General features: G+C 69.3%; 110 protein-coding genes, 1 tRNA gene and 2 pseudogenes (2 of these 113 running past the window's edge). 64 read left to right on the top strand and 49 right to left on the bottom strand.

The features are described from left to right. Both ABD108_RS02125 and ABD108_RS02120 read right to left on the bottom strand, forming a co-directional pair. Window positions 1-231 carry the start of an IclR family transcriptional regulator gene (locus ABD108_RS02125; RefSeq protein WP_305111937.1) on the bottom strand. Its footprint begins 516 nt before the window's first position, so the window shows 231 of its 747 coding nt (coding positions 1-231); its start codon is at window positions 229-231; its stop codon lies off the left edge, out of view. Then, the gene (locus tag ABD108_RS02120) at window positions 228-1,259 is read right to left on the bottom strand and encodes a sugar kinase (protein WP_343929111.1); all 1,032 of its coding nucleotides are present in this window, start codon (window positions 1,257-1,259) and stop codon (window positions 228-230) included. Before ABD108_RS02120 ends, ABD108_RS02125 begins: the two co-directional genes overlap by 4 nt. A 112-nt stretch (window positions 1,260-1,371) precedes the next feature. On the opposite strand from ABD108_RS02120, the gene ABD108_RS02115 reads away from it, so the two are divergent. The 9 genes from ABD108_RS02115 (at window position 1,372) to ABD108_RS02075 (ending at window position 10,737) form a co-directional block, all read left to right on the top strand. Next, window positions 1,372-2,625: a type III PLP-dependent enzyme domain-containing protein gene (locus tag ABD108_RS02115; RefSeq protein ID WP_343929110.1), complete on the top strand. Its 1,254-nt coding sequence runs from the start codon at window positions 1,372-1,374 to the stop codon at window positions 2,623-2,625. An 11-nt stretch (window positions 2,626-2,636) separates the two neighbouring features. Continuing rightward, window positions 2,637-4,238 carry an N-acyl-D-amino-acid deacylase family protein gene (locus ABD108_RS02110; protein WP_343929109.1) on the top strand — a complete coding sequence of 534 codons (1,602 nt, stop codon included), beginning with the start codon at window positions 2,637-2,639 and terminating at the stop codon, window positions 4,236-4,238. Then, window positions 4,235-4,858, top strand: coding sequence for a bifunctional 4-hydroxy-2-oxoglutarate aldolase/2-dehydro-3-deoxy-phosphogluconate aldolase (locus ABD108_RS02105; protein WP_343929108.1), 624 nt, complete (start codon window positions 4,235-4,237; stop codon window positions 4,856-4,858). The genes ABD108_RS02110 and ABD108_RS02105 overlap by 4 nt, the downstream gene beginning before the upstream one ends. Before the next feature lie 9 nt (window positions 4,859-4,867). Further along, window positions 4,868-6,262: a GntP family permease gene (locus tag ABD108_RS02100; protein WP_305111933.1), complete on the top strand. Its 1,395-nt coding sequence runs from the start codon at window positions 4,868-4,870 to the stop codon at window positions 6,260-6,262. A gap of 100 nt (window positions 6,263-6,362) precedes the next feature. Next, entirely contained in the window at window positions 6,363-8,003 is a 1,641-nt protein-coding gene (pgm, locus tag ABD108_RS02095; protein ID WP_343929107.1) for a phosphoglucomutase (alpha-D-glucose-1,6-bisphosphate-dependent), read from the top strand. A 43-nt stretch (window positions 8,004-8,046) separates the two neighbouring features. Then, on the top strand, window positions 8,047-8,787 hold the full coding sequence (locus ABD108_RS02090) for a DsbA family protein (RefSeq protein ID WP_220656153.1): 741 nt from the start codon (window positions 8,047-8,049) through the stop codon (window positions 8,785-8,787). An 88-nt stretch (window positions 8,788-8,875) separates the two neighbouring features. After that, window positions 8,876-8,951 (top strand) — tRNA-Ala (locus tag ABD108_RS02085). A 135-nt stretch (window positions 8,952-9,086) separates the two neighbouring features. Next, window positions 9,087-10,376, top strand: a complete 1,290-nt coding sequence (locus ABD108_RS02080; RefSeq protein ID WP_343929106.1) for a glycosyltransferase 87 family protein — start codon at window positions 9,087-9,089, stop codon at window positions 10,374-10,376. Window positions 10,377-10,458: 82 nt separating this feature from the next. Further along, window positions 10,459-10,737, top strand: coding sequence for a putative quinol monooxygenase (locus ABD108_RS02075; RefSeq protein WP_220656151.1), 279 nt, complete (start codon window positions 10,459-10,461; stop codon window positions 10,735-10,737). 55 nt (window positions 10,738-10,792) lie between these two features. Here the strand turns inward: ABD108_RS02075 and ABD108_RS02070 are convergent, their stop codons facing one another. Further along, entirely contained in the window at window positions 10,793-11,086 is a 294-nt protein-coding gene (locus tag ABD108_RS02070) for a DUF1330 domain-containing protein (RefSeq protein ID WP_343929105.1), read from the bottom strand. 244 nt (window positions 11,087-11,330) lie between these two features. On the opposite strand from ABD108_RS02070, the gene ahpC reads away from it, so the two are divergent. After that, window positions 11,331-11,894 carry an alkyl hydroperoxide reductase subunit C gene (gene ahpC / locus ABD108_RS02065; RefSeq protein ID WP_220656149.1) on the top strand — a complete coding sequence of 188 codons (564 nt, stop codon included), beginning with the start codon at window positions 11,331-11,333 and terminating at the stop codon, window positions 11,892-11,894. 90 nt (window positions 11,895-11,984) lie between these two features. Next, window positions 11,985-13,568 carry an alkyl hydroperoxide reductase subunit F gene (gene ahpF / locus ABD108_RS02060; RefSeq protein ID WP_343929104.1) on the top strand — a complete coding sequence of 528 codons (1,584 nt, stop codon included), beginning with the start codon at window positions 11,985-11,987 and terminating at the stop codon, window positions 13,566-13,568. Between the two features lie 45 nt (window positions 13,569-13,613). Here ahpF and ABD108_RS02055 read toward each other — a convergent pair whose 3' ends face one another. The 3 genes from ABD108_RS02055 to ABD108_RS02045 are packed head-to-tail and all read right to left on the bottom strand — an operon-like array spanning window position 13,614 to window position 16,164. Then, on the bottom strand, window positions 13,614-13,829 hold the full coding sequence (locus ABD108_RS02055) for a KTSC domain-containing protein (RefSeq protein WP_220656147.1): 216 nt from the start codon (window positions 13,827-13,829) through the stop codon (window positions 13,614-13,616). Window positions 13,830-13,837: 8 nt separating this feature from the next. After that, complete coding sequence (locus ABD108_RS02050) at window positions 13,838-14,176, bottom strand: UBP-type zinc finger domain-containing protein (protein ID WP_220656146.1); 339 nt, start codon at window positions 14,174-14,176, stop codon at window positions 13,838-13,840. Then, window positions 14,173-16,164 carry an acyl CoA:acetate/3-ketoacid CoA transferase gene (locus ABD108_RS02045; protein WP_343929103.1) on the bottom strand — a complete coding sequence of 664 codons (1,992 nt, stop codon included), beginning with the start codon at window positions 16,162-16,164 and terminating at the stop codon, window positions 14,173-14,175. Before ABD108_RS02045 ends, ABD108_RS02050 begins: the two co-directional genes overlap by 4 nt. A gap of 110 nt (window positions 16,165-16,274) precedes the next feature. On the opposite strand from ABD108_RS02045, the gene ABD108_RS02040 reads away from it, so the two are divergent. Next, on the top strand, window positions 16,275-16,520 hold the full coding sequence (locus tag ABD108_RS02040) for a DUF2630 family protein (RefSeq protein ID WP_220656144.1): 246 nt from the start codon (window positions 16,275-16,277) through the stop codon (window positions 16,518-16,520). Here ABD108_RS02040 and ABD108_RS02035 read toward each other — a convergent pair. Beyond that, the gene (locus tag ABD108_RS02035; protein ID WP_343929102.1) at window positions 16,517-17,029 is read right to left on the bottom strand and encodes a winged helix-turn-helix transcriptional regulator; all 513 of its coding nucleotides are present in this window, start codon (window positions 17,027-17,029) and stop codon (window positions 16,517-16,519) included. The genes ABD108_RS02040 and ABD108_RS02035 overlap by 4 nt on opposite strands. 59 nt (window positions 17,030-17,088) lie before the next feature. On the opposite strand from ABD108_RS02035, the gene ABD108_RS02030 reads away from it, so the two are divergent. Beyond that, window positions 17,089-18,498 carry an MFS transporter gene (locus ABD108_RS02030; protein WP_343929101.1) on the top strand — a complete coding sequence of 470 codons (1,410 nt, stop codon included), beginning with the start codon at window positions 17,089-17,091 and terminating at the stop codon, window positions 18,496-18,498. On the opposite strand, the gene ABD108_RS02025 is transcribed toward ABD108_RS02030, so the two are convergent. Further along, window positions 18,416-18,877, bottom strand: a complete 462-nt coding sequence (locus ABD108_RS02025) for an NUDIX hydrolase (protein WP_220656141.1) — start codon at window positions 18,875-18,877, stop codon at window positions 18,416-18,418. The two genes, ABD108_RS02030 and ABD108_RS02025, sit on opposite strands and share 83 nt — an antisense overlap. A gap of 10 nt (window positions 18,878-18,887) precedes the next feature. Beyond that, window positions 18,888-20,141, bottom strand: a complete 1,254-nt coding sequence (locus ABD108_RS02020) for an MFS transporter (RefSeq protein WP_343929100.1) — start codon at window positions 20,139-20,141, stop codon at window positions 18,888-18,890. Window positions 20,142-20,393: 252 nt separating this feature from the next. Here ABD108_RS02020 and ABD108_RS02015 point away from each other — a divergent pair, with 252 nt between their 5' ends. Then, window positions 20,394-21,530 (top strand): CopD family protein, encoded by a 1,137-nt coding sequence (locus ABD108_RS02015; RefSeq protein ID WP_343929099.1) that lies wholly within the window; start codon window positions 20,394-20,396, stop codon window positions 21,528-21,530. Window positions 21,531-21,533: 3 nt separating this feature from the next. On the opposite strand, the gene ABD108_RS02010 is transcribed toward ABD108_RS02015, so the two are convergent. From ABD108_RS02010 to ABD108_RS01995, 4 genes are read right to left on the bottom strand one after another with little or no spacing between them, the layout of a single operon-like run. Next, entirely contained in the window at window positions 21,534-22,349 is an 816-nt protein-coding gene (locus tag ABD108_RS02010) for a polysaccharide deacetylase family protein (RefSeq protein WP_343929098.1), read from the bottom strand. Further along, window positions 22,346-23,035, bottom strand: coding sequence for a GNAT family N-acetyltransferase (locus tag ABD108_RS02005; RefSeq protein ID WP_343929097.1), 690 nt, complete (start codon window positions 23,033-23,035; stop codon window positions 22,346-22,348). Before ABD108_RS02005 ends, ABD108_RS02010 begins: the two co-directional genes overlap by 4 nt. A gap of 28 nt (window positions 23,036-23,063) precedes the next feature. Next, a complete protein-coding gene (locus tag ABD108_RS02000; protein ID WP_343929096.1) occupies window positions 23,064-23,456 on the bottom strand; it encodes an SRPBCC family protein in 393 nt (130 codons plus the stop codon). Continuing rightward, window positions 23,453-23,773, bottom strand: coding sequence for an ArsR/SmtB family transcription factor (locus tag ABD108_RS01995; protein ID WP_220656135.1), 321 nt, complete (start codon window positions 23,771-23,773; stop codon window positions 23,453-23,455). Before ABD108_RS01995 ends, ABD108_RS02000 begins: the two co-directional genes overlap by 4 nt. 134 nt (window positions 23,774-23,907) lie before the next feature. On the opposite strand from ABD108_RS01995, the gene ABD108_RS01990 reads away from it, so the two are divergent. From ABD108_RS01990 to ABD108_RS01980, 3 genes are all read left to right on the top strand, one after another. Beyond that, the gene (locus ABD108_RS01990; RefSeq protein WP_220656134.1) at window positions 23,908-24,861 is read left to right on the top strand and encodes a hypothetical protein; all 954 of its coding nucleotides are present in this window, start codon (window positions 23,908-23,910) and stop codon (window positions 24,859-24,861) included. A gap of 139 nt (window positions 24,862-25,000) precedes the next feature. Beyond that, window positions 25,001-26,305: a UDP-glucose dehydrogenase family protein gene (locus tag ABD108_RS01985; RefSeq protein WP_343929095.1), complete on the top strand. Its 1,305-nt coding sequence runs from the start codon at window positions 25,001-25,003 to the stop codon at window positions 26,303-26,305. 37 nt (window positions 26,306-26,342) lie between these two features. Beyond that, window positions 26,343-27,629, top strand: coding sequence for a PGAP1-like alpha/beta domain-containing protein (locus ABD108_RS01980; RefSeq protein WP_343929094.1), 1,287 nt, complete (start codon window positions 26,343-26,345; stop codon window positions 27,627-27,629). Here ABD108_RS01980 and ABD108_RS01975 read toward each other — a convergent pair. The 5 genes from ABD108_RS01975 to ABD108_RS01955 form a co-directional block, all read right to left on the bottom strand. Then, window positions 27,593-28,507 carry a TauD/TfdA dioxygenase family protein gene (locus ABD108_RS01975; protein ID WP_220656131.1) on the bottom strand — a complete coding sequence of 305 codons (915 nt, stop codon included), beginning with the start codon at window positions 28,505-28,507 and terminating at the stop codon, window positions 27,593-27,595. The two genes, ABD108_RS01980 and ABD108_RS01975, sit on opposite strands and share 37 nt — an antisense overlap. A 97-nt stretch (window positions 28,508-28,604) precedes the next feature. After that, complete coding sequence (locus ABD108_RS01970) at window positions 28,605-30,905, bottom strand: arylsulfatase (protein ID WP_343929093.1); 2,301 nt, start codon at window positions 30,903-30,905, stop codon at window positions 28,605-28,607. After that, window positions 30,902-31,672 (bottom strand): ABC transporter ATP-binding protein, encoded by a 771-nt coding sequence (locus tag ABD108_RS01965; protein ID WP_343929092.1) that lies wholly within the window; start codon window positions 31,670-31,672, stop codon window positions 30,902-30,904. The genes ABD108_RS01970 and ABD108_RS01965 overlap by 4 nt, the downstream gene beginning before the upstream one ends. Then, window positions 31,648-32,538: an ABC transporter permease gene (locus tag ABD108_RS01960; protein ID WP_220656128.1), complete on the bottom strand. Its 891-nt coding sequence runs from the start codon at window positions 32,536-32,538 to the stop codon at window positions 31,648-31,650. Before ABD108_RS01960 ends, ABD108_RS01965 begins: the two co-directional genes overlap by 25 nt. After that, window positions 32,535-33,554 carry an ABC transporter substrate-binding protein gene (locus tag ABD108_RS01955; RefSeq protein ID WP_343929091.1) on the bottom strand — a complete coding sequence of 340 codons (1,020 nt, stop codon included), beginning with the start codon at window positions 33,552-33,554 and terminating at the stop codon, window positions 32,535-32,537. The genes ABD108_RS01960 and ABD108_RS01955 overlap by 4 nt, the downstream gene beginning before the upstream one ends. Before the next feature lie 86 nt (window positions 33,555-33,640). Here ABD108_RS01955 and trhO point away from each other — a divergent pair, with 86 nt between their 5' ends. The 4 genes from trhO (at window position 33,641) to ABD108_RS01935 (ending at window position 38,117) form a co-directional block, all read left to right on the top strand. After that, window positions 33,641-34,477, top strand: a complete 837-nt coding sequence (gene trhO / locus ABD108_RS01950; protein ID WP_343929090.1) for an oxygen-dependent tRNA uridine(34) hydroxylase TrhO — start codon at window positions 33,641-33,643, stop codon at window positions 34,475-34,477. Then, window positions 34,474-35,547 (top strand): CobW family GTP-binding protein, encoded by a 1,074-nt coding sequence (locus tag ABD108_RS01945; protein WP_255585478.1) that lies wholly within the window; start codon window positions 34,474-34,476, stop codon window positions 35,545-35,547. Before trhO ends, ABD108_RS01945 begins: the two co-directional genes overlap by 4 nt. Before the next feature lie 159 nt (window positions 35,548-35,706). Continuing rightward, window positions 35,707-37,110: an N-acetylmuramoyl-L-alanine amidase family protein gene (locus ABD108_RS01940; RefSeq protein WP_220656125.1), complete on the top strand. Its 1,404-nt coding sequence runs from the start codon at window positions 35,707-35,709 to the stop codon at window positions 37,108-37,110. A 77-nt stretch (window positions 37,111-37,187) separates the two neighbouring features. Next, window positions 37,188-38,117, top strand: a complete 930-nt coding sequence (locus ABD108_RS01935; RefSeq protein WP_220656124.1) for an SDR family oxidoreductase — start codon at window positions 37,188-37,190, stop codon at window positions 38,115-38,117. Here the strand turns inward: ABD108_RS01935 and ABD108_RS01930 are convergent. Further along, window positions 38,100-38,696, bottom strand: a complete 597-nt coding sequence (locus ABD108_RS01930) for a TetR/AcrR family transcriptional regulator (protein ID WP_343929089.1) — start codon at window positions 38,694-38,696, stop codon at window positions 38,100-38,102. The two genes, ABD108_RS01935 and ABD108_RS01930, sit on opposite strands and share 18 nt — an antisense overlap. Before the next feature lie 135 nt (window positions 38,697-38,831). Here ABD108_RS01930 and ABD108_RS01925 point away from each other — a divergent pair, with 135 nt between their 5' ends. The 6 genes from ABD108_RS01925 to ABD108_RS01900 all read left to right on the top strand — a co-directional run bounded on the left by ABD108_RS01925 (window position 38,832) and on the right by ABD108_RS01900 (window position 45,809). Continuing rightward, window positions 38,832-39,365, top strand: a complete 534-nt coding sequence (locus tag ABD108_RS01925; protein WP_255585477.1) for an NADPH-dependent FMN reductase — start codon at window positions 38,832-38,834, stop codon at window positions 39,363-39,365. A 350-nt stretch (window positions 39,366-39,715) separates the two neighbouring features. Then, window positions 39,716-39,964 (top strand): glutaredoxin-like protein NrdH, encoded by a 249-nt coding sequence (nrdH, locus tag ABD108_RS01920; RefSeq protein ID WP_220656122.1) that lies wholly within the window; start codon window positions 39,716-39,718, stop codon window positions 39,962-39,964. A gap of 3 nt (window positions 39,965-39,967) precedes the next feature. After that, entirely contained in the window at window positions 39,968-40,432 is a 465-nt protein-coding gene (gene nrdI / locus ABD108_RS01915; protein ID WP_220656121.1) for a class Ib ribonucleoside-diphosphate reductase assembly flavoprotein NrdI, read from the top strand. Next, window positions 40,429-42,612 carry a class 1b ribonucleoside-diphosphate reductase subunit alpha gene (gene nrdE, locus ABD108_RS01910; RefSeq protein ID WP_220656120.1) on the top strand — a complete coding sequence of 728 codons (2,184 nt, stop codon included), beginning with the start codon at window positions 40,429-40,431 and terminating at the stop codon, window positions 42,610-42,612. The genes nrdI and nrdE overlap by 4 nt, the downstream gene beginning before the upstream one ends. 40 nt (window positions 42,613-42,652) lie before the next feature. After that, window positions 42,653-43,546, top strand: a complete 894-nt coding sequence (locus ABD108_RS01905) for a DNA adenine methylase (RefSeq protein WP_343929088.1) — start codon at window positions 42,653-42,655, stop codon at window positions 43,544-43,546. Then, window positions 43,530-45,809, top strand: a complete 2,280-nt coding sequence (locus ABD108_RS01900) for a DGQHR domain-containing protein (RefSeq protein WP_343929087.1) — start codon at window positions 43,530-43,532, stop codon at window positions 45,807-45,809. Before ABD108_RS01905 ends, ABD108_RS01900 begins: the two co-directional genes overlap by 17 nt. 211 nt (window positions 45,810-46,020) lie before the next feature. On the opposite strand, the gene ABD108_RS01895 is transcribed toward ABD108_RS01900, so the two are convergent. Both ABD108_RS01895 and ABD108_RS01890 read right to left on the bottom strand, forming a co-directional pair. Then, window positions 46,021-48,642, bottom strand: a complete 2,622-nt coding sequence (locus ABD108_RS01895; RefSeq protein WP_343929086.1) for a molybdopterin-dependent oxidoreductase — start codon at window positions 48,640-48,642, stop codon at window positions 46,021-46,023. Further along, a complete protein-coding gene (locus ABD108_RS01890) occupies window positions 48,639-49,433 on the bottom strand; it encodes an FAD binding domain-containing protein (protein ID WP_343929085.1) in 795 nt (264 codons plus the stop codon). The genes ABD108_RS01895 and ABD108_RS01890 overlap by 4 nt, the downstream gene beginning before the upstream one ends. Window positions 49,434-49,539: 106 nt before the next feature. On the opposite strand from ABD108_RS01890, the gene ABD108_RS01885 reads away from it, so the two are divergent. After that, window positions 49,540-50,997: a helix-turn-helix domain-containing protein gene (locus tag ABD108_RS01885; RefSeq protein WP_343929084.1), complete on the top strand. Its 1,458-nt coding sequence runs from the start codon at window positions 49,540-49,542 to the stop codon at window positions 50,995-50,997. Between the two features lies 1 nt (window position 50,998). On the opposite strand, the gene ABD108_RS01880 is transcribed toward ABD108_RS01885, so the two are convergent. Both ABD108_RS01880 and ABD108_RS01875 read right to left on the bottom strand, forming a co-directional pair. Then, window positions 50,999-52,333, bottom strand: a complete 1,335-nt coding sequence (locus tag ABD108_RS01880; protein ID WP_425579764.1) for an amidohydrolase family protein — start codon at window positions 52,331-52,333, stop codon at window positions 50,999-51,001. Beyond that, window positions 52,330-54,252, bottom strand: a complete 1,923-nt coding sequence (locus ABD108_RS01875; protein WP_343929082.1) for a solute carrier family 23 protein — start codon at window positions 54,250-54,252, stop codon at window positions 52,330-52,332. Before ABD108_RS01875 ends, ABD108_RS01880 begins: the two co-directional genes overlap by 4 nt. A 135-nt stretch (window positions 54,253-54,387) precedes the next feature. Between ABD108_RS01875 and ABD108_RS01870 the strand changes: the two genes are divergently transcribed. Together ABD108_RS01870 and ABD108_RS01865 are read left to right on the top strand one after the other, a co-directional pair. Further along, entirely contained in the window at window positions 54,388-54,981 is a 594-nt protein-coding gene (locus ABD108_RS01870) for a nucleotidyltransferase family protein (protein ID WP_343929081.1), read from the top strand. Next, window positions 54,978-55,793 (top strand): XdhC family protein, encoded by an 816-nt coding sequence (locus ABD108_RS01865; RefSeq protein ID WP_343929080.1) that lies wholly within the window; start codon window positions 54,978-54,980, stop codon window positions 55,791-55,793. The genes ABD108_RS01870 and ABD108_RS01865 overlap by 4 nt, the downstream gene beginning before the upstream one ends. On the opposite strand, the gene hpxO is transcribed toward ABD108_RS01865, so the two are convergent. The 4 genes from hpxO to ABD108_RS01845 form a co-directional block, all read right to left on the bottom strand. Then, a complete protein-coding gene (gene hpxO / locus ABD108_RS01860) occupies window positions 55,794-56,984 on the bottom strand; it encodes an FAD-dependent urate hydroxylase HpxO (protein WP_343929079.1) in 1,191 nt (396 codons plus the stop codon). A gap of 79 nt (window positions 56,985-57,063) precedes the next feature. Further along, window positions 57,064-57,384: a hydroxyisourate hydrolase gene (uraH, locus tag ABD108_RS01855; protein WP_305111855.1), complete on the bottom strand. Its 321-nt coding sequence runs from the start codon at window positions 57,382-57,384 to the stop codon at window positions 57,064-57,066. Continuing rightward, window positions 57,381-57,890 (bottom strand): 2-oxo-4-hydroxy-4-carboxy-5-ureidoimidazoline decarboxylase, encoded by a 510-nt coding sequence (uraD, locus tag ABD108_RS01850; RefSeq protein WP_220656111.1) that lies wholly within the window; start codon window positions 57,888-57,890, stop codon window positions 57,381-57,383. The genes uraH and uraD overlap by 4 nt, the downstream gene beginning before the upstream one ends. Window positions 57,891-57,985: 95 nt before the next feature. Next, window positions 57,986-58,573: an LON peptidase substrate-binding domain-containing protein gene (locus ABD108_RS01845; protein ID WP_343929078.1), complete on the bottom strand. Its 588-nt coding sequence runs from the start codon at window positions 58,571-58,573 to the stop codon at window positions 57,986-57,988. A gap of 37 nt (window positions 58,574-58,610) precedes the next feature. Between ABD108_RS01845 and ABD108_RS01840 the strand changes: the two genes are divergently transcribed. Then, on the top strand, window positions 58,611-59,360 hold the full coding sequence (locus ABD108_RS01840; RefSeq protein WP_343929077.1) for a maleylpyruvate isomerase family mycothiol-dependent enzyme: 750 nt from the start codon (window positions 58,611-58,613) through the stop codon (window positions 59,358-59,360). Between the two features lie 12 nt (window positions 59,361-59,372). Here the strand turns inward: ABD108_RS01840 and ABD108_RS01835 are convergent, their stop codons facing one another. Beyond that, window positions 59,373-59,993, bottom strand: a complete 621-nt coding sequence (locus ABD108_RS01835; protein WP_305111852.1) for a hypothetical protein — start codon at window positions 59,991-59,993, stop codon at window positions 59,373-59,375. A gap of 125 nt (window positions 59,994-60,118) precedes the next feature. Here ABD108_RS01835 and ABD108_RS01830 point away from each other — a divergent pair, with 125 nt between their 5' ends. From ABD108_RS01830 to ABD108_RS01815, 4 genes are all read left to right on the top strand, one after another. Continuing rightward, the gene (locus tag ABD108_RS01830) at window positions 60,119-60,868 is read left to right on the top strand and encodes a maleylpyruvate isomerase N-terminal domain-containing protein (RefSeq protein WP_343929076.1); all 750 of its coding nucleotides are present in this window, start codon (window positions 60,119-60,121) and stop codon (window positions 60,866-60,868) included. A gap of 135 nt (window positions 60,869-61,003) precedes the next feature. Beyond that, a complete protein-coding gene (nrdF, locus tag ABD108_RS01825) occupies window positions 61,004-62,008 on the top strand; it encodes a class 1b ribonucleoside-diphosphate reductase subunit beta (protein WP_220656108.1) in 1,005 nt (334 codons plus the stop codon). A gap of 35 nt (window positions 62,009-62,043) precedes the next feature. After that, a complete protein-coding gene (locus ABD108_RS01820) occupies window positions 62,044-62,541 on the top strand; it encodes a hypothetical protein (protein ID WP_343929075.1) in 498 nt (165 codons plus the stop codon). Continuing rightward, the gene (locus ABD108_RS01815) at window positions 62,541-63,242 is read left to right on the top strand and encodes a hypothetical protein (protein ID WP_343929074.1); all 702 of its coding nucleotides are present in this window, start codon (window positions 62,541-62,543) and stop codon (window positions 63,240-63,242) included. Before ABD108_RS01820 ends, ABD108_RS01815 begins: the two co-directional genes overlap by 1 nt. Window positions 63,243-63,335: 93 nt before the next feature. Here the strand turns inward: ABD108_RS01815 and ABD108_RS01810 are convergent, their stop codons facing one another. Next, window positions 63,336-63,830 carry a beta-class carbonic anhydrase gene (locus ABD108_RS01810; RefSeq protein WP_220656105.1) on the bottom strand — a complete coding sequence of 165 codons (495 nt, stop codon included), beginning with the start codon at window positions 63,828-63,830 and terminating at the stop codon, window positions 63,336-63,338. Between the two features lie 81 nt (window positions 63,831-63,911). Then, window positions 63,912-64,058, bottom strand: a pseudogene (locus ABD108_RS01805) (ATP-dependent DNA ligase); the annotation flags it as partial. 138 nt (window positions 64,059-64,196) lie between these two features. Between ABD108_RS01805 and ABD108_RS01800 the strand changes: the two are divergent. Both ABD108_RS01800 and ABD108_RS01795 read left to right on the top strand, forming a co-directional pair. Continuing rightward, entirely contained in the window at window positions 64,197-65,516 is a 1,320-nt protein-coding gene (locus ABD108_RS01800) for an MFS transporter (RefSeq protein WP_343929073.1), read from the top strand. Window positions 65,517-65,727: 211 nt separating this feature from the next. Beyond that, window positions 65,728-65,868: pseudogene (locus ABD108_RS01795) on the top strand (class 1b ribonucleoside-diphosphate reductase subunit beta); the annotation flags it as partial. 28 nt (window positions 65,869-65,896) lie between these two features. Here ABD108_RS01795 and ligD read toward each other — a convergent pair. From ligD to ABD108_RS01775, 4 genes are all read right to left on the bottom strand, one after another. Beyond that, a complete protein-coding gene (gene ligD, locus ABD108_RS01790; protein ID WP_343929072.1) occupies window positions 65,897-66,841 on the bottom strand; it encodes a non-homologous end-joining DNA ligase in 945 nt (314 codons plus the stop codon). Window positions 66,842-66,851: 10 nt separating this feature from the next. Next, window positions 66,852-68,411: an FAD-dependent oxidoreductase gene (locus tag ABD108_RS01785; RefSeq protein WP_343929071.1), complete on the bottom strand. Its 1,560-nt coding sequence runs from the start codon at window positions 68,409-68,411 to the stop codon at window positions 66,852-66,854. 83 nt (window positions 68,412-68,494) lie between these two features. Beyond that, window positions 68,495-69,499 carry an AurF N-oxygenase family protein gene (locus ABD108_RS01780; protein ID WP_255585714.1) on the bottom strand — a complete coding sequence of 335 codons (1,005 nt, stop codon included), beginning with the start codon at window positions 69,497-69,499 and terminating at the stop codon, window positions 68,495-68,497. 271 nt (window positions 69,500-69,770) lie between these two features. Beyond that, window positions 69,771-70,709 (bottom strand): TroA family protein, encoded by a 939-nt coding sequence (locus ABD108_RS01775; protein ID WP_343929070.1) that lies wholly within the window; start codon window positions 70,707-70,709, stop codon window positions 69,771-69,773. Window positions 70,710-70,954: 245 nt separating this feature from the next. Between ABD108_RS01775 and ctaD the strand changes: the two genes are divergently transcribed. From ctaD to serB, 3 genes are all read left to right on the top strand, one after another. Next, window positions 70,955-72,700, top strand: a complete 1,746-nt coding sequence (gene ctaD / locus ABD108_RS01770) for an aa3-type cytochrome oxidase subunit I (protein WP_255585474.1) — start codon at window positions 70,955-70,957, stop codon at window positions 72,698-72,700. A 107-nt stretch (window positions 72,701-72,807) separates the two neighbouring features. Next, entirely contained in the window at window positions 72,808-73,989 is a 1,182-nt protein-coding gene (locus tag ABD108_RS01765; protein WP_343929685.1) for an endonuclease/exonuclease/phosphatase family protein, read from the top strand. Beyond that, window positions 73,965-75,251, top strand: a complete 1,287-nt coding sequence (gene serB / locus ABD108_RS01760) for a phosphoserine phosphatase SerB (protein ID WP_374758676.1) — start codon at window positions 73,965-73,967, stop codon at window positions 75,249-75,251. Before ABD108_RS01765 ends, serB begins: the two co-directional genes overlap by 25 nt. A 20-nt stretch (window positions 75,252-75,271) precedes the next feature. Here serB and glgX read toward each other — a convergent pair whose 3' ends face one another. After that, the gene (gene glgX / locus ABD108_RS01755) at window positions 75,272-77,395 is read right to left on the bottom strand and encodes a glycogen debranching protein GlgX (protein WP_343929069.1); all 2,124 of its coding nucleotides are present in this window, start codon (window positions 77,393-77,395) and stop codon (window positions 75,272-75,274) included. A 49-nt stretch (window positions 77,396-77,444) separates the two neighbouring features. Between glgX and ABD108_RS01750 the strand changes: the two genes are divergently transcribed. The 5 genes from ABD108_RS01750 (at window position 77,445) to ABD108_RS01730 (ending at window position 81,928) form a co-directional block, all read left to right on the top strand. Continuing rightward, window positions 77,445-78,308 carry an ABC transporter ATP-binding protein gene (locus tag ABD108_RS01750; RefSeq protein ID WP_220656097.1) on the top strand — a complete coding sequence of 288 codons (864 nt, stop codon included), beginning with the start codon at window positions 77,445-77,447 and terminating at the stop codon, window positions 78,306-78,308. Next, complete coding sequence (locus ABD108_RS01745) at window positions 78,305-78,922, top strand: NUDIX hydrolase (protein WP_343929068.1); 618 nt, start codon at window positions 78,305-78,307, stop codon at window positions 78,920-78,922. The genes ABD108_RS01750 and ABD108_RS01745 overlap by 4 nt, the downstream gene beginning before the upstream one ends. 22 nt (window positions 78,923-78,944) lie before the next feature. Next, window positions 78,945-79,733 carry an enoyl-CoA hydratase/isomerase family protein gene (locus ABD108_RS01740; protein WP_220656095.1) on the top strand — a complete coding sequence of 263 codons (789 nt, stop codon included), beginning with the start codon at window positions 78,945-78,947 and terminating at the stop codon, window positions 79,731-79,733. Between the two features lie 83 nt (window positions 79,734-79,816). After that, the gene (locus ABD108_RS01735) at window positions 79,817-80,779 is read left to right on the top strand and encodes a class I SAM-dependent methyltransferase (RefSeq protein ID WP_220656094.1); all 963 of its coding nucleotides are present in this window, start codon (window positions 79,817-79,819) and stop codon (window positions 80,777-80,779) included. Continuing rightward, the gene (locus ABD108_RS01730; protein WP_220656093.1) at window positions 80,780-81,928 is read left to right on the top strand and encodes a class I SAM-dependent methyltransferase; all 1,149 of its coding nucleotides are present in this window, start codon (window positions 80,780-80,782) and stop codon (window positions 81,926-81,928) included. Here ABD108_RS01730 and ABD108_RS01725 read toward each other — a convergent pair. Beyond that, complete coding sequence (locus ABD108_RS01725) at window positions 81,925-82,749, bottom strand: DUF1868 domain-containing protein (RefSeq protein WP_305111835.1); 825 nt, start codon at window positions 82,747-82,749, stop codon at window positions 81,925-81,927. The genes ABD108_RS01730 and ABD108_RS01725 overlap by 4 nt on opposite strands. A gap of 108 nt (window positions 82,750-82,857) precedes the next feature. On the opposite strand from ABD108_RS01725, the gene ABD108_RS01720 reads away from it, so the two are divergent. Beyond that, window positions 82,858-84,018, top strand: a complete 1,161-nt coding sequence (locus ABD108_RS01720) for a pyridoxal phosphate-dependent aminotransferase (RefSeq protein ID WP_343929067.1) — start codon at window positions 82,858-82,860, stop codon at window positions 84,016-84,018. 6 nt (window positions 84,019-84,024) lie between these two features. On the opposite strand, the gene ABD108_RS01715 is transcribed toward ABD108_RS01720, so the two are convergent. Next, window positions 84,025-84,975: an alpha/beta hydrolase gene (locus ABD108_RS01715; protein ID WP_343929066.1), complete on the bottom strand. Its 951-nt coding sequence runs from the start codon at window positions 84,973-84,975 to the stop codon at window positions 84,025-84,027. A 97-nt stretch (window positions 84,976-85,072) separates the two neighbouring features. Here ABD108_RS01715 and ABD108_RS01710 point away from each other — a divergent pair, with 97 nt between their 5' ends. Beyond that, window positions 85,073-85,627, top strand: a complete 555-nt coding sequence (locus ABD108_RS01710) for a TetR/AcrR family transcriptional regulator (protein WP_220656089.1) — start codon at window positions 85,073-85,075, stop codon at window positions 85,625-85,627. Here the strand turns inward: ABD108_RS01710 and ABD108_RS01705 are convergent, their stop codons facing one another. The 4 genes from ABD108_RS01705 to ABD108_RS01690 form a co-directional block, all read right to left on the bottom strand. Then, window positions 85,628-86,149 carry a hypothetical protein gene (locus ABD108_RS01705; protein ID WP_343929065.1) on the bottom strand — a complete coding sequence of 174 codons (522 nt, stop codon included), beginning with the start codon at window positions 86,147-86,149 and terminating at the stop codon, window positions 85,628-85,630. 133 nt (window positions 86,150-86,282) lie between these two features. Further along, on the bottom strand, window positions 86,283-87,050 hold the full coding sequence (gene map, locus ABD108_RS01700; RefSeq protein WP_220656087.1) for a type I methionyl aminopeptidase: 768 nt from the start codon (window positions 87,048-87,050) through the stop codon (window positions 86,283-86,285). A gap of 19 nt (window positions 87,051-87,069) precedes the next feature. Beyond that, complete coding sequence (locus ABD108_RS01695) at window positions 87,070-87,336, bottom strand: helix-turn-helix domain-containing protein (protein ID WP_220656086.1); 267 nt, start codon at window positions 87,334-87,336, stop codon at window positions 87,070-87,072. A 28-nt stretch (window positions 87,337-87,364) separates the two neighbouring features. After that, entirely contained in the window at window positions 87,365-88,696 is a 1,332-nt protein-coding gene (locus tag ABD108_RS01690) for an outer membrane protein assembly factor BamB family protein (protein WP_343929064.1), read from the bottom strand. A 113-nt stretch (window positions 88,697-88,809) separates the two neighbouring features. Here ABD108_RS01690 and ABD108_RS01685 point away from each other — a divergent pair, with 113 nt between their 5' ends. After that, window positions 88,810-89,565 (top strand): acyltransferase, encoded by a 756-nt coding sequence (locus ABD108_RS01685; protein ID WP_305111829.1) that lies wholly within the window; start codon window positions 88,810-88,812, stop codon window positions 89,563-89,565. Here the strand turns inward: ABD108_RS01685 and ABD108_RS01680 are convergent. The 5 genes from ABD108_RS01680 to ABD108_RS01660 are packed head-to-tail and all read right to left on the bottom strand — an operon-like array spanning window position 89,562 to window position 93,932. Further along, window positions 89,562-90,086 carry a GNAT family N-acetyltransferase gene (locus ABD108_RS01680; RefSeq protein WP_343929063.1) on the bottom strand — a complete coding sequence of 175 codons (525 nt, stop codon included), beginning with the start codon at window positions 90,084-90,086 and terminating at the stop codon, window positions 89,562-89,564. The genes ABD108_RS01685 and ABD108_RS01680 overlap by 4 nt on opposite strands. A 4-nt stretch (window positions 90,087-90,090) precedes the next feature. Further along, window positions 90,091-90,348 carry a hypothetical protein gene (locus tag ABD108_RS01675; protein WP_343929062.1) on the bottom strand — a complete coding sequence of 86 codons (258 nt, stop codon included), beginning with the start codon at window positions 90,346-90,348 and terminating at the stop codon, window positions 90,091-90,093. 10 nt (window positions 90,349-90,358) lie between these two features. After that, window positions 90,359-91,666: a glycosyltransferase family 4 protein gene (locus ABD108_RS01670; RefSeq protein WP_220656081.1), complete on the bottom strand. Its 1,308-nt coding sequence runs from the start codon at window positions 91,664-91,666 to the stop codon at window positions 90,359-90,361. Then, window positions 91,666-93,165 carry a 1,4-alpha-glucan branching protein domain-containing protein gene (locus ABD108_RS01665; RefSeq protein ID WP_343929683.1) on the bottom strand — a complete coding sequence of 500 codons (1,500 nt, stop codon included), beginning with the start codon at window positions 93,163-93,165 and terminating at the stop codon, window positions 91,666-91,668. The genes ABD108_RS01670 and ABD108_RS01665 overlap by 1 nt, the downstream gene beginning before the upstream one ends. 20 nt (window positions 93,166-93,185) lie before the next feature. Beyond that, window positions 93,186-93,932, bottom strand: coding sequence for a class I SAM-dependent methyltransferase (locus ABD108_RS01660; protein WP_305111827.1), 747 nt, complete (start codon window positions 93,930-93,932; stop codon window positions 93,186-93,188). Window positions 93,933-94,139: 207 nt separating this feature from the next. On the opposite strand from ABD108_RS01660, the gene ABD108_RS01655 reads away from it, so the two are divergent. From ABD108_RS01655 to ABD108_RS01645, 3 genes are all read left to right on the top strand, one after another. After that, entirely contained in the window at window positions 94,140-94,925 is a 786-nt protein-coding gene (locus tag ABD108_RS01655) for an electron transfer flavoprotein subunit beta/FixA family protein (protein ID WP_220656079.1), read from the top strand. 30 nt (window positions 94,926-94,955) lie between these two features. After that, window positions 94,956-95,909: an electron transfer flavoprotein subunit alpha/FixB family protein gene (locus tag ABD108_RS01650; RefSeq protein WP_305111826.1), complete on the top strand. Its 954-nt coding sequence runs from the start codon at window positions 94,956-94,958 to the stop codon at window positions 95,907-95,909. Between the two features lie 202 nt (window positions 95,910-96,111). Beyond that, on the top strand, window positions 96,112-98,286 hold the full coding sequence (locus ABD108_RS01645; RefSeq protein ID WP_343929061.1) for a M13 family metallopeptidase: 2,175 nt from the start codon (window positions 96,112-96,114) through the stop codon (window positions 98,284-98,286). Here the strand turns inward: ABD108_RS01645 and ABD108_RS01640 are convergent. Continuing rightward, window positions 98,273-98,719: a MarR family winged helix-turn-helix transcriptional regulator gene (locus ABD108_RS01640; RefSeq protein ID WP_343929060.1), complete on the bottom strand. Its 447-nt coding sequence runs from the start codon at window positions 98,717-98,719 to the stop codon at window positions 98,273-98,275. The genes ABD108_RS01645 and ABD108_RS01640 overlap by 14 nt on opposite strands. 105 nt (window positions 98,720-98,824) lie before the next feature. On the opposite strand from ABD108_RS01640, the gene ABD108_RS01635 reads away from it, so the two are divergent. The 8 genes from ABD108_RS01635 (at window position 98,825) to ABD108_RS01600 (ending at window position 105,645) form a co-directional block, all read left to right on the top strand. Further along, on the top strand, window positions 98,825-99,190 hold the full coding sequence (locus ABD108_RS01635; RefSeq protein WP_343929059.1) for a hypothetical protein: 366 nt from the start codon (window positions 98,825-98,827) through the stop codon (window positions 99,188-99,190). A 54-nt stretch (window positions 99,191-99,244) separates the two neighbouring features. Beyond that, window positions 99,245-100,063: an NUDIX hydrolase gene (locus ABD108_RS01630; protein ID WP_305111824.1), complete on the top strand. Its 819-nt coding sequence runs from the start codon at window positions 99,245-99,247 to the stop codon at window positions 100,061-100,063. Window positions 100,064-100,153: 90 nt separating this feature from the next. Next, window positions 100,154-100,957, top strand: coding sequence for a GNAT family N-acetyltransferase (locus ABD108_RS01625; protein WP_343929058.1), 804 nt, complete (start codon window positions 100,154-100,156; stop codon window positions 100,955-100,957). A gap of 2 nt (window positions 100,958-100,959) precedes the next feature. Further along, window positions 100,960-101,832 carry a lysophospholipid acyltransferase family protein gene (locus tag ABD108_RS01620; RefSeq protein WP_220656072.1) on the top strand — a complete coding sequence of 291 codons (873 nt, stop codon included), beginning with the start codon at window positions 100,960-100,962 and terminating at the stop codon, window positions 101,830-101,832. Between the two features lie 49 nt (window positions 101,833-101,881). Next, the gene (locus ABD108_RS01615) at window positions 101,882-103,087 is read left to right on the top strand and encodes a cysteine desulfurase family protein (RefSeq protein ID WP_343929057.1); all 1,206 of its coding nucleotides are present in this window, start codon (window positions 101,882-101,884) and stop codon (window positions 103,085-103,087) included. Next, a complete protein-coding gene (gene mnmA, locus ABD108_RS01610; RefSeq protein WP_343929056.1) occupies window positions 103,087-104,184 on the top strand; it encodes a tRNA 2-thiouridine(34) synthase MnmA in 1,098 nt (365 codons plus the stop codon). Before ABD108_RS01615 ends, mnmA begins: the two co-directional genes overlap by 1 nt. After that, window positions 104,177-105,184 (top strand): uroporphyrinogen decarboxylase/cobalamine-independent methonine synthase family protein, encoded by a 1,008-nt coding sequence (locus ABD108_RS01605; protein WP_343929055.1) that lies wholly within the window; start codon window positions 104,177-104,179, stop codon window positions 105,182-105,184. The genes mnmA and ABD108_RS01605 overlap by 8 nt, the downstream gene beginning before the upstream one ends. Window positions 105,185-105,240: 56 nt before the next feature. Further along, entirely contained in the window at window positions 105,241-105,645 is a 405-nt protein-coding gene (locus tag ABD108_RS01600; protein ID WP_305111816.1) for an Atu4866 domain-containing protein, read from the top strand. Here the strand turns inward: ABD108_RS01600 and ABD108_RS01595 are convergent. Together ABD108_RS01595 and ABD108_RS01590 are read right to left on the bottom strand one after the other, a co-directional pair. Further along, the gene (locus ABD108_RS01595) at window positions 105,626-106,042 is read right to left on the bottom strand and encodes an MmcQ/YjbR family DNA-binding protein (protein ID WP_220656067.1); all 417 of its coding nucleotides are present in this window, start codon (window positions 106,040-106,042) and stop codon (window positions 105,626-105,628) included. The genes ABD108_RS01600 and ABD108_RS01595 overlap by 20 nt on opposite strands. A gap of 51 nt (window positions 106,043-106,093) precedes the next feature. Next, window positions 106,094-108,496, bottom strand: a complete 2,403-nt coding sequence (locus ABD108_RS01590; RefSeq protein ID WP_343929054.1) for a hypothetical protein — start codon at window positions 108,494-108,496, stop codon at window positions 106,094-106,096. Window positions 108,497-108,686: 190 nt separating this feature from the next. Here ABD108_RS01590 and ABD108_RS01585 point away from each other — a divergent pair, with 190 nt between their 5' ends. The 5 genes from ABD108_RS01585 to ligA form a co-directional block, all read left to right on the top strand. Further along, on the top strand, window positions 108,687-109,529 hold the full coding sequence (locus ABD108_RS01585; protein WP_343929053.1) for a TIGR03619 family F420-dependent LLM class oxidoreductase: 843 nt from the start codon (window positions 108,687-108,689) through the stop codon (window positions 109,527-109,529). A 9-nt stretch (window positions 109,530-109,538) separates the two neighbouring features. Continuing rightward, entirely contained in the window at window positions 109,539-110,198 is a 660-nt protein-coding gene (locus tag ABD108_RS01580) for a hypothetical protein (RefSeq protein ID WP_305111812.1), read from the top strand. Window positions 110,199-110,215: 17 nt separating this feature from the next. Beyond that, on the top strand, window positions 110,216-110,584 hold the full coding sequence (locus ABD108_RS01575; RefSeq protein WP_305111811.1) for a glyoxalase superfamily protein: 369 nt from the start codon (window positions 110,216-110,218) through the stop codon (window positions 110,582-110,584). A gap of 63 nt (window positions 110,585-110,647) precedes the next feature. Then, entirely contained in the window at window positions 110,648-111,094 is a 447-nt protein-coding gene (locus ABD108_RS01570; RefSeq protein ID WP_305111810.1) for a hypothetical protein, read from the top strand. Between the two features lie 39 nt (window positions 111,095-111,133). Next, window positions 111,134-111,902 carry the start of an NAD-dependent DNA ligase LigA gene (ligA, locus tag ABD108_RS01565; RefSeq protein ID WP_343929052.1) on the top strand. It continues 1,310 nt past the right edge of the window, so the window shows 769 of its 2,079 coding nt (coding positions 1-769); it begins with the start codon at window positions 111,134-111,136; its stop codon lies off the right edge, out of view.

Below are 111,902 nucleotides of genomic sequence, written 5' to 3'. Positions count from 1 at the left end.
GCGGATGCTCCGCTGCTCGGAAGCTCGTGCGGCCAAATCGAAGACGCGGGATCCGAGGTGGTAGCGGTGGGAGTCGTCGTGGTACGCGAAGCGCGCGTCGACCAGCGGACGCAGCAACCGTAGTACGGTGGTCTTGTGCACGCCGAGGCGATCGGCGAGCTCGTCGAGTGACGCGGGTCCCTCGCCGAGCAGGGTGAGGATGTCGAGCGCGCGGGTCAGGCTCTGGCTCATACGGTCTCGCTTCCACGGGGTGGCGCGAACGTGTGCTCGCCCACCCAGACGCCGTCGGATCCCACATGGGCTCCGGCCCAGACGTCGTCGTCGCAGTCGAGGAGCGCCCGCAGGGCATCGGGAGGGAGTACCGCGAAATCCGCACGTACCGTGAGGGTCGCGGCCGCACCCGCGTGTCCGCGGCGCAGACAGGTGCGCAGGTCCTCATCGTGTGCGAGGCCGTGTAGGAATCCGGCCGCGAAGGAGTCTCCCGCGCCGACGGGCTCGATCACGTCCACCGATAGGGCGGGAACCGTGGTCTGCGTGCCGTCCCGGGCGATCGCCACGGCGCGCTCGGACCCGTCCTTGACCACCACGGTGCGCGGTTCCGGCAGGAGCGCGCGCACCTGCGCGGGATCGCCCGTGCCGAGGACCCGCTCGGCCTCGTCCGATCCGACGAGCACCACATCGGCGCACCGGGCCAGGTCGATCACGAGTGTGGGATCGCCGTCGGGCCACAGCTGTTCGCGCCAGTTCACGTCGAAGGTCACGGTTCCGGTGATGCCGCTGCGGGTACGCAGCAGGTCTGCGGTGAGCGCGGCGCAGCTCGGCGAGAGCGCGGGCGTGATACCGGAGGTGTGCACGAGCGTGGCGCGGCGCAGCACGTCCGCCACCTCCGGCCGGGTGAGGAAGTCCGGCGACATCGCCGCAGCGGCGGAACCCGCGCGCCGGTAGGTGCTCACGGTGGCCGGCTCGCCGGATGCGTCGATTCCCTCGGTCTTGGCGTAGCGGCCGGTGAACCCGGAGGCGTCCGTCTCCACGGCGTCGACGAGCACGCCGTGGGTGCGCAGGTGGTCGACGATGCGGCGGCCCTCGGCGTCGCCGCCGACGCGACTGATGAAGGCGGCGGCGGTGCCCAGCGTCGCGAGCCCGGTGGCGACGTTGGCCTCGGCGCCGCCCGCGTGCATCGGCGGTGCCGGCGCGTCCAGGTCGCCCGCGGCGACGAGTGCCAGCGCTTCGCCGACGCACGCGATCAGTGGTTCCGACACCACGCCTCCGATTTCCGTAGTTGTGCAGGGCCTGTGGGCGATGCTACCTTCTGTGACACGCGTCACGCAACGGTGATTGCAACATATGCAACGTAGCAGATTGGAGAGCTCGATGGGCAACAGGATCGAGGCGCGACCGGATGCATTGAGTGTGGCCGACAAGGCCGTGCCGGCGTGGGCGGACGGCCTCGACCGGACGGAATTCCTGGCCCGGGAGCCGCACCTGAGCGATCTGTCCACGCCCGTCCTGGTGCTCGACCGCGCGGCGATGGACCACAACGTGGCCGAATTCGCCCGCTGGACCGCCGCCCACGACGTCGACCTCGAACCGCACGGGAAGACCACGATGGCGCCCGCGCTGTGGCAGGACCAGCTCGATGCCGGATGCACCGCCATCACCGTGGCGAACCTCCCGCAGCTGCAGGTCGCGGTGGCCGCCGGATTCCGGGACCTGCACGTGGCGAACGCGATCGCCGATCCCGCGGGACTGCGCTGGCTCGGCGCGGCCCTCGACGCCGATCCCGATCTGGCCGTGACCCTGTGGGCGGACGGCCTGGGCACCGTCGACGCACTGGAACGCGGACTCGCGGACGCCGTCCGCCAGCCCACCGTGCTCGTCGAACTCGGTGGTCCCGGCGGCCGTACCGGGGCCCGCTCGATCGACGACGCCTACGCCATCGGCGAGCGGATCGCCGCATCCGAGCGGCTGCGCCTCGGCGGCGTCACCGGCTACGAGGGCGCCTTCGCGCACGACACCTCCGCCGCATCCCTCGCCACCGTCGACGACTACCTGAACAACCTTCTCGCCCTGCACGACCGACTCCGGCCGCTGTACCCCGAGGGCCGGATCGTGCTCTCCGCGGGCGGCAGCGCCTACTTCGACCGCGTCGCAGCCGTGCTCGGGGGCGTCGAGGGCGCACGCGTGGTGGTGCGGTCGGGGGCGTACATCATCCACGACGACGGCTTCTACCGCTTCATCACACCGTCGGGCCGCGACACCGAGGCGCCGAGACTCCGCTCCGCCATGCACGTCTGGGCGCGCGTGATCTCCCGGCCCGAGCCCGGACTCGCCCTCCTCGACGTGGGACGCCGCGATGTCTCCTTCGACGAGGGACTACCCGAGCCGCAGGCCGCGGCTTCCGAACTCGGAGCCGAGCCGCGACCGTTGACCGCCGAGATCTCCGCCGTCAACGATCAGCACGCCTTCCTCCGGCTCGCCGCCGACGATCCGCTCCGTGTGGGCGATGTGGTCCGGCTCGGACTGAGCCACCCGTGCACCGTCTTCGACAAGTGGCGCGTCATCCCGGTGGCCGCGGACGACACGGCGAATCCGCTCGTCGTCGACCTGATCTCCACGTACTTCTGAGAGCGGAAACCATGCACGACATCCTCATCCGCGGCGCCGCCGTGGTCGACGGCACCGAGACGCCGCGGTACACCGCCGATGTCGCCGTCACCGGAGACACCATCACCGCCATCGGTACCGATCTCGGCGGCGCGCACCGCGTGATCGACGCCGACGGCCTGGTGCTCAGCCCCGGCTTCATCGACATGCACGCCCACTCGGACCTGCAGGTCCTGCTCAACCCCGAGCACCCGTCGCGGATCACGCAGGGCGTCACGTGCGAGGTGATCGGCCAGGACGGCCTGAGTTACGCGCCGGTCAGTGACGACACCCTCGCCGTCGTGCGCCGCCAGATCGCCGGATGGAACACCGATCCCGAGGACTTCGACTTCGCCTGGCGCACCGTGGGCGAGTACCTCGACCACATCGACGCGGCCGGGGTGGCGACGAATCTCGCCTACCTCGTGCCGCACGGCCTGCTGCGCGCGCTCACGCGCGGCTTCGACGACGGGGTCGCCACCGCGGCCGAAGTCGAACGCATGCAGCAGATCCTGGCGCAGGGCCTGCGCGAGGGCGCGGCCGGCCTGTCGACGGGTCTCACCTACACCCCGGCCATGTACGCCGACGGTGCCGAACTGGACGCATTGCTGCGCACCACCGCCCGGCACGGCGGCTACTTCTCGCCGCACCACCGCAGCTACGGTGCTGGCGCGATGGAGGCCTACCGCGAGATGATCGACCTCTCGCGTGCCACCGGCTGCCCCCTGCACCTGGCGCACGCCACGCTGAACTTCGGGCCCAACAAGGGCCGCGCGCCCGAGCTCCTGGCCCTGCTCGACGAGGCGGTCGCGGGCGGTGCCGACATCACCCTCGACACCTATCCCTACCTCCCGGGCGCGACCACCCTCTCCGCGATCCTGCCGAGCTGGGTGGCCGCCGGTGGCACCGACGCCGTCCTGAACCGGCTGCGCGATCCCGCATCGCTGGCCCGGATCCGGGACCACCTGGAGCACACCGGGTCCGACGGCTGCCACGGTGTGATCGCCGAATGGAACACCATCGAGATCAGCGGCGTGGGCGATCAGGCGCTGGCCGGCTACGTGGGCCGCACCATCGAGCAGATCGCCGCGGACGAGCGCCGCGACCCGTTCGACGTGTGCATCGGCATCCTCCTCGCCGACCGCCTCGCCACCGGCATCCTGCAGCACGTGGGCCACGAGGAGAACGTGCGCGCCATCATGGCCCACCCCACCCACACCGGCGGCAGCGACGGACTGCTGGTGGGAGCCAAACCGCACCCGCGGGCCTGGGGGACCTTCGCCCGCTACCTCGGCCACTACAGCCGCGATCTGGGTCTGATGAGCCTGGAGGAGTGCGTCGGCCACCTCACCGGTCGCGCGGCCCGCCGACTGAAACTGCTGCGCCGCGGACTGATCCGCGAGGGCTACGCCGCCGATATCGCCCTGTTCGACCCCGATACGGTGATCGACCGCGCCACCTTCGACGCCCCGCGGACCCCCGCCGCGGGTTTCACCCACGTCCTCGTGCGCGGCGTCCCCGCACTCGACGACGGCCACCTCACCGGCGCCCGCGCGGGCGGAGCGCTGCGGCTCACCGATGAAGGAGTCCTGTGACCACCACCCTGCTCGACGACCTGCGCGCCGACCGGGCGCTCACCGTCGTCCGCGCCACCGAGCTGCCCGATGCCGCCGCCCTGTGCCGGGCCCTGGCCGAGGGCGGCATCCGCACCGTGGAGCTCACCTTCACCACGCCCGGCGTGCTTGGGCACCTCGAACGCGCCGCCACCGTCCCGGGAACCAGCCTCGGCGTGGGAACGGTGCGCACCGCCGCGCAGTCGCGTGACGCCGTCAACGCCGGCGCCCGGTTCCTGGTGACCCCGGACGTGAACGAGGACGTGGCGCAGGCCGCGCGCGACCTCGACGTCCCCGTCTTCCTCGGGGCGCTCACGCCCACCGAGGTCGCGCGCGCCGCCGCCCTCGGGTCGGTGGCCGTGAAGATCTTCCCCGCCCGCGCCTTCGGCCCGGGCTACCTCAAGGACCTGCACGGTCCGTTCCCGGGCCTGCCCCTGCTGCCGTCCGGAGGCGTCAGCGAGGACAACGCCCACGAGTTCCTGGACGCGGGCGCCGTCGCCGTCTGCGCCGGCACGTCCGTCGTGCCACCCGCCACCGTCGCCGCCGGCGACTGGGCCGACATCACCACGCGTGCCGTGCGTTTCGTGGCCGCACTCGGATAGGAGACGCCGATGTCCTCGGTTGTTGATTGGTTGCAGCACGATACGGGCGGGCTGCTGACGCTGGCGGCGGTCTCGATCGCCGTGCTGCTGTTCCTCATCATCAAGATCAAGCTCGAACCGTTCATCGCACTGATCATCGTGTCGGTCGGGCTCGCCCTGGTCGCGGGCGTATCGGTGGAGAAGCTGGTGGGATCGCCCCAGAAGGGGGCGGCGCAATCGCTCTTGGAGACCGGGTTCGGCGGCATCCTCGGGCACATCGCCCCGATCATCGGCCTCGGCACCGTGCTCGGCGCGCTACTCGAACGGTCCGGCGGCGCCGATGTGCTCACCAGCTGGCTGCTGCGGCTGTTCGGGCCCAAGGGCGCGCCGCTCGCCATGGGCGTCACGGGCCTGATCCTGGGCATCCCGGTGTTCTTCGACATCGGCATCTTCATCCTGGCGCCGCTGGTCTACGTGGCCGCCAAGCGCGGCGGCAAGTCGCTGGTCATGTACGCCATGCCGATGCTCGCGGGCCTGTCGATGACGCACGCCTTCCTGCCGCCGCACCCCGGCCCCGTGGCTGCGGCGGGCCTGCTGCACACCTCGCTCGGCTGGATCATCCTGATGGGCATCATCTGCGGCATCCCGGCCTGGTTCGTCTCCGGCGTCGTCTGGGGCTCGTGGATCGGTAAGCGTGTGATCGTCGAGGTGCCGGAGGACTTCATCCCGGAGGAGGAGCACGCCAGCAAGAACCCGCCCTCGCTGGGCCTGATCGCCTTCATCATCGCGGTCCCGATGCTGCTCATCCTGGGCGGCACCTTCGGCTCGGTGATCCTCGAACCGGGATCGCAGCCGTACTCGATCCTCGTCTTCTTCGGCACCCCCGCGATCGCGCTGACCCTGGCCGTGGTGCTGGCCTTCTACCTGCTGGGGATCCGTCGCGGCATCAGCGCCACGCAGCTCGCGGAGATGACGGGCAACGCGCTCAAGCCGATCGGCATGATCCTGCTCGTGGTCGGTGCGGGCGCGCTGTTCGGCGCGGTGCTCCGCGCCACCGGCGTGGGCACCGCCCTCACCGACTCGATGTCGAACCTGGGTCTTCCGCTCATCGTCTCCGCGTATCTGGTCAGTTGCGCGCTGCGGATCGCGCAGGGCTCGGCGACGGTGGCCATCACCGCGACGGCCGGCATCATCGGCGAGGCGGTCGCCTCCGGCGGCTACTCGCAGGCCCAGATCGCGCTCATCGTGATCGCCATCTCAGCGGGCTCCATCATCCTCAGTCACGTCAACGACGGCGGCTTCTGGATCGTCGCGAAGTACTTCAACATGACGGTCAAGCAGACGCTCATGACCTGGACCGTTCTCGAGACGATCCTGTCCGTGGTCGGCTTCGCGATGGTGCTTCTGCTCTGGGCCTTCGTCTAGCCCGGTTCCCCGCGCGCCGCGCCCTCGTCGGCGATACGTTGGACTCGTCGTTGCGCAACCCGCAACGACGAGTCCAACGCTCGAAGAAGGGGTGACACCGATGGCTCACGCACGTGCCGGACAGCCGGCGCTTCCCGAGGATCTGATCGACGTCGATGCGGTCCGCGCGGCGTACTACTCGGAGCATCCGGACCCCGGAAATCCCGATCAGAGAGTCGTCTTCGGTACCTCGGGCCATCGCGGCACCTCGCTGAACAGCAGCTTCAACGAGGACCACATCCTGGCGACCACCCAGGCGATCGTCGAGTACCGCGCCGCCCAGGGCATCCGCGGCCCCCTGTTCCTCGCCAAGGACACCCACCTGCTCTCGGGTCCGGCGTGGGAGTCCGCCGTCGAGGTCCTCGCCGCCAACGGCGTGCACACGCTCATCGACCTCGACGACCGGTACACGCCCACCCCGGCGCTGAGCCACGCCATCCTCACCTTCAACCGCGGACGCACCGACGTCCAGGCCGACGGCATCGTCGTCACCCCGTCGCACAACCCGCCCGCCGATGGCGGCTTCAAGTACAACCCGCCCAACGGCGGCCCGGCCGATGCCGATGCCACCGCGGCGATCGCGGCCCGCGCGAACGAGATCCTCGAAGGCGGCCTGCGCGCGGTCAAGCGGATCCCCCTCGAACGCGCCCTCGCCTCGGACACCGTGCAGCGGTTCGACTTCCTCGACTCCTATGTCGGAGATCTGCCGTCGGTGCTGCACCTGGACAAGATCCGTGACGCCGGCGTGCGGATCGGCGCCGACCCGCTCGGCGGCGCCGCGGTGGGTTACTGGGGCGCGATCGGCGACCGCTACAACCTGGACCTGACGGTGGTGAACCCCACGGTCGACCCGCAATTCGCGTTCATGACCCTCGACACCGACGGCAAGATCCGGATGGACTGCAGCTCCCCGAACGCGATGGCCTCGCTCATCGCGAACAAGGACCAGTACGACATCGCCACCGGTAACGACGCGGATTCCGACCGGCACGGCATCGTGACCCCCGACGGGGGCCTGATGAACCCGAACCACTACCTCGCCGTCGCGATCGACTACCTCTTCGCCTCGCGCAAGGGGTGGCGTGACGATGCGGCCGTCGGCAAGACCCTGGTGAGCTCGTCGATGATCGACCGGGTGGTGGCCGAGCAGCAGCGCACGCTGTTGGAGGTGCCCGTCGGATTCAAGTGGTTCGTCCCCGGCCTGCTCGACGGCAGCGTGGGCTTCGGCGGCGAGGAATCGGCCGGCGCCTCGTTCCTGCGGCTCGACGGCGGGGTGTGGACCACCGACAAGGACGGCATCATCCTGGCCCTCCTCGCCTCGGAGATCCTGGCCGTCACCAGGAAGACGCCGACGCAGCACTTCGCGGTGCTCGGCGAGCAGTACGGCGTGCCCGCCTACGCCCGGATCGATGCGCCCGCCGATCGCGAGCAGAAGGCCGTCCTGGCGAAGCTGTCGCCCGAGCAGGTCTCGGCCGGTGAACTGGCGGGGGAGCCGATCACCGCCAAGCTCACCCGCGCGCCCGGCAACGGCGCGCCCATCGGCGGCCTCAAGGTGACCACCGAGAACGCCTGGTTCGCCGCCCGTCCGTCGGGCACCGAGGACGTCTACAAGATCTACGCGGAATCGTTCCGCGGTCCGGAACACCTGGCCCTCGTGCAGGCCGAGGCGAAGACGATCGTGGACGACGTACTTTCTTCATAATCGCTTGACCAGCTCATAGTCCGGTTCCCGCTATGGTGTGGGGGTGAGCAAGGGAAAGAACGCCAAGTACGTTCCAGTGAAGCAGTCCAACACGATGACCTACGTGCTGGGCGGTATCGCCGTCCTGGTGGTGATCGTGGTCGTGATCGGCGGCGTGCTGCTGCTGAGCAAGAAGGAGGGCTCGCCCGCCGACAAGGTGCAGGCGGCCATCGACAAGGCCACCCCGGTCTTCGTACTCGGCAAGGACGACGCCAAGACGAAGCTGACCTTCTTCGAGGACCCCTACTGCCCCGCCTGCGGCAACATGGAGCGCAAGTACGGCGAGCAGATCACCAAGGGCATCGAGGACGGCAGCCTGCAGATCAAGTTCTTCATGCTCTCCTTCCTCAACCGCCAGAGCCCCTCGGGTGACTACTCCGATCGCGCGGGCGGCGGCCTGCTGGCGATCGCCAAGTCCTCCCTGCCGGAGGATCAGAAGCAGAAGGCGTGGCTGGGCGCCCACGGTGCGATGTACGCGCAGCAGCCGCAGGAGGGTTCGGGCGACCGCGATAACGCCGGGCTCGCCACGGTGCTCGGCGACGGTGCCAAGAGCAAGGGCGTCGAGCTGCCCGCCGATGTGACCGCCGCGATCCGCGACGGCAAGTACACCGCCGAGTCGGCCTCCAACGCCGCCGCCGGCAGCAAGCTGCTGCAGGAGACCGGCAGCACCGGCACCCCGACCGTGGTGCACAACGGTCAGCTGATCCAGGTGCAGGGAGACTGGCTCACCGAGGTCATGAAGTGACCTAGCCTGCTGACCAGCCGATTTGGTGGCGGCACGCGCCTCCTGTAATGTTCTCCCGGCGGGAAACCGCAGGTGAACAACTCGATACGGGGCTATGGCGCAGCTGGTAGCGCACCACACTGGCAGTGTGGGGGTCAGGGGTTCGAGTCCCCTTAGCTCCACCATCACAGCAGCAAGAACCCCTCTCGGAACTTTCCGGGAGGGGTTCTTCTGTATCGCGGGTCCGTGACAGGTCTGAACGAGTCAGGCGGTGATCGGCCGCAGCCTGCGGCCCCGGATCGTCGGGTAGTTTCGCTCTCGTGGAGACCGAATCGGTGGTTGGCGAACCCGGGTACCGCGTTTCGGTCCGGTTGATGATTTCCTGTATCGCCGTTGGTGTTACGGCGCTGATTCTGCGGTATTCGATCATTCCGTTCTACGCGCCACCGGGATTCGGCTTGCTCGCGAACGGCGGAGATTTCTACGTCTACATCGCCGGCGCCGAGAAGGTGATGAACGGCGAACCGCTGTACTCCTTCTGGTTCACCTACACTCCCTTCGCCGCGTTGCTCTTCGTGCCGTGGAGCCTCGGCAATACCGGGGTGCTGTGGTTCCTGCTGATCCTTTTCGCCCTCGGTATGACTGTGTGGAGGTGCCTTCGCCTCGTCGGTTATCGGCGTCAGTGGCAACTGGCCGTCGCGTCCTTCGGTATCACCCTCGCCGCCATCGATCTGGAGGCTGTGCGGGGGAGTGTGTGGCAGGGGCAGGTCAACATCCTCCTCATGGCGATCGTGGTGTGGGATCTGACCCGCCCGCCCGGCGCGCGACTGCGCGGCTGGTCCGTCGGCTTCGCGGCCGGCATCAAGCTCACGGCGCTGATCTTCGTTCCCTATCTGCTCCTCACTCGCCAATGGCGCGCCGCGGTGACCTCGGTTCTCACCGCATCGGTCACCGTCGTCATCGGATTCGTCGTTCTGCCCGGCGATTCGCGTGACTATTGGCTGGACAAGGTTCTCGACGTCAGCCGCGTCGGGGATGTCACGCATCCGGCGAATCAGTCGGTCAACGGGGTATTGGCGAATCTTTATGCGCCGGCCACGGTTCCGTTCGCGTTGTGGGCGGCCTGCTCCCTTGCGGTTGCCGGGGTGGCGTTCGCCGCGGCGCGCAAGCTGCGGACCCAGTACCGCGAGACGGTCTCGGTCTGCCTGGTGGGACTCGCCGGGTGCGCTGTGACGCCCTTGGCGTGGAGTCATCACTGGGTCTGGTTCGTCCCGATCATCGTGATCATGACTTCTCGTGCGCTCACGAGCGCGGGAGCCGTCAGGCGTCGGTGGGCGATCGCGACGGCGATCCTCGTCGCTGCGACGTCGATGTGGTTGACGGTGCTGATCTACGAGATCGTCAAGGCGATCGGTATGACGAGCGCGGTCGGTTACGTACCGGCCATGGACGCGGCGATCGAACACATCCCGCACTGGGCCCGCGTGATCACCTGTGGCGTGCCGGTGCTGATCCTCATCGTCATCAGCGGCGCAGTTCTGCTGAGCCGGCCGCGCATCGACCCCGCGCGAGACGAAGCCGGCGCACCTATGGCGAATCCGTCGCCGTAGCGCCCCGAGTCGGCCCTCGGCCTACAGTGGGAACGCAGGCTGGAACAGCGCAACGATCAATCGAGATCAACGAGGAGACATCATGACCGTTCTCGTGTCCGCCGTCGTGAAGCCGACCGCCGAGGGGCGCGCCGCGGTGCGCGAGGCGATTGCGACCGCGCTGCCGCTGGTGCGGCAGGAGCCCGGGTGCATCTCCTACGACGCCGCCGAGAACGAGTCCGAGTTCTTCTTCATCGAGCAGTGGGCGAGCCCGGAGGCGTTGAAGGCGCATTCCTCATCGCCCGCGTTCACCGCGATGGTGCAGGCGATCGGCGAGCTGCTGCAGGAGCCGCTGCAGGTTCGCACCGGTCTCGCGCTCTGACGGCGGCGCACGCTGTTTCGCTCATCGCCGCTGCAGCGGCGATCGGGCTCGAACGTCAGTCGATGCCTTCGATGATGCGGAAGTCGCGTTCGACGCCGTCATCGAGCACAGCCAGGGCCTCCTGGTAGGCGGCGCTCTCGCGGGCCGCGACCGCCTGCTCGAAGCTGTCGAACTCGATCAGGATGGTGCGCTCGGCGATCCCGGCGTCGTGCACCACGACGCGGCTGCCGCGTGACAGCAGCCGACCACCCGCGGCGCGGACCGCCGGGCCGGCCAGCGTGTCGTAGGCGGCGACCTTCTCGGGATCGTTGATCGCGCGGTAGACGCTCACCCAGTAGCCCTTGGCCATGGAAACTCCTGCGGTCGACGGTGCGGGGACTCCTCGAACCGAAACGGACGATGCGCGTCGCGTCAACTGCTGCCCGCAGTGATGAGAATCACCTCGGTGTAATCACTGCGCGGCAAGCCCGCTGCCTGCACTGATAGGTGTTCGTAATGGGTGAACCAGGACGTATCGATTTGTCCAATCAATGTCCCGGACATAACCTCGAACCCGAACCCAACCGGTACCCCCGAACGAAACGAGGAAGCACGTGTCGCTGATCAATAAGCAGATCAAGCCCTTCTCCGCCGAGGCATTCAAGGACGGCAACTTCGTCACCGTCTCCGACGAGGACATCAAGGGCAAGTGGGCCGTCTTCTACTTCTACCCGGCCGATTTCACCTTCGTGTGCCCCACCGAGCTCGGCGACCTCGCCGACCACTACGAGGAGCTGCAGGGCCTGGGCGTCGAGGTGTTCTCGGTCTCGACCGACACCCACTTCACCCACAAGGCGTGGCACGCCTCGTCGGACACCATCGCCAAGATCAAGTACGCCATGATCGGTGACCCGAGCCTGCAGATCAGCACCGATTTCGAGGTGCTTCGTGAGGGCCAGGGCCTCGCCGACCGCGGCACCTTCCTGGTCGACCCCGACGGCGTCGTCCAGTTCACCGAGGTCACCGCCGAGGGCATCGGCCGCAACGCCGCCGAGCTCGTCCGCAAGGTCAAGGCCGCCCAGTACGTGCGCTCGCACCCGGGCGAGGTCTGCCCCGCGAAGTGGGAAGAGGGCGCCGACACCCTGGCTCCGTCGCTGGAGCTCGTCGGCAAGATCTAGTCCATTCGCGCGACCGTGGAGCGGGGCTCACCTCCCGCTCCACGGTCGTCCACCACCTGCACGCTTCTCTTTGGAGGGGAACGGATCACCATGCTCGAAGCCTCGCTCGCCACTCAACTCAAGGCCCTGCTCGCGAACGTCACGATGCCCGTCGACCTCGTCTCGACGCTCGACGACAGCGCGAAGTCGGCCGAACTCGCGGAGCTGCTCGACGAGATCGCGGGCATGTCCGAGCACATCGCGCACGACCGGACCGGCGATGACCCGCGGCGTCCGTCGTTCCTGATCCGCCGCGCCGGCACCGATATCGCGGTGCAGTTCGCCGGAATCCCCCTCGGCCACGAGTTCTCGTCGCTCGTGCTCGCGCTGCTCCAGGTGGGTGGGCACCCGTCGAAGGAGGCCGCCGATCTGCTCGAGCAGGTCCGTGAGCTGGACGGCGACTACCACTTCGAGACCTACTTCTCGCTCTCCTGCCAGAACTGTCCCGACGTGGTGCAGGCACTGAACCTCATGTCGGTCCTGAACCCGCGCATCACGCACACCGCGATCGACGGCTCGCTGTTCCAGGACGAGGTCGATCGCCGTCAGGTGATGGCCGTGCCCACCGTCTTCGTCAACGACGAGCTCTTCGACTCCGGCCGGATGACCCTGGAGCAGATCGTCGGCAAGCTGGACGACGGTGCCGCCGAGCGCACCGCGGCGTCGCTGTCGGAGAAGGACCCGTTCGACTTGCTCGTGGTGGGCGGCGGCCCCTCGGGTGCCACCGCCTCGGTCTACGCGGCCCGCAAGGGGATCCGCACCGGCATCGTCGCCGAGCGGTTCGGCGGCCAGGTGCTGGACACGATGGCCATCGAGAACTTCACCTCGGTCTCGTACACCGAGGGCCCGAAGTTCGCGGCGGAGCTCGAGAACCAGGTCCGTCAGTACGACGTCGACATCATGAACACCCAGCGCGGCGCGCACATCACCCGCGACGATGCGACGGGCATGATCACCGTCGAGCTGGCGAGCGGCGCCGCGCTGCAGTCGCGCACGGTGGTCGTCTCGACCGGTGCCCGCTGGCGCTCGATGGACGTGCCCGGCGAGGCCGAGTACCGGAACAAGGGCGTCACCTACTGCCCGCACTGCGACGGTCCGCTGTTCAAGGGCAAGCGCGTCGCCGTGATCGGCGGCGGCAACTCCGGTGTGGAGGCCGCGATCGACCTGGCGGGCATCGTCTCGCACGTCACCCTGATCGAGTTCGACTCCGAGCTGCGCGCCGACGAGGTGCTGCAGCGCAAGCTGCGCAGCCTGCCCAACGTCGACATCCTGGTGAGCGCGATGACCACCGAGGTCCTCGGCGACGGCGGCAAGGTGACCGGCCTGAGCTACAAGAACCGCGTGACGGACGAGTCCCACTCCGTGGAGCTGGACGGCGTCTTCGTGCAGATCGGCCTGCTGCCCAACACCGAGTGGCTCGAGGGCACGCTGGATCTGAGCCCGCGCGGCGAGATCGTGGTGGACGAGGCCGGCCGCACCTCGCTGGCCGGAGTGTTCGCCGCCGGCGACTGCACCACGGTGCCGTTCAAGCAGATCGTGGTGGCCGCCGGTGCCGGCGCGACCGCGGCGCTCAGTGCCTTCGATCACCTGATCCGTACCGACGTCCCGACCGAGGCCGCGGCCGTCACGGGCTGACCGGATCCCCGGGCCCGATCGGTCGTCACAGACGGCGGGAACCGCTCACAGCGCGATCGCCCGGAAGTGCGGCTTGATGGAGCCGTTCACGAACCGTCCCTTGGAATCCGCGTTCCGCAGCTGATCGAAGATCGGCTGCGGAACGTCGGGGTAGAGGTAGGTGGCACCGCCGGTGAACCTGATCGCCAGGACCCGTTCCACGGGGTCGTAGCCGATCGCCTCGACGGCGCTCGACTCGACCGCCTCCATCTCGGGTGGCACGGCGGGCCTCAGTTCAGCTGTTGCATCCAGTCGCCGGGCACCCGGCCGGCGGGACCGGGGGCGGGCTGATCGACGGGGTGACTGGTGGGTTCGGCGAGGTCCGGACCCTCGAAGACGAGTTCGGTACGGAAGTCCCAGAACCAGTCCTCCCCGGGTTCGAAGCTCTGGATCACGGGGTGGTCGGTCGCGAGCGCATGCTTGCTCGCGTGCTTGCTGGGCGAGGAATCGCAGCACCCGATGTGCCCGCACTGCGCGCACCGCCGCAGGTGGAACCACCACCCGCCCGCGGCATCGCATTCCTGGCAGCCCGTGCCACTGGGCACGGCCGTGAGATCGATGCCGCTCATTCGGCTGCTCCCGCCTCGGGGGTGTGGGAGGCGGCGATCGCCTCGCCCCGGCTCTCGTACAGGTGCGGCGCCAGGCCGCGGTCGGCCAGGTGGTCGGCCAGCTTGAGCCGGAGGAACGCGGACGTCGTGTAGCGGGTCACCGTTTCACAGTAGCGATTCGTGGTGCGCACGCACGCCGCGAAGCTGTCCGCCAGTTCCGGTGGCAGCGAGAAGTTGTCGTAGTTGACCACCATGTTCACCTGGCGCCCGATCTTGGCGAGTCGCTGATCGATCTCGGTGAAGGCGTCCTGGATGTCGTCCTCGGTGCGGACCGCGATGCCTTCCAGGTTGAGGAAGAAGATGTTCCGGTTCGCGTCGTAGCTGAACCGGGCCTCCAGCGGCACGGTGAGCAGGTCGTCGCCCAGGCCCATCGGTTCGTCGCGGAAGATCCGCGGGTCCATGGTGACCGGCGGGTTGTCCATCACCGGCTCGAATTCGATGAGGTCGAGCACATCGCGCTGCAGGTCGATCCCGGGCGCGATCTCGGTGAGTTCCATCCCCCGTTCGGTGAGGACGAAGACGCAGCGCTCGGTGATGAACATGACCGGCTGGCCGCTGCGCACGGCGTACTCGCCCGAGAACGTGCGCTGATCCACGTCCTTGAGGAACTTCGGCGCGGCCGGCCCCTGCGTGGTGACGATCGTGCCGTCGACCACCTCGGTGTGCGCGGGCGCGAGGAAGGTGCCGAGGAAGTACACGGACTTCGCGTTCTGGCTGATGTTGATGAATCCGCCGGCACCCGCCAGCCGCGGCCCGAACCGGCTCACGTTCACGTTGCCGTGCTGGTCGGCCTGCGCCAGGCCGAGGAAGGCGGCGTCCAGACCACCGCCGTCGTAGAAGTCGAACTGCGAGGGCTGCGCGAGGATCGCATCGGGATTCACCGCGGATCCGAAATCAGTGCCACCCGCGGGCATTCCGCCGATCACCCCGGGTTCCGCGGTGAGTGTCAGGTAGTCGAGGATGCCCTCCTCGGTGGCCACCGCGGCGACGCCCTCCGGAACGCCGATGCCGAGGTTCACCACCGAATTCGGCCGGAGCTCCATGGCGGCACGGCGCGCGATCACCTTGCGGGGGTCCAGCGGCATGGCCGCGACCCGCGACATCGGCTGCCGGATCTCGCCGCTCATGCTCGGGTTGTACTGGGAGCCCCACGACTGCGTGTGCCGCTCGGGCGAGGTGGCGAGCACCACGCAGTCCACGAGCACCCCGGGGATCTTCACGTCACGCGGGTGCAGCGAGCCGCGTTCGGCGATCCGCTCCACCTGCACGATCACCAGTCCGCCGCGGTTGTGCACGGCGATCGCGATCTCCAGTGCCTCGAGGGTGAGCGATTCCTTCTCCATCGTCACGTTGCCCGCCGGATCGGCGGTGGTGCCGCGGAGGAAGGCAACGTCCAGCCGGTCGAAGGCCTTGTAGAACAAGTACTCGGTGCCGTCGATCTCCATGATCCGCACGCGGTCCTCGGTGGTCACGTCGTTGACCTTGCCGCCGCCCAGCCGGGGGTCGGCGAAGGTGCCCAGGCCCACCCGAGTGAGCAGCCCGGGTTTTCCTGCGCCCGTATCGCGGATGAGTTGGGCGAGTACCCCCTGCGGCAGGTTGTAGGCCTCGATGCCGCCGGACACGGCCAGCTTCTGCAGGGCCGGCGCCATCCCGTAGTGGCCGCCGAGCGAGCGCTTGAGCATGCCGTCGTGGCAGAGGTGGACGAAGCCGCGGTCGCCGCGGTCGCCCTGGGCCACGGTGAACACGAGGGACAGGTCCTTGGGGTTGCCGCTCGCGAGGTAGCGGCGTTCGAGTGCGAGCACCAGCTCCTCGGCGTACCCCTGTCCGGCGAATCCTTCGACCACCAGGTAGTCGCCGTTGCGGATCAGGCGCACCGCCTCATCCGCTGTGACCACCTTGTCGCGGATCGGTGACGCGCTGGTCCGGGTCAGAACTGGGTCGATCGTCATTTGCTCCCTCATTCCTACTGTGACGCGGGTCACCATCCGGTTCGTACTCTAGCCCGACCCGAACCCCTTCTGCGGGCGAAAATCAGGGGAATCGGTGGCAGTATCGGTGCATGACCGACGATGCGATCCACGCCCGGATTCAGCGACTCATCGACACCGAGCACGAGCTGCGCAGCAAGCTCGCCGCCGGCGAGATCGACGCCGCTGAGGAGAACGCGCAACTCCAGACGCTCGAGGAGCAGCTGGACCAGGCGTGGGATCTGCTCCGGCAGCGGAAAGCCAAGCGCGAGTTCGGGGAGAACCCGAATGATGCGGCGGCGCGTCCCGCGCCCGTGGTCGAGGACTACCGGAACTAGGGGAGCGGTGCGAGCATGCGGTGCTGCTCGCGCAGGGCGACCGCGACGGGGTCGTCGCGGCGCATCGCGTTGTGCCCCGGGGCGGACCGGACGTCCAGGTCGCGCACCGTCGGGACGGTGCCGCAGTGCGGGCACAGGCCGGTCTCGTCGATATCGGTACCGCAGGCCGCGTGGCTGAAGATCTTCGGTGGATGGGCGCCCGAGAGGTAGCGCTCGCCCCACCGGCTCAACGAGTAGACGGTGGGCCAGAGCGCCTCGCCGGCCTCGGTGAGGCGGTACTCCACCTCGCGTCCCGATCGCTCGCGGGTGAGGATCCCCGCCTCGACCAGGGTGTCGAGGCGTTCGGCGAGCACTCCGCGGGAGACGTCGAGATGGGCCAGTAGATCGCTGAAGTGGCGCACGCCGTAGAAGCAGTCGCGCAGAATCAGCAGGGTCCAGCGCTCGCCGACCACTTCGAGCGCCCGCGCGAGGAAGCATCCCTGCCGGTCGTATCTCGTCCCCAGAGCCACGAGCCGAGTCTAGCAATCAGGTCTTGTGACGAGACTCAATCTGGACCATGATGAGTCTTATGACAAGACTTGATGGCGGTTACGGCGCGGTGCTCGCCACCGTCACCGGCAGCACCTTCGTCGCGATGCTCGCCTATGCGGGGCCGCTCGGGAACGCCGTCACGCTCAACGGCGCGCTCGGGGCCGGCCCGGCCGGGGCCACCTGGATCCTCGCGTCGATGAGCGTCGGCCTGGCGGCCGCGCTCGTGGCCGCCGGTGTGGTGGCCGACCGCATCGGCCACCGGCGCGTCTTCCTCGCCGGCGCGGCGGTCTTCGTTCTCGCCGATCTCGCCTGTGCGGTGTCCACCACCGCGCCGTGGTTCGTGATCGCCAGAGTCGCCGCCGGGATCGGAACCGCGGGGATGATCGCCACCGGCCTGGGGCTCGTCGCCGCAGTGAGCGAGCACGATGGGCACCGGGCGCGCACAGCGGTGTGGTGGAGTTCGTCGATGGGTGCCGGGATCGCCCTGGGGCCGGTGATCACCGGGCTGCTCGACCTCGCGAACGGGTGGCGCCTGTTCTATCTGGCGCTCGCCGTCGGCGGTGTCGCACTCTGGTGGTCGGCCCGCCGTATCCCGGCGCGCAGCCCGCAGCGGCCCGACCGCCCGTTCGATGCGGTCGGGGTGGTACTGCTCACCGGCGCACTGGTCGCAGCGGTCTCGGCGATCGTCGAATTCCGCGCCGCGGCGGGCGCTCTCGCCCTAGCGCTCGCGGGTGCGGCGGTGCTGCTCGCGGTGGGGCTCGTGGTCAGTCAGCGTCGCGGCCGGGCGACGCTGGTCGATCCCGGACTCTTCCGTCGGCCGCGATTCCTCGCGGCCACGATCGCGGCGTTCGGCACGGGCATCGGCGTGATCTCGGCGATGTCCTATGCGGGCACCTTCGTGGTGCACGGTATGGGCTTGAACACTCTCCAGGCGGGCGGGCTGCTCGCGCTGTGGTCCGGGACGAGTGCCATAGCGGCGCTGTGCTTCTCCCGCCTCGCACAGGTCCTGTCCGGGCGTGCACACCTGGTCGGCGGCCTGATCGGTGTGGCCGTCGGCCTGCTGCTCACGGCGGGCCTGTCCGACGGTGCTTCGCCGGCGCGCATGGTGCCGGGGCTGATCCTGGCGGGGGTGGCATCGGGCATGCTCAACACCGGTCTCGCGCGGGAGGCGATCGCGAGCGTTCCGGCTGCTGATGCGGCAATGGGCAGCGGCGCGAACAACACTGCGCGGTACGTCGGCTCGTCGCTGGGTGTAACGATCGCGGGCGTCCTGGCCGCGGGATCGGCGTCCGCCGTGGCGGGGTGGAACGCCACCGCTCTCGCCGCCGCCGGTGTCTCGCTGGTGTGCGCGGGGGCGGTGTGGGCTATGCGTTCAGGTGCTCGCGCAGGCGATCCAGGAACGCGCCCTGCGCCTTCACCAGCTTCTCCGCCGCCTCGTCGAGGCTGAACCAGCCGGCGCGGTCGACCTCGGGGAAGCGTTGCATCCGGCCCGATCCGCGCGGCCACTCCAGTTCGAAGTCGTTCGAGGTGATGCGCTCGGCGTCGAAGTCGCCGGGGCGCGCGAATACGGTGACCGTCTTGCCACCCGACTGCCGGACCGAACCGAGCGGCACCGTCGGACCGGAGGGCGGCGGCGATCCGAGTTCCTCGGTGAACTCGCGCTCCGCGGCGGCGAGCGGTTCCTCGTCGGTGTAGAGGCCCTTGGGGATCGACCAGGCGTGCGCGTCCTTGCGGCTCCAGAACGGGCCGCCCATGTGCGCGATCAGCACCTCGGTGCCGGAATCCGTGGTCCGGTACAGGAGCAGGCCCGCGCTGGTCGTGGTCACGCGATCGAGCCTACTGGCGCCGCACCAGGAGTGCGTTGGCGATGCCGGCGGAGAGTACGACCAGTGCCGCGATCACGGGCGTGCCCTGCGCCGCAGCGGTTCCCACGTTCTCGGCGAGCAGGCCGTTGATCGCCGACGCGGTCGATTGGCCGAGGATCAGGGCCGAGCCCATGATCGTCATCACGGTGGCCGAGCGGCCCACCGGGCTGCGGTCGGCACCGAGGCTGAAGTCGGTCACCAGGGTGGGGCCCACGCCGATTCCGGCGACGGCCAGCCCCAGAACGAGCCAGGGCAGCGACGGTGCGGCCGCCATGATCGCGGCGCCGGTCACGAGAACGGCGGCGAAGGCGACCCAGCGCATCGCGAGGGTGAACCGCTCGGGCAGCAGGGCCGAACCCAGTGCCAGCGCAGCGGAACCCACGCCCATCACGCCGTAGTACAGGCCGGCCGATTCGGCGTTGCCCGCATCGCGCATGAAGGCGGTGAGCCCGGTGAGGGTGGAGCCGAAGAACAGCCCCATGCCGAAGACGCCGGCCACCACGACGAGGACGCCGGGGCGCAGCAGCTCGCGGGCCGGGGCCTGGACCACCGCGCCGTCGTGTGCGGCAGGAACGGCCCGGCCGCTGGGGTGCAGCGCGAAGGCGGTCACGAAGATCGCGGTGAGCACGGCCGCGCCGATCATGGGGGCGGCCACGTTCATGGTGGTGGCGAGCAGGCCCACGATCACCGGCCCGAAGACGAAGATCACCTCATCGGCGGCGGACTCGTAGGCCATGGTGGACAACAGGGTCCGCGAACGGCGGCGTGCCGGAAGCCGGGTGGTGATCATCGCGACGAGCCGGCTGCGGGACATCGGCCCCACCTGAGGCGCGGAAGCGCCCACCAGTGCGGCGGAGGCGAGCACCGCCCAGCCGGGCAGTGAGCTGAACACGACCCAGGTCATGAGAAGCAGCGCAAGGCTGTTGACGATTCCGGCGGCGAGTACGGCGCGGCGCTGGCCGAAGCGGTCCGCCGCGGCGCCGACGAGCGGGCCGACCGCGGCGGCCCCGAGGCCGACCATCGCGGAACTGAGGCCGCCGAAGGCGAGCGACTCGCGGCCGGCGACCACGAGCGTGAGCACGCCCACCACCATCATCGCGAACGGGAGCCGCGCGATGAAGGCGATGGGGAAGTAGGTGGGACCCGCGACGGAGAGCAGGGAGGCGCCGGACTCGGTGGTCTCGGGGGTGGCCTCGGAATCGGGTGCGGTCGTGGTGGCGGTCACCGGGGGTTTCCTTCCCGCGGCTGCATCGCCGCGACGCTTGCGTGCCGCCTTGGAATGCCCGCAGGCCGTGCCAGGTAGATACACGGAGATTGTGGTGTGGCCGCAACGGGCCGACGAATCATTCTACCAATCGTCGTCAACCCGCCGGTCACCGTTGCAATCGCCCGCTTGCCGAGACTAACAAAACCCCAGGTAGAGAGGTGTTTTGTCCGATTAGGCAGATGAGGTTGGCAAGGCTACGCTCACTCGACTATGACAAGCCTCACCATGCTCGAAGCGGCCGCCGGGCCGGCCGCACCCCCGCTGTGGCGGATCCTCACTCAGGTCGGGTACTTCGGTGCGCTCGCACTGGCCACCGGGTTCTGCCTCACCCTGGCGTTCCTCCTGCCCGCCCATGCGCGCGGAGGCGCCGCGGACCGGAGCGTGCGGGCGCTCGCCGTCCCGGTAGCGGCCTTCGTCGCCGTGGCCGGTTACGCCCAGTACGCGGCTCGGATCGCGCGCAGCAAGCTCGGCTCCACGTTCGCGGAATCGCTCTCGCCCGCACGGTTCGGCGACTACCTCGCGCTCCCACGGGAGAAGGGGGCGTGGATCTCCGCGGCCGCGATGGCCACCGTCCAGCTCGCCCTGTTCGCGCTGCTGGCCGTCACGATCATCGCCATGGTGCGGTTCGGCGGCCGCGCGGTGGCGGTCGCCGGCTTCGCGGTGGCGATCCTCGCTGCCTCGGCGCCGAGCCTCACCGCGACGATCACCACGCTCGACGCGACGGCGAACCGGGCGCTCAAGCTCACGCACATCCTGGCCTGTGTGATCTGGCTGGGCGGCGTCTTCGTGCTCGGTGCCGCGGGTCTGCGGGCGCGCCGCACGGGGGTCGACGGAGCCGGTGCCTTCGAGCGGATGTGGGCGCGGTTCAGCGTCTGGGCGATGGCCGCGGTCGTGGCGGTGACGGTGAGCGGGGTGTGGCTGTCCTGGGTCCACGTGGGCACCGTCGGCCAGTTCGTCAGCACGTCGTACGGGCGGTTCCTCCTGCTCAAGATCGTGCTGGTGATGCTGATGGTGGCCGCCGGCGCATACAACGTGCGGGTACTGATCCCCGGTATCCGCCGGGCCCGGCTCGCGGGCGACGACGCCGGATTCGTCCGGCTCGCCCTGCGGCACTTCCCGGCGGTCGTGGCGGCCGAGGCCCTCGCCGGAATCGCGGTGCTGCTGATCGTGCCCTTCCTGTCGGGGTCCGCGCGCAAACAGGCCGACGGTGCGGCGGCCGGCCCGTTCGACTGGAACTCCTTCGGTGTGGGCGCGCTCCTGGTGGCGCTCCTCGTCGGCGGGTGCGTCCTCGCGGTGCGCACGGTGCCCGATCGCGCGACCGCACCCGACGGGCCCATCGCCGCCTGATCGCTAGCGGCGGGGCGGTGCGAGCACGTCGTTGAGCGTGACCATCTGCAGGTTGCGGGACCGGATGATGTCCACCAGCTGTGGATACACGCGCGTCACCGGCAGGTGGTTCGCATGTCCGATCACGATCGCCTGCTCGGTGAAGTACTTGCGCGCGCACTCGAGCAGGTACTGCTCGGTGATGAGGCCGGAGTCCGACAGCGAACCGAACCACAGTGCGGGCACCGTGTATCCGAGATCGGCGGCGACCGCGTCCACGGCGGCGTTCCGGTACCCGAAGGGCGGACGGTAGTACGGCGTACCGTCCACCCCGAAGTTCTGGCGCAGGAAATCCTTGGTGCGCCCCAGTTCTCGCGCCACGCCTTTCGCGGAGAGGGCGATCAGCGATGGGTGGCTCCAGGTGTGGTTCGCCAACTGCACCTGTCCGGAGTCGACGAGCGGCCGGAGCGTGTCGCGGTGCGCCGTCCAGCCCTCGAAGCTCCCGGTCACGAAGAAGGTGATCCGGGCTCCCGTGTCCTGTGCGAACCGGGCGTAGGCGCCCACCACCTCGGCATTGGCACCGTCGTCCACGGTGAGGGCGAGGTTGCGGCCGGGGCCGGGCAACCGGGTGATCGGTGCCGCGGGGATCGGGGTGCGGACGGTGCCGGGCGCCGGCGGCCCGAGGACCTTGGTCGGGGCGGGCGTGGGAGGCGGAGGCGACGAGGGCTCCTCGTCACCGGGGTGCGCGGGCGCGGACGCGGCGCACCCGGACAGGGCGGTCACGGTGCCGGCGGCGAGCATCGCCAGGAGGCTGCGCCGATCGATCCCGTGTCCGCTCATCGTGTGCCGCCGATCCGGATGACCTCGAGCGGGACGGTGCGGGTGTGGACGAAGCCCATGGCGTCGTAGAGGGCGCGCGCCGGATTGTCGTCGGAGGTGTGCAGGAAGGGGAGTTCGCCGCGCTCGCGGATGCCGTGCGCGACGGCGCGGATGAGCCGCGCCGCCAGGCCTCGTCCGCGCGCCTCCGGGGCGGTGCACACCGCACTGATCTCGGTCCATCCGGGCGGGTGCATGCGCTCGCCCGCCATCGCGATGAGTGCGCCCTCGGCGTCCCGGATGCCCAGGTAGGTGCCCAGTTCGATGGTGCGCGGCAGGAATGGCCCTGGCTTGGTGCGCTGGACCAGGGCGGTCATCTCGGGGATGTCGTCGGCGTTGAGCCGCACCGCCTCGGGTGCCGGTGCGGTGTCGATATCGGCCCCGCTGTACTGGACCAGCCCGATCGTCTCGTGCACCGTCCAGTCGGAGGGCAGCGGCGTCGCGCGATCGCGGAGCAGGACCACGCCGTGGTGATCGGCCAGGCGGGCCGCGTCGGCGTAGTCGTCCGCAGTGAGCTCGCGCGGGTGGCCGAAGAACACGGAGACGTCCGGCTGATACCGGGAGATCCGTCCACTGACGTCACGGAATCGGCGGTGGAGCCCATTCAGTGCGGTGTTGACGGGATCGGAGAGGACGCTGGTCTCGGTCACCCACGAATTGTTCCAGACCGCAGTGCCGTCACAGGGCCTCCGCGGTCGCGCGGAGACGGGGGAGCACCGCGTCCCGCCAGCCCGGCCCCATCCGGGTGAAGGCCGCCGCCATCCGCTGATCGTCGAGGTCGAAACCACTGTGTTCCAGGAACAATCGGGTGCCGCTGCCCTCGGGTTCCAGGGTCCACGTGAGGGTCCACGCGGGAGTGAAGGTGTACGCGAACCGGTGCGGCGGTGTCGACTCGATCACACGGCACGGCTGGGCTCCGAAGCCGGGCATATCGAGCGTGAACTCGTGTCCCGGTTCCGCGGAGATGTCGCCGGTGGCCCACCAGCGCTGTACCAGTTCGGATTCCGTAATAACTCGCCACACGGTGGCCGGTGCGGCGGCGATGAACTGATCCAGGGTGATGCTCGTCATTCCAACTCCTCAGCGATCGTGGCGAGCGCGGACAGGCGTGCCCGCCAGAACTTCTCGAACGGGTGCAACCATTCGCCGAGGTCGGCCAGGGGCTCGGCGGTGAGGCGGTAGATCCGCTTGCGTCCGATCGGTTCATCGGCCACGAGCCCGGCTTCGCGCAGCACCTTGAGGTGTTCGGCGACGGCGGGGCGGCTCAAGGCGAACCGCTCGCTCAGCTCACCCGCGGCGAGCGGGCCGGCGCGCAGGATCTGCAGGAGCTCGCGGCGCACGGGGTTGGCGAGCGCCAGGAAGACGCGATCGGTGCTGTGCGTGGTCACCCGCCGACGATATGTCGGAGATTTCCGACGTGTCAACTATCTCCGACGCGTCGTTCCGCATTCGGGATGTCTCCGGCGTCGCAATGAGTGGATTACCGCAGATTCCTCTCACTCCGCCGCATACGATGCCCGGTATGGATCTGAAGGGCTTGGTCACGGCGCCGTTGCGCGTCGCATTCTCCACCGCCGATGCCGCGATGGCGGCCGTCGAGGGCGGGGTCGCCGTGACCCGCTTCGCCGTCCAGAACGTGGAGGCGGAGGTGAACAGCGCCCTGCACGTGGAGGGCGAGCACGGTGCGCTGTCGCCGACGCAACTGCTGCAGCGGTTCGCGAGCATGCTCGAACCCGACCGGCCGATCGGGATCATCATCAAGCGCGGGGGACCGTTGGACCGCGTCCTCAAGCCCGGCGGCGTCGTCGACCGGCTCACTGAGCCCGGCGGCATGCTCGAAAAGCTCACCGCGCCCGGTGGTCTGCTCGATCAGGCCACCAAGGACGACGGCCCCATCTCGCGCCTCACCAACGAGGGCGGCCCCCTCGACCGGCTCACCCGGCCCGGCGGTGTGGTGGACCAGATCACCGAATCCGAGGGCGTTCTGGAGCGTCTCACCTCCGAGGGCGGCGTCATCGACAAGCTCACTGCGCCCGACGGGGTGCTGGAGAAGCTCATGTCCAAGGACGGCGTGCTCGACAAGCTCACCGAGAAGGGCGGCGTACTCGACAAGCTGGCCGCCAAGGACGGTGTGCTCGACAAGCTGACCGGCCAGGACGGACTGATCGACAAGCTCACCGCCGACGGCGGCGTGATCGACCGCGCCATCGAAGACGGTGGCCTCGTCGATCAGCTGCTCGGTCAGCAGGGCGCGATCGAGCGGGCGGTCGCGCCCGGCGGCACCCTCGACGCCGTCTCGCAGCTTCCCGACGTGGTGGCCGAGCTCAACGAGGCCGTCGCGCTGATGACCGCAGCGGTCAACCCGATGAGCGACCTGGTCAATCGTCTGCCCAAGCGCATCCTCAAGGGCCGGGAGCCGCGCCGTGGCGCGGGCACGGCGGAGTCCTCGGCCCCCGATGCGCCCGGCGCGGAGTAGCCGCCCGGGTAACGCGGTGTTGACGAACGGCTAACACCGCGCGGCGGAGCCGCGGCCTGCATGAATCCCTGCGTAACCCTTGCCGAACTAGGGCTCGGCGAGCTTCCGTGTCGGCATCTCGCCGACCTACCTTCGGCGCATGAAGATGACAGTGCTGGGTACGGGATACCTGGGAGCCACGCACGCGGCGTGCATGGCGGAGCTGGGCCACGAGGTGCTCGGCGTCGATGTGAACCTCAGCAAGATCGCGGCGCTGTCCGAGGGCAAGGTGCCCTTCCACGAGCCCGGTCTGCCGGCCGTGCTCAAGCGGAACATCGAGGCGGGCCGGCTGCGGTTCACCGACTCCTACGAGGAGGCCGGGGAGTTCGGCGATGTGCACTTCATCGCCGTCGGTACCCCGCAGCGCAAGGGCGAGTTCGCCGCCGACCTCACCTATGTGAACTCCGTGGTCGACTCGCTCGTGCCGCACCTGCGCCGCGACGCGGTCATCCTGGGGAAGTCGACGGTGCCCGTGGGCACCACCGAGCTGCTGCGCGCCCGCGCCGCCGAGTTGACGTCGGAGGGCATCACCGTGGAGTTCGCCTGGAACCCCGAGTTCCTGCGCGAGGGGCACGCCGTCAAGGACACTCTGGAGCCCGATCGCCTGGTGCTCGGCGCCGAGCCGGGCGGCCGTGCCGAGCAGGTGGCGCGCGAGATCTACGCCCCGATCATCGCCCGCGATACCCCGTTCTTCCTCACCGACACCGCCACCGCCGAACTGGTGAAGATCTCCGCGAACGCCTTCCTGGCCACCAAGATCTCGTTCATCAACGCCGTCTCCGAGGTCTGCGAGGCCGCCGGCGCCGATGTGGTGGCCCTGGCCGACGCGATCGGCGTGGACTCCCGGATCGGTCGTCGTTTCCTCGGTGCCGGAATCGGTTTCGGCGGTGGATGCCTGCCCAAGGACATCCGCGCCTTCATGGCCCGGTCCGGCGAACTGGGGGCGGGCCACATGCACGGACTGCTCCGTGAGGTGGACGCGATCAACATGAGCCGGCGCACCCGCATGGTGGACCTCGCCCGCGAGGCCTGCGGTGGCTCACTGCTCGGCGCGAAGGTGGCCGTTCTCGGCGCCGCGTTCAAGCCCGATTCCGACGATGTGCGCGATTCCCCGGCCCTGAACATCGCCGGACAGATCCAGCTGCAGGGTGCCGCGGTCTCCGTGTACGACCCTGAGGCCATGGACAACTCGCGCCGCGTCTTCCCCACGCTGGACTACGCCACCACGGCCTTGGAGGCGTGCGAGGGCGCCGATGTGGTGCTGGTGCTCACCGAGTGGACGCAGTTCCGCGAGCTCGATCCGGCGGCGGTGGGCGCCGTGGTGCGCCGGCGTTCGCTGCTCGACGGCCGCAACTGCATGCCGGCCGAGCAGTGGCGCGCCGCCGGGTGGGCGTACCGCGCCTGATTCGACAATCCAGTGCACGACTGTACACTCAATTGTCATGAGTGCAGTCGTGGACCGGCGTCGGGCCGAGGTCAGGGCCCTCGCCGAACTGGGATGCAGTGAGGTGGCGGTGGCCACCGGCGGGGTCCACGTTGTTCACCGGGCGATATCCGACCGGGTGTTCGCCGCCATCCGGCTCGGTGTGGGACCCGCCGCCGCGCCGGTCCGGGTGCTGCACGACGGCATCACCGACGGCGTGTACCGGGCGATCGGCTCCGCCGCCCGGGCGGCGGGCAGGATCGCCGGCGCCGCGGCGGACTACCCGGGTGACCGCCCGCCCTCGGAGACGGTGCGCGGCGCCACCCTGATCGGCGCCGTTCTCGGGCTCGTCGGTGACGAGCTCGCCGCGGCCGGCTCGCCACTGGCGGCCGATCCCGTCACGGTGCGGGTGGACGGCGCCATCGTGCACCTCGAAGCGACCGAGATGCCTGCGGGTCGCCTGGACCCGCAGGAGGTCTACGACGGTGCCACGGGGCGGATCGTCGTCTTCCTGCACGGCCTCAGCGAGACCGAACACGCCTGGGGAGCGGGCGGTCTGGCAGCGGACGACTACGGCGTGCGGCTCGCGATCGACCTCGACGCGACGCCGGTGTACGTGCGCTACAACAGCGGGCGCCACATCAGCGACACCGGCGCCGATCTGGCGACGCTGCTCGAACGCCTGCACGCGATGTGGCCGGTGCCGATCACGGACATCACGGTGATCGGGCACTCGATGGGCGGTCTCGTCGCCCGCAGCGCGGCACATCTCGCCCAGCAGGCGGGCATGCGCTGGGTCCGAACGGTGTCCGCCACGGTGAGCCTGGGGACACCGCACCTCGGAGCCCCGCTCGAACAGGCGGCGCACTACGGCAGCGCCGCCCTGGTCGCGATCCCGGAGACCGCACCGTTCGGTCGGTTACTGCGCAGGCGCAGCGCGGGGATCCGGGATCTGCGCGCCGGGTCGATCGTCGACGAGGACTGGACTGGCCGCGACCCGGATGCGCTGGGCCGGGCGGTGGCGGCCGAGGTGCCACTCCTGGACGGTGCCGCGCACTACTTCGTGACGGCCACCGTGACCAGGAGCGCCGCGCACCCCGTGGGACGGCTCGTGGGCGACGGGCTCGTCCTCGCGCCCAGTGCGGCGGGCCGAGACCGCGCCCGCCGCATCGGATTCACCGATGACGCGGGCGTCCACCTCGGCGGCGCCCACCACTTCACCCTGCTGCGCTCCGAGGCGGTGTACGCCGCGCTCCGGAACTGGCTCTCTCAGCCGCGCTGCCGGGCGGGCGTCACCGGGGAGTAATCGGACGCATCGCCCTTGAGCGCCACACCCTCTCGGCCGTCGACGCCGACGGGGATGTCGCCCGCCAGCGTCACCCGACGCAGCAGGCGCTTGTTGTCGCCGTAGTCGTTGATACCGAAGTGCTGCGTGGAGCGGTTGTCCCAGATCGCGACGTCGCCCGGCTGCCAGGCCCACCGCACGGTGTTGTCCGGGTTCTCGATCCGACGCTGAAACAGTGCCAGGATCGGCGCCGAATCCTGCGAGCTCAGGCCCGCGAACTTGCTGACGAAGTGGCCCAGCAGCAGCGATCGGCGGCCGGTCTCGGGGTGCACGCGCACCACCGGATGCTCGGACTCGAAGATGTTCCGGATGAACTCCTGGTGGTACTCCGCGCGCTGGTAGGTCGAGTTGTGGCCCGCGTAGTCGTAATCGTTGGTGTGGATCGCGCGCAGGTTCTCCGCGAGCACCTTGAGCGGCTCCGGAAGCCGGTCGTAGGCGCGGGTGGTGGACGCCCACGTGGTGTTGCCGCCGTGCGGGGGCAGCGTGACCGGGCGCAGGATGGACGCCTTCGGCACGCGGTCCACGAACGAGACATCTGTGTGCCAGCTGTTCGCCGCGCCCTCGATCGGCAGCAGATCTGAATCGGACCGCACGGTGGGGTGCGGAGTGGTGGGAACACCGATCCGGCCGGCGAAGGCGTGCTGGCCGGCATCGTCGAGGTGGTGCTGGTCGCGGAAGAAGATCACCTCGTGCTCGGCGAGCAGGTCCAGGATCCGCTCCGCGGTGGCGTCGTCGATGTCGCCGCCCAGCCGGACCCCGTGCACGATCGCGCCGATGTGCTCACTGAGCTTCGTGACGGTGATCTCGGAGGTGGTGGTCGGTTCGAGCGTCGCGGTCATGAGTGCCTCCCGGGCGGCAGATCGATTGCTTGTGGTTCAAGGACACTCGACGAGCGCGCGGATCGCCAGGGTTGTATTCACCGCAAGCGCAATGCGATCAATCCGCCTCCTCCTCGGCCTCCTGCTGCAAGCGCTCGATCGTGGCCGCGGGCACCGCGACCGCCCCGGGCGTGTACGTCACCGAACGCAGGGAGCCGGAGTACGGGAAGACGCCGCGGCGCTCGCGCAGATCCCACGACACGGGACCGCGCGCGTCCACGCCCACCGAGATCCCCGTCCAGGGAGCCATGCCGATCAGCTGGACGCGGTCCGCGAGCGCCGCGGCGGGCGCACCGTCGACGGTGAGCGTGAGGTCCCACCGCAGGTCCGGCCGCACGGACGCGGTGAGCCCGACGGTGCGCGTGCCCGGCGGGATCGCGGCGCGGGCCTCCTCGTACCGGCCGTACGCGTTGTAGCCCACCACGACCGCGCCGCCCTGGATGTACACGAGGTAGCCGCCCAGGGCGTCGCCGTGCGCCACCAGCACGCCCTCGTCGCCGGGCTCGAAGCGCAGGTCGATGTCGATGCGGAAGTCGCGGTACTGCACCAGCTTCGCCGAGCGGTACCGCTCCAGCACCGGAGTACCGGGCAGCAGCCGCACGGGATCGGCCAGCCGCCGCTCCGCGGGATTGCGCGTGGAGCCGTCGATCACGATGGGGAAGACAGTGTTCCGCCACGCCTGGTGTTCCCACTCGGCGGCCAACTCGGCCACCAGATCCGGATGCTCAGCAGCGAGATCGCGGGTCTCGGCGGGATCGGTGCGGTTGTCGTACAACTCCCAGCGGGGCGCCAACGGATCGTCGCCGGGATCGAAGCGGCTCAGCAGCTTCCATCCGTCCCGGTAGTATCCGCGGTGTCCGCGGAACTCGGAGTACTGGTGCGTGCGGGCCGAGGGCGCCGCCGGGTCCGACCACGCCGCGCGCTGGGAGAGCCCGTCGCGCTGCTTGGCCGCCACCCCGTGCCGGCTGTCCGGCGTCGGTACGCCCGCGAGATCGAGAAGGGTGGGCGCCACATCGGTGACGAACGAGTACTGATCCCGGACGCCGCGGGCGTCGAGGCCGCCCGGCCAGGACAGGACCAGCGGCACCCGCACGCCGCCGGCGAAGGTCTGGCCCTTGTAGAAGCGGAAGGGCGTGTTGGAGACCTGCCCCCAGCCGCGCGGATAGTGCACCCCGAGGCGTGCGGAGCCGATCAGCTCCTCCGGATGATCGACATCGCCCTCCCAGCCCTGCGGGGCGCCACCGGAGGCGAACTTCACGAACTCCGCGAAGTAGCTGCGAGTGCCCTCGGGGCCGCCCTCGGCGGTGCCGCCGTTGTCGGAGCTGAAGACCACGATCGTGTCGTCGAGCTCGCCCAGTTCTTCCACGGTGGCCAGCAGCGCGCCGAGACTGTCGTCCACGGTGCGCACCATCGCGGCGTACACCTGCATGTACCGCGCGAACCGGCGCTGCCGGTCCGGGTCGAGCTCGTCCCAGGCGGGCACGTCGTAGCCGGGTTCGGTGTTGCGCGCGGCGGGAGAGACCTCCGGGCCGAACAGGCCCAGCTCCTGCTGGCGCGCGAATCGGGCCGCCCGCACGGCATCCCAGCCGCGCGCGTAGTCGAGGTCGCCGCGCGGCAGGTCCTCGTCCTTGACCTGCAGCGGGCCGTGCATCGCGATGTGCGCGAAGTACAGGAAGAAGGGTTTGTCGGCGTCGTGGGCGCGCAGGTCCTTGATCCAGCTCGTCGCGGTGTCGGTGAGGGCGTCGGTCACGTAGAAGCCCTGCGAATACTCGGTCACGGGATCGACGGTGTTGTCACGCACCAGTTGATTCGGATGGAAGAAGGAGTTCAGCCCCTCCAGGGATCCGTAGTAGTGATCGAATCCCCTTTGCAGTGGCCAGGATCCGCGATCGGCGTCGGGTCCGAGTCGGGAATCCTTCGCGAGGTGCCATTTGCCCACGGCGTAGGTGGCGTAGCCCGATTCACGGAGGATCTCCGGCAGGGTGAGCACATCGTCGGCCAGGCTGAGCCGCAGATTCGGATATCCCGGATCGGAGTTCGCCACCGAGCCGTACCCGGCGCGATGCGGATTGAGTCCGGTGAGGAGGGCGGCCCGGGCGGGGGAGCACACCGGTGTGGTGTGGTGATTGGTGGAGACGATGCCGCGCGCAGCGAGCGCGTCCAGGTTCGGTGTGGGGATCTCCGAACCGTACGGGCCGATATCGGAGAAGCCCATGTCGTCGACGAGCACCACGATGATGTTGGGCGAGCCCGCGCGGGCGCGGCGTTCCTGCGGCCACGCAGGGGTGGACTCCTCCTCGGTACGACCGATCCGTCCGGTGAATCCCTCGTAGCCCCGGGCGTAGTCGGGGATCGTCATGCGGGAGCGGTCACCGCCTCGTGCCCCTGGTCGACCCCGAGGGCGTCGAGGAGCCGACTGCGCAGCTCCGCGAAACCGTTCTCACCGGGACGGCGCCCGGTGTCCGCGGGCAGGGTGAGATCGACCGACAGGATGCCGTGATCGAGCACGAGGATCCGGTCGGCCAGAGCGATGGCCTCATCGACGTCGTGCGTGATCAGGAGGACTCCGGGGCGGTGCCGCGCCACCAGTGCCCGCAGCAGATCGTGCATCTTCAGCTTGGTGAGGGCGTCGAGCGCACCGAAGGGCTCGTCGGCGAGCAGCACCGCGGGCTCGCGGACCAGGCTGCGCGCCAGCGCCACCCGCTGCTGCTGACCACCCGAGAGTTCCTTGGGCCAGGCCGTCTCCCTGCCGTCCAGGCCGACCTCCTTCAGCAGCGCCCGGCCCACCTCCTTCGGATCGGAGCCGGAGAGCCCGAGCACCACGTTCTCCAACACCCGCGCCCAGGGCAGCAGGCGGGAATCCTGGAAGACCACCGCGCGACGGGGATCCACCTCCAGCACGCCGGAACCGGGCACCCCGTCGTCCAGCGAGGCGATGGCGCGCAGCAACGTCGACTTACCGGAGCCGGAGCGGCCGAGCAGCGCCACGAACTCGCCCCGCCGGATCGTCAGGTCCACACCGCGCAGCACCGCGCGGCCGTCGAAGCCGCGCACCAGGTTCCGCGCGACGATCACCGGCTCCTGATCGAGTGCGGGATCGTTCAGTGCGCCAACGTGCTCTGCCATGAGAGTGCCTTTCGGGAGAGGGTGCGCACCGCGAGATCGGTGCCGAAGCCGAGTACGGCGTACACGGCGAGTCCGACCACGATCACGTCGGTGAGGCCGTACAGCCGGGCCTTGTACATGAGGTAGCCGATGCCGTCCGAGGCGCCGACCTGCTCGACCACCACGAGGGCGAGCCAGGCCACGGTGGCGCCCAGGCGCAGTCCGGTGAAGAACCCGGGGAGCGCCCCCGGGATGGCGATCCGCCGCACGAACGCCGCGCGGCTGAGCCCCACGGTCTCGGCCAGCTCCACGTACTTGCGGTCGATGCCGCGTAGGCCGGCGTGGGTGTTCAGGTACACCGGCGTGGCCACCGCCAGGGTGATGAGGACGATCTTCATCTCCTCGCCGATGCCGAACCACACGATGAACAGCGGCAGCAGTGCCAGCGCGGGGATCGCCCGGTAGATCGTGACGGTGCCGTCGATCAGTGCCTCGCCCGGGCGGGTCAGGCCCGAGAGCAGCGCGAGCGCCACCGCCAGGGCGACGCCCAGGACGCCGCCGACGATCGCGCGCTGCGCGGAGGCCCAGATGTTGGACCACAGCGAGCCGTCGGCGGCGAGGTTCCACGCGGTCCGGACCACCGTCCAGGGCGCCGACAGCACGGTGTCGGGGATGACGCCGGTCGCCGAACCGGCCGCCCACACCGCGACCACCAGCGCCGGGCCGGCCAGGATCCACGCGCCGATGGGGCGGGCGTCCACGAGTGCCCGCCGCGATGCGGGCCGGGGGAGCAGCTCGTGATCGGGGTCGAGCGCACCGGGCCGTTGTTCCGGGACGGTATCGCCGCCGAGGCCGCTACCGAGGCGGCCGAGGGGAGTACTGGTCATGAGGGGTCCTTCTCGGTCGCGAAGCGGAAGTCGACGGAGCCCTCGGCGGAGATGCGGCCCCCGGGGATCTCGTCGAACTGGGCGAGGGTGTCGATGGTGTCCTGCTGGCGCTGCACGAGCGCCGGGTCGAGCGCCACCGGTCGCCAGCCGCCCTGGCCGTCGTACGCGACGGAGCCCACGGTGGCGGGGATCTTCAGGGCGCCGACGTAATAGGTCTGCACCCAGCGGTTCTTGTCGGCGTCCACCCAGCCGCGGGCCCGATCGAGCGCGGACGACAGATGGCGCAGCGCGGACGCCGTCGCCGGATCCGCCAGCGCGGCCTGCGGCGAGTACAGGAACATCAGCCCGGACTGCGCGGCCTGGGCGACCGGGTCGGGCAATGCCTGCGCGTCCGGGTGGGCCTTGCGGTATTTGGTGTTGATCGGCTCCATCAGGGGCGCGATGTCGATCTGCCCGGCGCCGAGCGCCTCGCCCACCTCGGTGAGTTGGAGCGGCACCAACTGCACATCGTGCTTGGACAGTCCGGCCGTGCGCAGCAGCCGCAGCACCATCGCCTGATGCGCCGTGCCCTCGGCGTAGCCGATCTTGCGTCCGCGCAGGTCGGCAAGGCTGCGCAGGGTGATTCCCGGCCGCGCCACCACGCCCACGCCGCCGCGGTCCTGCTGCCACGCCTTGATGATCGGGCTGGGGAACCGGGCGATCTGCGCGTGGATCGGCGGCACATCGGCCACGATCGCCACCTGCGCCGCGCCCGCGCGGAAGGATTCCAGGATCGCCGGGCCGCCGGCGAAGTCGGCGAACTTCACCGTGAACGGCAGCCGGCCGAGCTCACCCGAGGCGGTGAGCATCGTCTTGAGGATCGACTGCTGATCGGCGACGGTGATCGTGGTCCCGGCGGGGACGTCCGCCGGGATCGGGGCGCGCGGGTCGTAGGCGGGCCCCGCCGGACCGGAGCAGGCGGCCACGGTGACGGCCGCGACGAGGGCCGCGGCGAGGCGCGGCAGACGAAAACGCATGCGACAGAGTGTTCGGCCCAGGCGCTCCGCACGGAAGCCTTGCGCGCAGGCTGAGCGCAAGGCGGTCTCGATAGACTGGGGCGGTCATGGGAAAGATCGTGCTGTTCTACGTGTTCACCCCGCTCGCCGATCCGGAGGCGATCCGGCTGTGGCAGCGGTCGCTGTGTGAGGCGAACGGTCTGCGCGGCCGGATCCTGGTGTCCCCGCACGGGATCAACGTGACGGTGGGCGGCGAGATCCGCGCCGTCAAGCGCTACCTGCGCGCCACCAAGGAGTACCCCGCGTTCGCGCGGGCCGACGTCAAGTGGTCGGACGGCTCCGCCGACGATTTCCCCAAGCTCACCGTCCGGGCGCGCGAGGAGATCGTCACCTTCGGCGTGCCGGACGAGCTGGTCGTCGACGCCGACGGGGTGCGCGGCGGCGGCACCGCACTCAGCCCGGAGGAGGTGAACGAGCTGGTGCGGCAGCGCCCCGATGCCGTCTTCTTCGACGGACGCAATGCGATCGAGGCCGAGATCGGGCGCTTCGCGGGCGCGGTGGTGACCCCGGCGAAGACCACCCGCGACTTCGTCGGCCTGCTCGATTCCGGTGAGTACGACCATCTCAAAGGCCGGCCGGTGATCACCTACTGCACGGGAGGGGTGCGCTGCGAGGTGCTCAGTGCCCTCATGCGTAACCGCGGCTTCGGCGAGGTCTATCAGCTCGACGGCGGGATCGCCCGCTACGGCGAGCGGTTCGGCGACGGTGGTCTGTGGGAGGGCGCGATGTACGTCTTCGACCGCCGGATGAGCCTCGAATTCTCCGACCACAGCAAGCGGATCGGACGGTGCGCCCAGTGCGGCACGCCCTCTTCGAAGGTCGCGAACCTTCCCGAACCCCACGACCGGGAACTCGCGGTGCTCTGCGAGGACTGCGCATCGTGAGCCGGCGCCCCGTGCCCGTGGTGGTGGTGGCGGGATACCTCGGCGCGGGTAAGTCGACGCTCCTCAACCACCTGCTCAGCGGCGCCACCGGTGCCCGCATCGGGGTGGTGGTGAACGATTTCGGGGCGGTCAACATCGACGCCCTCCTGGTGGCGGGCGCGGGCGGTTCCGGGGCGGTCCAGACGGTCTCGCTGAGCAACGGTTGCGTGTGCTGCACCGTCGACGACGACGAACTGGAGGACGTGCTCGGCGCGCTGGCCGCCCGCGAGCTCGATGTGATCGTGGTGGAGGCCTCCGGGTTGGCGGAGCCCGCCGCGATGGTGCGTCGGGTGGTGCTCGCGGAGGACCCGCGGATCGACTACGGCGGCCTGGTCTACGTGGCCGATGCCGCGCACCTCCACGACACGCTGCGCCGGCATCCCTCGCTGCGGCATCACCTCGCGCTGGCCGACCTCGTGGTGCTCAACAAGATCGATCTCGCCACGGACGCGGATGCGGTGCACGCGACGGTGCGCGAGCACGCACCGTCGGTCCCGATCGTCCGGACGGTGGAGGCCGCGTTGCCCACGGAGCTGCTCGTCGACCCCGAGGTGCTCGCCGAACGCGCTGCGGAGCGTGAGCGGGCGCCGCGACAGCTGACGCTCGACGAGGCTCTGCGCGCCGAGGAACAGCACGACCACGATTCGCACGAGCATGCTCACCTGCACGACGGGTACGCCGCCGTCGACGTGCAGACCGGTCCGCTGGACGCGCGCCGCGCGGCGGACCTGCTGTGCGACCCTCCGCCGGGAGTGTTCCGGGTGAAGGGCTTCGTCACCGTGGCCGACGGCACCCGGCTGGAGGTGCACACGGTGGGACGGCACGTGCGGACGGCTCTGGAGCGTGGCCGCCGGTCGGGGGAGCCGTCCGTGCTCGTCTTCCTCGGTATCGACCTCAATGAGGCCGATATCCGTGCCCGGGTCGAGGCGTGCGCGGGCACGGCCGAATCGGCCGCGGACACCGCCGCCGTGCTCTCGCTGTTGCGTTTCTCGACTGCGGCCCAAGAGGATTCGGCGATCACCGAACTCTGATCGGACTCGGCCCGAAGATAACGGAACGGTAACGATCGCCATCCGGGTTTCCCTAAAGTCTCAATTGATGGTTCACTGTTTCTCGTGTGACTGATGTGACGAAAGTTGCACAAGAGACTCGGAAGGAGAGCGGCACCACTTCCCCGGTGCCCAGCTGCCATGAAGAAGACCAGTGTTCTCGCAGGTTCGCTGGCCGCTGCTGCCGTCGCGTTGTTCGCGACGCCCGGCATCGCGGCCGCAGACCCTGCACCCGCTCCCGCAAAGCCCCTCGACGGCAAGACCGTGTTTCTCGACGCCGGTTCCTCGGTCTCGTCCGCGATCGACCAGGCGAAGAAGGTCGCCGACGGTCGCGGCGGCACCGTTCCGTGCGTGAACCCGGTGGCCATCGCGGCCAACGGAACCCCTGATCACAAGGTCAACTTCGCCGTCACCAAGATGGTCGAGGCCGCACTCCAGAGCCAGGGCGCCAAGGTGATCCTGTCCCGCGCCGACGACGCCGGCTTCGGCGGTTGCGTCGACCAGCGCGCCGCCGCGGCGAACAAGTCGGGCGCCGACCTGGCCGTGAGCATCAACAACATCGTGCAGGACGCGGCCCAGCGCGGCTTCCTCCTCGAAACCCCGGCCGCCGGTGCCGCCGACGCCAAGGTCTCCGATGCGCAGGCCGTGAGCGCCCCCGCGAGCACGGTGGTCCGCGACGCGCAGCGCCTGGGCGGCTTCATCCCCGCGCAGTACCTGGGCGGCAAGGACGGCATCGCGCAGACCGCGAGCGCGCTGCCCTCGCTGGTGAACATCCCGCTCGTCTACGCGAACCTGGGCAACCTCGCCAACCCCGAGGACGCCGCGCTGCTCACCTCGCCCGACGGCCAGGTGCAGTACGCCGCCACCATCGCCAACGGCGTCATCGCGCAGCTGACCGGCAAGCCGGTGGCGGGCAAGGCCGTCGCCGAGCCCGTGCAGGCACCGGTGCAGACCGATCCCGGCGCGATCCCGCAGCCGCCGGCCGGCACCGCCCCGGCCGCTACCGCCCCGGCCGGTACCGCACCCGCGGTGACCGCGCCGACCGCACCCGCAGCGACGGTTCCCACCGCTCCGGCACAGACGCCGATCGTCCCCGCCGTCCCCGGTGGCACCGCGACCACCCCGGTCAGCCCTGTCACTCCCGGAACGCCGGGCACCTCGCCCATCGTCTCGGGCGTCCCGATGCTCCAGGGCGGCGCCCCGGCCGGCACCGTCCAGGCCCCCGCGGCCACGGTCCCCGGCGTGGCGGCCCCCACCGCGGCACCGGCACCGTCGGTCTCGATCCCGGGCGTGGGGCAGCTGACGCTGCCGCAGCTCCCGCAGGTCGTGATCCCCGGCCAGAGCCAGCCCCTCGGCGTCAACACCCTGTTCGAGATGGGTCCGAAGGCCGTCGAGTTCCTGGCCAGCCCGCAGGGTTCGCAGCTGGTGAACACCCTGATGTCCAGCCCGCAGGCGCTCAGCGCGCTGCAGTCCGCACAGGGTCCCGGCGCCGCCGCGGACATCCTGAAGTCCATCCTGGGCGCGGGCGCGCTGCTTCCCCGCTAACACCCCAGTAGCTTCCGTCGGGGACGTCACGCCCCGGCGGGAAGCGGTAGCGCGGCCCGTTCTGGCAAGCTGGCGATATGGCACTTCGCGATATCGTCCGGCTCGTCCACATGGCCCCGCCGATCAAGGACCTGAAGGGGAAGAAGGTCCTCGTCACCGGCGCGGCCAGCGGGATCGGCCGCGCTACCGCTGATCTTCTCGCGGCGCACGGCGCCGAGCTCGTGCTCACCGATATCAACGCCGAGCAGCTCGACGCCGTCACCCGCCACGTCACCGCCCTGGGCGCGAAAGTCATCGCGTCCAGGGCTTTCGACGTCTCCGACTACGACGCGGTGGTGGCCTTCGCCGATGAGGTGCACGCCGCTGCCGGCTCGCTCGACATCGTGATGAACATCGCCGGGATCTCCGTGTGGGGCACCGTCCAGAACCTCACCCACGACCAGTGGCGCAAGACCGTGGACGTCAATCTCATGGGCCCGATCCACGTGATCGAGACCTTCGTGCCGCCGATGATCGCCGCCGGTCGCGGCGGGCAGCTGGTCAACGTCGCCTCCGCCGCGGGACTGCTGGCGCTGCCCTGGCACTCCGCGTACTCCGCCGCCAAGTTCGGTCTCGTGGGCGTCTCCGAGGTGCTCCGCTACGACCTGCGTCGCTACAACATCGGCGTCAGCGTGGTGTGTCCCGGCGCGGTGGACACCGGCCTGGTGAAGACGGTCGAGATCAACGGCGTCGATCGCACGAACCCGAAGGTGAACAAGGGGATCGACTCGTTCCCCAAGGTCTCGCCGGAGAAGGCCGCGCGGGCCATCATCGCGGGCGTGCTGAAGAACAAGTACCTGGTGTACACGTCCTTCGACACCCGCTTCGGCTACTTCTGGAAGCAGAAGTTCGCGCCTCCCTACGAGATCGCGATGCGCATCGCCAACGATCGCTTCGCCTACCTCGCGAAGATCTCCGAGCGTGGGCAGCAGTCGGAGCCGAAGCAGCTCTCAGAGCGCGGTCAGTAGGAGTACGTGCTCCGCCCAGACCGCGTCCAGCGCCTCCTGCGAGACGCCGGAGGCGAGCTGGTGGAGCACCCAGGCCGGGCTCAGTGTGGCCATGAGCGCCGCGGCCCAGACGTCCGCGTGCTCCGTGCGGCCGGCGGCTACCAGCATCGAGCGCACCGTCATCGCGGACACCCGCCACGGGGGCTCGTCGTAGGGATCGCGGGCGGCCTGCTCGGCACCGCGCAGGAGATCGCCGTGGCGCGCGATCATCTGCATCCGGGCCTTGCCATACTCGACGAGGCGCTGCTGTGGATCACCGCCCGGACCGAGCGGCGGCGGGCCGAACATGAAGGTCTGCTGCAACTCGATCTCGTCGTGGTCGAGCAGGGCCTGGAGCAGTCCCGCGCGCGAGCCGAAGCGCCGGAACACGGTGCCCTTGCCCACGCCCGCGGCCTGCGCCACGGCGTCCATGCTCACCGCGTCCACGCCGTGCTCGGCGAACAGCCGCTGCGCGGCGTCGATCAGCAGTTCGCGGTTGCGCGCGGCATCGCGCCGCGGGCCGGCCTGCGGCTGGGCGAGGGGGATCAGTGGACCGGTCATCGAAAGTGAGCGTACCGGGCCCGATTTGCGCTCACCATGATCCGGGGGAAGAAATCCGGACCGAAGTCCGTTAGCTTGGGGCGGATGTCGCCCGGTCGGGCGCACCGCACCGCTTGGAAACGAGGAGTCGAGAACATGTCCGACATCACCGTGCTCGCGATCGTCGGATCGCTGCGCAGCGCATCGCTCAACCGCGAACTGGCCGAGGTGATCGCCGAGAATCCGCCGCAGGGCGTGCGGATCGAGATCGCCGACGGCATCGCCGACGTGCCCTTCTACAACGAGGACATCGACGGTGCCGACGCGCCCGCTCCGGCGGCGGCGCTGCGCGACCGGATCCGCGACGCCGATGCGCTGCTGCTGCTGGCGCCCCCGAACAACGGCACTCTGAGCGCGGTCCTCAAGAACGTCATCGACTGGGGCTCGCGCCCCTACGGCGCCAGCGCACTGTCCGGCAAGCGGGTGGCGCTGGCCGGTGTGGGGCACCGTCTCGACACGACTCTCGCGGATGCGGAGCGGGCAGTCACCATCGCCGGCGGGGAGGTCCCGGAGGGGCTGGTGGTGGAGTTCCCGATCTCCGGTCTCGAGGGCAAGTCGCCGCGCGAGCACGATGAGGCCGTGCGCCGCGCCGGGGACCTCGTGGCGCGCCTCGTCGAGCCCGTTCGCTGACACTCCGGGCGCGTCGGTCGGCGTGTCGTGACTTCCCGGCGTGTCCTGGGGATTCACGATGAAAAAGGGCGTTCGGCCGACTTGCGACCTGGTAATTTCACGAATGTGGTTCGCAAGTGGTTGTGTTGCTTCCCGCAGAGCACCACTAGGTGTAGTGTTCTGAGCACTGCGCGAGCGGACGTCCCCACGGAGCGTCGAGTGCGCTCCGAAGGGTCGATGACGGGTCATTCGGAACGGCTGGGTTCACGCAGGCAAACGCCCCTCGGGGCGGCGAAAACTTGTCAGTCCATCGATCCATAATCGAGTTCCGAGTAAGCCTCGGGGTCGAGTCCAGCGAAGGGGAGCCGTCCATGAGCCAGGTCGAGATCACCGTCTACACGAAGCCCGCGTGCGTGCAGTGCAATGCCACGTACAAGGCGCTGGACAAGGCCGGGCTCGAGTACCGCGTCGTGGACATCACGGAGGAGCCGGAGGCTCGTGACTACGTGATGGCCCTCGGCTACCTGCAGGCCCCCGTCGTCGTCGCGGGTGAGGATCACTGGTCGGGCTTCCGTCCCGACCGGGTCAAGGCGCTCGTCGCCGCCACGGCCACGGCCTAGGCCATGTCGGGCCCGCTCGTCGTCTACTTCTCATCGGTGTCGGAGAACACGCACCGATTCGTGAAGAAGCTGGGCCTGCGCTCGCAGCGCATCCCGGTGACGCGGGTGGATGAGCCGATCACGGTCGACGAGCCCTTCGTCCTGATCACCCCCACCTACGGCGGCGGGAAGCAGGCCACGGCGCTCTCCGGCGGGGGATACGTTCCCAAGCAGGTGATCCGGTTCCTCAACAACGAGCACAACCGCTCCCTGATCCGGGCCGTGATCGCGGCCGGTAACACCAACTTCGGCGAAGAGTTCTGCTACGCGGGCGACATCATCTCCCGTAAGTGCCGGGTCCCTTACCTGTACCGATTCGAGCTCATGGGCACCACCGAGGACGTGCACCGCGTCCGCACCGGGCTCACCGACTTCTTCGCCGCCTCCGAACACCGCACCACCGACCGCAAGGAAACCGCGCGCTCATGACCGCAACCCAAGAAGACCTCGTCCCCTCGGCCAGCCAGTCCGGTGTGCACTCCGGCCCCGGTGGTCATTCCGAGCTCGACTTCCACGCGCTCAACGCGATGCTGAACCTGTACGACAAGGACGGCCGCATCCAGTTCGACAAGGATCGCGAGGCCGCGCGGCAGTACTTCCTGCAGCACGTGAACCAGAACACCGTGTTCTTCCACAACCTGGACGAGAAGCTGGACTACCTCGTCGAGGAGAACTACTACGAGCCCGAGGTGCTGGACAAGTACAGCCGCACCTTCGTCAAGAACCTCTTCGATGCGGCCTACGCCAAGAAGTTCCGGTTCCCCACGTTCCTCGGTGCGTTCAAGTACTACACCAGCTACACGCTGAAGACCTTCGACGGCAAGCGCTACCTGGAGCGCTTCGAGGACCGCGTGTGCATGGTGGCCCTCACCCTGGCCGACGGTGACGAGAAACTCGCCACCAGCCTCATGGACGAGATCATCGCGGGCCGCTTCCAGCCCGCCACCCCCACGTTCCTCAACTCGGGCAAGAAGCAGCGCGGCGAGCCGGTGTCCTGCTTCCTGCTTCGCATCGAGGACAACATGGAGTCGATCGGCCGCTCGATCAACTCGGCGCTGCAGCTGTCCAAGCGCGGCGGCGGTGTCGCCCTGCTGCTCAGCAACATCCGCGAGCACGGCGCACCGATCAAGAAGATCGAGAACCAGAGCTCCGGCGTGATCCCGATCATGAAGCTGCTCGAGGACTCGTTCAGCTACGCCAACCAGCTCGGTGCCCGCCAGGGTGCCGGCGCGGTGTACCTGCACGCGCACCACCCCGACATCTACCGCTTCCTGGACACCAAGCGGGAGAACGCGGACGAGAAGATCCGCATCAAGACCCTCTCGCTGGGCGTGGTGATCCCCGACATCACCTTCGAGCTCGCCAAGAACAACGACGATATGTACCTGTTCTCCCCGTACGACGTGGAGCGGGTGTACGGCGTGCCCTTCGCCGATGTGAACGTCTCGGAGAAGTACCACGAGATGGTCGAGGATTCCCGGATCCGCAAGACCAAGATCAACGCGCGCGAGTTCTTCCAGACCCTCGCTGAGCTGCAGTTCGAGTCGGGCTACCCGTACATCATGTACGAGGACACCGTGAACCGGGCGAACCCGATCGCGGGCAAGATCACCCACTCGAACCTGTGCAGCGAGATCCTGCAGGTGTCCACCCCGTCGACCTACAACGACGACCTGTCCTACGCCGAGATCGGCAAGGACATCTCCTGCAACCTGGGCTCGCTGAACATCGCGAAGACGATGGACAGCCCGGACTTCGGCGTCACCATCGCCACCGCGATCCGCGGCCTCACCGCTGTCTCGGACCAGACCGCCATCACCTCGGTGCCGTCCATCGAGCACGGCAACAACCTCAGCCACGCCATCGGCCTGGGGCAGATGAACCTGCACGGCTACCTGGCGCGCGAGCGCGTCTACTACGGCTCGGACGAGGGTGTCGACTTCACGAACATCTACTTCTACACGGTGCTGTTCCACGCGATCCGCGCATCGAATGCCATTGCGCGCGAGCGGGGTCAGTCGTTCGGTGGCTTCGAGGACAGCAAGTACGCCTCCGGTGAGTTCTTCGACAAGTACACCGAGCAGGAGTGGAAGCCGGCCACCGACAAGGTGACCCAGCTGTTCGCCGACGCCCAGATCCACATCCCCACGCAGGACGATTGGCGCGCGCTGAAGGCGGACGTGCAGCAGTACGGCCTGTACAACCAGAACCTGCAGGCGGTGCCGCCCACCGGCTCCATCAGCTACATCAACCACTCCACCAGCTCGATCCACCCCGTCGCGGCGAAGGTCGAGATCCGCAAGGAGGGGAAGATCGGCCGCGTGTACTACCCGGCGCCCTACATGGACAACGACAACCTGGAGTACTACCAGGATGCGTACGAGATCGGCTACGAGAAGATCATCGACACGTACGCCGCCGCCACCCAGCACGTGGACCAGGGGCTCTCGCTCACGCTGTTCTTCAAGGACACCGCCACCACCCGTGACGTGAACCGTGCCCAGATCTACGCATGGCGCAAGGGGATCAAGACGCTGTACTACATCCGCCTGCGTCAGATGGCGCTCGAGGGCACCGAGGTCGAGGGCTGCGTCAGCTGCATGCTGTAGCTCCAGTCGCTGACGTACACGGTTGCTAGGTGGGAGCCTTGTGGCAGAATCGTTGTCTTTCACTGAGAAAGACGGACAAGCGGTAGATATACAGACCAGTCCGGGCGAGTGCTTGAGTCCATTCTTGCGTTGGGCCGGCGGAAAACGGTGGCTCGTTCCCGAAGTTCGCAACATGCTCCGGAATTCGGAGATCGGGGACTACCACGAACCCTTCCTTGGTGGCGGTGCCATGTTCTTCGGTCTTGGAGTATCAGGGGAGGCGCACCTTTCGGATATGAACTCCGATCTGATCGAGATGTACCGGAGCGTCCGAGACAACCATCTATCGGTGCATCGCTATCTGGAGCAGTACGACAATACCGCAGATTGCTACTACGAAGTTCGGTCTAATGTGCCACGCGGACGATATCAGCGAGCTGCGCGATTCATATTCCTGAACCACACATCGTACAATGGAATTTACCGAGTCAATCTGAACGGTAAGTATAATGTACCGTTTGGGCGTAGAGAGAACCCGCAGATTCCGAGCAAGTCCGCGTTGGCGGCGGCATCGCGACGTCTTCGGGAGGCTCACTTGTGGGTTGAAGATTTTTCCAGTTCTGTGGCCAGAATTTCGAGCAACGATCTAGTGTTTCTGGATCCGCCGTACACCGTAGCCCATAACAATAATGGCTTTGTCAAATACAATGAGCGTCTATTCAGTTTCGATGACCAGCGGCGAATACGCAATTATCTCGATGAGGTGCAGCGCAGGGGCGCGTACTTTATACTAACCAATGCGGCGCATGATTCAATTGCGGAGCTGTTCGGGGACATTGGGCGACGTATGGTTGTGCATCGACGCAATTCGATTGGCGGGGGTGGTGCTGCCCGCGGTCGGGCAGATGAGTACCTCTTCACGAACTTGAGGGAGGCGCATGGAGATCCCGGATGAGTGGTGCGTGCTCATGGAAGGGCAGTTTCGCCGCGAGATGCGGAGGAGGGCGTCGGGCTATGAAAGCCTAGCGATCCGTCCGCAGGATGTACCAGACGCACTTGAGCGGGGATGGGAAATTGAGAAGCGCTTAAAGCGCACAGTTCGTATCCGAAAGTTGAAAGACGGAGTAGTCGCGCTTCGTGATCGCGTATGGGTAATGCTCGCGAAACTTGGATTCGACACGATTACGTGTGCCCCTGAAATCCAGCTCATCCCCGGTAACACAGCGGCAACGTTCTCTATCGCAGCCGCCGACGATGAAGTGGTCTTGCTGGTTAAGTGCGAATATGCATCCGATGCTACCTCGGGGTCACTGATAGACGTTGGACGCGGTCTGCGCGAGGAATCAGATATGGTTCATGCGGCAGTCCGAAAGATATTCCCCGGCAAGAAGGCGAAGTTTCTTGTAGTAACACAAAATATGCTTATCTCTAGCGCCACGCGTGCCGAGTTGAAGTATTCCGGATATGAACATATGGACGAGGACGTTGTAGAGTACTACTACGGCCTCGCTGAGCATCTCGGGACGGCGGGACGATATCAGTTCTTGGGAAGCCTATTTGCCAATCAAAAGATCCCCGGACTTGAGTCGAGGGTGCTAGCGGTTGAGGGAAGAATGGGTGGCCATAGGTACTATTCATTTACGATTGAACCTGAGAGACTGCTCAAGTTGGCCTATGTGTTGCACCGCAGCAAAGCCAACAGTGAGATGATGCCGACATATCAACGACTTATCCGAAAGAGTCGACTTCGAGACGTTGCCGGATTCGTTTCTGGTGGTGGATTTTTCCCGAATTCGCTGATTGTCAACGTGGATTCTCACGGACGTGGCGGTTTACAGTTCGATCCGGCCAAGGTTCGATTTGACGTCGACAGCGGCCGAGTCGGAACGTTGCATCTTCCGCAGACGTATCGTGCGCTGTATGTGATCGACGGGCAACATCGCCTCTATGGTTACGCCGGTCTTGAATCAGCTATGAAGGACAAAATTCCCGTTGTGGCGTTTGTGGACCTTCCGCGCGTAGAGCAGGTCCGGATGTTTATGGACATAAACGAACAACAGCAGGCCGTGCCGAAGAATCTGCGAAGTACCCTCAATTCTGACCTGCTATGGGGGTCGAAAGATCCGCGTGAGCGAACCGAAGCCATAAGGCTGCGGATCGCGCAGGCAATGGGCGAAGAACGAGATTCTCCGCTATTTGGACGAGTCGTTGTCGGCGAAGATCTGAAGACGTCGCTGCGATGTGTTACGGTTAGCGCAATTGATGCGGGAATCGCGCGTGGAAATTTGGTTACGAGTTTCAATAAGTCTACTGTCCGTCGTCAGGGCATCTTAAATCGTGATGACGTTGACGATACGTACGCGTTGGTCAAATCGTATGTGAGTTCGTGCATGTGGCGTGTGCGAGACGGGGTGCCACTTCAGTGGAATTTGGGCTCGGCCGAAGGCGGATTCCTGTTCATGAATAACGGAGTCGAAGCTCTCTTGCGTCTGTTTAGCGATGCACTTGAGCATGCCGTCAAAATCGATTCGAGCCTGGCGGAATGCGACGATGTCGGCCATTTGGTTGATTCTGTAGCCGGGGTTCTTGACGGGCTGATCTTAGTGCTCAATGGTATCAGTTTCGAGGACGGTTCGCAGCTTCGAAGGCAGTATGGAGGAGGAGGCGCGAACGGTATGTTGAGGGCGCTGCAAGCTGAGTTGACGTCCGTTATTCCATCGTTCGACCCGGCCGGTTTGAGCGACTATCTAGCGAGTCAAGATCGTAGGTATGTCACCGAAGCCTTCAATGTTATTTCTGAAGTAGAATCGTTTCTCAAGAACGACGTAAAAGGGAGGCTGCGCGGCGAGTTTGGCGAGCTCTGGTTCAAGAAGGGCGTCCCGATAGCTGTCCAGAAGAAGGCTGGTGAGCTTGCAGTCGAGAAGAATCTTGATAGAGATCTAACTGAAGAAGTTCACCCGTGGGATTGCATGTATCTGACTCAGTATCGCGACATATTTACCGCGAGCCCCGACCTGTGGTCGAAGTTATTCGCGTCTCAGTACGGTTCTCCGCGGGTGCCCAAGGGGCAGTGGAAGAAGGCGAGCGAGTGGCTAATTCGCTTCAATCTGGTTCGAAACAAGTGTGCTCATTCTGAGCCGGTTTCCGAGGACGACTTTGAGTTTGTGGTGGCTGTCAGATCGTGGCTTGCCGAACACAACGGCGGGAATCTCTTGTAGATATATGATGGCCGAAGCCGCTAGGTATGGATTAAGGTCAGTAGACTGCACGCTGTAGCTGCTTCGCCGGCTTTTGTCGCGCTATGAGTATTCTCCCAGGAGTTTCGGTGAAGTCCAGCAGGTCGCCGAAGGAGTGCGGCTCGTATGTGGACTAGGCGATTTCGTCCGTCAATGCCCCGCGCAAGCACGGAAGCCCAGGGCTCCGCGTTGCTCAACGCACGGATGGAGTACTCGCCCGCCAGACCCGGTCCCGGGACAGTGGTAGTTCCCGGATCGGTGTGCCGATGGCGTCGGCGACCGCGGCGGCGAGGGCAGGGGCCACCGGGTTGTACGGTGCCTCGCTCATCGACTTCGCTCCCAGCGGGCCCAGTTCGTCGTAGGTCTCGGCGAAGACCACCTCCGTCTCCGGCGCATCGCCCATCTGCGGCACGTGATAGTTCCGCAGCTCCGGGTTCTCCACCGCACCGGACTCGTCGATCCGCATCTCCTCGTACATCGCCGTGCCGAGCGCCTGCACCACCGCGCCCTCGATCTGGCCGCGCAACTGCTCGGGGTTGAGCACCGTGCCCGCATCGGCGGCGTGCACCGACCGCAGGATGCGCACCTCGCCGGTCTCCCGCCGCACCGCGACGACGAATCCCTGCACGTTGAAGGCGAGCGAGCGCGGCGTACCGTCGTGCCGCCCACGCCCGATGATCCCTGCGGCGCTGCGCAATTGCGCTCCCGAGAAGGACTCGGTCCCGTGCGTGGCGCGCAGCTGCGCCGCCGCGTCCTGGGCCGCGGCCAGCACCGCCCGCCCGGCCACCACCGTGCCGGCCGAACCGAACGCACCCGTGTCGTGGCCGACCGCGTCGGTGTCGGACTGCCGGATCGACACCTCGTCGGGGTCGCAGCCGAGCGTCTGCGCCACGAGCTGTCCCAGCACGGTGGTGGTGCCGTTGCCGAACTCCGCGGTCCCCACCGACAGCAGGGGACCGTCGGCGGTGAGCTCGACGGTGGCGTCGGCGATGTGGCCGCGCGGCGGCAGCGTCGCGATCATCGCGAGCGCCGCGCCACGGCCCACCGCCCATCCCGCCGGGGCGTCCACGGGCGGGCCCAGCCGGTCATGCACAGCATCGAGGCACTGATCGAGACCGTAGCTGCCGCCGTAGGTGAGATCGCCATCGGCCGGATCGGGACCAGCCACATGGAAATCCACCAGCGGATCGCCGGCGCGCACCACGTTGCGCCGCCGGAACTCCACCGGATCCAGACCGGCCTGTCGAGCCAGCTCCGTCATCGCGCCCTCGATCGCGAAGCCCACCTGCCCCAGGCCGTATCCGCGGAAGGCGCCGGACGGCAACGTGTTCGTGTACACCGCCCGCGCCTCGATCCGCTTGTTCGCGCAGCGGTACACCGCCGTCGATTCGCTGCAGCCGTGGAACATCACCCCGGTCGAATGGTTGCCGTACGCACCGGCGTTCGCCAGGACGTCGATATCGAGCGCGGTGAGCACCCCGTCGGCATCGCAGCCCGCCCGTACCCGCACCCGCATCGGATGCCGTGACGGCGCCGTCACGAATTGCTCCCGCCGCGTCATCTCGCACTGGACCGGCACACCGAGGCGCAGCGCGGCATGCGCCACATACGCTTCCACCAACATCTCCTGCTTGCCGCCGAAGCCGCCGCCCACCCGGCCCGTGAGCACCCGCACGCGATCGCGGTCCAACCCCAGGAGCAGCGCCAGTTCGTCGCGCACCAGGAACGGGACCTGCGTCGAACTGCGGACGGTGAGCCTGCCGTCGTCACCCGTCCACGCCCGTGCGCAGTGGGTTTCCAAGTGCACGTGCTGTACCCGGCCCGTTCGCCACACCTCGTCGACGGTGAAGGCCGCGTCGTCCAAACCGCGGTCGGCGTCGCCGGTGTGCGCGGACCCCGCGGCCACCAGATTGCACGCAGGATCGGCGATCCGGGATGCGGCGTCCTTATCGCCGTGCACTCGTACGTCGCTCGTCAGCGCCTGCTCGGGATCGAGGACGGCGGGCAGGATCTCGTACTCGATCGTCACCGCCGCGGCGCCGCGTTCGGCGGCGCGCGCATCGTCGGCGATCACCGCCACCATGCGCTGCCCCGCGTACCGGGCGATCGGGTCGTACAGGAGTGTGTCATCCGGGTCGTCGGCGCGGTCGTGGTGCCGCGCCCACGAATGCAGCACTCCCGGATCGTCGTCCGGCCCCAGTACCGCCCGCACTCCGGGGATGGCGAGCGCCGAGGTGGCGTCGACGGTCAATACGCGGGCGTGGGCATGGGGGCTGAGCACGAAACGCAGGTGGAGGGTGCCGGGCGGCGCCTCCTCGTCCAGGGTGAACGCCGCCGCGCCGGTGACGACCGCCGCGGCGGCGGGGGCGCGGGGACAATCCGCACCGGGTGCACCGGCCAGTGCGCTGCGGATGGATCGATAGCCCGTGCACCGGCAGAGATTGCCCTTGAAGGCCTCGGCCTCGGCGCGCGGTCCCTGCCCGGCCCGGTGCGCCGCCGCCGTGACCACCATTCCCGGCGTGCAGTAGCCGCACTGGAATCCCGCCGCCGCCACGAAATCCTGTGCGACCGAGCAGGTCTCGCCCGGGGCGGCCAGGCCTGCCGCGGTGACGATCTCGGCACCGTCGGCGCGGAACGCGGGCGTGATGCACGAGTGCCGCGCCGCGCCGTCCACCAGCACGGTGCACGCGCCGCAGTCGCCGTGATCGCAGCCCCGCTTCACGGCATGGGTGCCCAGGTCGCGCAGTACGGTGCGCAGGCACTGTCCGGGGGCCGGGTCGACTTCGACGGCACGGCCGTCCACGGTGAGCTTCACGACGCCCACCCCAGTTCGTCGGCGATCTCGGCGGCGAGCACCCCGACCACCGCGCGCCGCCAGTCCGCCGCGCCGTGCACATCGTCGACGAAGAGCTCGTCGGCGATAACGCTGCCCGCCGACGCCCACGGGGTGCCGGCCCCGAGAACGACGGGCCGGTGCGTCGCGGCCGTCACCACGAGGCGTGGCGATCCGTCGGCCGCGGTGCGGCCGATGAGCAGCGCCCCGGACCGGCCGCGGTCGGCCATCGCCGCCTTGCGAAGCGCCGTCGGCGAGGCCAGCGCCGTCGCCGGGAAGTGCAGGCTGCGGATCAGGTCTCCCGGGCCGAGCACTGTGCGTCCGCTCCCGCGCACGAAATCCGCGGCGGCCACCACGTCGGCCGTCCCGTCGGCGCGCCACACCAGGACCTCCGCATCGAGCGCGACCGCGGCGGCGATCATCGCCCCCGCGGGGTACGCGAGCGCCAGGTTCCCGCCGATCGTCGCGGCGCCCAACACCTTGAACGAGGCCAGCAGACACTGTGCGGCCTCGCCGAACAGCCCCGTGGCGGGCCATGCCGCGGGGTAGTCGAACCCGGCCAGCTCGTCGAGCGTCGCGGTGGCGGCGACGTCGACGCCGTCGGATCGCACAGTGACCGGGCGCCACCCGAGCGCCATGAGGTCCACGAGCACCGTCCGGTCGAGCTGCGGTTCGGAGAAGACCCAGGTTCCACCGGCCACGAACAGCCCGGATACGGGGAGCGCCTCCCGTTCGGCGGGGGCGATCACGGTGTGGATGGCGGGGAGGTCCATGGGGTGATTCAACGGGGCCCGCGCGCCCCCGGATACCGCTCGCGCTACGAAATCCGGTGGTTACACGGCGCCGTTATTGTGGGAATCTACGACGGAAGGAGGCGGCGTGCGGCTCGGCGAGCTCATCGACATCCCGGAGTTCCGGCTGCGGCTCCTGGTGGATCCCGGGGAGGCACGCGCGGTGGAGCTGGGCCGGGTGTTCACCACCGATCAGCCCGTCCCCGAGCGCTACCTCAGCGGCGGCGAGCTGGTGCTCACGGGCCTGCTCTTCCACTCCGGTGATGCCGCCGAATCCGAGCAGTTCGTGCGGTCCGTGGCGGCCGGCGGGGCAGTGGCGATCGGCGCCGGCATGGACCACTTCGGTGCGGTGCCCGACCACTTCGTGGACGCCTGCTCCCGCGCGGGAATGGCGCTGTTCGCGGTGCCCGCCGATGTCTCCTTCGGCGATCTGACGCACGCCTTCATCCACGCGGCGCAGCGCCAGGCCGAGCAGGTGCACGCCGCCCTGGATCGCTCCCGCAAGTTGCTCGCGGCGCTGGCCGAGGGGAGGGCGCTCGATGAGATCGCCGCTTCGGTGGTGTCGGCCACCGGCATCGGCTGCCAGTTGCTCACCGCCGCGGGGAAGCGGGTCGCGGCGGTGGGGCTCGCCACCACGGACCCCCAGCTCGACGAGATCGCGGCCGCCGCACAGTCGGCCCGCAGCTTTCCGCTCGCGGTATCGGGAGGAACGCTCGTCCCGGTCGGTTCGCGCCGCACTCTCGCGACCGCCTGGTACCTGTTCCTCGGCGCCGCACCGGCGGCGATCCCTCGCGACGCCTGGGACGCCTACGACGAGTTCATCGCCATCACCTCGCTGGTGCGTGCGCGCGAATCGGATGTCGCGCGGCTCGCCGATGCGGACGGTGACGCCGCGGTCGCAGCGCTCGTCGCAGGCGATGGCCGCCTCGGCGCGGGCACCGTCGTGGTGGTCCGGGGCGGCGATCCGCGGCTGCTGCGTGGCCTGGTCCGGGATGCGCTCGTGGCGCTCGCCGGGGTGACGGTGGGCGTCGACGAGGGTGATGTGATCGCCCACCTGCCCGGCGGTGCAGTCGGCTCGGCCTGCGACGAGCTGCGGCGGCATCTCCTGCGCGTGGCGCCGGCCCTCGACGGCCCGGTGCGGATCGGGGTCTCCGACCCCTCGCCCGCCGAGGGCGTGGGCGGCGCCGTGCGCGCGGCCCGGCTGGCAGCCGATCTCGGCGACGGGCCGGTGTCCCTGCACACGGCGGCCGAACTCAGCTCGGCCCGGGCATTGTTCGCCTATGTGCCCGACCGGGTGCGCGAGGACTTCGTGGCCCGCGTACTCGGACCGCTCATCGACCACGACGAGCGTTCGGGATCGGACCTGTTGGCGACGCTGCGCGTGTTCCTCGCCACCGGCGGGTCCTGGGTGCGGACCGCGGACGAGCTGCACCTGCACCCGAACTCGGTGCGCTACCGGATCGCCAAGGCGGCGGAGCTGACCGGACGCGACGTCTCGGACAACCGCGCGCGGGTGGACGTCTCCCTCGCACTCGAACTGCTCTGACTCACAGCGCGGGCGAGAGCACCTGGCGCCCGCGCACGTAGGTCGAAGCCACGGCGTCCTCCCGCATGGTCATGAGCAGTGTGAACACCGCAGCCTCGGAACCGCTTCCGCAGTGCTCGAGCGAGGCCCGGAGCCCGGGGGAGCGGTGAGGATCGACCACCACGAAGTCGGCCTCCTTGCCCGCCTCGAGGTTGCCGATGCGGTCGTCGAGGTCGAGTGCGCGGGCACCGGCGAGGGTGCACAGGTCGAGCAGGGTTGCGGCATCGAGCGCCACCGAGTCGCGATCGCTGAGGTGCACCTTGTACGCCGTGTTCGCGACCCGTGGCAGCAGCCATTCGTCGCCCGCCCCCACGTCGGTGCCGAGGGCCACCGTGACCCCCGCGTCGATCGTGCGCCGCCAGGGCATGGTGCCCGAGCCGAGGAAGAGCTGCGAGACCGGACAGTGCGCGATCGACGATCCCGCCGCGGCCAGGGCGGAGAGTTCGCCGTCGCCGCAGTGGACCGCGTGCGCGAACACCGAACGGCGACCGAGGAAACCGGCGTACGCATCGAGGTAGTTCGTGGTCCCGTACGCGCGGCGCACCGCGGCGACCTCACCGTCCGGGCCGGAATCGTTCTCGGAGAGGTGGGAGTGGAAGTAGACGCCGTCGCCGCGCACCTCGTCGTAGAAGTCGGCGAGCCGGCGCATCTCGGCGGGCGCGAGGGAGAGGGCGAACCGCGGTACCACCGCCGACCGCACGAGTCCGTCGCCCGCGCCGTGCCATTCGCCGATCTCGTCCCGGCACAGTCCGAGCGCGGTGTCGATGTCGGTGAGCAGGGGTGCCGCCGCCGCGGGTCCGAGCGTCTGGACGCCGCGGCCCGAGACCGTGCGCAGGCCCCAAGCGAGGGACTGCGTGTACAGCGCCTTCTGCGCTCCAGGGAAGGCGGACCCGAAGACCAGGGCGGTGGTGGTGCCCGCCGCGGCGCGACGCGCGCAGAAGGCGTCGGCCGCGATGTCCGCGAACGCGGGATCGGCGAGCCTCGCCTCGGCGGGGAAGATGCAGCGCTCCAACCACGTCAGGAGCCTGCCGCCCCCGTACGCGCCGGTCGAGAACACCTGGGGGAAGTGCACGTGGGTATCGACGAACCCCGGTAACACGAATCCGTCCCGATGATCGACGACGGGCGCGGCGCCGTATTCGGCGGGCAGGTCGGCCCACGCCCCGCGGAAGCCGATCGTCCCATCCGCCCGGACGGCCAGCGCACCGTCCGCCTCGATCCGAAGTGCCGGGCCGTGCGGGCCGGGAACGGCGTCGACGAGCCGCGCGCGGAAGACGGTGGCGGGCACGGGAGTCACCATCGGCCCTCGATCGACGGTCCCGCGCCGAGGGCGGACGCGATCGGGTTCGCGTTCGCGACGGTGTCGTCGAACCGGTAGTTGACGATCTTCGCGATCTCCACGACAGCGAAGGCCCGCTCGGTGGCTGCGGAGTTCTCCAGTCGTTCGCGGCCTGAGCGCACCACCCGGTCGTAGCGTGCGATCTCCCGCGCGCACACCACCAGCGGGAATCCGAACTGGTCGCGGTAGGCGACGGCGAGCGCATCGACCTCGGCGCGCTCGTCCGGACCGAGATCGGCCAGCGCGATGTGATCGGCGGCCAGGGCGGCGCCCTCGGCGTCGCGGGCGCCCAGGTCGGGGAAGGTGCGGATCAGCTCCGCCTTCTCGGCATCCGAGCCGGAGAGGATGGCTTCGGCGAAGGCCGCCCGCAGATCCCCGGTGTCCGCGAACGGCGCCCCGGCGAACGCGCGGTCGAGCACCCAATCGCTGTTCTGCACCACGGCGCCGAAGGTCTCGCCGAACTGCTCGCGCGACATCGCGTTCACCTCGGGCAGCGTGATCACGCCGTCGGACGGGCCGCCCGCGACCGCGGGTCCCTCTCGCCGTCCCACGTGGAAGAACAGCAGGTTCAACGCGATCGCGGTCACGCTGCCGAGCGTGATGCCCGAGCCGAACAGGATCTCCAGCCACGGCGGCACCGCCTCGGAGACCTTCGGATAGGTGGTCACCAGGATGCCCATGCCGAGTGAGGTGGCCACGATGATCAGGTTCCGGTGATCGGAGAAATCGACGCGGGACAGCACCTGGATGCCGATCACCGCGACCGTCGCGAACAGCGTGAGCGCAGCCCCGCCCAGGACCGGCGCGGGGATCGACGCGACGGCCGCGGCTCCCTTGGGAAGCAAGCCGAGCACGATCATGATGCAGCCGGCCGCTGCGACCACCCAACGGCTCTTCACACCGGTGAGCCGGACCAGTCCCACGTTCTCCGAGAAGCAGGTGTAGGGAAAGGAATTGAAGACACCGCCGATCACGGAGGCGACGCCGTCGGCCCGCACGGTGGCGGCGATCTCCTCCTTGCCGATGCGTTTGCCGACGATGTCTCCGGTCGCGAAGACGCTGCCCGTGGACTCGACGGCGATGATGAGCATCACGACGATCATCGAGATGATCGCGACCGGATCGAAGCGGGGAAGCCCGAAAACGAAGGGATGGGCGAAGCCGACGACATCGGCGCGACCGACCTCGTCGAAGGACGCGTCGCCCAGCAGGAAGGCGACCGCGGTCCCGCCGACGAGGCCGATCAACACTGCGACCGTCTTCATGAAGCCGCGGAAGAAGCGCTGGATCAGGACGATGACCGCGATGGTCCCGAGCGCGTACAGCAACCAGCGGATGTTCCCGGGATCCTCCTGGCCGGTATGCGGATTGGTGACGGCGTCATGTGCGCCCACGGGCAGCAGGGAGATGCCGATCAAGGTGAGGACGGTACCCGTGACCACCGGCGTGAAGAACTTCAGCAGTCGCGCGAAGTACGGCGCGATGAGGAAGGTGAACACCCCGGCCACGATCACCGCGCCGTAGGCGTAGAGCAGCCCTGCGGTGCCGCCGCCCTTGCTCAACGCGATGGCCACCACCGGGCTCACGCAGGCGAAGGTGACACCTTGAAGCAGCGGCAGCCGCACGCCCACCTTCCAGAAGCCGACCGACTGGATGATCGACGCGATCCCGCAGGTGAACAGGTCGGCCATGATCAGCAGGCGCAGTTCATCTGCGGACAGGCCGATCGCGCGGGCGATGATGATCGGTACCAGGACGGCGCCGGCGTAGAAGGCGACGACGTGCTGCGCGCCGTAGGCCACGAGCCGTCCCGCCGACGGTACGCGGTCGACAGGGTGGGGCTGGACCGCGGATGTCGGCCGGAGCGAGGTGGTCATGCCGCCCAGAGTGCACCCGGTTCGCCACGGCGCGCGTGTGCCGGAGAAACGAAAAGTGGAGCCCCGCCCCTCCGGCCTTTGGAGGATCGCACAAGCGCCGCGCGAGGCCGGCGGAACCGTGCCTACACTGCGGCGATGCCCATCGAACTGCTCGCCGAACAGGCGGAACCGCGCCTCACCGGGGTGCTGCTCGCCGCCGGTGCGGGAACTCGGTTCGGCATGCCCAAGGTGCGAGCGGCGGGCGGCCGATGGGCACGAACCGCGGTGCGCGCACTGGCCGACGGTGGATGCACGCGAGTCCTGGTGGTGCTCGGAGCCGATCTCACGGCGCACATCCCCGGCGCCGAGATCGTGGTGGCCGGCGACTGGTCGGTGGGGCTGAGCCGTTCGGTGGCGGCGGGTCTCGCACGCGCCCGCGGCGACGTGGTCGTCGGGCTGGTCGACACCCCCGACATCGGGGCGCAGTGCGTGCGCCGCGTGATCCGCGCCGGGCGCAGGTCCGAAGGCGGCACGGCGCGTGCGGAGTACGACGGCGTACCCGGGCACCCGGTGTATCTCGCGGCACGGCACCGGGAGCCGCTCATCGCAGCACTGCTCGGCGCGGGCCCCCGGGATGCGGACCGGGGCCTGGGACCGCACCTCCCCGAGACCACCGAGCTGATCGACTGCGGGGACCTCGCCACCGGCCTCGATATCGACCGGCCGGTTCCGATCGGGGGTGCACGATGAACCGCCTTCTCCCGGAATCCTTCCGGCGAGCGGTGACCGCGGCCTCCGGAGACATCGCGGTGGCGACCATCGACGAGGTCACCCGCCCCGCGCCGCTGCCCGTCGGCGAGCAGCTGCTGGTGTGGGAGCACGGAGTGGTGGGCACCGTCTCCGCCGGATGCGTGGAGGGTGATGTGGTGGCCGCGGCGCATCGGGTGCTCGCCGACGGCCGCCCGCGCACGCGGACGTACGGCCCCGGGGGTGGCCCGTTCGTCGCCACCACCTGCGGCGGCACGCTGCGGATCGGTATCGAGCGATTCCCGGTGCTCGACCCGGATTCCACACTCGCCGCCATCGCCGCGCGCAGCGGCAGGTGCGAGCCCCGGCGGCGACTGTTCCTGGTGGGCGCGACCAGTCTCGCGGCGGCCCTGGCCGGGCTCGCGGGACCGCTGGGCTACCGGGTGGTGGTGATCGACCCGCGTCCCGCGTTCGCCACCCGACTTCAGGTGGACGAGGCCGACGAGGTGATCTGTGGCTGGCCCGACCGGGTGCTCGCGGCGGCACAGGCCGGTCCCGCCGATGCACTCGTGCTGCTGACGCACGACGAGCGCTACGCCACAGACGTTCTCGCGAAAGCACTGCGCAGCGGTCTCGGCTACGTGGGAGCACTGGGATCGGCCGCCACCGGGCAGGGCCATCGTGCCGCGCTCGCGGGGGAGTTCACCGCTGCGGAGGTCGCGCGACTCCGCTCGCCGGTGGGTATGGCGATCGGCGCCAGCGGGCCGGCCGCGATCGCCGTGTCGATCGCGGCCGAGCTGATCGCCCTGGGGTAGTCAGTCGAGGACGCCGCCGCCCAGGTTGATCGGACTGTCCTCGATGTTGCCGACGATCCCGCGGATGATCCCGGCACCGTCGGCGCCCCGGAGTCCGTCGTACCAGGCCTGCGTGACCTGAGGATCGAAGGCGTGCGTCTCATCGCCGCGCTTGCGGGCGCGCAGCACGAGATCGCCCGCCCGCTCGGACCGGATCTTCTGGTAGCGCAGCAGCGTGTCCTGCACCGAGACGGTGTTGGTCGCGACCGCGATGCCCAAAGCGAAGGAGTCCTCCAGGGCCGAGCACGCGCCCTGGCCGATATCGGGTGCCGTGTTGTGCGCGGCATCGCCGAGGATCGCGACCCGCCCCCGCACCCACGTGTGGAACGGATCGATGTCCCAGATCTCGACCCGGTTGAGCGAGGTCGCGGGGTCGATGCTCGCCAGCAGGGCCTGCACTCCCGGGGCCCAGTCGTCGAACGCCGCACGCAGGGGCGCGATCCCGTCGGACGGGTCGTACGGGAGTCCGTGCTCCTGGGGGACGTCGAACCAGAAGTAGAAGCGATCGCCCGCGATCGGCATCACGGCGGCGCGCTTGCCCTCCGCGACGTAGGTGGTCCACTGATCCGGTGGCCCGATCTCCGCGGACAGCGGCACGAGTCCGTTGAAGTTGGTGTAGCCGGAGTACTTCCGTTCGATCCGCGGTGCGCCCTCCGGTGTCACGTAATCGCGCACCGTCGACCGGGCCCCGTCGGCGCCGATCAGCATGTCGGCGGTGTCCGTACCGCCGTCGGCGAAGGTCGCGGTCGCGGTGGTCCCGTCGTCCGCCACATCGACCAGCTGCCTGCCCAGATGGATCCGATCCATCCCGAAGGTGTCCATCAGCAGGGCCTGCAGATCGGCCCGGGCCACGGGATAGGGCTTCTGGCCCGTCTGCGCGGTCACGGGGGCGAGGCTGAACCGGCACAACTGCTCACCGCTGTGACCGTCGAGGTAGGCCATCGTCGCCATATCGCCGCCCAGCGCCGCGACCTGGTCCGCCAACCCCAGCCAGTTGAGCACCTTCACACCGTTGGACCACAGCGACAGCGCGGCGCCCACCGGCCGGTTCTCCCGCATCTTGTCGTAGATCGTCACGTCGTGTCCGAGCCGGCGCAGGGCGATGCCGGCGCTGGTTCCGCCCACGCCCGCGCCGATGATGATGACCTTCATGTCCAGCACGCTATGCGGGCCGTGTCACACGGGTATTTCCGATCGGGCCCAGGGGATTACGACGATGTTTCCGCGGCGGTCAGCTGCCGCGGTAGGTGGTGTACGAGAACGGGCTGAGCAGCAGCGGCACGTGATAGTGGGGAAGGCCTGCGACGGTGAAGGCGATCGTCACGAACGGATGGAAGCTCTCCTGCCCGGTGTCTGCGAAGTACCGGCCGGTCTCGAACCGCAGCAGGTAGGCGCCGTCGGGCAGGTGCTCGGGCCCGAGTGCCAGCCGTCCGTCGGAATCGGTACGGCCGCGATCGATCTCCGTCCCGTCGGCGCGCGCGAGCACCGCCTCCACGTCGGCGGCGGGGGCGCCCGCTACCGAATCCAGGATGTGCGTGGTCAGATGGCTCATGCGGTGGCCTCCTCGGGTAGATCGGATCGCATGCGCAGGGTGGCGATCTCGCGGAGCGCGTCGAGGCCCTCGGCGATCTCCGTCGCATCGTCGTTCGTCAGTCGTCGTTGCGCCTCCACGAGGATCTCCTGTGCCGATCGTCCCGCCGCACGCACCAGGAAGACACGGCCGAAACGAGATTCGTAGGCGGCATTGGCGGCGGCGATCTCCGCCCGCACCGCGGTATCGGCATCGGACACCGCGGCCTGCTCCGAGGCCGAGGCCCGTGCGTCGGCATCGTTCCCGGTGGCCCGCTGACCGATTCGCGGGTGGTGGGCGAGAGCCGCGTCCAGATCCTCGGCCGTCCACTCCGCGGACAACGCCGAGGCGTGCTCGACCAGCTCCGCGGTCGACCCGTAGGGCCGGGCGGCCACGACCGCATCGGCCCAGGCCGGAACCGCCGCCCACACGCGCACGAGGCGCGCGGCGTCGCGGGAGTCGAGAGCGTTGAAGTCACTGAGCTGCACGGGCTCAGCTTAATGACACCGCGGCGATCGCACCGGACACGGCGGCGCCGGACGGTCGACTCCGCGCTACTGCAGGCGGAACCGCAGCGAGGCGATCACATCGTCGAGTGCATCGGTGAGCAGGCGAATCCGATCGGCCGGTCCCGGCGCCGCGAGGCCCGGTGCCGATCGGCATCGGAGAGCGGCAGCGCGCGGGCGAGGAAGTAGCTGCGCTCCACCGGATTCTCGGGGAGCTTGAGCTTGGGCCACCGTCGCGGCTTGGCCCCGTCGCGGCGCGCGAGTTGCGCGGCGAGGCGTTCGATCTCGTCGCGTTTGCCGAGCAGGGGGATGAGGTCGACGGCGGGCTGCACCTCGTCGGGCCACGGCTCCGCCTCGGCGAGCGGGTACGGGTCCTCGGGGAGCCAGCTCCGTACCCGGATCCGCTCCGTGCCGCGGCACACCAGAGTGAACTCGCCACCCATCCGGCGCACGTAGCGGTCGATCTGCGCGACGGTGCCCACATCGGTGCGGACGTCGCCGCCGCCCACCTCGCTGCCGCGCTCGATCAGCACGACGCCGAACCGGCCGTCGGTCGCCAGGCAGTGCTCCACCAGCCGCCGGTAGCGCGGTTCGAAGATGCGCAGCGGCAGCTCCTCACCCGGCAGCAACACGGCGCCCAACGGGAACATCGGCAGTTCGGTCACGGCTCCAGCATGCCCCTTCGGCGGTATCGTCGCGATCATGATGGGCCCGAACGATTGGATCGCCGCACTCGAACGCGACGGCGCGGCCGTCGCCGCAACACCCGCCGAGCGTCTCGGGGAGGATGTGCCGAGTTGCCCCGGCTGGACGATGCGCGATCTGATCGTGCACCTCGGCGCGGTGCACCGATGGGCTGCGACCTTCCTCGTGACCGGCCCGGACTCGACGGAGCGGTTCGCGCCGATCGAGGACGATGCGCCGCACGGCCCGGCCGTGACCGACTGGTACCGCGACCGGTTGACGGGCCTGGTGGACGAGCTCCGCCGGCACGACCCCGATGAGCCTGCCCGCTACTTCGCGGGCCGCACCACCGCGCGGTTCTGGATGCGACGCCAGGCCCACGAAACGGCGGTGCACCGATGGGACGGCGAGAATGCTTCGGCCGCGGCACATCCCGTCGATTCCCTGCTCGCCGCCGACGGCGTCGCGGAGTGGGCCGAGGTCTTCGCCCCGCGTTTCCTCTCCCGTGGACCGGGGCTGCCCGCCGAACTCGCCGGGCGCACCGTCCACCTGCACGGAACCGATCGCGACGATGCCGAATGGACCTTCACCCTGGCGCAGGACTCGCTCGCACTCGCGCACGGCCACGCGAAGGCCGATGTGGCGTTGCGCGGTGACGCCTCGGATCTGTATCTCGCGCTGTGGCGGCGCGTGCCCCTGGGCGCACTCGACATCCACGGCGACCGCGCAGTGGCCGAGGCCCTGCTCGATGCCGTGCGAATCACCTAGGCACTGAGGAACCTAACGAACGCGCAGCTCCCGGATCACTGCGTCGACCTTGCCCCGCGCCTCGGCGTTGGCCTTGTTCGACCCGCCGAGGAAGTACGACGTGGGCGTGGTGTCCAGAACGATGATGGTGAACCAGTCCGTCTCCGCGGACTTGTCCCCCTGTGGGGTGATGTTGACGTTGAGATCGAGGCGTGTGCCCGCGACCGGACCGAAGCGGACCGGGGTGGTGCGGCGATCGACCGTCTCCTTCGACGCGTCGTTCGTGATCGCCGGATTCGGGAAGCGGCACAGCGAGAAGGCGATCGCCATTCCCATCGTGTCGTGGCTGCCGGGCTCGACGCGCAGGCGGCCGACCTCGACGAGATTCATCACATTGCCGCCGGGGGAGTAGCGCGCGGAGGCAGTGGTTGCGGCGCCGCGCGAGAACCCCGTGCCGAGGTCCCACCCGGCGACGAGGGGTGCGGGGAAGGTGAGTGGTGCGGTGCCGAACAGGCCGCCCGCCGTCGACGGCGCGCCGACATCGGGCGACGACGCGCACCCCACGCTGTTCGGCTCCGCCTGTGCGACGGGCGGCGCGAGAACAGCCACCGCCGCGACGGAAGCGGCCGCCACGAGTAGTGTCCGGAGCTTCATGACATTCCCCCATTCGTGATGTTTGATACTGAATTCGGACGATAGCAGCGGCCCTTCCGGACAGCGCGCGAAACGGCTGAACTGAACCCGACGTGCGACGAGCCCGCCACTCGTAAGGTCGGGGAATGACCACTGCCCTCTGGTTCGACTCCATCGCCGCCGACGGTGCCCGCATCGCCGCTACCGACCCCGAGGGGCTCGGCCGGCCCGTGCCGAGTTGCCCGGGGTGGACGGTGCGTGACCTGGTGATCCACACGGGCGCCGCGAACCGATGGGCCACCATGTTCCTGCAGGCGGGTGCCGATTCCACGGATCGATTCGTGCCGGACGTCTCCGACGCACCCGACGGTGCCGCCGTGCTCGGCTGGTACGCGGGAGTGGTCGCGGCTCTGCTCGACGAGCTGCGCAGGCACGATCCCGACGAGCCGGCCCGGGCCTTCGTCGGGCGGACGAAGGCCGGGTTCTGGATGCGCCGCATGACGCAGGAGGTATCCGTGCATCGCTGGGATCTGCAGAACTCCCTGCCCGACGGGGCGGAGGCCATCGCTCCGGCGGTCGCCGCCGACGGCATCACCGAACTCACGCAGATGCAGATGCCGCTGATTCTCGGGAGGCAGGGGCTCGCGCCCGATCTGGCGGGCAGGGTGATCGCGATCGTGGCCACCGACACCGGCGACGAGTGGGTCGTGCGGCTGCGTGCGGACGGCGTCGATGTACTCGGCGGTGAGGACGCTCTCGCGCCCGCCGACCTCACTCTGCGCGGCACCGCCTCGGATCTGGAACTGGTGCTGTGGCGTCGATTGCCCCTCGACACGGTCGAGGTGCGTGGCGAGCGCGCCGTGATCGAAGGCCTGCTGGCGACCCTGGTGATCTGACCGGGGCAGTGGTGGGACGTGCCGCGACACGCCGAACAGGCTCGATGACACAACACCTTGCGTTGCCGGGAACTGTCAGACCCAAGGGGTAGTGTCATGCACGTTGAAATCCAGATCTGCGAAAACAGAGGTGTCATGTCTGAAACCGCCGCTCACAGCCCCGCCGACGGCGCACCCATCAAGCTCGTCAGCCGGGTGTCGGCGATCAACTGGAACCGGGTTCCGGACGAGAAGGACGCCGAGGTCTGGGATCGCCTGACGGGCAACTTCTGGCTGCCCGAGAAGGTGCCGGTCAGCAACGACATCCCCTCGTGGGGCACGCTCACCGACTACGAGAAGCAGCTCACCATGCGGGTCTTCACGGGCCTCACGCTGCTCGACACGATCCAGGGCACCGTCGGCGCCGTCAGCCTGATCCCCGACGCCACCACTCCGCACGAGGAGGCGGTGCTCACCAACATCGCGTTCATGGAGTCGGTGCACGCCAAGAGCTACAGCTCGATCTTCTCCACGCTGTGCAGCACGCGCGAGATCGACGACGCCTTCCGCTGGTCGGAGGAGAACGAGCAACTGCAGCGCAAGGCGCAGATCGTCATGGACTTCTACCGGGGCGACGATCCGCTCAAGCGCAAGGTGGCCTCCACCCTGCTCGAGTCCTTCCTGTTCTACAGCGGCTTCTACCTGCCGATGTACTGGAGCTCGCGCGCCAAGCTCACCAACACGGCCGACATGATCCGACTGATCATCCGCGACGAGGCCGTGCACGGTTACTACATCGGCTACAAGTACCAGCGCGGCCTGGAGACGCAGAGCCCGCAGCGCCGTGAGGAGCTCAAGGACTACACCTTCGAGCTGCTCATGGAGCTGTACTCCAACGAGGAGGACTACACCGAGTCGCTGTACGACGAGGTCGGTCTCTCGGAGGACGTCAAGAAGTTCCTGCGGTACAACGCCAACAAGGCCCTGATGAACCTGGGCTACGAGGCGCTGTTCCCCAAGGATGCCACCGACGTGAATCCGGCTATCCTGTCGGCTCTTTCGCCCAACGCCGACGAGAACCACGACTTCTTCTCCGGCTCCGGCTCGTCGTACGTGATCGGCAAGGCCGTCAACACCGAAGACGAGGACTGGGACTTCTGAGTCCTTTCGTAGCGAAGCAGCGGCTCACCATCGGTGTGCTGCTGCTTTACTTCGTCGTCGTCCCGCTGGCCGCATTCGTCGCGCTCGCCATGATCGGATCACCCGATTCCGAGATCCGTGGCCCGTTCTCCGCGCCGGTGATGGGGTGGATCGTTCTCGTCTTCTGCGCGGTGTGCTTCGTCTTCGTTCTGGCGACGTTGACCGTGCGCCGCACCGCGCTGATCGTCGATGAGCAGGGGATCCGTTCGCCCAGGAGTGGTTTCGCGTTCGCATGGTCAGGCGTGGAGGCCATCTACGTCGGCAGCTACCAGGGTGGACGATTCGGCCCCGCGATCCACGTGCTGGGGGTGAAGGGTGTGCCGGTGAAGCCCGGATTGCCCCGACTGCCGCTCGCCGGCCTGAACGCTGCCTCGATGGGGCTGCCGTCCACGGCCCGGCGCTACCGCGTGACCTGGCAGATCGGGACGCGCCCCAAGTTCGACGAGGCACTCCGAGCCATCCGCCGAGCATCGCCCGGCACGCCGATCTTCTAATGGCCACAGGACGCGGGGACGACAGTACGGTTTCTGCCCTGATTCGACGGCCGCCGGTCGCGATCGGAATCGCCGCATTCCTCACGTTCTGCTTCCTGGTCGCGCCACGGCAGATCGTCGGGACGGGCTTCGATGCGCGAGCGGGACGCGAGTTCCCGCCGTACATCGCCGGAGGCACCGCGGATCTCACGCCGGGCCTCCGAGCACTCGTGGACGACTGGTCGCGCTATCACCTCGTCAAGGCGGTCTTCGCGGGACTGCTCGTGGTGCTCGCACTGTACCTCGGACATCGTGCGCTGGCCCTCATCCCGGCCGTGCTCCTCATCGCCAACGTGCAGGGATCGCTCGCACCGCTGTCGTCGGCGTTCTCGCTGCTCGGCAGTCGCGTCTCCGAGTCCGACGGTCCGCTCGCGGAAGCCCTCGGCCTGATGCGGCGGCAGCTCACGGCAGGTGAGTGGTCGGCCCCAATCGATGCCCTCGTGAATGACTTCGCCTGGTACCACCTGGTATTGGTGATCATGGCCGGGGCGCTGACGATCCTGGTGCTCACCTTCGCGGTGCGCGATTGGCACCAGGATCGACGGGGCTGGGCGCTCGCGACGCTGGTCGTGGCAGTGGGGGCGGGGATCGTCGCCGCAGCCAATGTGTCCACGGCGCTGGAACCCGCCCGGGGCCTGCTCGATTTCCTCGGGGCGCCCTAATCCGTCCCGGGTACTGCGGTTTCGGAGACGACACGCCGGGGGCTCGCCGCCGAAACCCGAGGACTCTGGGGCGGCATTGAACGAGGAGGGATGCTAGCCGGCGGCGACCTCGTGCAGGCGTCCCGTGGCGACGTCGAAGACGAAGCCGCGGAGTGACGTGGTCGCCGGGATGAACCGACTGGACGAGATCCGCTTGATGGACTGCCGCACATCGGCTTCCAGATCGTCGAAGGCCTCGGCGGCCCAGGCGGGCTTGATGCCGGTATCGGCCAGGATGTCGGCCTTGAACTGATCATCGGTGAAGGTGAGCATCCCGCAGTCGGTGTGATGGATCAGGATGATCTCGGTGGTCCCCAGCAGTCTCTGGCTGATCGCCAGCGACCGGATCTGGTCCTCGGTGATCACGCCGCCCGCGTTGCGGATCACGTGCGCCTCACCTTCTTTCAGGCCGAGGGCGCGGTAGACGTCCAGTCGCGCGTCCATGCACGCGACGACGGCGACGTGCTTGGCCGGAGGTAGGGGAAGCGGCCCCGAGAAACTCGCGGCGTAGGCGGCGTTGTTCGCAAGCAGTTCGTCAGTGACGGTCATGCACTCATGCTCGGCTCCGCATGAGCCGCTGCCCACCGTTCCGATCGGGTTGATCGCAGCCGCCGCGCGTCAGTGGCCAGCAGTACCGGTCTGCGCCGCCCAGATCACGGAGCCGAGCTTCGGTGACCACCACCTCGTCGGCGGTCCGGCCGAACCGCGGGAAGTAGATCTCCACGGTCTCGAGCCAGTCCGGCGCGCCGGCGGAATCCGCTTCTGATGGACTTTGTTAGTGTTACGAATTGATTGCTGTCGGCGTCGACTCGAGGAAGCATAGGCGTGGTGAATGGGGAAGATCAGGCGGTTCGGGTTCCCGAGACCGGAGGACATGAGGACTCGCGGCGACGAGGCGGTGACCGTCGTCTAGCGTTGGCGGCGATCTGCCTGGGATTCTTCATGATTCTCCTGGATGGCAGCGCGCTGAATATCGCATTGCCCGCGATCCAGGCGGACACCGGCGGAACCATGGCCGCATTGCAGTGGCTCGTGAACATCTACACCATTCCGCTGGCGTCGCTGTTGTTGACGGCGGGGGTGCTCTCGGATCGGTTCGGTGCGCGGCGGGTGTTCCTCTGGTCGCTGCTCGGTTTCACGGTGGCGTCATTCGTGTGCGCGGTCAGCCCGAATCTCGTGGTGCTGCTCGGGGCGCGGTGCGTGCAGGGGATCTTCGCGGCGGGCGTGCTGCCCACCACCCTCGCCATTATCTCCAAGACCTACCCCGACGTCGCCGAGCGCGGCAAGGCGATCGCGCTCTGGGGCGCCACCGGCGGGCTGGCGATGGTGGTCGGACCGATCGGCGGAGGCCTGCTGACCGAGCTGTGGGGATGGCGGTCGATTTTCTTCATCAACGTTCCTGTCGGTGCGATCGCGGTATGGCTGACGGTGCGGCATGTGCAGGAGACGAACCGGCAGAGCGGAGAGAAGTTCGATATCGTCGGACAGATCCTGGCGTTCGCCGGACTCGTCCTGCTGGTCGGCGGCCTCATCGAGTCGGGCGAGCGAGGATGGTCCTCGCCAGTGACCTTGGGCATGCTCGCCGCCGCGGTCGTGCTGCTGGCGGCATTCGTGTTCACCGAGTCCCGCGTCGCGAACCCCTCCCTACCGCTGGGCATATTCCGGACCCACGCGTATACCGCCGCGGTGATTATCGGGTTCGCCTTCCAGTTCGGAGGCTACGGACTGCAGTTCATGTACGCGATCTTCGTGCAGGACGAGTGGGGCTACGACGCCGCGGGTGCGGGCTTGTTCTTCGTGCCGTTCGCCGTCATGTGGACCTTCGGTACGCTCGTGCTCAATCAGCTATGGTCCGGCCGAGGCATGCGGTGGCTACTGGTTACCGGCTCACTCATCGCGTGCGCCGGAGCCGTACTCTGCATGTTCGCCTCCGACCGGAGCACGTGGCCGGTGTTGCTGGGCGGAATGGCGCTGGTGGGCCTGGGGTGCGGACTGTTCGCTCCGAGTTGCGCCGGCGCGGCGATGGCGGCGGCCCCGAAGGAGTTCGCCGGCCTCGCATCCGGTGTGCTGAACACGTCCCGCCAGGTCGGAATGGCCATCGGCGTCTCCCTCCTCGGCGTGTGCCTGGTACTCGGGAATCCGGTGACCGGCGCGAGGATCGGCGTCCTGCTCACCCTGGTCGGCTTCGCCCTGATCGCCGCTCTTTCGGTGCGCTTCGTGCCCCGTCCCTCCTGACCTCCATCCGACGTGGACGATGACGCCGCCCGCGGCACGCGGTCATCCCTACTGGTCGGAGCAGGCGAAAGCGCAGCGTGGCGTCGGGGCCGGGTGCGGCGAGGGGGCGCTGTCGATATGCGTCGGACAGCAGCAGTGCCGGGGCTCGGTGGTAGCTGTGCTCGACGGGGTTCTCCGGCAGCTTCAGCTGCGGTCACGGAGGAGTTCGGATGTGTTCCCGAAGGAACCGACCGACGTGAACCCGGCGATCCTGTCTGCACTCTCTCGCCCAATGCCGACGAGAACCGGTTCGGGATCGTCATACGTGATCGGCAAAGCCGTCAACACCGAGGACGAGGACTCGGACTTCTGATCGCAGCCGCTGGCCCGCGTCCCCGGACTCAGTCGGGGAGATCGTCGCGGTCGGCCCACTCGACGAGGGTGTCGAGTGAGAACGCCTGGTCGTCGATCTCACTGTGCAGGTCACCCAGCTCGGCGAAGCGCGCCGGGAGGGTGCGGATCGTGAAGTCGTCGGGGTGCACATCGGGCACCTCGTCCCACGTGATCGGGGCGGAGGCGGTGGCGATCGGGGTGCCGCGCAGCGAGTACGCGCACGCGATGGTGTGATCGCGGGCGTTCTGGTTGAAGTCCACGAACACCGCCGCGGGATCGCGTTCCTTGCGCCACCAGGCCGTCGTCACATCGTCCGGAGCGCGGCGTTCCACCTCCTGCGCGAACGCCAGCGCGGCACGGCGCACCTGCGAGAACGTCCACAAAGGCGAGATCCGCACGTACACATGCAGGCCCGAGCCGCCGGAGGTCTTGGGAAAGCCGCGGATGCCCAGCTCATCGAGCACCTCGTGGACGACGCCGGCCACGCGCTGCACCCGCTCCCACGGGCAGTCCGGCATCGGGTCCAGATCGATCCGCCATTCGTCCGGGCAGTCCAGATCGTTGCGCCGGCAGTTCCACGGATGGAACTCCACGGTGGACATCTGCGCCGCCCAGATCACGGACCCGAGCTCGGTGACCACCACCTCGTCGGCGGTCCGGCCGAACCGCGGGAAGTAGATCTCCACTGTCTCGAGCCAGTCCGGCGCACCCGCGGGAATTCGCTTCTGATGGACCTTCGGCCCGTCGACGCCCTTCGGATACCGGTGCAGCATCGTCGGACGATCACGCAGCGCGCGAACGATTCCCGGGCCCACGGCCTCGTAGTACCGCACCACGTCGAGCTTCGTCGCCCCGATCTGCGGGTAGTACACCCGATCCGGGCTGGAGATCCGCACGGTGCGATCACCGACGGTCACGTCCACCGGTTCGCCGTGCTCGGAGCGGGAAGCCACGGCCCGAAGACTACGCGCCCAAGAAGCGGCCCAGGGTGCGCTTGCGCTTGCCCGCCGGGCGGCCCTTGACGACCCCGCTCATCACGTCTTCCGCGAACTTCTCCACCGTCTCCTGCGAGTCGGTCTTGTTCGTACCGATGAAACCGTTGGGACCGCGCTTGATCCAGCCCGTCACGTACACGCCGGGCAGCGGCGCACCGTCGTCCCCGAGCACCCGGCCGGCCTCGTTCGGCAGCACCGCGCGGCGCTCGTCGAAGGGCAATCCCTCGACCGGCACACCGCGGTAGCCCACGGAGGTGAACACCATGCCGACGGGCAACTCGATCGCCTCGCCGGTCTCGGTGTGCTTGGCGTGCAGCACCAGGCCGTCGCCCGTGTCCTCGATCGACTCGGGCGTGGTGAGGAACCGGAACCGGATGCGGCGCGGCGCATCCGACTGGGTCTCCATCGACTCCAGCAGCTGCAGCTTGTGCGAGACCAGCTCCGAATCACTCCCCGCGACCAGGGTCTCGGCGACATCCGGATCCGGGTGCACGATCACGGTGCGCTCGTCCGCGAGGCCCAGCGCCTCGGGCAGCGTGAAGGCGGCGTGCTCGGGGCCGCGACGGGCCACGATCACCACCTCCTCGACCTTCGAGTTCTTCAGTGCGGCCAGCGCCGCGGGGGAGATGGTGGTGCCCTCCAACTCCTCCGGCTCGGCGGTGAGGATGCGGGCGGCGTCCAACGCCACGTTGCCGTTGCCGATGATCACGATGCGGTCGTGCGACAGGTCCACGTCGTCGCCGCGATGCTCGGGGTGGCCGTTGTACCAGGCCACGAAGTCGGTGGCGCTGCGCACGTTCGGCAGGTCCTCGCCCTCGATGCCCAGCTTCTTATCGGTGCTCGCCCCGACCGCCACGATGATCGCGTCGTGCCGGCGGCGCAGCTCCTCCAGGGAGACGTACTCGCGCGCGCCGTTCGCGGCGCTCCCGGCGCCGGGCCGGCCCACCTCGGTGTTCAGGTGGATCGTGAAGTTGGGATCGGCCGCGACCTTGTCGAACAGGCCGGAGACCTTGCGGGTGCGGGTGTGATCCGGAGCCACGCCGAACCGGGCCAGGCCGTAGGGCGTCGACAGCTTCTCGTAGACGTCGACGGTGACGCCCTCCCAGCGCAGCAGCTCATCGGCCGCGTACATCGCGGCCGGGCCGCTGCCGATCACGCCCACGCTGACGACGGTGCCATCGGGGATGGGGAGCTGCTTCGGGGGCACGGTGTGCGCCATCGGAGGCCGGCTGCGCTCCTGCGGGTTCGGCCCGCTGAGCGACGAGTTCGCCGGATCCGCCGCGGCCAACGAGCGGTTGATCTCGATGTAGACCTTGTGTTCCTCGGGAAGGCGGTGCGCGGGTCCGATCGCGTCCACCGGGCACGCCGTCACGCAGGCGCCGCAATCCACGCACGTCGTCGGGTCGACGTACAGCATCTCGGCCGTCGCGAAGCCCGGCTCATCGGGCGTCGGATGGATGCAGTTCACCGGGCACGCGAAGGTGCACGCCGCATCGCTACAGCAGGACTGGGTGATCACGTGGGGCATGGTTCGCCTCTCCGGTTTTCTCCGGTCATACGGGTCCGGCTCGGCGGATGACCGCCGAGCCGGATTGTTGGGGCTGAGTCGGGCTACTGAGCAGCGTAGGACGGCTCGCTACGGAAACGCGAGGACCGACCGTTGATGCCCAACACGCGCCACAGCACACGCGAGACCGGATTCATCAGGCCCGTGCGGTCCGCGAGCATCCGAACGTCGCCGAAGACCTCCCGCTTGAGGTTCTTCGACTCGGGCGAACGCCAGAAGATGTCCTTCTTCACCGAGCGCGGGATGTCGAAGGTGTCCCAGAACTGCCTCGGCGGCACCATGATGGCGCCGAGCAGGATGCGCATCACCAGCGGCAGCGCCAGCGAGAGTAGGAAGCGGGGGATGGGGCCGCGGGTGGGGATCTTGTGCTCGAGCAGCTGGTGTGCGAAGCCGATGTGCCGGGCCTCCTCGGCCACGTGGATCTGCATCACCGAGGTCATCACCGGGTGCTGCGTATCCGCGGAGCGCAGGAACTGCTTCTGCAGGTGGTCGATCGGCTCCTCGCCGGCGAGCACGCCCATGTAGAAGATGTTCGGGAAGGTGGTGGCCGCCAGCGGGATGATGGGCGAGAGGCGGCGGAACCACCACGCGCCACCGGGGACGTCCATGCCCACGCGGTTGACGAACTCCTGGAACATCAGCGTGTGCTGGCACTCCTCCTTCGCCTCGTGCGTGGCGTACCGGAACTCGGGCGAGTTGTTCGGCTGCACGGCGGTGTACTGCATGATTCCGCGGATCAGGATCGACTCGAACTGGAGGCCGACCTTGGCGACATTGGCCTGGCGCCACATGCCGATCTCGATCTGCTTCTCCAGCGGCTGCGCCTGGTACCAGGGGTGCCGGCCGATCGGATCGAAGCGCGGGTTGCACACCCAGCGCGGATCGTTCGGGGTGATCGCCAGCTCGGGATCGTCCCAATCGATGTCGACGTACGGGTCGAAGTTGCGCCGTACCGACGCCTCCGACAGGTCGTTGAGCGTCTGCTCGTACTCGGTCTGACCCGGGAACGAGCGGCCACGCATACGGGCCATGTGGGTAACTCGCGGCATGTTCAGCAGAGCCATGATCGGTCCTTTCCGATACACGCGGGCGGCCGTTGACCTGCGCTTCCCTTCGATTCCTGTGGGAAATACCACAAGAGTTTCTGCAGGTAGAAGCCGTGCGTGAGATTGAACTGCCCTCAGGCTATCACTTGCGACAAGCATGAATGAAGGGTCTTGCGCGCCGAATCCGTGAACAGGTGTACACCGAGCGTCGGGCCAGGGGTTTTAGCGCACTCGTGTGAGGCGCGTCACGGTGAAAGTGTGACGAGTCGCGGCGTCAGGACGACGCTTTGATGGTGTTCGTGACGTCGTGCACCACGATCCCGGCGGCCACCGGGCCGCCGGCCGAGAACCAGGACGAGTCCTCGACGAGCAGCTGCCGCTTCGCGGTCACCGCGCGCAGGTCCTTCCAGCTCGACGAGGTCATCGCCGACATACCGAAGTCGCGTCCCTGCTCGCCCTGGTAGCCCACGTAGATGAGGTCGCCCTCGGCGGCCGAGTAGTCACCGTCGCGCATGAGGACGGGTTCGGCCTTGCGCTGCGGTTCGGGCCGCGCGACCTGGAGCTCCGCCAGGACCTGCGCCGCCAGCGGCGCCGTCCCCTCGGCGAGAGCCCGCTTGTCGGCCGTGAACCGCACCAGCGAGACCACGTTGTGGATGCCGTCGACCTTCGGCACGGCCTCGGCCACGTCCTTCTGATAGCGGTCCAGCACGCCCCGCGCCTCCGCGGGCAGGCGCACCGCGTCCGCGAGCGCGAGGAAGCTGCGCCGCCAATCGGCGCCGGGGGAGGGCACGATCACCGGGCGGCCCGCCCGACGGTTCGCGTCCGCCGAGCGATCGGTGCCGACCACGAGATCGGCCTGCGCGCCGTCACCCAGCTGCGGGACCTTCGCCAGGGCGCCGCCCAGGTACGACGGGACCGCGCCGCCGACCGCCTTCACGCGGTTTTGCAGGCCGAGGGCGCACAGCCCGTCCAGGAGGTCGGGGTCGGTGACCACGATCGTGGCCGGGGCCGCGGTGCCCGCCAGCGGCGCCGCGCACGCCTGGTCGGGCTTGCGGTCGAGGCCGATGATGTTGGCCGAAGCGAGCCGGGTGGTGGTCGTCGCGATCGACGCGAAGGGCTGCTGGATCGGCTCGTTGCCGCCGCACGCGGTCAGTCCGGCCACCGCGACCGCCGCGATCGCGACCATCCGCATCGAACTACTCGCCCTGCTCACGGCACCGTCCTCACCTGTCGTCCCGAATCAGCGCCACGCTAGCAGGAGCAGGCAGGTTCCCCCGTCCCGCGACGCGAGTACGACGCAGAGTAGGACCGCGGGGACAAGTGCGGGGGCGAGGGGCTACGCTTACCCACGAAGCGTGGCGTCCGCCGTGAGCGAACGTCCCGCGATAGACCTGAATGAAGAGGCTTCAGGCCGGTACCGACAGCCGCGGTGCCGACCGGCCCAGGGCAGGAGGATTTGTGACCGCGCAAGCGCATCGTCCGGCAGTCGAGGTGACCGCCGAGCGTCCGTATCCGCAGCGGACCGGGCCCAAGGGGTCGTTCATCTACAAGCTGGTGACGACGACCGATCACAAGACGCTGGGCATCATGTACATCGTCACGTGCTTCGCGTTCTTCCTCATCGGTGGCCTCATGGCCCTGCTGATGCGCGCCGAGCTCGCCGCGCCCGGCCTGCAGTTCCTCTCCACCGAGCAGTTCAACCAGCTGTTCACCATGCACGGCACCGTGATGCTGCTGCTGTACGCGACGCCGATCGTGATCGGCTTCGCCAACTTCGTGCTGCCGCTGCAGATCGGCGCGCCCGACGTGGCCTTCCCGCGTCTCAACGCGTTCGGCTACTGGCTGTTCGTGTTCGGCGCGATCATGGTGATCTCCGGCTTCATCACCCCGGGTGGCGCCGCCGACTTCGGCTGGACCGCGTACACCCCGCTGACCGATGCGCTGCACTCGCCCGGCCCCGGTGCCGACCTGTGGATCATGGGCCTCGCCGTCGGTGGTCTCGGCACCATCCTCGGCGCCGTCAACATGGTGACCACCGTGGTCTGCATGCGCGCCCCCGGCATGACGATGTTCCGCATGCCGATCTTCACCTGGAACATCCTGGTGACCTCGATCCTGATCCTGCTGGCCTTCCCGCTGCTCACCGCGGCGCTGATGGGCCTGGAGGCCGACCGCCAGTTCGGTGCGCACATCTACGACCCCGCCAACGGCGGCGTCATCCTGTGGCAGCACCTGTTCTGGTTCTTCGGTCACCCCGAGGTGTACATCATCGCGCTGCCCTTCTTCGGCATCGTCTCGGAGATCTTCCCGGTGTTCAGCCGCAAGCCGATCTTCGGCTACAGCGGCCTGGTGCTGGCCACCCTCGCGATCGCCGCCCTGTCCGTGGCCGTGTGGGCCCACCACATGTACGCCACCGGCGCCGTGCTCCTGCCCTTCTTCAGCTTCATGACCTTCCTCATCGCCGTGCCAACGGGCGTGAAATTCTTCAACTGGATTTTCACGATGTGGAAGGGGCAGATAACGTTCGAATCGCCGATGCTCTTCTCGATCGGCTTCGTCGTGACCTTCCTCTTCGGTGGTCTGACCGGTGTGCTGCTGGCCTCGCCGCCGCTCGACTTCGCGGTGTCCGACACCTACTTCGTGGTGGCGCACTTCCACTACGTGCTCTTCGGCACCATCGTTTTCGCGACCTACGCCGGTATCTACTTCTGGTTCCCGAAGATGACGGGCCGCCTGCTGGACGAGGGCCTCGGCCGCTGGCACTTCTGGCTCACCTTCATCGGCTTCCACATGACCTTCCTGGTGCAGCACTGGCTGGGCGCCGAGGGCATGCCGCGCCGCTACGCCGACTACCTGGCCAGCGACGGTTTCACCACGCTGAACCAGATCTCGACGGTGGGCGCGTTCATCCTGGGCGCCTCGACGCTGCCCTTCGTGTGGAACGTCTTCAAGAGCTACCGCTACGGCGAGGTCGTCACGGTCGACGACCCGTGGGGCTTCGGCAATAGCCTCGAGTGGGCCACCAGCTGCCCGCCGCCGCGGCACAACTTCACCGAGCTGCCCCGGATCCGTTCGGAGCGCCCGGCGTTCGAGCTGCACTACCCGCACATGATCGAGCGGATGCGCTCCGAGGCCCACATGGGCCCCGGCCACTCGTCCGAGGTCGACACCGAGCGTGTCAGCAGCGGCAAGGGCGACATCTAGCCCCACGCACTCGACGAACGGCGTCTCCCGCGAGGGAGGCGCCGTTCGTCGTTTCCGCGGACGCCACCCACGTGTCACCCGGTGCCGCTAGCGTCCGCATCGTGCGCATGCAGAAGCTTCTCGCCGTCCTCGCCGTCACGTCCCTGGTCGCCGCCTGCGGCTCCGGTTCCGACGGTGCCGCCGGCGCACCGTCGTCGTCCGCGAGCGCGCGCAGCGACGGCACGGTGCGGATCGCGACTTTCAACGCCAGCCTGAACCGCACCAAGCCCGGCGAGCTGCGCAGCGACCTGAGCACCCCGGGCAATCGACAGGCCCAGGTGATCGCCGAGATCATCCAGCGCACCAACCCCGACGTGCTGTTGATCAACGAGTTCGACTACTACGCCGACAACGCCGCGGCCGACCTGTTCCGCATCAACTATCTGCAGGTGGCGCAGAACGGGCAGCGCGCCGTCGAGTACCCGTACGCCTGGTCGCCCCCGGTCAACACCGGCGTACCGTCAGGCCGCGACCTGAACGGCGACGGCCGGACCGACGGGCCCGACGACGCCTACGGCTTCGGCCAGTTCCCCGGACAGTACGGCCTGCTGGTGCTCTCGAAGTTCCCCATCGACACCCCGTCGATCCGCACCTTCCAGAATTTCCTGTGGAAGGACCAGCCCGGCAACAAGCTGCCCCGCGACTACTACGGTGGCAACGCCGACATCCTGCGGCTGTCCTCCAAGACGCACGCCGACGTGCCGATCACCGTTGACGGGAAGACGATCCACCTGTGGGTCTCGCACCCCACGCCACCGTCTTTCGACGGTCCCGAGGACCGCAACGGCCGCCGCAACTTCGACGAGATCCGGCTGTCCGCCGACTACCTCGCCGGCGGCGACCGCGCCTCCTACCTCTACGACGACAAGGGGCAGCGCGGCGGCCTCCCGGCGGGCGAGTCCTTCGTGCTGCTGGGTGATCAGAACAGCGACCCCGACGACGGCGATTCGGTGCCCGGTGCGATCGCGCAGGTACTGAGCCTCACCCAGGACCCCCGGCCCACCTCCGAGGGCGCGGAGAAGGCCGGGGAGGGCTCGAACCACCGGACCCCGTCGCGGTACGACACCGCCGACTTCAGCAAGCCCACGCCCGGCAACCTGCGCGTGGACTACGTGCTCCCGTCGAAGGACCTCACGGTGGCCGGGACCGGCGTCTTCTGGCCCGCACCCGGACAGCCCGCCGCCGAGCTGATGCCGCCCAAGACGAGCTCCGATCACCGGCTCGTATGGCTGGACCTGAAGACCTCGTGAGCGTCGTCCTCGACGGCGCCGTCTACGCTTCTCGCGTGCACGATTCCACGGCTCCCACGATCCTCATCACCGTGACCGGCGGCGACAAGCCCGGCGTGAGCTCCGTCCTGTTCGGGGTCCTGGCCCGCAACGCGGTCAGCATCCTGGACGTGGAGCAGACGGTGATCCGCGGCCGGCTGACCCTGGGCGTCCTGGCGTCCGTCGACGGCGACCCCGAGCACGTGCAGGAACTGGTCGAGCAGTCCATGGCCACCGTCGGCATGGACGTGGCGGTCGAGATCTCCGGCGAGCAGCCCCCGCGCCCGCGGGTGGCGACCCACGCCGTGGTGCTGCTCGGCGCGCCGATCACCGCCCGGGCCCTGTCCGCGGTGGCCTCGACGCTGGCCGCGGGCAATGTGAACATCGAGTCCATCTCCGGCATCGCGGACTACCCGGTGACGGCGCTGGAGCTGCTGGTCACGGTTCCCGACGAGGCGACCGGCGATACCCGTCTGCGTGCCGATCTCGCCGCGGTCTCGAAGGAGCAGGGCGTCGACATCGCCATCTCGCGCGCGGGTATCGCGCGCCGCTCGAAGCGGCTGATCTGCTTCGACGTCGATTCCACGCTGGTGCAGGGCGAGGTGATCGAGATGCTCGCGGCCCGCGCCGGCAAGGAGGCCGAGGTGGCCGCCGTGACCGAGGCGGCGATGCGCGGTGAACTCGATTTCGAGCAGTCGCTGCACGCCCGAGTGAAGGCCCTGGAGGGTTTGCCGGCCTCGGTGATCGATGAGGTGGCGGCTGAACTGCAGCTCACCCCCGGTGCCCGCACCACCATCCGGACCCTCAAGCGGCTCGGCTACCGCTGCGGCGTGGTCTCCGGCGGCTTCACCGCGGTGATCGAGCCGCTCGCCGCGGAACTCGAACTCGACTTCGTGCGCGCGAACACGCTGGAGATCGTGGACGGGGTGCTCACCGGCCGCGTGATCGGCGAGGTCGTCGACCGCCCCGGCAAGGCGCGCGCGCTCGGTGAGTTCGCCGCGGCCTTCGGCGTGCCGGTCGACCAGACCGTCGCGGTGGGCGACGGCGCCAACGACATCGACATGCTGGCCGCCGCCGGACTGGGCGTGGCCTTCAACGCCAAGCCCGCGCTCCGCGAGGTGGCCGACACCGCGCTCTCGCACCCGTACCTGGATGCGGTGCTGTTCGTGCTCGGCGTGACCCGCGACGAGATCGAGGCGGCCGACGCCGTCGACGGCCACGTGCGGCGCGTCCCCCTGGCCTAGCGGCAGGGCCCGCCGGCCCGTCAGGCCTCCTGGAAGACCAGCACCGTCGGGCCGGTGAGCGTGACCTCGGCGCGTGCCCCGAACCGGGACTCGCCGGACGGTTCGCCGGTCGGCTGGGTGCTGTCCACGACCAGTTCCCAGCCGTGCGCGCACGATGCGGGCGCGCCGAGCGTGACCGTGGTGGTCTCGTCGCCGGAGTGCCACACGATGAGCGCGTCCTTGTCGGGGATCGCGCGGTCATGGCTGGGGGAGCGGACATCGGAGCCGTCCACCCAGGCCTGCAGCGTGCGCACGTCGGGCGACTGCCAGGCGTCACCGGACATCTGCGCACCGTCGGCCCCGAACCACGCGAGGTCGGGTTCGCCGCTGCGCGTGAGCCTTCCATCGAAGAACTCGTGCTGCCGCAGCACCGGCGTGGCCCGGCGGACCGCCGCCGCCCGCGTCACGAAGGCGGTCAGATCGGTATCGGCGGAGTCCCAGTCCAGCGCGTAGGCATCGGCCGCGGCGGCGTCCTCGGGCACGCAGTAGGCGTTGTTGTTGCCGTACTGGGTGTGCCCCATCTCGTCGCCGCCGAGCAGCATGGGGGTGCCCGTGGACAGCAGCAGCGTGGCCAGCAGGGCGCGCACGTGCCGGGCCCGCGCAGCGAGGATCAGCGGATCGGTGGTGCCGCCCTCGAAGCCGTGGTTCACCGAGTGGTTGTTGTCGGTGCCGTCGCGGTCGTTCTCGCCGTTCGCCTCGTTGTGCTTGCGCTCGTAGGAGACCAGATCGCGGGCGGTGAAACCGTCGTGGGCGGTGACGAAGTTGATCGACGAGAAGGGCGTGCGGCCGGGCGCCCCGAACAGATCCTGGCTGCCGGACACCCGCGACGCGAGATCGCCCACGGTGGCACCGCCGGCGAAGAAGGCGCGCACCGTGTCCCGGTAGCGGTCGTTCCACTCCGCCCACACCGGCGGGAAGCCGCCCACCCGGTAGCCCTCGCCGGTGGCGTCCCAGGGCTCGGCGATCAGCTTGCGCGTGGCCAGCACCGGATCGGCGGCGATCGCCGACAGCAGCGGCGCGCGGTGATCGAACGGGATCGCCGGACCCTGCGGCCCCGTCGCCGTGCGGCCCCGGCCCAGCACGCTGGCGAGATCGAACCGGAAACCGTCCACGCCCAACGACTCCGACCAGTACCGGAGGCTGTCGAGCACCATCCGCAGCGCGGGCGGGGAGGCGCAGTCCACGGTGTTGCCGCAGCCGGTGTAGTCGAGGTCCTCGCCGCTGTCCAGCAGGTAGTACCCGGGGGCGTCGAGCCCGCGCCAGGACAGCGACGGGCCGTCGGCCGAGGACTCGGCCGTGTGGTTGTAGACCACGTCCAGCAGCACCTCGAGGCCGGCCGCGTGCACCGCGGTGACCATGGCCGCGAACTCCTCGACCTCCCGGCCCGGTTCGGCGGCGAACCGCGGATCCGGGGCGAAGTAGGCGCCCGTCGAGTAACCCCAGTGGTTGCGCATGCCCCGTGCCCGGACGCCGGGCTCGGTGAGGCAGGCCTGGACCGGCAGCAGCTCGAGGGCGGTCACGCCGATCCGCCGGAGGTGATCGAGCACCGCGGGCTGGGCGAGGCCGAGGTAGGTGCCGCGCAACTCCTCGGGGACGCCCGGGTGCCGTGCGGTGTACGAGCCCACGTGCACCTCGCAGATCACGGTCCGGTCCCAGGGCACGCGCGGTCCGGCCTCGGGCGGCGTCGGGGTGCCCGTGACCACGGAGCGCGGGATGTCGGGCAGCGAGTCGACCTTCGACGGTGCGCCGTCCGCATCGTGGGGGAGCAGCGCCGCGGCGTCACCGAGCGGGCCGCTGATCCGGCGGGCGTACGGATCGATGAGCGCCTTGTGCTCGTTGAATCGCCGTCCGTGTTCGGGCTCCCACGGTCCGGCCGCGCGCAGGCAGTACTGCGCGCCCTCGCCGATGCCGGCGACGAAACCGTGGTGGATGCCCGCGGTCTGCGCGGGGAGGCGCAGGCGCTGTTCGGCACCGTCGTCGTCGATCAGGCAGACCCAGACGTCGGTGGCGTCGGGTGCGTGGACGGCGAAGTTCACGCCGCCGGGCTGCGGGGTGGCGCCCAGCGGGGTGTGCGCGCCGGGGGACGGGTGTTGGTCGGTGGACACGGCACCATCCTGCCCGTCCGGGGCGGCGGCCGTGGGGCAGGATGGAGATGTGTCCGACCCCACCGCATTCGCCGCCACCGCCGCAGACTCCGTTCCCGATCAGGACCTGCTGATCGACTTCACCGATGTCTCGCTCACGCGGGACGGCCGCACGCTGGTGGGGCCGATCGACTGGCGCGTCGAACTCGACGAGCGCTGGGTGGTGATCGGGCCCAACGGCGCCGGCAAGACCTCCCTGATGCGGCTCGCGTCGGCGCAGGTCTTCCCGACCGCGGGCACCGCGCACATCCTCGGCGAGGTGCTGGGCAAGACGGTGGTGCAGGACCTCACCGCCCGGATCGGCGTGTGCTCGGCCGCGCTCGCGCAGCGCGTCCCCGACGACGAGCTGGTGACCGACCTCGTGGTCTCCGCCGGGTACGCCGTCCTCGGACGCTGGCGGGAGAAGTACGACGAGGTCGACATCGGCCGCGCCGTCGACGTCCTGGAATCGATGGGCGCCGAGCACCTGGCGAACCGGCGGTTCGGGACGCTGTCCGAGGGGGAGCGCAAGCGGGTGCTCATCGCCCGCGCGCTGATGACCGACCCCGAACTCATGCTGCTCGACGAGCCGGCCGCCGGACTCGACCTCGGTGGCCGTGAGGAGCTGGTGGCCCGGCTCGACACGCTCGCGCACGATCCCGACGCCCCGGCCACCGTGCTGGTGACGCACCACGTGGAGGAGATCCCGCCGGGCTTCACACACGCACTGTTGCTCAAGGAGGGCGGCGTGGTGGCGCAGGGACTGCTGGAGGATGTGCTCACGGCGGAGGTGCTCTCGGAGACCTTCAGTCAGCGCATCCTGTTGGACGAGGTGGACGGCCGGTACTTCGCGCGCCGGGCCTCGCGTCCCGGTCGGCGGAGGCTGCAGGCATGAGCGGCAACGGGGCCGGCCATCGGCGCGATCTTCCCGATGTGCCGATCCGGCCGGCGGCCACCGTCGTGCTGCTGCGCACCGCACCGTCGGGCCTGGAGGTCTTCCTGCAGCGCCGCGCCAGCGGGATGGAGTTCGCGCCGGACGTGACCGTGTTCCCCGGCGGCGGTATCGAACCCGGTGACGACGGCGACCTCACGGTGACCGCGGCGCGCGAGACGCAGGAGGAGTGCGGTGTGCGTCTCGACCCGGACGCCTTGGTGCCGCTGTCGCGGTGGGTCACACCGCCCGGCCGGCCCCGCCGGTACGACACGATGTTCTACCTCGCGGCCCTGCCCGCGGGGCAGGAGGCGGACTGTCGCACCACCGAGGCGGTCTCGGCCGGCTGGTCGAGCCCGCGCGCCGCGATCGAGGCGTGGTCGGCGGGCGAGCACAAGCTGATGGCGCCCACCTATTCGCAGCTGTTCCAGTTGCTGCCCTTCGATACCGCGGAGGACGCGCTCGGGTGGGCGGCGGAGGGCGCTGACCTGACCCCCGTCGAGATGATCAAGGGACGCCCGGACGACCGCAGGTTCCCGGGCTGGGCCGAGTACGCGGCTGGCTCCACCCACTATTGAGCGGCACGGTAACGTCCGGTACATGACTGAATTCGTGACCCTGGACACCAGCGACGAGCACCCCGGCATCGGCACCATCCGGCTCAACCGGCCGCCGATGAACGCGATCAACTCGCAGGTGCAGGACGAGCTCATCGCGCTCGCCGCCGAGGTCAACAAGCGCGACGACATCAAGGCCGTCGTGGTGTACGGCGGCCCCAAGGTGTTCGCCGCCGGCGCCGACATCAAGGAGATGCAGGCGATGGGCTACACCGATATGAGCGAGGCCATCGCCCGCCTGCAGGGCGGCCTCTCGGCGATCGCGTCGATCACCAAGCCCACCGTCGCGGCCATCACCGGCTACGCGCTCGGCGGCGGCCTGGAGGTGGCGCTCGGCGCCGATCGCCGCATCGTGGGCGACAACGCGAAGGTGGGTGTCCCGGAGATCCTGCTCGGCGTGATCCCGGGCGGCGGCGGCACCCAGCGCCTGGCGCGCCTGGTGGGCCCCGCGAAGGCCAAGGACATGGTCTTCACCGGCCGCTTCGTGGACGCGGAGGAGGCGCTGCAGATCGGCCTGGTCGATCAGGTGGTGGCGCCCGATGACGTCTACAACGCCGCCCTGACCTGGGCGAAGCAGTTCACCGGGGCCGCCTCGCAGGCGCTGCGCGCCGCCAAGCAGGCCATCGATCAGGGCCTGGACACCGATCTGAACACCGGCCTGGCCATCGAGCGGCACCTGTTCGCCGGCCTGTTCGCCACGGAGGACCGCACCATCGGCATGACCTCCTTCGTCGAGAACGGGCCGGGTAAGGCGAAGTTCGTCGGTAAGTAGCGGGGGAGGACCGCCCGGCGGAACGGTTTGGGCCGTACCTGACCGGGCGGTAACCTTGCCTGGAAATTCTTCGAAAGGCTCGTATGACCGACCAGCAGCCGGCCCCGAACCCGCACGCCACGGCGGACGAGGTTCAAGCCGCATTCTCCGATACGAAGCTCGCCCAGGTGCTGTACCACGACTGGGAGGCCGAGACCTACGACGAGAAGTGGCACATCAGCTTCGACGAGCGGTGCATCGACTACGCCCGTGAGCGCTTCGAGGCGGCCACCGGCGGGGAGAACGAGAAGCCCTACGGCCGCGCCCTGGAGCTGGGCTGCGGCACCGGCTTCTTCCTGCTCAACCTGATGTCGGCGGGAGTGGCCGAGACCGGTTCGGTGACCGACCTCTCGCCCGGCATGGTGAAGGTGGCGCTCCGCAACGGCGAGGCCCTGGGGCACCAGGTGGACGGCCGCGTGGCCGACGCCGAGACCATCCCGTACGAGGACGACACCTTCGACCTCGTGGTGGGCCACGCGGTGCTGCACCACATCCCCGATGTGGAGCAGTCGCTGCGCGAGGTGCTGCGCGTGCTCAAGCCCGGCGGCCGGTTCGTCTTCGCAGGCGAGCCCACCACCATCGGCGATTTCTACGCACGCTGGCTGGGACGCCTCACCTGGGCGGCCACCACCAACCTCACGAAGCTGCCCTTCCTCGCCGATTGGCGCCGCCCGCAGGCCGAGCTCGACGAGTCCTCGCGCGCCGCGGCGCTCGAGGCCGTGGTCGATATCCACACCTTCGACCCGGACGAGATGGAGGCCATGGCGGCCCGCGCCGGCGCAGTGAACGTGGAGGCCACCACCGACGAGTTCACCGCCGCCTTCCTGGGCTGGCCGGTGCGCACCTTCGAGGCGGCCGTGCCGCCGGAGAAGCTGGGCTTCGGCTGGGCCGGGTTCGCCTTCGGCGGCTGGAAGAAGCTGTCGGCGTTGGATGAGAACGTGCTGCGCCGCGTGGTGCCGCGCAAGTTCTTCTACAACCTGGCGATCACGGGTACCAAGCCCGAGTAGGTGGACAGGGCGGGCCTCGACTTCCTGCGCACGCCGGACGGTGCCGCAGCGCTCGCGGCGGCGGACCGTCTGGCCCTGTCGGATGCCTCGCTGATCGGGGATGTGGCCACGGTCCGCGGTATCGCGGGCGAGCACGCCCCGGCGGTGATCGAGCAGGTCCGCGCGCGCCGCCGCGCCGCGGCCAAGCTCGGCGATGTGGCGGGCTGGCTGCTCACCGATGAGGCGGTGCAGCAGGCCACGCCGTCGGCGGTGGCCGAGCATCGCGCGCGCCGCTTGGCGTGGCTGTCGGTGCACGATGTCACGTGCTCGATCGGCACCGAGCTGCACGCGCTGGTGCAGGTGTGCCCGCGGGTGGTGGGCAGTGATCTCGACCCGTTGCGGGCACGGATGGCGCAGCACAACGTGCCGCGCGCCCTGGTCTTCGTGGCCGATGCGCTCACCCCGTCTTCGACCGCCGATGTGGTGATCGCCGATCCGGCACGGCGCGCGGGCGGCCGGCGGATCGTGGATCCGGAGCAGATGTCGCCTGCGCTCTCGGAGCTGCGCGCGGCGTACGCGGGCCGGTCACTGGCGGTGAAGACGGCTCCCGGGATCGACTACGAGGGTTTGCGCCGCAAGGGTTTCGACGGCGAGGTGGAGATCGTCTCGCTCGACGGCGGTGTCCGCGAGGCCTGCCTGTGGTCGGGTCCGGTCGCGGTCCCCGGGCTCACCCGTGCGACGGTGCTGCGCGGTTCCGGCGGCTTCGAGGTCTTCTCCAACGATCCGCACGATGTGGATCCGGGGGAGCCCGGGCGGTTCCTCATCGAGCCCGACGGTGCGGTGATCCGGGCCGGCCTGGTGCGGCACTACGCGGCCAAACACGATCTGTGGCAGATCGATCCGCACATCGCCTATCTCACCGGCGATGCGGTGCCAGACGGTGAGCGGGGCTTCGAGATCCTCGACCGGCTCAAGTTCACCGAGAAATCGCTGCGCGCCGAGCTGCGGGCGCGCGATGTGGGCGCCGTCGAGATCCTCACCCGCGGAGCGGGAGTCGATCCCGATGTGCTGCGCAAGAAGCTCAAACTCGAGGGATCGCAGTCGATCACGGTGGTGATCACGCGGATCGGCCGCGAGGTGGTCGCGTTCCTGACCCGGCCGACGCGTTAGAGCACGCGGAGCTGCGGGAAGGCGAGCATATCGTCGAAGATGTTCATCGCCACCGGATCCACTGTGACGGTCGCCGCGTCGCCGGTGAACAGCTCCAGGACCTTCTTCTCGAGCGCCTGGGACTCGTCATTCTCGTCGGCGGCCTGCTCGACCAGCCGATAGCCCAGGGTCGAGTGAAAGGTGTACGTGTCGAAGCCCTTCGTCGACATCTGCAGCAGGTCCTGCATGCGGCGCCGGAAGTCGCGCAGAGCGGTCTCGGTGGCGGCGTCGACGCTCGCGAGTTTGAGGCCGAAGCCCTTGGAGAGCGGCTGGACGAGGCCGTCCACGCGCATCGTGATCGGCCGCGGCGCAGTGATGTTCGCGCGGGAGACCGCGTCGAGAACCGCGAGGTGCGCCGCCTGCATGTCTTTTCCGGCGAGCCATGCGGGCCAGTCGGGCGTACCCAGCTGGCTCTGGTTGACGCCCTCGAACACCGTCATGTGCATGCTGTTGTGCGGTAGCAGCGCGAAGTGGTCGCGGAAGCGGGATTCGCGGACGAGGCGCTGCGCCTGGTTCTCGGCGCGGAAGAAGGCGGAGTTCTGCGGGATCGGGCTGACGAAGGTGTTGCCCGTGAACCGCTGGGCATTGCCCTCGATGTCCCATTTCTTGCCGGGACCGGCGGCCAGCGGGGTGCGCCCGTCCACGGGGTACGGGGCCTCCGAGGCGGCGGAGGGGGTCGGTTCCTTGCCGCTGCCGCAGCCGGCGAGGGTCGCTCCGGCGCCGGCGACGAGGAGCCCCGCGAGCGCTGTTCGTCGGTCGATTCCAGGCGTATGGGTCCGCATGCGATCGCACACTACGACCTTTCGATGTGACGAGTGCCAATACGTGGGGACGCCCAGGTGAAGTGTGAGTGCCGGGCGGAGGTCCGAAGAACAGCCGGGGATGCCACGATGGACCGCATGCACGAGTCGCGCCGCTCCGATGTCGAGATGTTCCACGTCATGGACGTGCTGGCCGCAGCGGCACGGCGGCGGGAGACCCACGGCGATGTGATCTCGCTGGCGGCGGGACAGCCCAGTGCGGGCGCGCCGAAGCCGGTGCTCGCAGCCGCGCATGCCGCGCTCGACGCCGGATCGCTGGGCTACACCGAGTCGATGGGTATCGCGCCGCTGCGGGAGACCATCGCCGCGCACTACGGGCGCACCTACGGCGTGGACGTGGCGCCGGAGGCGGTGGCCGTGACCACCGGATCGTCGGGCGCCTTCACGCTGGTCTTCCTCGCGGCCTTCGACGCGGGCGACACCGTGGTGATGGCGCGGCCGGGCTACCCCGCCTACCGGAACACGTTGAAGGCCTTGGGCTGCACCGTGGTCGAGCTCGATTGCGGCGCGGATACGCGGTACCAGCCCACCGTCGCGATGCTGGAGGCCCTGCCCGAGCCGCCGAAGGGGCTCATCGTGGCCAGCCCCGCGAACCCGACCGGGACGATCCTGGCACCGTCGGAACTGGCCGATCTGGCGCGCTGGTGCGAGGCGCACGGCACCCTGCTCATCTCCGATGAGATCTACCACGGCATCAGCTACGGCCGGCCCACCTCGTGCGCGTGGGAAACCTCGCGCGAGCAGGTGGTGATGGGGTCGGTGTCGAAGTACTTCGCGATGACCGGGTGGCGGCTGGGCTGGATGCTGCTGCCCGAGTACCTGCGCCGGCCGGTCGAGCGGCTCACCGCGAACATGACCATCTGCCCGCCCGCGATCAGCCAGTACGCGGCGGTGGCGGCCTTCTCCGACGAGTCGCGAGCCGAACTCGACGCACATGTGGCCGGGTACGCGCGCAACCGGGAACTGGTGCTCGCCGGGCTCGCGGACCTCGGTGTCACCGAGCTCGCGCCCCCCGACGGTGCGTTCTACGCCTACGCCGACATCGGCCACCTCACGGACGATTCCCTCGCGTGGTGCGCGGCCGTGCTCGACGAGACGGGGGTGGCGATCACCCCGGGCCTGGATTTCGATACGGCCCGGGGTGATCGCACCATCCGGCTCAGCTTCGCCGGCGCGACCTCCGAGATCGAAGAGGCACTGCACCGGCTGCAGCCGGTGTTCCGGCGCTGAGCGCGATTACGCCGTGAGCGCGCGGCGCAGGGCGAGCACTGCGAGGTCGATGCCCGCCTGGGCGCCGTGGGTGGGACGGAGGTCGTTGAGCATCATGAAATCGTGGATGACGCCGCCCACGCGCACGGCGGTCACCTCGTTGCCGGCCTCACGGAGCTTGGCGGCGTAGGCCTCGCCACCGTCGCGCAGCACATCGGCCTCGGCGGTGATGACGGTGGCCGGCGGCAGGCCGGTGAGCTGCTCGATCGTCGCGTTCAGCGGTGAGGCGAAGATCTCGGCGCGCTGGGCCTCGTCGGTCGTGTACTGATCCCAGAACCACTGCATGGCATCCCGGCGCAGGAAGTAGCCCTCCGCGAACTCGTGGTACGACGCGGTCTCGAAGTTCGCGTCCACCACCGGGTACAGCAGCACCTGTGCGGCCAGCTTCACGTCACCGCGGGCCTTGGCCTGCAGGGCGAGCACGGCGGACATGTCGCCGCCCACCGAATCGCCGGCCACGGCGATCCGCGTGCCGTCGAGGTTCTTCTCGGCACCGGAGTTCACGACCCACTGCGCCACCGCGTAGTTCTGCTCGATCGCGATCGGGTACCGCGCCTCGGGGGAGAGGTCGTACTCCGGGAAGACCGCGGCCGCTCCGGTTCCCACGACGAGCTCGCGAACGAGGCGGTCGTGCGTGTGGGCGTTGCCGAACACCCAGCCGGCGCCGTGGATGAAGAAGATCACCGGCAGCACGCCGGTCGCGCCCTTCGGACGCACGATGCGGGTGCGCACCTCGCCGGTGGGGCCGCCGGACACGGTGATCCACTCCTCGTCGGCCTCGGGGAGGACGACGCCCTCACCGGACTGCACCTGGTCGACGGTTGCGCGGCCCTCGACGGGGCCCAGGTCGAACAGGTAGGGCGGGTTGGCCGTGGCCTCGGAGAAGGCGCGGGCGGCGGGCTCGAGGGTGACGCTCATGGTGGGTCCTCCTTGTCGGTGACGCTGAGAACGATCGTTCTCAGCGATGTCTGCTACTGTAGGGGAACGATCGTTCTCGCGCAAGGGGTGGATACGAATGGACGCGCAACTGCAGCGTGACGCCGTTCTGGAGGCGGCGGAGAAGCTGTTCTACGGCAAGGGAATACAGGCCGTGGGCATGGACGAGATCCGCACCGCCGCAGGCGTCTCCCTCAAGGCGATCTACAAGCTCTTCCCCTCGAAGGACGTGCTCGTGGCAGAGGTGCTCGCCATCCGCGATCGGCGGTGGACCGACGGCCTGCACAAGTACGTCGCCCGTGCGTCCGACTCCGAGGCGAAGGTGCTCGCCGTCTTCGACTGGCTCGATGAGATGTTCGCCGAGAACGACTTCCGCGGGTGCTCGTTCATCAACAGCTACGGCGAGCTCGGTGCCACGTCACCGACGGTGGCCCAGGCGGCGCAGCACAACAAGTCCTGCTACCAGGACGAGGTCAACGCATTGGTCGCCGATGCCGGACTGCCGCGCAGCGTCGCGGTGCAGATCGGCCTGCTCACCGAGGGTGCGCTGGCCACCGCCGCCATCCTCGGGCCCGACGGCGTGGCCGACGGTGCGCGGCAGGCCGCGAAGGTGTTGATCGACGCGCAGCGCTGACTATCCCAGCGTGTAGTCCTGGAAGTCGCCCTTCGATCCGACGGTGGCCACCGTGAACCGGGAGGCGCCGTTCGGGTCCCGCACCGGAGTGTGCAGCGTGACGCCGACGGTCCGCGTCTGGGTCCCGCCGCTCGCGCAGTCGGGCTCGCAGGTCTTCGTCGTGAGCGTGCCGGAACCGGTGGCGGTGTCGTTGGCCCAGCTGTCCCAGGTGATCCCCGAGACGACGGCGCCCGCGTCCGCGCAGGCGAGGACGAGTTCGCTCGGCCGCACGGCCGGGCTGCCGTCGCAGGCCTTGATCGACGTGGTCTGAGGCGCGGGGGCCGCGCCGCCCGTCGCGCCGCCCGCCGCGGTGGCGGTCACTGTGGCGGTGGCCGTCCCGGGCTTCGCCGTGCCCGTGCTCGCCTGGGTCGCCTGCGACGAGGTGGCGTTCGCCGGGGTGCTATCGCCGGCTGAGGAGTCCTTGTTCGAGCATCCGGCCACGATGAACAGTGCGGTGATCAAGCAGAGAATTCGTCGCGACATCGGCAGCCTCCTGATGGCTCGGATCGCGGCCCGGGCGGGACGCATTGCGAGCCACGGTATCGCGGGATTGCACACCCGCTGTGCCCTCAGCGGCCTTCCGTACCGTGTTGCGGCCATTGCGACAAAGCGGTGGCTAAGCCGGGGCGGTGAGGATGCGCGGACCGTCTTCGGTGATGGCCACGGTGTGCTCGCTGTGCGCCGCGCGGGAACCGTCGGCGGAACGCAGCGTCCAGCCGTCCGCATCGAATTTGATCTGATCGGTGGTGGCGCAGAACCAGGGCTCCAGCGCCAGGGTGGTGCCGGTCTGCAGCAGCATTCCCTTGCGCGGCTTGCCGACGTTCGGCACGTGCGGGTCCTCGTGCATGGTCCGCCCCAGGCCGTGCCCGCCGAACTGGGTGTTCACCGGGTAGCCGTACTTCTTGGCCACCTGCCCGATGGCGGCGGAGACGGTGCCGAGTCTGGTGCCCGGGCGCATCTCGTCGATCGCCGCGTCGAGCGCCACCCGGGTGGCCTCGATCAGCCGCGTGTCCTCCTCGCGGGCGGTGCCCACGCTCACGCTGCGGGCGGCATCGGCCACCCAGCCGTCGATCGACACGGCGATGTCCACGGTGAGCAGATCTCCGTCCTCGAAGACGTACTCGTGCGGAAGGCCGTGCAGGCAGGCGTCATTGACCGACAGGCAGGTGACGTTGCGGAACGGGCCGCTCCCGAACGACGGTGCGTAGTCCCAGTAGCAGGACTGTGCGCCGCGGTCGTCGATCATCTTCCGGGCCCGGTACTCCAGCTCCATGAGATTCATGCCGGGTTCGGCCATCGTGGTGAGCTGCTCCAGCAGTTCCGCGATGAATGCGCCCGTGGTGCGCATCTTCTCGATCTCGGCCGGGGTCTTGAGCTCCATCATGGTATTAAAATACCACGGGTTATCCGGTGCGGCCGAACCGCTCCGCGCCCACGTACTCCTCCGCCAGCGCGGCGAGCGGCTCGTCCAGCACTGCGGCGAGCGCGACCACGGTGCCGAAGGCGGGGGTGGCCATCCGGCCGGTCTCGATCTTGCGCAGCGTCTCCGGGGAGATCCCGGCAGCGCCGGCCACCTCGTCGAGCCGACGAGCACCACGCGCCTCCCGCAGCCGCGCCCCGAGGCGCCGACCTGCGGCGATCTGTTCGGGGGTGAGGGGCTGCCGGACCATGTGTCCAGCTTAACCTCCCGTGGGCGGATCAGTTCTTGGCGACGCTGTCGCCGGTGCGGCGACCGGAGGTGAAGGCGTACACCTCGCCCTGATTGCCGACCGTCACCAGCTCACCGTCGGGCCCGATCGAGACGCCGGAGCTGGACTTGACGCCGTCCGGCAGATCGAAGGTGCGCAGCGTGGTGCCGGTGTCGGTGCGGAACTCGACGAGCTTGGTCTGCACGCCCGCCCACGAGCGGGTTACCGCGTAGCCGATGCCGCCGCGGATCTGCGTGACCGGAGAGACCATCGCGACATCGGTGCGCTTGAACACCTCACGCACACCGTCGCCCTGGTCCTGGAGCGCCACGAAGGGGGTGCGCTGCAGGCCGGGGGCCGCGGGGATGATGGTGCCGTCGGGGGAGACCGAGGGTGGCACCGAGGTCTGATACCCCAGATCGTGCGTCCACTTGGTGGCACCGGTCTGCGCGTCCAGCGCGGCGAGCTTCTTCGAGCGCAGATTCACGTACAGGGTCTTGCGGTCCGCGGACAACGCGGGGGAGCCGATCACGCCGTCGGCGATGTCCTTGCGCTCCCAGGCGTAGCGCAGATCGTGCCGGGAGCCGCCGTCCTTGCCGTAATCGACGGCCATCACCTTCGACGGTGCGCCCGCGGGCGAGACCACGATGTAGGCGCGCTGGGCGGCGGTGTCCACGGCGGGCGGCCCGGAGACCGGGCAGCCGGGGCCACTCGTCGGGCAGTCGGCGAGCCCGCCGCCGTTGTCGTCGGCCGAGACCTTCGGGACCAGGCCGATCGAGGCGCCGGCGGCGACACCGTCGTGCGAGTTCACCAGCACCATCTGGCCGAGGTGGGTCACGGCCAGCACCGTGTTGTCGCCGGCCAGCTTGATCCACAGCGGGGTGCCCGCGGTGGGATAGCGCCAGCGCACCTGGTTGTCGGGGTTGAAGGTGTACAGCCAGCCGGGGACACCGAGGTAGGTGTACTCGAACTGATCGACCACCGGCGTCTGCAGATCGGCACCCGGGGCGTCACGCCGGCAGTAGGTCTTGCGGCCCACGGTCAGTTCCAGGCTGAACGTGGTGCACCCGGTCTCGGGCCGGGCGGTCACCGAGACCACGCCGCGGTTCGAGATGGCGGCCTGCGCGAGGTTCGGCCCGGCGAGCGGACGGTTCCACGCCGGGACCAGGCTCTCCGCGGCGGAGCGATCGGCGTAGGAGTTGTTCCGGGAATCGCCGTACATGCCCGGCCACGCGGCCGAATCGTCGGCGAAGACCCAGGTGTTGTCGGGTGCGCAGGACGCGAGGACCGCGGTGGCAGCCACCGTCGCGCCCAGCATCAGGGCGCGCCTACCCAACCGCATGTCTCTCCTTCTCGCCGGCGTTTCGCCGACCGTGGCACCGTCAATCGCCCCACAGACTATCGCGGTGGCCGTGCGGGACCGCCGGGACGCACCGCCCGATAGGCTTCCCCGTTATGACGAGCATGTGGAACGCCCCGTATCGGACGCGCTGGCGGCACGCGCGATCGGCCGACACGCAGGCACGGTTCCTGACCCTCGCCTCGCTGCGTTGGGTGCTGAAGAACAAGGCGTACACCCCCTGGTACCTGGTGCGCTACCTCCGCCTCGCGAAGTTCCGGATCGCGAACCCGCACATCATCCTCAAGGGCATGGTCTTCCTCGGCAAGAACGTGGAGATCCACGCCACGCCGGGCCTCGGCCGGATGGAGATCGGCCGCTGGGTGCACATCGGCGATTCCAACAAGATCCGTTGCCACGAGGGTTCGCTGCGGATCGGCGACAAGTCGGTGTTCGGCCGCGACAACGTGGTCAACTGCTACCTCGACATCGAATTCGGCCCCGCCTCACTGGTGGCCGACTGGTGCTACATCTGCGACTTCGACCACAAGATGGACGACATCCACATCCCGATCAAGGACCAGGGCATCATCAAGGGCCCGGTGCGGATCGGCGGCGACACCTGGGTGGGGACGAAGGTCACCGTCACCCGCAACACCCTGATCGGCCACGGCAGCGTGCTCGGCGCGCACGCCGTGGTGCGCGGGGAGATCCCGCCCTACTCGATCGCCGTCGGTTCGCCGGCCAAGGTGGTCAAGAACCGCAAGGAGATGTGGGACGCGAGCGTGGCCGAGCGAGCGGAGCTCGAGCGCGCCTTGGCCGATATCGAGCGCAAGAAGGCCGAGGCCCGCGGCCTGCCCCAGGGCGACTAGAGCTCGTAAAAGGGCTGCGCGTAGCGGAACTCGCCGGTGAGGTCGTGCGAGTACGCCGTGAGGGCGCGCGCCATGAACGCCTCGCCCGCCCACTCGGCCACATCCGGCCTGATACCCAGCCGCTCGGCGGGAACGAAGCCGAACCGCGGGTAGTAGTCCGCGTGCCCGAGCAGCACCACGAGGGCCTCGCCGAGCGCATCGGCGGCCCCGAGCGCGGCGTGCATGAGCGCCGAACCGGTGCCGCTCGCCTGGACGTCGGCGCGCACACCCAGGGGGCCGAGCGCCAGCACGGGACCCCCGTCGACGGTGCCGCGGGTGAGGCAGACGTGCCCGGTGACGGCGCCGTCGGCCTCCGCGACGAGTGAGAGTTCCGGGATCCAAGCGGTCGAATCCCGCAGTGCAGCGACCAGTCCCACCTCGACCGGCTCGGCGGAGCCGGCGGGAGCCATCGATGCGAAGGCGCTGCGGTGGACATCGCCGATCGCGCTGATATCGCCGGGCAGCTCCCGCCGGATCAGCACGCGATCACGCCTCGTCGACGATGGCCCGGATGCGCGGCGAGACCGGCGCGAAGACATCGAGCACACCGATGGCGCGCAACTGCGGAACCGCCTCGGACAGTGCCTGCTTCAGCTCGGCCGCCTCGGGCGCGTCGTCCGGGAGCTCGTCGAAGCGCTGCGCGTTCCGCACGAACGCGGCGACGGTGCCCTTGCGGAGCGCCATACCGCCGAAATCGGCAATGTTCTGATCATCAGGGAGAACGTCTTCCGGGCGAACACTCATGCCGCCCACGCTACACCGGGTTGGTGGGGTCCCGTTCCGGCAGCGGTCGCTCGTCGATCACGCGGCGGCCCAAGGGGTTCCGGGGCCGACGCTTCGCGGCGAGGTAGACCTGCGCGGTCTCGGAGGCGACCGCCTCCCAGGTGAGGGCCTCCACCTCGGTGCGTGCCGCTGCGGCCCAGCGATGCGCCGACAACGGATCGTCGAGCACTCCGCGGATGGCGGCGGTGAGACCGGCCACGTCGGCGGGGTCGACGGAGACGCCCGTCTCGCCCGGCCGGATGAAATCGGCCAGGCCGCCCGCGGTGGTGGCGATGATCGGAATGCCCGTCGCGGCGCCCTCCAGCGCGACGATGCCGAAGGGCTCGTACCGCGAGGGGATCACCAGCGCATCGGCCGAATGCAGCTGTGCGACCAGCTCATCGTGGTCGAGCGCGCCGGTGAACTGCACGGCCCGCATCACCTTCTGCTCACGCGCCACCTCGCGCAGCCACTCGGCCTGGGTACCGTCGCCCGCGATGGTGAGGGTGGTGCCGGGGTGCGTGCGCCGCACCCGCGCCAGCGCGGCGACCAGGTCCTGCACGCCCTTCTCGTACTCCAGCCGGCCCACGTACAGCAGCCGCGGCGGACCGGGCCGGGCGGCGATCGTGGCGCGGTCGCGGTACGGCCACAGCTCCACGTCGATGCCGTTGGCGATGGTGTGCAGCTGCGCGATCCCGGGGCCGAACAGGCGGTTCACCTCGTCGGACATCGACCGCGAGCAGGTGATCACGGCGTCGGCCTCGTTGGCGAGCCACCACTCCGTGGAGTGCACCTGACGGTTCACCGGCCCCGATACCCAGCCGCTGTGCCGGCCGGCCTCGGTGGCGTGGATGGTGGCGACCAGCGGCGCGTCGAAGGCCTCGGCGAGCCCGACCGCGGCGTGCGCGGCGAGCCAGTCGTGCGCGTGCACCACATCGGGCACCCAGGGACGCCCGACGGTGCCCGCGCCGTGCCCGGCGTCTTCGCCCGCAGTGGGATTGAACCCGGCCAGGCGCAGCCCGGCGCGCAGCATCGAGTGCCCCATCGAGAGCACCCACGGCATCATGTCGGTGCCGAACTCCAGCGCGAGCGGGTCCTCGGCGGCCATGATCACGCGGATCCCGTCGAGGCGCTGATCGGTGGTCGGGTTGCTGCGCGGGTCGGTGCCGGTGGGCTGGCGCGAGAGCACCACCACGTCGTGGCCCTGGTCGCGCAGTTGCAGCGCGAGGTGGTGCACGTGGCGGCCGAGGCCGCCGACCACCACGGGCGGGTACTCCCAGGAGACGAGCAGGACACGCATCAGAATCCTCCCAGCGGCGCCGGGAGGCGCCGGGCGTCGAGGCCGGGGAACGGATCGTCGGCCTGTCGCCAGCCCCGGGCCAGCGATTCGGCGCGCGCCTCGTCGCCGCGCTCGGCGGCCTCGGCGATCTCACGCAGGGCGTGCGCGTGCTTGTAGGCCCGATCACGGGCGTAACCGGCCGCGGTGTCCTTCGAGACCATGAAGGGCCAGTCGGACTGCAGGCACATCAGGGCCTCGGTGAGCACCTGGTCGCTGACTCGGTCGCGCTGGCGGCCGGCGCGCTTGTCCAGGACCCGCAGCGTGGTGGTGGTGATGTCCTCGTTGAGCTCGACGAACTCACGGACCTGCGGGCCCTCCCAGACCCGCCAGTCCTTACCGGAACCCCACGAGCTGGCGGCGATCTCACGGGGTTCGCCCACGTAGCCCGCCGCCATGGCCGAACGCAACGTGCCCACCCGCACGCCCGCCTCGGGCAGGGCCCGTAGGACGCGTTCCAGCCAGATCGGGCCCTCGTACCACCAGTGCCCGAACAGCTCGGTGTCGAAGGCGGCCACCACCAGCGCGTCGCGCCCGATGCGCCCGCTCTCGGTGCGCAGCCGGGCGACCACGGTGTCCACGAAATCGGCGACGTGCTTGTCGACCGCGGCGTCCGCGAGCTCCGGGTCGTACGGCGCCTTGTCCTTCTCCGCCACGTTCTTTCCGGTCACCCGGCTCGGCTTGAGACCCGTCGAGTGGTCGTGCGCGTAGAAGTCGCGGTAGGCGGCGTGACCGGGATAGCCGGACTTGGGCGACCACACGCGGTAGCTCACCGGCAGATCGCGCCCGAAGGCCAGCACCGTGGAATCGCCGACCGGACGGGCGAGAGCGGTATCGCCGCCCAGCGTGGGGCCGTCGACCATGAAGTGGGTGACGCCCGCAGCCTGGTATCCCCGTTCCATACCGGGCGCGTACGCGCATTCGGGCGCCCAGATGCCGCCGGGCTCCTGGCCCAGCCGCGACCGGCCGTACGCCAGGCCCTCGCGGAGCGAGAGCTCGCGCAGGCGCGGGTGCAGCAGGGGCTGGAACGGGTGCGCCAGGGGACCGCCGAGCAGTTCGACGGTGCCCGCCTCGGCCAGGCGGCGCAGCACCGGGGTGCCGCCGTGCCGCCACTGCGTCTCGAACAGCTCCAGCGCGTGCGCGGAGTTGCGGTGTTCGCGCGCACCGAGTTCCGCTGCTGCGGGCCGGCCCGAGAGCGCGGCCTCGTGCGAGCGCAACTGCCAGTCGCCGAGCCACTGGTGCATGGCGTGCAGGCAATAGGGATCGTCGAGCTGGGCGGCCAGGATCGGGGTGATGCCCAGGGTGAGCTGGTCGGTGCGTCCCTCCGCGGCGAGACGGTCGAGCACCTCGGCGACCCGCAGATAGGACGCCGCCCAGGACTGGTACAGCCATTCCTCGCCCACCGGCCACGCGCCGTGGTGCGCGAGCCAGGGCAGGTGCGAATGCAGGACGAAGGCGATCATCCCGGGTTCGCGGCTGCTGGTCACGGCGTGGGCTTCCGAGCGTAGAAGAACAGGTCGAGGCTGTCGGGGGCGTCGGCGCGCAGGTCGAAATCGGTGGCCGCCACCGCGGCCACATCGCGCGAGAGCTCCTCGGGCCAGGGCTCGCCCGCCAGCGACCGCTCGATCTGGGCGTCGATGAAGCTGCCGCCGTGGCGGCGGTCCAGTTCGGCCAGCCGCTCGCCGTGGTACACGCCGAGCTTCTCGGTGACCTCGAGGCCCGCGTCCTCCAGCAGCTCGACGAGCTCGGCGGAGTTCAGTTCCCGGGTGTGGAAGGGGTTGAGCGGGGTGTCGCGGCCGGGGGAGAAGGTGACCCGGTTCGGCGTGGAGATCGCGAGCTCGCCTCCGGGGCGCAGGATGCGGGTCACCTCGCGGAGGAACTGCGGCTGGTCCCAGAGGTGTTCGATCACCTGGAAGTTGACCACCGCGTCGACGGAGGCATCGTCCAACGGGAGCTCGGCGAGATTGCCGTGCAGCATCGTCACCTGCGGGTAGTTCGAGCGCACGTGCGCGACCGCCGACTCGTCGTAATCGAGTGCGGTGACCGTGGCGCCGGCGTCGGCGAGCATCGCGGCGCCATAGCCCTCGCCGCTCCCGGCCTCGAACACGGTGCGGTCCGCGTACCGGTCGGCGATCGCCAGGTACGCGATCTCGTGCCGGCGGAACCAGTAGTTCTCCTCGGGGATGCCGGGAACCGTCCGCTCGCCGGTCAAGGGCAGCGCGTCACACATTCTGTCGAGCCTAGTCTTCTTCGCCGGGTGGGCCAGCCCACATGGACAGTTACTGTCCGGTAACTTACTCTGGCGTTAAACAGTGCCGTGAGGCGGTGCTAAGTTCGAGTGGCTTAGCCTGCGGTGGGGCGAGGTTCTGATGCCCCGACGGCAGTGTGAGAATGTGCCCTACGAGTATCCGATGATCCAGGAGGTCGACGAAGACCAATGACGAACGTAGTCGTACTGATCAAGCAGGTCCCTGACACCTACTCCGAGCGCAAGCTCACCGACGGTGATTACACCCTCGATCGCGAGTCGGCCGACGCCGTCCTCGACGAGATCAACGAGCGCGCCGTTGAGCAGGCGCTCCAGATCAAGGAGGCCGACGGCGGCGAGGTGACCGTGCTCTCGCTCGGCCCCGCCAGCGCGACCGACGCGATCCGCAAGGCGCTGTCGATGGGTGCCGATAAGGCCGTTCACGTGCAGGACGACGCCGCGCACGGCTCGGACGCCATCCAGACCGCGTGGATCCTGGCCCGCGCGCTCGGCACCATCGAGGGCGTCGAGCTCGTCATCGCCGGCAACGAGGCCACCGACGGCCGCGTCGGCGCCGTGCCCGCGATCCTGGCCGAGTACCTCGGCCTGCCGCAGCTCACCCACCTGCGCAGCCTGACCGTCGACGGTCAGAGCCTCAAGGGTGAGCGCGAGACCGACGAGGGCGTCTTCGAGGTCGAGTCCTCGCTGCCCGCCATCGTCTCGGTGAACGAGAAGATCAACGAGCCCCGCTTCCCCTCCTTCAAGGGCATCATGGCCGCGAAGAAGAAGGAAGTGAACGTGCTCACCCTCGCCGAGATCGGCGTGGAGAACGACGAGGTGGGCGGCGCCAACGCCGGCAGCCAGGTTTCGGGTGTCACCCCGAAGCCGCCGAAGGCCGCGGGCGAGAAGGTCACCGACGAGGGCGACGGCGGAAGCAAGGTCGCGCAGTTCCTCATCGGCCAGAAGATCATCTAAGACCCCCTCACACTAAGGAGAGAATCCGATATGGCAGACGTACTCGTTCTCGTCGAGCAGGCTGAGGGCAAGATCAAGAAGGTCACGGCCGAGCTGCTGACCGCCGCCAAGGCGCTGGGTGAGCCCGCCGCCGTCGTCGTGGGCGCCCCCGGCACCACCGACGCGATCGCCGACCAGCTCAAGGCCGCCGGCGCCGCCAAGATCTACCGCGCGGAGTCGGCCGACGCCGACAACTACCTCGTGACCCCCAAGGTCGATGTGCTCGCCGCACTGGCCGAGAACGGCGCCGCTGCCGTGCTCACCGCCGCGACCTTCGAGGGCAAGGAGGTGTCGGGCCGCCTCGCCGCGCGCCTCGGCTCCGGCCTGCTGGTCGACGTCATCGAGGTCAAGCCCGCCGGTGCCGGCGTGCACTCGATCTTCGGTGGTGCCTTCACCGTCGAGGCTCAGGCCGGCGGCGACGTCCCGGTGTACTCGGTGCGCCCCGGCGCCATCGAGGCCGACGGCCAGGCCGGTGCCGGTGAGGTCGTCGACGCGGAGGTTCCGGCCCCCGCCGAGAACGCCGTGAAGATCACCGCCAAGCACCCCGTGACCGGCGGCAGCCGCCCGGAGCTCACCGAGGCCTCGATCGTGGTCTCCGGTGGCCGTGGTGTGGGCTCGGCCGACAAGTTCTCGGTCGTCGAGGAGCTCGCCGACGCGCTCGGTGCCGCCGTGGGCGCCTCGCGTGCCGCGGTCGACTCGGGCTACTACCCGGGCCAGTTCCAGGTCGGCCAGACCGGCAAGACCGTGTCGCCGCAGCTGTACATCGCCCTGGGCATCTCGGGCGCCATCCAGCACCGCGCCGGCATGCAGACCTCGAAGACCATCGTGGCCGTCAACAAGGACGAAGAGGCCCCGATCTTCGAGATCGCCGACTACGGCATCGTGGGCGACCTGTTCGACGTCGCCCCGCAGCTCACCGAGGCCGTCAAGGCTCACAAGGGCTGACACCCGCTGCACGTCGACGAGCCCCGTCCGGTACGCCGGACGGGGCTCGTTCGTGCCGTGCCCCCACCGATCGGCCGGGGTATTGCATCCGATCGGGTCCGAGTCGTCGCTCCCCGACGGATGCGGCTGCACGCCGCGGGCAACCAGGATTGATCGCATCACCGACATCGGTTCGGTGGGCGACTTCCGATTGGGGCTGACGATGCACGCAGAGGACTCCGACCTACACGGCACTCCCGGTGGACCGGACCGCCGGGACCGGCGCGGCGTGGACCGTCGCCGCTTCCTCCTCGGCCTGGGCGTCGTGGCGGGCGCCGGCGCGCTCGCCGCATGTGGGGCCTCGGGAACGTCCGGCGGACCGTCGACCGTGCGGAAGCCGTACAGCGCGCTGACCGGGCCGGACATGTCGGGATCCGCGCCGGGCGTGCGCGCGCAGGACGATCTCTTCCGCCACGTCAACGGCGGGTGGTACGACCGCTATCAGCTTCCCGCGGACAAGGTTTCGACCGGCGCCATGGAGGAGTTGGGGGACAAGGTCGAGCAGCAGCTCAAGGAGATCATCGAGTCGATCCGCGACCCCAAATCGGGCAGCGAGGAGGCGAAGATCCGCGACGTCTACCGCGCGTTCATGGACGTCGGCGCGATCGACTCGGCGGGGATCGAGCCGATCCGGCCGATGCTCGCGGCGATCGACTCCGCCGCCGACAAGACGGCGCTGTTCGATGTCGTCGGAGCGCAACAGCGGACCGACGGCGGATGGGGTGTGGTCACGCTCATGATCGGGCCGGACTCGAAGAACTCGTCACGGAACATCGTCACAGTGGCTCCCGGTGGGGGCGGGCTGGAAAAGGTGCAGTACACCGATCCGAACAGTCAGAAGGTCCGCGACGACTACCGCGCCTACCTCCGCAAGATCGCCGAGTTGGCGGGGCTGCCCGATCCCGAGGGCGCGGCCAACCGCGTGTTCGCCTTCGAGACCAGGATGGCCGCCGCGCTCTGGGACAACGAGAAGTACCGCGACGTGGACGCCACGTACAACGTGTACCAGTGGCCGCAGCTCACCGACCTGGCACCGGGCTTCGACTGGGCCCGCTGGCGTGATCTCCAGGGCGTCAAACCGGAGGCGTCGAAGGATCTCGTGGTGATGCAGCCCAGCTATCTCACCGCGGCGGCCCAGGCCTGGGCGGAGACGGATATCGCGACGCTCAAGGACTGTGCGCGGATCGGCATCGTCGGCTCGTACAGCCTGGTCCTGCCGCAGACCTTCGGCGATGCCCGGTTCGAGTTCACCAAAACCCTCCAGGGCACCGAGAAGCAGCCGGATCGGTGGAAGACCGCCGTGTCCATGGTCGATCAGATGGTCGGCGACGCGCTCGGCAAGCAGTACGTGAAGAAGCACTTCTCCGCCGATGCCAAGCGGCAGGTGGAGAAGCTGGTCGAGAATCTCAAGGCCGCGTATCGGGCGAGCCTCGAACGATCGACGTGGATGACACCGCCCACCCGCAGCGCGGCGATCGCCAAGCTGGACCAGATCACCACCAAGCTCGGTTACCCGGACAAGTGGGAGGACTACTCCGCGCTCCAGACCGATGGGAAGTCGGCGGCGGCCAACCTCCGGGCCGGAAGGAACTTCTACACCGCGCAGGATCTGGACTCCCTGACCAAGCCCGTCGACCGCTCCAAATGGGGCATGCTGCCGCAGACCGTGAACGCCTCGTACAACCCCACGAACAATGAGATCTGTTTTCCCGCAGCGATTCTGCAGGTGCCCTTCTTCTCTGCCGACAATCAGGCGGCCGTCAACTACGGCGCCATCGGCGCGATCATCGGTCACGAGATCGGCCACGCCTTCGACGACCAGGGATCGAAGTACGACGGGCAGGGCAACGTGAAGGACTGGTGGGCCCCCGCCGATCGCGCCGAATTCGATAAGCGCACCCAGGCCTTGATCGCCCAGTACAGCCAGCTGGTGCCGATCGGGCTCAGTCCGGAGAACAAGGTCAACGGCGCGATGACCGTCGGCGAGAACCTGTCCGATCTCGGTGGTCTGTCGATCGCCATCGACGCCTTCCGGATCGCGGTGCGCAATCGCGATGAGGGAACGGAGTTCGCGGACGCCACCAGCACCGCACCGTCGTCGGGCGCACCGTCGCCGGAGCCCTCCCTGGCTCCCTTGTTCCTCAGCTACGCCCGGTCCTGGCAGGGTAAGACCCGGCCCGAGGCGGCCAAGGAGTCGCTCACCTCGGCCGTGCACTCACCGCCCGAGTTCCGGACCAACCAGGTGGTGAAGAACATCGACGCCTTCGCCGACACCTTCGGCGTCAAACCGGGCGACGGCGAGTGGCTGGACCCGAAGGACCGCGTCAAGCTCTGGTAGATGCGGAATCGGTTGCGGCGCGGGCGAGGAGACTGCGCAGTGCCGCGGCCTCGTCGACGGACAACCGGGTACTGAGGTAGTCGTCCTCGGCGGTACGGATCGCGAGCCGCACGCGGCGCTGGACGTCTTCGCCCGCTGCGGTGAGTGTGACGATCCGTCGGCGCGCATCGGCGGACTGCTCCCTGGCGACCAGGGTGCGGGCCTCTAAATCGCCGAGGTGCTTGCCGAGTCGGGTGGTGTCGCGGCCGGTCCGTCGCGACAGTTCCACCTGCGATACCGCGCCCCCGCGGGCGAGGGTGGTGAGGATCGCGTACTCCCACATCGATACCCCCGCCTCCCGCAGGATCGGCTCCTCGATGGCCATCAGCCGTCGGCCGAATAGCCCGGTGGACTCCGCGAGGTCCGGCTCGGGCGCGGTCTCCTCGGCTGCCATGGATCCTCCAGTTCGTCTACCGTGGTGCATTAAAATGCTCTACCGTGGTGCATGATGGTGTGCGGAACGCCGCACCGTCGGAACTCGAACCTACGGGGGTGTGCCATGGAATCGTCGGAACTGCAGCGTGCAGCGCAGGAATTCGCGGCGGTGGTATCGGAGGCGACCGATGCGGACCTCGCTGTTCGGGTGGGGGATCGCACGATCGGGGAGCTGCTTGAGCGCCTGTCCGACCGATCGGAGGCGCTCGCCGCGGAACTCGGTGCCCACGTGCCGCCGTCGGGTTGTGCCGTCGCGCCAGACCACTTCTACGGCGGCGGCCACGAGCGTCGATACCGGAGGGCAGCGCGACTGCTCGAGTCCGCGGCTGCGCACGCGGACGCCGAGGGCGGAGAGAAGATCGCAGAGCTCGCCCGGGAGACGGCGTGCACCGCGGCCGCGGTGGCGAGCGCGCTCGGACTGGGGGACTGACGCGGGACCGGGCGAACCGGACACCGGCGGAAGAGGTTCGGATACGGTGACCGGATGGTCTCGAACATCGAATCACCCACGGCCCCGCCGCAGCCCAAGGATGCCGCCACCGTCGTCCTGGTCCGCGACGGCGCGGACGGGATCGAGGTCTTCCTGCAGCGCCGGGTGCAGCAGATGGCCTTCGCGGGCGGGATGACGGTGTTCCCCGGCGGCGGTGTCGACGCCCGCGACGGCGACGCCGATATCGCATGGGAAGGACCCGATGCCGGGTGGTGGGCCGAGCGCTTCGGTGCCACGGAGCGCGAGGCACGCCAGCTCGTGTGCGCCGCGGTGCGGGAGACCTTCGAGGAGTGCGGCGTCCTCCTCGCCTCGAAGGCCGACGGCGGCGCACTCGACGTGCAGGCCCTCACCCCGGCCCGCGCCGCGCTGGAGGCCCGCGACCTCGGCCTCGCCGAGTTCCTGCGCGCCGAAGGGCTCGTGCTGCGCGCCGACCTGCTGCGGCCGCTCGCGCACTGGATCACCCCGGAGAATGAGAAGCGCCGCTACGACACCCGCTTCTTCCTCGCCGCGCTGCCGGACGGACAGCGGGCCGACGACCGCACCAGCGAGGTCGACGAGGCGTTCTGGCGCACCGCATCCGGGGCGCTGGCGGACTGGTCCGCGGGCGAGTGTTTCCTGCTGCCGCCCACGTGGTCGCAGTTGCGGGCGGTGGCGGCCGCCGCCACCGTGGACGAGCTGCTCGCCGCCGAACGCGTCATCGAGCCGATCCAGCCCGATCTGCCGGCCGGCGGTGGAATCGAGTCGCTGACCTTCGGCGACGCCGCCGAGTACTTCGCCTCCATGCCGTCGAACGTGCCTCGCCCCAATCTGTAGCCCGTTATTCATCCTCGTTCCTAAAGGGTTCACCAACGCGCTCAGGCGGGGTTCACCGGCGAGTCGCCTGACGGGCGGACCGTGAGCCCCATGAGTACACCGGGAACACTGGTCACAGGCCGCCACCCCGCAATCGAGACACTCATCCACGGCGACGAGTACGAGGTCGTCCTCACCACGCGGGCCGAGGACATCGACACCGTCCAGCGCCTGCGCTACGAGGTCTTCGGCACCGAACCCGGCTTCGAGGCATCGATGGCCGCCGTCACCGACGGTCGCGACGCCGACGAATTCGACGGCTACTGCGACCATCTGGTGATCCGGCACAAGCCCAGCGACCGCATCGTCGGCTGCTACCGGATCCTGCCGCCGCCCGGCGCCATCGCCGCCGGCGGGCTGTACCTGGCCACCGAGTTCGAGCTCGGCGAGCTCGACCACCTGCGCCCGCACATGCTCGAGATGGGTCGCGCCTGCGTGCACGCCGACCACCGCACCGGCGGCGTCCTGTGCCTGATGTGGGCGGGCCTGCTGGCCTACAGCGATCTGCGCGGCATCCGTTACGCGGTGGGCGCCGTCAGCGTGCCGATGCAGTACGAGGGCCACGACCGCGGCGCGACGGTGCGCGCGGTGCGCGAACTCGTCGACGCCAAGCACCGCGCCCCCTGGACGGTGAGCCCGCGCACCCCGGTGGAGGAGATCACCGCCGAGCCCGCCTCGCGGCGCACCTTCCCGCCGCTGGTCACCGGCTACCTGCGGATGAACGCGCAGATCCTCGGCGCCCCGAGTTTCGATCCGGTCTTCGATGTGGCCGACTTCCCGATGATCATCGACCGCACCAAGTTCAACGTGCGGTACCTGGAGCGGTTGCAGCAGGCCGCGGGGGCGGTGGACTGACGATGATCCCCGTCGGCACGCTGCCGCGGCACGACTGGCAGCAGCAGTCCGCGTGCGACGCGGTGTGTTCGGTGGACGAGCCGCAGACCACCGCGCGCTGGCTGCGGATCGTCCGGTGGACCGCGTTCGTCGTGGTGGCGCTGAGCGGAATCCTGGCACTGGCGCTGGTGTATCCGTTCGGGGCCCGCGCTCGCCGCGTGGTGATCCGGGGCGGCGCCCGCTCGCTGCTGTTCGCGCTCGGCGTCCGCGTGGAGCCGGTCGGGAACGTGCCGCTGCGCGCCCTGGTGGTGGCCAACCACCAGTCGCTGCTCGACATCGTGGCCATCGCCTCGATCGCTCCGGCCGCCTTCGTGGCCAAGGCCGACATCTTCGACGCCCGCGCCGTTGCCCTCCTGATGCGCGCCTTCGGCGCCATCCCGCTGCGCCGGGAACGGCTGCACGAGCTGCCCGCCCGGGTGGACGACGTGGCCGAGCGGCTGCGCCGCGGCCACACCGTGGCCGTCTTCCCCGAGGGCACCACCTACTGCGGATTCCACCGCGGCGACTTCCGGCCGGCGTTCTTCCAGGCCGCGATCGACGCCCGGGTGGACGTGGTCCCCGTCTCGCTGCGCTACTCGATGCGGCTCCCGGGGCCGGTACGCGGCGCCCGGCAGAGTGCCGTGGCCGCCTACGTAGGGGCCGACACCGAGCTCGACACCCTGGCCCGCGTGGTCGGAGCCCGCGGCGTCGCCGTCCGCGTGCACGCCACGGAGACCATCGCCGCGCAGGAGTGGGCGCGCGCGGGCCGCAGGGCACTCGCCGCACGGGCGGAGGCCGCCGTCTTCGCGGACAGCGAGTTCCTCGCCGAACAGGTCGGGCTGCCGCTCGCCGCCTGACGGTCCGCGGATCGGCGGACGCCCCGGCCGGGCGTATCCTTGGGACGCGATGAGTCCTGACCGTGAGAACCCCGTCTACCTCGACCACGCCGCGGACACCCCCATGGTGCCCGAAGCGTTGGCCGCGATGGCGCAGGCCTCCGCACGTCCCGGGAACGCCGCGTCGCTGCACGGCTCGGGCCGCCGCGCCCGCCGCATCCTCGAGGAGTCCCGCGAATCGATCGCGCGCGACCTGGGGGCACGGCCGTCGGAAGTGGTGTTCACCGGCGGCGGCACCGAATCGGTGAACCTCGCGGTCAAGGGCATCTTCTGGGCGCGCCGCGAGGCCGATCCGGCCGCGACCACGGTGATCGCCTCCGCCGTCGAACACCACGCCGTCCTCGACGCCGTGAACTGGCTGGGCGAGCACGAGGGCGCGACCGTGGTCCTACTGCCCGTCGACGCCCTGGGCCGCGTCGATCCGGCCGACCTGCGCGCCGCCCTCGACGAGGCCGCAGGCACCGTCGCCCTGGTCACCGTGATGTGGGCCAACAACGAGGTGGGCACCCTGGAGCCCATCGCCGACCTGGTCGCCGAGTGCGCCCGCGACGGCGTGCCCCTGCACTCCGACGCCACCCAGGCGGCCGGCCACGTGCCGGTCGACTTCGACGGCAGCGGCCTGGCCGCCCTCACCGTGGCCGCCCACAAGTTCGGCGGGCCGCAGGGAGTGGGCGCCCTGCTGATCGGGCGGAACGTGGCCTGCGTGCCGATGGCGCACGGCGGCGGACACGAGCGCGACCTCCGCTCCGGCACCCCGAACGTGGCCGGCGCCGCGGGCATGGCGGCGGCGCTCACCGTGGCCACCGCGCGGATGGACGAGGAGTCCGCCCGCCGCGCCGCGCTGCGCGATCGGCTGATCGAGGGCGTCCGCGGCATCGAGGGCGCCGTCGTCAACGGCGGCGCCGGACACGGGGCGCCCGCGCTCCCCGGCATCGCGCACGTCTCCTTCGTCGGCTGCGAGGGGGATTCGCTGCTCATGCTGCTGGACGCGCGCGGCATCGAGGCCGCCACCGGTTCCGCGTGCAGCGCCGGTGTGGCCCGGCCCAGCCACGTCCTGGAGGCCATGGGCACCGCACCCGACGCCGCCCGCGGCTCGCTGCGCTTCTCGTTCGGACCGGAATCCACCCAGGCCGACGTCGACACCGTGCTGGACGCCCTGGGCCAGGTGGTCGAGCGCGCCCGCGCCGCCGGACTCGCCTCCTCGGGGGCCCGCTGATGCGCGTCCTGGCCGCGATGAGCGGCGGTGTCGACTCGGCCGTGGCCGCCGCCCGCGCCGTGGAGGCCGGACACGACGTGGTGGGCGTGCACCTGGCGCTCTCCGAGGCACCGGGCACGCTGCGCACCGGCTCGCGCGGCTGCTGCTCGAAGGAGGATGCCGGCGATGCCCGCCGCGCCGCCGATGTGCTCGGCATCCCGTTCTACGTGTGGGACTTCGCCGAACGGTTCCGCGAGGACGTGATCGACGATTTCGTCGCCGCCTACGCCGCGGGCGAGACCCCGAACCCGTGCCTGCGGTGCAACGAGAAGATCAAGTTCTCCGCGCTCGCCGAACGCGCCTACGCCCTCGGTTTCGACGCCGTCGCCACCGGCCACTACGCGCGCCTGTCCGGCGGCGAGCTGCGCCGCGCCGTCGACGCCGATAAGGACCAGTCCTACGTGCTGGCCGTGCTCACCGCGGATCAGTTGTCCCGGGCCATGTTCCCCGTCGGCGACACCCCGAAGCCAGCCATCCGCGAGGAAGCCGCCCGCCGTGGCCTGGCCGTGGCCGACAAGCCCGACAGCCACGACATCTGCTTCATCCCCACCGGCGACACCCAGGCCTTCCTCGGCGCGCGCATCGGCGTGCGGCCGGGGGCGGTGGTCGACGCCGAGACCGGCGAACGCCTCGGCGAGCACACCGGCGTGCACGAATTCACCATCGGCCAGCGCAAGGGCCTGGGCCTTCCCGGACCGGGACCCGACGGTGCGCCCCGCTATGTGACCGGCATCGACGCCGCCACCGGCGAGGTCCGGGTGGGGCGCGGCGAGCAGCTCGACGTCACCCGGATCGTGGCCGACGGTGCCGTGTGGACCTCCGGCGCCGCGCCCGCCGGGCCCGTCGAGGCCATGGTCCAGGTGCGTGCGCACGGCGGGCTCGCCCCCGTGACCGCCCGGGCCGAGGGCGAGACCATCGTGATGGATCTCGCCGAGCCGCTGCGGGGCGTTGCGCCCGGCCAGGCCGCGGTGCTCTACGCACCCGACGCCACCCGCGGGGACCTGGTGCTGGGCTCCGGCACCATCCGTTCCACCGCGCACGCCCCGGCGAATGTCTGAGGCCCTCGCGTCGCTCGCCGGATCCGTGACGGGCATCGGCTCGCATCCCGGGACCGATCCGCGCGAGGCGTCCGCCACCGTCGTCGGCGAACTGAGCGTCCCGTACGTCCCCGAACTGCCGAACCGCGGCCTCGGCGCCGACATGATCGGGCGGTCGGCCGGAATGCTGGTGGGCATCGGCGTGGACGTCTCCACCAGCGGATACCGCATCGGCGTGCCCGACGGCCGGGCGGCGCGGTTGATCGACGACTGCCTGCAGCGCGACCTCGACGCCTTCGAGGAGGCCTACGAGGTGGCGGGCCGCCGCGGGTCCGGTGTGGTGAAGACCCAGGCCGCGGGGCCGCTCACGCTGGCCGCCGGGCTCGAGCTGCCGAACGGTCACCGGGTGCCCCGCGACCGCGGCGCGCTGCGCGACATCGCCGACTCGCTCGCCGAAGGGCTGGCCCACCACGTCGCGGATCTGCGCCGCCGCTGCGGCGCCGAGGTGATCGTGCAACTCGACGAGCCGTCGATGTCGGCGGTCGTGGGTGGCACCGTTCCCGCGCTCACCCGCCTCGACCCCATCCGAGGGGTGCCGGCGCCGGAGGCCGCGGAGCTGCTGGCGCGGGTGTGTGCGGCCGTCGACGCTCCGGTGCTGCTGCACCTGTGCGGTCCGATCGAGTGGGACGTGGTGCGCCGCGTGCCGATCGACGGGGCGCTGCTCGACGTGACCCGGCTCGGCGTGGCCGACTACGAGGGCTTCGGGACGCTGGCGGAGGCGAGCACCGTCGTCGGACTCGGTCTCGTGCCCGCCACCGGGACGCAGCGGCTCGATCCCGAATCGCTTGCGCGAATAGCGATCCGGCTCTACGACGAGATCGGCCTGCCGCGCCGCGCCCTGGCCGGTGCGACGGTGACCCCGGAGTGCGGCCTGTCCGGGGCACCCGACGACCGGGTGCGCCCGATCCTCGGCGCCTGCAAGACGATTGCGGGTGTCCTGGGGGAGGCCTCGGAGGAGTAGGGCGGTCGCCGCTCGAAGTCGAGCGATGAGCGTCGGACGGGCGTAATGTCCGCGATATGACCGTTTTCCTTCGTCATTGCACAGTCGCCGTCGCGGTGCTGATCATGGGCGGCGCCGCCGCGGGCTGCTCCAGCGGATCGGACAGCGGCTCGAGCGCCGGTACGGTCGCGTCCACGGCTGCAGCGTCCTCCGCGCCCGCCGGGTCCTCCGCCGCGTCGGCGGCGGCAGCGCCGATCCCGGCGAACGTCCCGGGCACCTACAGCAACGGCGACTGGGTGGTGCGGCTCAAGGCCGACGGGACGTGGGAGGAGGACCTCAACGGCCGCACGAACGCCTACGGCGGCAACTACACCGTGGACGGCGGCACTATCGTGCTGCGCGATCGCGGCGGGTCCAGCGAGACCGCCACTCTCAGCGGCGACGAGCTGAAGCTCCCGTCGATCACCCTGCGCCGCCAGTAGCGGCGTCGAGGGCCGCGATCGCCCGCTTCGGGGCGATCCGGCGGTAGCTCGCGTCCAGGAGCTCGCGCACCTCGTCCCAATCGACGGTGCCGATCGTGAGATCGAGCCCCAGCCATCCTGCGCCGGCCAGGTATGCGGGCAGGTAGATCCGTTCGTCCTGGACGAGCGCCTCACGGTCGGACGGGTCGGCGATGAACAGCACGCTGGTGTTGATCTGACGGTGCGGCTGCGTGGCGGTCTTCTTGGTGCCGCCGCCGTACATGCCGAACATCTTGCCGCAGCGGAAGGTCGGGCGGCCGTGGGCGATCTGCTCGGTGGCCTCGGGGAACGCGAGCGCCACGTCGCGCAGCCGTGCGAGCACCGGATCGTCGTCGGAGAACATGATCGGATGAGGCATGCCGCCGAGCCTAACGCTCGGCGGCATGCCTCATCGGGGTGTTCGCGACCGCTACGCGGCGCCCTTGTCCGTGGTGCTCGCGGAATCGGCGGACTCCGTCTTCTCCGCCTTCTCCGTGGTCGACGATGCTCCCGAGGTGGAGCTCGACGTGGACGAGGATTCGGCCTTCGGCTCGGGCGTGGTCTCGGTCTTCGACTCCGTCGCCGGGGTCTGCGAGGTGGTCTCCTCCGCGGGCTTCTGCGGCTCCGGCGTCGACGTGGTGGTCGTCTCGGCCTTCGGCGCCGTCGTCTTCTCCTCGACCGGCGCGTCGGGCACCGACCGGGCCGAGCGTGCGGCGCGCGGCTCGGAGGCGACGGCGGCCACGTCGGACGCGGAGGTTCCGGCCGTCACGGCGGTGACCGGCACGGCACCGTCGGTCTCGGGCTTGGGGGCCGGGGCCTTCGGCAGCGCGGCCGTGACCGCGGGCAGCGCCTCGCGGATGCGGTTCACGTCGTCCTTGAGCGTGATGCTCTTGGTCCACGAGCTGAACGCGCCCAGCGGATCGAAGGGCAGGATCGGCAGCGTGCCGAGGCCGAACGGGTTGTCCAGCTCGATGAGCCCGACCTTGGGCAGCAGGCTCGGCGTGCCGTCCGTGATCTTGGTGATCGTGGGCAGGCCGAAGTAGTTCGGCCGCACGGTGCCGTTGACCTCCACCGACGGGAACACGGTGAGGCGGTAGCCCAACCAGTCCAGCGTGATCGGCGACCGCAGGCCGTAGTCACTGGTCAGCAGGTAGTTGGTCTTCGAGGTCGACGAGGTCTGGAACTTCGGCTTGCCGTTCTCGTCGAGCACGGCGTTGCCGTTCTCGTCGATCACCGGGTGCTGGGTCTCGGTGGTCTTGACGTCCTTGGTGAACCGGACGAAGTCCTTGGTCAGCTTGAGGCGCTTGTCCTCGGAGAGCAGCGCGGCGATCGCGTCCTTGACGAAGGGGTTCTCCATCAGGCCGGTGAGCTCGTTGAACGGGACCTTGCTGAGGTCACCGCCGGCGACCGCGGTGAGCAGCTGCAGCACGCCGGGGGTGAGCACCTGGCCGAGCGCGTTGCCCTGGCCGAGGAACAGCGACGTGGGATCCGTGAGGCCCCACTGGGTCTGGCGGCTCTGGCCGTCCTTGGCGGTGCGCAGATCCTTGTAATAGTCGAACAGGCCGAGGGTGTTGCCGCACTCGCCGAGGCCGGACGAGGATGCCGAGGTGCCCACGCCGAGGCAGCTGACCTCCTTGACGTCGGGCAGCTTCAGGGTGTCGATCGTGTCCATGAACTTGTTGATCGACGCCGGGTCCAGGCTCATACCGGCCGGCAGCATGTTGAAGTTCTTCGCCAGCTTGAGGACCTTCTCGATCACCTGCGAGTCCTGGAGCTTGTCGAAGCTCAGCGGCGAACCGAACCAGTCGAGGCCCACCTTGCTGGTGTTCATGTTCAGCGCCAGGGCCAGGCCGAGGTTCGCGTGCGCCTTGGAGACCACGTCGGATCCGTCCGCTCCGGCGATCGCGAGGGCGAGCTTGCTCGCCGTCTGGGCGAGGGAGGTACCGCCGTTCATGGCGAGCGCGAAGTTGTACCCGTCGCCGAGGATCGTCGACTTGCCGTTGAGGGTCGGCAGGGCGGCGTCGATCACCGTCGGCTTCGTGTAGTCGTAGGTCTTGCCGGTGAGAAGGCTCGCGATCTTCAGCGCCTCGGTGCGCGCCGCCAGGTTCTTGTCCTTCTTGATGAGCCAGCCCTCGATGACCACGGGCAGGGCCGCCGCGGCTTTGAGCTGGTCCAGCGTCTGGTAGCGGCCCATGGCGAGCGGGTCGATATCACTGAGACCGAAGGCGCCGAGGGCCAGGTTCAGGGGGAATCCGGGCGTCGCGCCGAGCACGCTGAGCAGTCCGAACGGAGTCTGCTGGCCCATCGGGACGTAGATGCCCAGTATTCCGACGCGCGGGCCGAGGTTGATGGTCACCTGATCGGCGATGCCGGCGAGGTCGATGCGGCCGGGGAGGATCACCGCGGCGCCGGTGCCGGTGGCTCCGCCGCAATCCACGTTCGCGCCGCCGCCGCCCGCACCGAGGGCGCCGGTGCGGCAGGATTCGACGATCTTGGCGACGGCGGGATTGTCGAGGAGGCCGAGCACCTTCTGGAAGTCGATGCCGCTGAGGTCGGGGTTGGCGAGGTCGAGCTTGGTGATGTCGATACCCAGATCGCGGAGGTTCGTGCCGCCGATGGTGATGTCACCGAACTTGCCCGCGGTATCCGCCGCCGAGGCCATCGGGGCGGCGGCGGTGCCCACCAGCGCCGCGGTGGCGGCGAGGGACACGAGCCCCGTGCGCCACGCGGTCGACGTGCGGCGGGTGGTGCGACGGGGTGCCCGTGCTTGGCGGCGCGCGGCCCGGTTCGCGGGCGCGGAGGACGACGGCGACGGCTCGAATTCGATCGGCATAGTGGGGTTTCCTTGACTCGACGTACCCAGGGGATATGCAGTGACAGCGCGCGCTGTCGAATTTGCGATCGAAGAGTATCATGTGATCTTCATCACGGTGAATCTTTGCGATTGATTTACTGCGATCGGATTTACCGAAGTGGGACGCACCCTCTGAAACATGTTCTACTTTGGGGTGGTGGACCATGGCGTGAGCATTGGAATAGTGCAGTTCACCTCCGATCGCGGGCTCGCACCGCAGCGGCTGGCACCGCTGATCGAACGGGCGGGGTTCGCCTCCTACTTCGTGCCCGAGCACGGCCATATCCCCACGCGCCGCGATGCCGCACACCCCGGAACGGGCACCGCGGAGCTGCCCGACGACCGCTACCTCCGCACGCTCGATCCCTGGACTGCGTTGGCCGCCGCAGCGGCCGTCACCGAGAGGATCGAGCTCGCCACCGCCGTCGCGCTGCCGGTGCAGGCCGATCCGATCACCCTCGCCAAGACGATCGCCACCGTCGACCACCTCTCCGGCGGCCGGGTCACACTCGGGGTGGGATTCGGCTGGAATCTTGACGAACTCGCCGACCACGGCGTTCCGGCGGGGAGGCGGCGCACGATGCTGCGCGAGTACCTCGAGGCGATGCGCGCGCTCTGGCGCGACGAGGAAGCCGAATACCAGGGCGAGTTCGTCTCCTTCGGGCCCAGCTGGGCCTGGCCGAAACCGCCGGGAACGGTGCCCGTCCTCGTGGGCGCGGGCGGAACCGAAAAGAACTTCACGTGGATCGCGCGGCACGCCGACGGGTGGATCACCACGCCGCAGGATCGGGGGATCGCGGAGGCGGCGGGCCGGCTCACGCAGGTGTGGCGTGAGCACGGGCGCGACGGTGCGCCGCGCATCGTCGCGCTGGACGGTCGCCCCGACCCGGACCGGTTGGCCCGCTGGGGGGCGGCGGGGGTGACGGATGTGCTGTATCCCGCGGTCGATTCCAGCGAACAGGCGGCCGCCGAGTATCTGGAAGGGCTGGCCGGAGTCCTTAGCGTGCGTTAGATTCGGTTCATGAATCGGAAATTCTGGTCAGTGGCCGTGGCGGTCGCAGTGGCGATCGGCGGTTCCGGGCTCGCCTCGGCCGAACCGTCGCCGAGTCCGACTCCGAGGCCGCCCGTCGCCGACCAGCCGATCACCGTGGCCCCGGGGGTCACCATCAGTCCGAAGGAACTGGAGGAGGCTCGCAACCGGACCACCACGGTGTACGTGGAGAACCTGACGGGGAAGTCCGTCGCCGATACCCGCCGCGCGCTTCGGATCGGGGTGCGGACGCCGGCCCTGCTCGATGGCAACCCGCCGATCCGGCTGCGCGTGCTACCGAAGTATCCCGGCAGCGAGCAGGTGAATCCCGCGGCCGTTCCACCGGAGGACCTGGTGGTGGTCGCGTCGGTGGTGTACCGCGGCACCCTCGAACTCGCCGTCGTCCCGCGCTCAGCCGTGCCGCAGGTCCGGTACCTCGCCGAGGCGGTCGAGGCGTCCCGCAGCGTGCCACTCGACGTGCAGCTCACGATGGCCGACGACAAATACGGCGCGGCCTACTTCGCCCTGTATCGCGCGGCGGGCGAGGGCTATCGCCCGCTCTACGACGCCGTGGGCATCCGCTTCGACGCGCGGGGCGTCCCGCAGATCCCAGAGGGAATGGTCGTCGGCATCGCGGTGGAGAAGAACTGAGTCGGTAGCGTCGCGGTATGACTGAGTTCGGCGGACCGGCGATTCCGGTACTGCGGATGTTCGAGCGTGATCAGGCGCTTGCCTTCTACACCGGCTACCTGGGTTTCACCGTCGAGTGGGAGCACCGATTCGAACCCGAGCTTCCCGCGTACGTGGAGGTCCGGCGGGGCGATGTCGTGTTGCACCTGTCCGAGCACTTCGGCGACGGCAGCCCGAATTCGGTGGCCTGGATACCGATTCGGGACGTGGCCGCCTTCCATGCGGAGCTCGCGGCGCACCGTCATCCCCGGTCCCGGCCCGGCCTCGATCCGGATGGGCCCGGCGGTCCCACCGTGACGGTGACCGATCCGTCGGGCAACCAACTGAGGTTCGCTCAGGCTATGTGAACGGAATACGAAGAATTACTTCGCTTTCTCGAATTTTGCGATTGAACATGGCAGGCTCGTCGCATGAATTTCACAAGCACTCGTAACGTACTCAAAACCGTCGGCGTGACCGTGGCGGCCGGTGCGTTGGTGTTCGTCGGGGGATGTGGCGGCGGCGGTGACAAGGCATCGACCACGTCGACGTCGTCGAGCGCCAGTGCGGCGGCCGTCACCCCCGTGGCCGGCACCACCGCCCAGCAGCGTGGCACCACCGTCACGGTGACCCCGAAGCCGACCAATGCGCAGACTCCGGCCAAGACTCCGGCGAAGACTCCGGCCCCGGCGCCGAAGCCCGCGAGCCCCGGCTGCTACGACAAGGACGGCCACGGCCCCGACGGTGCGAACCGCCCGTGCGAGCCGACGCAGGCCCCGGCGCCCGCGCCGGCCACCGATGCACCCTGCACCGATGAGAACGGCTCCGGCCCCGACGGCGCCACCGGCCCCTGCCCCGGAGTCATCCCGCGCCCGTAGTCGTCATCGCTCGTCAGTGCCTCCGACTAATCTGAGCGCATGTCGAAGGAGCTGACCGAAGACGATCGCAGGGCGTGGCAGGAGCTCGCGGAGGAGGTCCGCGGGCACCAGTTCCGCTACTACGTGCAGGATGCGCCGGTCCTCTCGGACGGCGAGTTCGATGCACTGCTCAAGCGGCTCCAGGCGATGGAGGACGCGTTTCCGGAACTGGCGGTTCCGGATTCGCCCACCAAGCTGGTCGGCGGCGGTTTCTCCACGGAGTTCACCGCCGTCGACCATCTGGAGCGCATGTACTCGCTCGACAACGTCTTCGACGAGGGCGAGTTGCGCGAGTGGATCGCCCGCGTCCAGCGCGATGTGGGGGAGTCCGTCACCTTCCTCACCGAGCTCAAGATCGACGGTGTCGCGCTGAACCTCGTCTACGAGGACGGCGTGCTGGTGCGGGGCGCCACCCGCGGCGATGGTCGCACCGGCGAGGACGTGACGCTCAACGCACGCACGCTGCGTGACATCCCGCACCGGCTCACCCCGTCGGACGAGTTCCCTATCCCCGCCGTGCTCGAGGTGCGGGGCGAGGTCTTCTTCCGCCTCGCCGATTTCGAGGAACTCAACGCGGGGCTGGTGGCGGAGGGCAAGCCGCCCTTCGCGAATCCGCGTAACTCCGCCGCGGGCTCACTGCGGCAGAAGAATCCCCAGATCACCTCGCGGCGCAGGCTCGGCATGATCTGCCACGGCCTCGGGCGCATCGAGGGCGGCTGGTCGCCGTCGTCGCTGCACGACGCGTACCGCGCGCTGGCGGCCTGGGGGC

This window comes from Tsukamurella strandjordii (genome assembly GCF_039525985.1).
GTDB classification, from domain to species: Bacteria; Actinomycetota; Actinomycetes; order Mycobacteriales; family Mycobacteriaceae; genus Tsukamurella; species Tsukamurella strandjordii.
This window is presented reverse-complemented; position numbering and strand designations above follow the sequence as displayed.

Excerpts from the sequence above, each read along its gene's own strand:
- ABD108_RS01900 (WP_343929087.1), top strand. The coding sequence starts at position 43,530 with ATGGAGATCCCGGATGAGTGGTGCGTGCTCATGGAAGGGCAGTTTCGC.
- ABD108_RS01570 (WP_305111810.1), top strand. The coding sequence starts at position 110,648 with ATGAATTTCACAAGCACTCGTAACGTACTCAAAACCGTCGGCGTGACC.
- ABD108_RS02015 (WP_343929099.1), top strand. The coding sequence starts at position 20,394 with ATGACAAGCCTCACCATGCTCGAAGCGGCCGCCGGGCCGGCCGCACCC.
- nrdE (WP_220656120.1), top strand. The coding sequence starts at position 40,429 with ATGACCGCAACCCAAGAAGACCTCGTCCCCTCGGCCAGCCAGTCCGGT.
- ABD108_RS01720 (WP_343929067.1), top strand. The coding sequence starts at position 82,858 with ATGGACCGCATGCACGAGTCGCGCCGCTCCGATGTCGAGATGTTCCAC.
- ABD108_RS01780 (WP_255585714.1), bottom strand. The coding sequence starts at position 69,499 with ATGCCGCGAGTTACCCACATGGCCCGTATGCGTGGCCGCTCGTTCCCG.
- ABD108_RS01650 (WP_305111826.1), top strand. The coding sequence starts at position 94,956 with ATGGCAGACGTACTCGTTCTCGTCGAGCAGGCTGAGGGCAAGATCAAG.
- ABD108_RS01590 (WP_343929054.1), bottom strand. The coding sequence starts at position 108,496 with ATGCCGATCGAATTCGAGCCGTCGCCGTCGTCCTCCGCGCCCGCGAAC.
- ABD108_RS01815 (WP_343929074.1), top strand. The coding sequence starts at position 62,541 with ATGGCCACAGGACGCGGGGACGACAGTACGGTTTCTGCCCTGATTCGA.
- ABD108_RS01710 (WP_220656089.1), top strand. The coding sequence starts at position 85,073 with ATGGACGCGCAACTGCAGCGTGACGCCGTTCTGGAGGCGGCGGAGAAG.
- ABD108_RS01970 (WP_343929093.1), bottom strand. The coding sequence starts at position 30,905 with ATGACGATCCCCGACTACGCCCGGGGCTACGAGGGATTCACCGGACGG.
- ABD108_RS02100 (WP_305111933.1), top strand. The coding sequence starts at position 4,868 with ATGTCCTCGGTTGTTGATTGGTTGCAGCACGATACGGGCGGGCTGCTG.
- ABD108_RS01725 (WP_305111835.1), bottom strand. The coding sequence starts at position 82,749 with ATGCGGACCCATACGCCTGGAATCGACCGACGAACAGCGCTCGCGGGG.
- ABD108_RS02070 (WP_343929105.1), bottom strand. The coding sequence starts at position 11,086 with ATGGCCAAGGGCTACTGGGTGAGCGTCTACCGCGCGATCAACGATCCC.
- ABD108_RS01715 (WP_343929066.1), bottom strand. The coding sequence starts at position 84,975 with ATGAGCGTCACCCTCGAGCCCGCCGCCCGCGCCTTCTCCGAGGCCACG.
- serB (WP_374758676.1), top strand. The coding sequence starts at position 73,965 with ATGGCTGGACCTGAAGACCTCGTGAGCGTCGTCCTCGACGGCGCCGTC.
- ABD108_RS01835 (WP_305111852.1), bottom strand. The coding sequence starts at position 59,993 with ATGAAGCTCCGGACACTACTCGTGGCGGCCGCTTCCGTCGCGGCGGTG.
- mnmA (WP_343929056.1), top strand. The coding sequence starts at position 103,087 with ATGCGCGTCCTGGCCGCGATGAGCGGCGGTGTCGACTCGGCCGTGGCC.
- ABD108_RS01940 (WP_220656125.1), top strand. The coding sequence starts at position 35,707 with ATGAAGAAGACCAGTGTTCTCGCAGGTTCGCTGGCCGCTGCTGCCGTC.
- ABD108_RS01705 (WP_343929065.1), bottom strand. The coding sequence starts at position 86,149 with ATGTCGCGACGAATTCTCTGCTTGATCACCGCACTGTTCATCGTGGCC.
- ABD108_RS01935 (WP_220656124.1), top strand. The coding sequence starts at position 37,188 with ATGGCACTTCGCGATATCGTCCGGCTCGTCCACATGGCCCCGCCGATC.
- ABD108_RS01925 (WP_255585477.1), top strand. The coding sequence starts at position 38,832 with ATGTCCGACATCACCGTGCTCGCGATCGTCGGATCGCTGCGCAGCGCA.
- ABD108_RS01745 (WP_343929068.1), top strand. The coding sequence starts at position 78,305 with ATGAGCGGCAACGGGGCCGGCCATCGGCGCGATCTTCCCGATGTGCCG.
- ABD108_RS02045 (WP_343929103.1), bottom strand. The coding sequence starts at position 16,164 with ATGACGATCGACCCAGTTCTGACCCGGACCAGCGCGTCACCGATCCGC.
- ABD108_RS01990 (WP_220656134.1), top strand. The coding sequence starts at position 23,908 with ATGGATCTGAAGGGCTTGGTCACGGCGCCGTTGCGCGTCGCATTCTCC.
- ABD108_RS02110 (WP_343929109.1), top strand. The coding sequence starts at position 2,637 with ATGCACGACATCCTCATCCGCGGCGCCGCCGTGGTCGACGGCACCGAG.
- ABD108_RS01930 (WP_343929089.1), bottom strand. The coding sequence starts at position 38,696 with ATGACCGGTCCACTGATCCCCCTCGCCCAGCCGCAGGCCGGCCCGCGG.
- ABD108_RS01810 (WP_220656105.1), bottom strand. The coding sequence starts at position 63,830 with ATGACCGTCACTGACGAACTGCTTGCGAACAACGCCGCCTACGCCGCG.
- ahpF (WP_343929104.1), top strand. The coding sequence starts at position 11,985 with ATGCTCGAAGCCTCGCTCGCCACTCAACTCAAGGCCCTGCTCGCGAAC.
- ABD108_RS01630 (WP_305111824.1), top strand. The coding sequence starts at position 99,245 with ATGGTCTCGAACATCGAATCACCCACGGCCCCGCCGCAGCCCAAGGAT.
- ABD108_RS01615 (WP_343929057.1), top strand. The coding sequence starts at position 101,882 with ATGAGTCCTGACCGTGAGAACCCCGTCTACCTCGACCACGCCGCGGAC.
- ABD108_RS01670 (WP_220656081.1), bottom strand. The coding sequence starts at position 91,666 with ATGCGTGTCCTGCTCGTCTCCTGGGAGTACCCGCCCGTGGTGGTCGGC.
- ABD108_RS01675 (WP_343929062.1), bottom strand. The coding sequence starts at position 90,348 with ATGAGTGTTCGCCCGGAAGACGTTCTCCCTGATGATCAGAACATTGCC.
- ABD108_RS01985 (WP_343929095.1), top strand. The coding sequence starts at position 25,001 with ATGAAGATGACAGTGCTGGGTACGGGATACCTGGGAGCCACGCACGCG.
- ABD108_RS02115 (WP_343929110.1), top strand. The coding sequence starts at position 1,372 with ATGGGCAACAGGATCGAGGCGCGACCGGATGCATTGAGTGTGGCCGAC.
- ABD108_RS02040 (WP_220656144.1), top strand. The coding sequence starts at position 16,275 with ATGACCGACGATGCGATCCACGCCCGGATTCAGCGACTCATCGACACC.
- ABD108_RS02000 (WP_343929096.1), bottom strand. The coding sequence starts at position 23,456 with ATGACGAGCATCACCCTGGATCAGTTCATCGCCGCCGCACCGGCCACC.
- ABD108_RS01735 (WP_220656094.1), top strand. The coding sequence starts at position 79,817 with ATGACCGACCAGCAGCCGGCCCCGAACCCGCACGCCACGGCGGACGAG.
- ABD108_RS01960 (WP_220656128.1), bottom strand. The coding sequence starts at position 32,538 with ATGACCAGTACTCCCCTCGGCCGCCTCGGTAGCGGCCTCGGCGGCGAT.
- ABD108_RS01600 (WP_305111816.1), top strand. The coding sequence starts at position 105,241 with ATGACCGTTTTCCTTCGTCATTGCACAGTCGCCGTCGCGGTGCTGATC.
- ABD108_RS01605 (WP_343929055.1), top strand. The coding sequence starts at position 104,177 with ATGTCTGAGGCCCTCGCGTCGCTCGCCGGATCCGTGACGGGCATCGGC.
- ABD108_RS01980 (WP_343929094.1), top strand. The coding sequence starts at position 26,343 with ATGAGTGCAGTCGTGGACCGGCGTCGGGCCGAGGTCAGGGCCCTCGCC.
- ABD108_RS01580 (WP_305111812.1), top strand. The coding sequence starts at position 109,539 with ATGAATCGGAAATTCTGGTCAGTGGCCGTGGCGGTCGCAGTGGCGATC.
- ABD108_RS01655 (WP_220656079.1), top strand. The coding sequence starts at position 94,140 with ATGACGAACGTAGTCGTACTGATCAAGCAGGTCCCTGACACCTACTCC.
- pgm (WP_343929107.1), top strand. The coding sequence starts at position 6,363 with ATGGCTCACGCACGTGCCGGACAGCCGGCGCTTCCCGAGGATCTGATC.
- ABD108_RS01625 (WP_343929058.1), top strand. The coding sequence starts at position 100,154 with ATGAGTACACCGGGAACACTGGTCACAGGCCGCCACCCCGCAATCGAG.
- uraH (WP_305111855.1), bottom strand. The coding sequence starts at position 57,384 with ATGAGCCATCTGACCACGCACATCCTGGATTCGGTAGCGGGCGCCCCC.
- ABD108_RS01840 (WP_343929077.1), top strand. The coding sequence starts at position 58,611 with ATGATGGGCCCGAACGATTGGATCGCCGCACTCGAACGCGACGGCGCG.
- ABD108_RS01690 (WP_343929064.1), bottom strand. The coding sequence starts at position 88,696 with ATGCGGTTGGGTAGGCGCGCCCTGATGCTGGGCGCGACGGTGGCTGCC.
- ABD108_RS01575 (WP_305111811.1), top strand. The coding sequence starts at position 110,216 with ATGACTGAGTTCGGCGGACCGGCGATTCCGGTACTGCGGATGTTCGAG.
- ABD108_RS01640 (WP_343929060.1), bottom strand. The coding sequence starts at position 98,719 with ATGGCAGCCGAGGAGACCGCGCCCGAGCCGGACCTCGCGGAGTCCACC.
- ABD108_RS02050 (WP_220656146.1), bottom strand. The coding sequence starts at position 14,176 with ATGAGCGGCATCGATCTCACGGCCGTGCCCAGTGGCACGGGCTGCCAG.
- ABD108_RS01870 (WP_343929081.1), top strand. The coding sequence starts at position 54,388 with ATGCCCATCGAACTGCTCGCCGAACAGGCGGAACCGCGCCTCACCGGG.
- ABD108_RS02030 (WP_343929101.1), top strand. The coding sequence starts at position 17,089 with ATGACAAGACTTGATGGCGGTTACGGCGCGGTGCTCGCCACCGTCACC.
- ABD108_RS01740 (WP_220656095.1), top strand. The coding sequence starts at position 78,945 with ATGACTGAATTCGTGACCCTGGACACCAGCGACGAGCACCCCGGCATC.
- ABD108_RS01620 (WP_220656072.1), top strand. The coding sequence starts at position 100,960 with ATGATCCCCGTCGGCACGCTGCCGCGGCACGACTGGCAGCAGCAGTCC.
- trhO (WP_343929090.1), top strand. The coding sequence starts at position 33,641 with ATGGGAAAGATCGTGCTGTTCTACGTGTTCACCCCGCTCGCCGATCCG.
- ABD108_RS01975 (WP_220656131.1), bottom strand. The coding sequence starts at position 28,507 with ATGACCGCGACGCTCGAACCGACCACCACCTCCGAGATCACCGTCACG.
- ABD108_RS01635 (WP_343929059.1), top strand. The coding sequence starts at position 98,825 with ATGGAATCGTCGGAACTGCAGCGTGCAGCGCAGGAATTCGCGGCGGTG.
- nrdF (WP_220656108.1), top strand. The coding sequence starts at position 61,004 with ATGTCTGAAACCGCCGCTCACAGCCCCGCCGACGGCGCACCCATCAAG.
- ABD108_RS01685 (WP_305111829.1), top strand. The coding sequence starts at position 88,810 with ATGACGAGCATGTGGAACGCCCCGTATCGGACGCGCTGGCGGCACGCG.
- ABD108_RS01645 (WP_343929061.1), top strand. The coding sequence starts at position 96,112 with ATGCACGCAGAGGACTCCGACCTACACGGCACTCCCGGTGGACCGGAC.
- ABD108_RS02075 (WP_220656151.1), top strand. The coding sequence starts at position 10,459 with ATGACCGTTCTCGTGTCCGCCGTCGTGAAGCCGACCGCCGAGGGGCGC.
- ABD108_RS01875 (WP_343929082.1), bottom strand. The coding sequence starts at position 54,252 with ATGACCACCTCGCTCCGGCCGACATCCGCGGTCCAGCCCCACCCTGTC.
- ABD108_RS01765 (WP_343929685.1), top strand. The coding sequence starts at position 72,808 with ATGCAGAAGCTTCTCGCCGTCCTCGCCGTCACGTCCCTGGTCGCCGCC.
- nrdH (WP_220656122.1), top strand. The coding sequence starts at position 39,716 with ATGAGCCAGGTCGAGATCACCGTCTACACGAAGCCCGCGTGCGTGCAG.
- ABD108_RS01865 (WP_343929080.1), top strand. The coding sequence starts at position 54,978 with ATGAACCGCCTTCTCCCGGAATCCTTCCGGCGAGCGGTGACCGCGGCC.
- map (WP_220656087.1), bottom strand. The coding sequence starts at position 87,050 with ATGATGGAGCTCAAGACCCCGGCCGAGATCGAGAAGATGCGCACCACG.
- ABD108_RS01890 (WP_343929085.1), bottom strand. The coding sequence starts at position 49,433 with ATGGACCTCCCCGCCATCCACACCGTGATCGCCCCCGCCGAACGGGAG.
- ABD108_RS02010 (WP_343929098.1), bottom strand. The coding sequence starts at position 22,349 with ATGAGCGGACACGGGATCGATCGGCGCAGCCTCCTGGCGATGCTCGCC.
- hpxO (WP_343929079.1), bottom strand. The coding sequence starts at position 56,984 with ATGAAGGTCATCATCATCGGCGCGGGCGTGGGCGGAACCAGCGCCGGC.
- ABD108_RS01660 (WP_305111827.1), bottom strand. The coding sequence starts at position 93,932 with ATGTGTGACGCGCTGCCCTTGACCGGCGAGCGGACGGTTCCCGGCATC.
- ABD108_RS01695 (WP_220656086.1), bottom strand. The coding sequence starts at position 87,336 with ATGGTCCGGCAGCCCCTCACCCCCGAACAGATCGCCGCAGGTCGGCGC.
- ABD108_RS01665 (WP_343929683.1), bottom strand. The coding sequence starts at position 93,165 with ATGATCGCCTTCGTCCTGCATTCGCACCTGCCCTGGCTCGCGCACCAC.
- ABD108_RS01785 (WP_343929071.1), bottom strand. The coding sequence starts at position 68,411 with ATGCCCCACGTGATCACCCAGTCCTGCTGTAGCGATGCGGCGTGCACC.
- ABD108_RS01965 (WP_343929092.1), bottom strand. The coding sequence starts at position 31,672 with ATGGCAGAGCACGTTGGCGCACTGAACGATCCCGCACTCGATCAGGAG.
- ABD108_RS01830 (WP_343929076.1), top strand. The coding sequence starts at position 60,119 with ATGACCACTGCCCTCTGGTTCGACTCCATCGCCGCCGACGGTGCCCGC.
- ABD108_RS01955 (WP_343929091.1), bottom strand. The coding sequence starts at position 33,554 with ATGCGTTTTCGTCTGCCGCGCCTCGCCGCGGCCCTCGTCGCGGCCGTC.
- ABD108_RS01595 (WP_220656067.1), bottom strand. The coding sequence starts at position 106,042 with ATGCCTCATCCGATCATGTTCTCCGACGACGATCCGGTGCTCGCACGG.
- nrdI (WP_220656121.1), top strand. The coding sequence starts at position 39,968 with ATGTCGGGCCCGCTCGTCGTCTACTTCTCATCGGTGTCGGAGAACACG.